General features: G+C 67.7%; 101 protein-coding genes, 1 tRNA gene and 1 pseudogene (2 of these 103 only partly in view). 65 read left to right on the top strand and 38 right to left on the bottom strand.

The window, feature by feature from the left end; genetic code table 11:
• The 4 genes from UAJ10_RS16560 to UAJ10_RS16575 form a co-directional block, all read right to left on the bottom strand.
• Nucleotides 1-57: the start of a glutathione peroxidase gene (locus UAJ10_RS16560; RefSeq protein WP_322916324.1), read on the bottom strand. It extends 546 nt beyond the left edge of the window; the window shows 57 of its 603 coding nt (coding positions 1-57); the start codon lies at nucleotides 55-57; its stop codon lies beyond the left edge, outside the window.
• A gap of 102 nt (nucleotides 58-159) precedes the next feature.
• The gene (locus UAJ10_RS16565; protein WP_322916325.1) at nucleotides 160-2,493 is read right to left on the bottom strand and encodes an LPS-assembly protein LptD; all 2,334 of its coding nucleotides are present in this window, start codon (nucleotides 2,491-2,493) and stop codon (nucleotides 160-162) included.
• 252 nt (nucleotides 2,494-2,745) lie between these two features.
• Nucleotides 2,746-2,988: an Lrp/AsnC ligand binding domain-containing protein gene (locus UAJ10_RS16570; RefSeq protein ID WP_004273252.1), complete on the bottom strand. Its 243-nt coding sequence runs from the start codon at nucleotides 2,986-2,988 to the stop codon at nucleotides 2,746-2,748.
• A 30-nt stretch (nucleotides 2,989-3,018) separates the two neighbouring features.
• A complete protein-coding gene (locus UAJ10_RS16575) occupies nucleotides 3,019-4,656 on the bottom strand; it encodes a DEAD/DEAH box helicase (RefSeq protein WP_322916326.1) in 1,638 nt (545 codons plus the stop codon).
• 727 nt (nucleotides 4,657-5,383) lie between these two features.
• Here UAJ10_RS16575 and UAJ10_RS16580 point away from each other — a divergent pair.
• Both UAJ10_RS16580 and UAJ10_RS16585 read left to right on the top strand, forming a co-directional pair.
• Nucleotides 5,384-5,533, top strand: a complete 150-nt coding sequence (locus UAJ10_RS16580; protein WP_157999429.1) for a hypothetical protein — start codon at nucleotides 5,384-5,386, stop codon at nucleotides 5,531-5,533.
• Nucleotides 5,534-5,750: 217 nt separating this feature from the next.
• A complete protein-coding gene (locus UAJ10_RS16585; protein ID WP_322916327.1) occupies nucleotides 5,751-8,060 on the top strand; it encodes a beta strand repeat-containing protein in 2,310 nt (769 codons plus the stop codon).
• A gap of 62 nt (nucleotides 8,061-8,122) precedes the next feature.
• On the opposite strand, the gene parE is transcribed toward UAJ10_RS16585, so the two are convergent.
• On the bottom strand, nucleotides 8,123-10,111 hold the full coding sequence (gene parE, locus UAJ10_RS16590; RefSeq protein ID WP_322916328.1) for a DNA topoisomerase IV subunit B: 1,989 nt from the start codon (nucleotides 10,109-10,111) through the stop codon (nucleotides 8,123-8,125).
• Between the two features lie 134 nt (nucleotides 10,112-10,245).
• Between parE and UAJ10_RS16595 the strand changes: the two genes are divergently transcribed.
• Nucleotides 10,246-10,641 carry an acyl-CoA thioesterase gene (locus UAJ10_RS16595; protein ID WP_322916329.1) on the top strand — a complete coding sequence of 132 codons (396 nt, stop codon included), beginning with the start codon at nucleotides 10,246-10,248 and terminating at the stop codon, nucleotides 10,639-10,641.
• A gap of 216 nt (nucleotides 10,642-10,857) precedes the next feature.
• Here UAJ10_RS16595 and UAJ10_RS16600 read toward each other — a convergent pair whose 3' ends face one another.
• The 4 genes from UAJ10_RS16600 to UAJ10_RS16615 form a co-directional block, all read right to left on the bottom strand.
• Nucleotides 10,858-11,103 (bottom strand): hypothetical protein, encoded by a 246-nt coding sequence (locus tag UAJ10_RS16600; RefSeq protein ID WP_088871635.1) that lies wholly within the window; start codon nucleotides 11,101-11,103, stop codon nucleotides 10,858-10,860.
• Between the two features lie 273 nt (nucleotides 11,104-11,376).
• Nucleotides 11,377-11,805, bottom strand: a complete 429-nt coding sequence (locus UAJ10_RS16605; protein ID WP_145609237.1) for a response regulator — start codon at nucleotides 11,803-11,805, stop codon at nucleotides 11,377-11,379.
• A gap of 221 nt (nucleotides 11,806-12,026) precedes the next feature.
• Nucleotides 12,027-14,375, bottom strand: coding sequence for a M1 family metallopeptidase (locus tag UAJ10_RS16610; protein WP_322916331.1), 2,349 nt, complete (start codon nucleotides 14,373-14,375; stop codon nucleotides 12,027-12,029).
• The gene (locus tag UAJ10_RS16615; RefSeq protein ID WP_322916332.1) at nucleotides 14,372-14,722 is read right to left on the bottom strand and encodes a hypothetical protein; all 351 of its coding nucleotides are present in this window, start codon (nucleotides 14,720-14,722) and stop codon (nucleotides 14,372-14,374) included. Before UAJ10_RS16615 ends, UAJ10_RS16610 begins: the two co-directional genes overlap by 4 nt.
• A 285-nt stretch (nucleotides 14,723-15,007) precedes the next feature.
• Here UAJ10_RS16615 and UAJ10_RS16620 point away from each other — a divergent pair, with 285 nt between their 5' ends.
• The 4 genes from UAJ10_RS16620 (at nucleotide 15,008) to UAJ10_RS16635 (ending at nucleotide 19,579) form a co-directional block, all read left to right on the top strand.
• The gene (locus tag UAJ10_RS16620) at nucleotides 15,008-16,192 is read left to right on the top strand and encodes a YdcF family protein (RefSeq protein ID WP_322916333.1); all 1,185 of its coding nucleotides are present in this window, start codon (nucleotides 15,008-15,010) and stop codon (nucleotides 16,190-16,192) included.
• A gap of 112 nt (nucleotides 16,193-16,304) precedes the next feature.
• A complete protein-coding gene (locus tag UAJ10_RS16625; protein WP_145730105.1) occupies nucleotides 16,305-16,697 on the top strand; it encodes a RidA family protein in 393 nt (130 codons plus the stop codon).
• A gap of 14 nt (nucleotides 16,698-16,711) precedes the next feature.
• Nucleotides 16,712-17,245 carry a GNAT family N-acetyltransferase gene (locus tag UAJ10_RS16630; protein WP_322916334.1) on the top strand — a complete coding sequence of 178 codons (534 nt, stop codon included), beginning with the start codon at nucleotides 16,712-16,714 and terminating at the stop codon, nucleotides 17,243-17,245.
• A 90-nt stretch (nucleotides 17,246-17,335) separates the two neighbouring features.
• On the top strand, nucleotides 17,336-19,579 hold the full coding sequence (locus UAJ10_RS16635) for a molybdopterin-dependent oxidoreductase (RefSeq protein ID WP_322916335.1): 2,244 nt from the start codon (nucleotides 17,336-17,338) through the stop codon (nucleotides 19,577-19,579).
• A gap of 27 nt (nucleotides 19,580-19,606) precedes the next feature.
• Here UAJ10_RS16635 and UAJ10_RS16640 read toward each other — a convergent pair whose 3' ends face one another.
• Entirely contained in the window at nucleotides 19,607-20,005 is a 399-nt protein-coding gene (locus tag UAJ10_RS16640; protein ID WP_322916336.1) for a thiol-disulfide oxidoreductase DCC family protein, read from the bottom strand.
• Nucleotides 20,006-20,134: 129 nt separating this feature from the next.
• Here UAJ10_RS16640 and UAJ10_RS16645 point away from each other — a divergent pair, with 129 nt between their 5' ends.
• From UAJ10_RS16645 to UAJ10_RS16670, 6 genes are all read left to right on the top strand, one after another.
• Complete coding sequence (locus tag UAJ10_RS16645) at nucleotides 20,135-20,761, top strand: LysE family translocator (RefSeq protein WP_322916337.1); 627 nt, start codon at nucleotides 20,135-20,137, stop codon at nucleotides 20,759-20,761.
• A 32-nt stretch (nucleotides 20,762-20,793) separates the two neighbouring features.
• On the top strand, nucleotides 20,794-21,387 hold the full coding sequence (locus tag UAJ10_RS16650) for a hypothetical protein (RefSeq protein WP_322916338.1): 594 nt from the start codon (nucleotides 20,794-20,796) through the stop codon (nucleotides 21,385-21,387).
• Between the two features lie 274 nt (nucleotides 21,388-21,661).
• Nucleotides 21,662-23,839 (top strand): TonB-dependent receptor, encoded by a 2,178-nt coding sequence (locus UAJ10_RS16655; protein WP_322916339.1) that lies wholly within the window; start codon nucleotides 21,662-21,664, stop codon nucleotides 23,837-23,839.
• A gap of 25 nt (nucleotides 23,840-23,864) precedes the next feature.
• The gene (locus UAJ10_RS16660; RefSeq protein ID WP_322916340.1) at nucleotides 23,865-24,746 is read left to right on the top strand and encodes an amidohydrolase; all 882 of its coding nucleotides are present in this window, start codon (nucleotides 23,865-23,867) and stop codon (nucleotides 24,744-24,746) included.
• 84 nt (nucleotides 24,747-24,830) lie between these two features.
• Nucleotides 24,831-25,196 (top strand): zinc-binding metallopeptidase family protein, encoded by a 366-nt coding sequence (locus UAJ10_RS16665; protein ID WP_322916341.1) that lies wholly within the window; start codon nucleotides 24,831-24,833, stop codon nucleotides 25,194-25,196.
• A 129-nt stretch (nucleotides 25,197-25,325) separates the two neighbouring features.
• Nucleotides 25,326-26,273: a LysR family transcriptional regulator gene (locus UAJ10_RS16670; protein WP_322916342.1), complete on the top strand. Its 948-nt coding sequence runs from the start codon at nucleotides 25,326-25,328 to the stop codon at nucleotides 26,271-26,273.
• Nucleotides 26,274-26,299: 26 nt separating this feature from the next.
• Here UAJ10_RS16670 and UAJ10_RS16675 read toward each other — a convergent pair whose 3' ends face one another.
• On the bottom strand, nucleotides 26,300-27,172 hold the full coding sequence (locus tag UAJ10_RS16675; protein ID WP_322916343.1) for an AraC family transcriptional regulator: 873 nt from the start codon (nucleotides 27,170-27,172) through the stop codon (nucleotides 26,300-26,302).
• A 37-nt stretch (nucleotides 27,173-27,209) separates the two neighbouring features.
• Between UAJ10_RS16675 and UAJ10_RS16680 the strand changes: the two genes are divergently transcribed.
• Nucleotides 27,210-27,617, top strand: a complete 408-nt coding sequence (locus UAJ10_RS16680) for a DUF2000 family protein (RefSeq protein ID WP_322916344.1) — start codon at nucleotides 27,210-27,212, stop codon at nucleotides 27,615-27,617.
• 215 nt (nucleotides 27,618-27,832) lie between these two features.
• Nucleotides 27,833-29,974, top strand: coding sequence for a peptidyl-dipeptidase Dcp (gene dcp / locus UAJ10_RS16685; protein ID WP_322916345.1), 2,142 nt, complete (start codon nucleotides 27,833-27,835; stop codon nucleotides 29,972-29,974).
• Between the two features lie 143 nt (nucleotides 29,975-30,117).
• Here dcp and UAJ10_RS16690 read toward each other — a convergent pair whose 3' ends face one another.
• Entirely contained in the window at nucleotides 30,118-30,828 is a 711-nt protein-coding gene (locus UAJ10_RS16690; RefSeq protein ID WP_322916346.1) for a hypothetical protein, read from the bottom strand.
• 152 nt (nucleotides 30,829-30,980) lie between these two features.
• On the opposite strand from UAJ10_RS16690, the gene UAJ10_RS16695 reads away from it, so the two are divergent.
• Nucleotides 30,981-31,328, top strand: a complete 348-nt coding sequence (locus UAJ10_RS16695) for an ArsR/SmtB family transcription factor (protein ID WP_145751289.1) — start codon at nucleotides 30,981-30,983, stop codon at nucleotides 31,326-31,328.
• Nucleotides 31,325-32,299 (top strand): SRPBCC family protein, encoded by a 975-nt coding sequence (locus tag UAJ10_RS16700; protein WP_322916347.1) that lies wholly within the window; start codon nucleotides 31,325-31,327, stop codon nucleotides 32,297-32,299. Before UAJ10_RS16695 ends, UAJ10_RS16700 begins: the two co-directional genes overlap by 4 nt.
• A 21-nt stretch (nucleotides 32,300-32,320) precedes the next feature.
• Here the strand turns inward: UAJ10_RS16700 and UAJ10_RS16705 are convergent, their stop codons facing one another.
• Together UAJ10_RS16705 and UAJ10_RS16710 are read right to left on the bottom strand one after the other, a co-directional pair.
• Entirely contained in the window at nucleotides 32,321-34,042 is a 1,722-nt protein-coding gene (locus UAJ10_RS16705) for a J domain-containing protein (protein ID WP_322916348.1), read from the bottom strand.
• Nucleotides 34,039-35,742 carry an Hsp70 family protein gene (locus UAJ10_RS16710; protein ID WP_322916349.1) on the bottom strand — a complete coding sequence of 568 codons (1,704 nt, stop codon included), beginning with the start codon at nucleotides 35,740-35,742 and terminating at the stop codon, nucleotides 34,039-34,041. The genes UAJ10_RS16705 and UAJ10_RS16710 overlap by 4 nt, the downstream gene beginning before the upstream one ends.
• A gap of 240 nt (nucleotides 35,743-35,982) precedes the next feature.
• On the opposite strand from UAJ10_RS16710, the gene glsA reads away from it, so the two are divergent.
• The 3 genes from glsA (at nucleotide 35,983) to UAJ10_RS16725 (ending at nucleotide 38,775) form a co-directional block, all read left to right on the top strand.
• A complete protein-coding gene (glsA, locus tag UAJ10_RS16715) occupies nucleotides 35,983-37,038 on the top strand; it encodes a glutaminase A (protein WP_322916350.1) in 1,056 nt (351 codons plus the stop codon).
• A 110-nt stretch (nucleotides 37,039-37,148) separates the two neighbouring features.
• On the top strand, nucleotides 37,149-38,318 hold the full coding sequence (locus UAJ10_RS16720) for a hypothetical protein (RefSeq protein WP_322916351.1): 1,170 nt from the start codon (nucleotides 37,149-37,151) through the stop codon (nucleotides 38,316-38,318).
• Entirely contained in the window at nucleotides 38,290-38,775 is a 486-nt protein-coding gene (locus UAJ10_RS16725; protein ID WP_322916352.1) for a hypothetical protein, read from the top strand. The genes UAJ10_RS16720 and UAJ10_RS16725 overlap by 29 nt, the downstream gene beginning before the upstream one ends.
• Here the strand turns inward: UAJ10_RS16725 and UAJ10_RS16730 are convergent.
• Both UAJ10_RS16730 and UAJ10_RS16735 read right to left on the bottom strand, forming a co-directional pair.
• Nucleotides 38,759-39,811 (bottom strand): IS481 family transposase, encoded by a 1,053-nt coding sequence (locus tag UAJ10_RS16730; protein ID WP_322914931.1) that lies wholly within the window; start codon nucleotides 39,809-39,811, stop codon nucleotides 38,759-38,761. The genes UAJ10_RS16725 and UAJ10_RS16730 overlap by 17 nt on opposite strands.
• A gap of 266 nt (nucleotides 39,812-40,077) precedes the next feature.
• Complete coding sequence (locus UAJ10_RS16735) at nucleotides 40,078-41,268, bottom strand: cupin domain-containing protein (protein WP_322916353.1); 1,191 nt, start codon at nucleotides 41,266-41,268, stop codon at nucleotides 40,078-40,080.
• Nucleotides 41,269-41,404: 136 nt separating this feature from the next.
• Between UAJ10_RS16735 and UAJ10_RS16740 the strand changes: the two genes are divergently transcribed.
• The 4 genes from UAJ10_RS16740 to UAJ10_RS16750 all read left to right on the top strand — a co-directional run bounded on the left by UAJ10_RS16740 (nucleotide 41,405) and on the right by UAJ10_RS16750 (nucleotide 43,700).
• Nucleotides 41,405-42,274: a LysR family transcriptional regulator gene (locus UAJ10_RS16740; RefSeq protein WP_322916354.1), complete on the top strand. Its 870-nt coding sequence runs from the start codon at nucleotides 41,405-41,407 to the stop codon at nucleotides 42,272-42,274.
• A gap of 82 nt (nucleotides 42,275-42,356) precedes the next feature.
• Nucleotides 42,357-43,235: a hypothetical protein gene (locus UAJ10_RS16745; protein WP_322916355.1), complete on the top strand. Its 879-nt coding sequence runs from the start codon at nucleotides 42,357-42,359 to the stop codon at nucleotides 43,233-43,235.
• Nucleotides 43,232-43,450, top strand: a complete 219-nt coding sequence (locus UAJ10_RS30010) for a DUF7336 domain-containing protein (protein ID WP_463667863.1) — start codon at nucleotides 43,232-43,234, stop codon at nucleotides 43,448-43,450. Before UAJ10_RS16745 ends, UAJ10_RS30010 begins: the two co-directional genes overlap by 4 nt.
• Before the next feature lie 4 nt (nucleotides 43,451-43,454).
• Nucleotides 43,455-43,700: a hypothetical protein gene (locus UAJ10_RS16750; RefSeq protein WP_322916356.1), complete on the top strand. Its 246-nt coding sequence runs from the start codon at nucleotides 43,455-43,457 to the stop codon at nucleotides 43,698-43,700.
• Between the two features lie 145 nt (nucleotides 43,701-43,845).
• Here UAJ10_RS16750 and UAJ10_RS16755 read toward each other — a convergent pair whose 3' ends face one another.
• Nucleotides 43,846-45,696, bottom strand: a complete 1,851-nt coding sequence (locus tag UAJ10_RS16755) for a DUF885 domain-containing protein (protein ID WP_322916357.1) — start codon at nucleotides 45,694-45,696, stop codon at nucleotides 43,846-43,848.
• Between the two features lie 166 nt (nucleotides 45,697-45,862).
• Between UAJ10_RS16755 and UAJ10_RS16760 the strand changes: the two genes are divergently transcribed.
• Both UAJ10_RS16760 and UAJ10_RS16765 read left to right on the top strand, forming a co-directional pair.
• The gene (locus UAJ10_RS16760; RefSeq protein ID WP_322916358.1) at nucleotides 45,863-46,516 is read left to right on the top strand and encodes an aspartyl/asparaginyl beta-hydroxylase domain-containing protein; all 654 of its coding nucleotides are present in this window, start codon (nucleotides 45,863-45,865) and stop codon (nucleotides 46,514-46,516) included.
• 158 nt (nucleotides 46,517-46,674) lie between these two features.
• A tRNA-Ser gene (locus UAJ10_RS16765) sits at nucleotides 46,675-46,762 on the top strand.
• A gap of 59 nt (nucleotides 46,763-46,821) precedes the next feature.
• Here UAJ10_RS16765 and UAJ10_RS16770 read toward each other — a convergent pair.
• The gene (locus tag UAJ10_RS16770; RefSeq protein WP_322916359.1) at nucleotides 46,822-48,777 is read right to left on the bottom strand and encodes an AAA family ATPase; all 1,956 of its coding nucleotides are present in this window, start codon (nucleotides 48,775-48,777) and stop codon (nucleotides 46,822-46,824) included.
• 422 nt (nucleotides 48,778-49,199) lie between these two features.
• Here UAJ10_RS16770 and UAJ10_RS16775 point away from each other — a divergent pair, with 422 nt between their 5' ends.
• Together UAJ10_RS16775 and UAJ10_RS16780 are read left to right on the top strand one after the other, a co-directional pair.
• Nucleotides 49,200-50,783 (top strand): ABC-F family ATP-binding cassette domain-containing protein, encoded by a 1,584-nt coding sequence (locus UAJ10_RS16775; RefSeq protein WP_322916360.1) that lies wholly within the window; start codon nucleotides 49,200-49,202, stop codon nucleotides 50,781-50,783.
• Nucleotides 50,784-51,204: 421 nt separating this feature from the next.
• Nucleotides 51,205-52,392, top strand: a complete 1,188-nt coding sequence (locus tag UAJ10_RS16780) for an MFS transporter (RefSeq protein WP_322916361.1) — start codon at nucleotides 51,205-51,207, stop codon at nucleotides 52,390-52,392.
• On the opposite strand, the gene UAJ10_RS16785 is transcribed toward UAJ10_RS16780, so the two are convergent.
• Nucleotides 52,393-53,223, bottom strand: a complete 831-nt coding sequence (locus UAJ10_RS16785; protein ID WP_322916362.1) for a helix-turn-helix transcriptional regulator — start codon at nucleotides 53,221-53,223, stop codon at nucleotides 52,393-52,395. It abuts the gene before it with no gap.
• Between the two features lie 93 nt (nucleotides 53,224-53,316).
• Here UAJ10_RS16785 and UAJ10_RS16790 point away from each other — a divergent pair, with 93 nt between their 5' ends.
• On the top strand, nucleotides 53,317-54,210 hold the full coding sequence (locus tag UAJ10_RS16790) for an SDR family oxidoreductase (RefSeq protein ID WP_322916363.1): 894 nt from the start codon (nucleotides 53,317-53,319) through the stop codon (nucleotides 54,208-54,210).
• An 18-nt stretch (nucleotides 54,211-54,228) separates the two neighbouring features.
• A complete protein-coding gene (locus tag UAJ10_RS16795) occupies nucleotides 54,229-55,125 on the top strand; it encodes an SDR family oxidoreductase (protein WP_322916364.1) in 897 nt (298 codons plus the stop codon).
• Between the two features lie 38 nt (nucleotides 55,126-55,163).
• Here UAJ10_RS16795 and UAJ10_RS16800 read toward each other — a convergent pair whose 3' ends face one another.
• Nucleotides 55,164-56,207: an SDR family oxidoreductase gene (locus UAJ10_RS16800; RefSeq protein ID WP_322916365.1), complete on the bottom strand. Its 1,044-nt coding sequence runs from the start codon at nucleotides 56,205-56,207 to the stop codon at nucleotides 55,164-55,166.
• A 139-nt stretch (nucleotides 56,208-56,346) separates the two neighbouring features.
• Between UAJ10_RS16800 and UAJ10_RS16805 the strand changes: the two genes are divergently transcribed.
• A complete protein-coding gene (locus tag UAJ10_RS16805; RefSeq protein ID WP_322916366.1) occupies nucleotides 56,347-57,273 on the top strand; it encodes an AraC family transcriptional regulator in 927 nt (308 codons plus the stop codon).
• Nucleotides 57,274-57,315: 42 nt separating this feature from the next.
• Here UAJ10_RS16805 and UAJ10_RS16810 read toward each other — a convergent pair whose 3' ends face one another.
• Both UAJ10_RS16810 and UAJ10_RS16815 read right to left on the bottom strand, forming a co-directional pair.
• A complete protein-coding gene (locus UAJ10_RS16810; protein WP_322916367.1) occupies nucleotides 57,316-59,187 on the bottom strand; it encodes a DUF4153 domain-containing protein in 1,872 nt (623 codons plus the stop codon).
• A gap of 67 nt (nucleotides 59,188-59,254) precedes the next feature.
• On the bottom strand, nucleotides 59,255-59,710 hold the full coding sequence (locus tag UAJ10_RS16815; protein ID WP_322916368.1) for a winged helix-turn-helix transcriptional regulator: 456 nt from the start codon (nucleotides 59,708-59,710) through the stop codon (nucleotides 59,255-59,257).
• 111 nt (nucleotides 59,711-59,821) lie between these two features.
• On the opposite strand from UAJ10_RS16815, the gene UAJ10_RS16820 reads away from it, so the two are divergent.
• Nucleotides 59,822-60,742 (top strand): alpha/beta fold hydrolase, encoded by a 921-nt coding sequence (locus tag UAJ10_RS16820; protein ID WP_322916369.1) that lies wholly within the window; start codon nucleotides 59,822-59,824, stop codon nucleotides 60,740-60,742.
• Here UAJ10_RS16820 and attM read toward each other — a convergent pair.
• Nucleotides 60,733-61,524 carry an AttM family quorum-quenching N-acyl homoserine lactonase gene (attM, locus tag UAJ10_RS16825; protein WP_322916370.1) on the bottom strand — a complete coding sequence of 264 codons (792 nt, stop codon included), beginning with the start codon at nucleotides 61,522-61,524 and terminating at the stop codon, nucleotides 60,733-60,735. The two genes, UAJ10_RS16820 and attM, sit on opposite strands and share 10 nt — an antisense overlap.
• Nucleotides 61,525-61,635: 111 nt before the next feature.
• Between attM and UAJ10_RS16830 the strand changes: the two genes are divergently transcribed.
• Nucleotides 61,636-62,526, top strand: coding sequence for a LysR family transcriptional regulator (locus UAJ10_RS16830; RefSeq protein WP_322916371.1), 891 nt, complete (start codon nucleotides 61,636-61,638; stop codon nucleotides 62,524-62,526).
• Nucleotides 62,527-62,533: 7 nt separating this feature from the next.
• Here the strand turns inward: UAJ10_RS16830 and UAJ10_RS16835 are convergent, their stop codons facing one another.
• Nucleotides 62,534-63,118, bottom strand: a complete 585-nt coding sequence (locus UAJ10_RS16835; RefSeq protein WP_322916372.1) for a hypothetical protein — start codon at nucleotides 63,116-63,118, stop codon at nucleotides 62,534-62,536.
• 257 nt (nucleotides 63,119-63,375) lie between these two features.
• Between UAJ10_RS16835 and rpsB the strand changes: the two genes are divergently transcribed.
• From rpsB to lpxB, 15 genes are all read left to right on the top strand, one after another.
• Nucleotides 63,376-64,155, top strand: coding sequence for a 30S ribosomal protein S2 (rpsB, locus tag UAJ10_RS16840; protein WP_040843524.1), 780 nt, complete (start codon nucleotides 63,376-63,378; stop codon nucleotides 64,153-64,155).
• Nucleotides 64,156-64,436: 281 nt separating this feature from the next.
• Complete coding sequence (tsf, locus tag UAJ10_RS16845; protein WP_322916373.1) at nucleotides 64,437-65,354, top strand: translation elongation factor Ts; 918 nt, start codon at nucleotides 64,437-64,439, stop codon at nucleotides 65,352-65,354.
• A 385-nt stretch (nucleotides 65,355-65,739) separates the two neighbouring features.
• Nucleotides 65,740-66,462 carry a UMP kinase gene (pyrH, locus tag UAJ10_RS16850; RefSeq protein WP_411861199.1) on the top strand — a complete coding sequence of 241 codons (723 nt, stop codon included), beginning with the start codon at nucleotides 65,740-65,742 and terminating at the stop codon, nucleotides 66,460-66,462.
• 2 nt (nucleotides 66,463-66,464) lie between these two features.
• Entirely contained in the window at nucleotides 66,465-67,022 is a 558-nt protein-coding gene (gene frr, locus UAJ10_RS16855; protein WP_186457425.1) for a ribosome recycling factor, read from the top strand.
• Between the two features lie 62 nt (nucleotides 67,023-67,084).
• A complete protein-coding gene (locus UAJ10_RS16860) occupies nucleotides 67,085-67,822 on the top strand; it encodes an isoprenyl transferase (RefSeq protein ID WP_322916374.1) in 738 nt (245 codons plus the stop codon).
• A complete protein-coding gene (locus UAJ10_RS16865) occupies nucleotides 67,809-68,687 on the top strand; it encodes a phosphatidate cytidylyltransferase (protein ID WP_322916375.1) in 879 nt (292 codons plus the stop codon). The genes UAJ10_RS16860 and UAJ10_RS16865 overlap by 14 nt, the downstream gene beginning before the upstream one ends.
• A 44-nt stretch (nucleotides 68,688-68,731) precedes the next feature.
• Nucleotides 68,732-69,892: a 1-deoxy-D-xylulose-5-phosphate reductoisomerase gene (locus tag UAJ10_RS16870; RefSeq protein WP_322917343.1), complete on the top strand. Its 1,161-nt coding sequence runs from the start codon at nucleotides 68,732-68,734 to the stop codon at nucleotides 69,890-69,892.
• Nucleotides 69,893-70,100: 208 nt separating this feature from the next.
• Nucleotides 70,101-71,243, top strand: a complete 1,143-nt coding sequence (rseP, locus tag UAJ10_RS16875) for an RIP metalloprotease RseP (protein WP_322916376.1) — start codon at nucleotides 70,101-70,103, stop codon at nucleotides 71,241-71,243.
• Between the two features lie 13 nt (nucleotides 71,244-71,256).
• Nucleotides 71,257-73,587 (top strand): outer membrane protein assembly factor BamA, encoded by a 2,331-nt coding sequence (bamA, locus tag UAJ10_RS16880; RefSeq protein WP_322916377.1) that lies wholly within the window; start codon nucleotides 71,257-71,259, stop codon nucleotides 73,585-73,587.
• Nucleotides 73,588-73,697: 110 nt separating this feature from the next.
• On the top strand, nucleotides 73,698-74,252 hold the full coding sequence (locus tag UAJ10_RS16885) for an OmpH/Skp family outer membrane protein (protein WP_322916378.1): 555 nt from the start codon (nucleotides 73,698-73,700) through the stop codon (nucleotides 74,250-74,252).
• 72 nt (nucleotides 74,253-74,324) lie between these two features.
• Nucleotides 74,325-75,365 carry a UDP-3-O-(3-hydroxymyristoyl)glucosamine N-acyltransferase gene (gene lpxD, locus UAJ10_RS16890; protein ID WP_322916379.1) on the top strand — a complete coding sequence of 347 codons (1,041 nt, stop codon included), beginning with the start codon at nucleotides 74,325-74,327 and terminating at the stop codon, nucleotides 75,363-75,365.
• Nucleotides 75,349-75,831, top strand: coding sequence for a 3-hydroxyacyl-ACP dehydratase FabZ (fabZ, locus tag UAJ10_RS16895; RefSeq protein WP_004273206.1), 483 nt, complete (start codon nucleotides 75,349-75,351; stop codon nucleotides 75,829-75,831). The genes lpxD and fabZ overlap by 17 nt, the downstream gene beginning before the upstream one ends.
• Nucleotides 75,832-75,843: 12 nt before the next feature.
• A complete protein-coding gene (gene lpxA / locus UAJ10_RS16900) occupies nucleotides 75,844-76,632 on the top strand; it encodes an acyl-ACP--UDP-N-acetylglucosamine O-acyltransferase (protein ID WP_322916380.1) in 789 nt (262 codons plus the stop codon).
• Nucleotides 76,632-77,462: an LpxI family protein gene (locus tag UAJ10_RS16905; RefSeq protein ID WP_322916381.1), complete on the top strand. Its 831-nt coding sequence runs from the start codon at nucleotides 76,632-76,634 to the stop codon at nucleotides 77,460-77,462. Before lpxA ends, UAJ10_RS16905 begins: the two co-directional genes overlap by 1 nt.
• A complete protein-coding gene (gene lpxB / locus UAJ10_RS16910) occupies nucleotides 77,459-78,655 on the top strand; it encodes a lipid-A-disaccharide synthase (RefSeq protein ID WP_322916382.1) in 1,197 nt (398 codons plus the stop codon). The genes UAJ10_RS16905 and lpxB overlap by 4 nt, the downstream gene beginning before the upstream one ends.
• Nucleotides 78,656-78,658: 3 nt before the next feature.
• On the opposite strand, the gene UAJ10_RS16915 is transcribed toward lpxB, so the two are convergent.
• Entirely contained in the window at nucleotides 78,659-79,579 is a 921-nt protein-coding gene (locus tag UAJ10_RS16915) for a DMT family transporter (RefSeq protein ID WP_322916383.1), read from the bottom strand.
• A gap of 115 nt (nucleotides 79,580-79,694) precedes the next feature.
• On the opposite strand from UAJ10_RS16915, the gene UAJ10_RS16920 reads away from it, so the two are divergent.
• The gene (locus UAJ10_RS16920; protein ID WP_322916384.1) at nucleotides 79,695-81,101 is read left to right on the top strand and encodes an aminotransferase-like domain-containing protein; all 1,407 of its coding nucleotides are present in this window, start codon (nucleotides 79,695-79,697) and stop codon (nucleotides 81,099-81,101) included.
• Here the strand turns inward: UAJ10_RS16920 and UAJ10_RS16925 are convergent.
• From UAJ10_RS16925 to gltX, 4 genes are all read right to left on the bottom strand, one after another.
• Nucleotides 81,098-81,805 (bottom strand): 2-phosphosulfolactate phosphatase, encoded by a 708-nt coding sequence (locus UAJ10_RS16925; protein ID WP_322916385.1) that lies wholly within the window; start codon nucleotides 81,803-81,805, stop codon nucleotides 81,098-81,100. The genes UAJ10_RS16920 and UAJ10_RS16925 overlap by 4 nt on opposite strands.
• Nucleotides 81,806-82,010: 205 nt before the next feature.
• Nucleotides 82,011-82,235, bottom strand: coding sequence for a hypothetical protein (locus tag UAJ10_RS16930; RefSeq protein WP_322916386.1), 225 nt, complete (start codon nucleotides 82,233-82,235; stop codon nucleotides 82,011-82,013).
• 19 nt (nucleotides 82,236-82,254) lie between these two features.
• Nucleotides 82,255-83,574 (bottom strand): citrate synthase, encoded by a 1,320-nt coding sequence (gltA, locus tag UAJ10_RS16935; RefSeq protein ID WP_145609293.1) that lies wholly within the window; start codon nucleotides 83,572-83,574, stop codon nucleotides 82,255-82,257.
• 112 nt (nucleotides 83,575-83,686) lie between these two features.
• Complete coding sequence (gene gltX / locus UAJ10_RS16940; RefSeq protein ID WP_322916387.1) at nucleotides 83,687-85,093, bottom strand: glutamate--tRNA ligase; 1,407 nt, start codon at nucleotides 85,091-85,093, stop codon at nucleotides 83,687-83,689.
• A 342-nt stretch (nucleotides 85,094-85,435) separates the two neighbouring features.
• Here gltX and UAJ10_RS16945 point away from each other — a divergent pair, with 342 nt between their 5' ends.
• Nucleotides 85,436-87,550, top strand: a complete 2,115-nt coding sequence (locus UAJ10_RS16945; RefSeq protein WP_322916388.1) for a ComEC/Rec2 family competence protein — start codon at nucleotides 85,436-85,438, stop codon at nucleotides 87,548-87,550.
• Between the two features lie 38 nt (nucleotides 87,551-87,588).
• Here the strand turns inward: UAJ10_RS16945 and lexA are convergent, their stop codons facing one another.
• The 6 genes and pseudogenes from lexA to UAJ10_RS16975 form a co-directional block, all read right to left on the bottom strand.
• The gene (gene lexA, locus UAJ10_RS16950) at nucleotides 87,589-88,302 is read right to left on the bottom strand and encodes a transcriptional repressor LexA (RefSeq protein ID WP_322916389.1); all 714 of its coding nucleotides are present in this window, start codon (nucleotides 88,300-88,302) and stop codon (nucleotides 87,589-87,591) included.
• A 152-nt stretch (nucleotides 88,303-88,454) separates the two neighbouring features.
• Nucleotides 88,455-89,654 (bottom strand): molybdopterin molybdotransferase MoeA, encoded by a 1,200-nt coding sequence (locus tag UAJ10_RS16955; RefSeq protein ID WP_322916390.1) that lies wholly within the window; start codon nucleotides 89,652-89,654, stop codon nucleotides 88,455-88,457.
• A 32-nt stretch (nucleotides 89,655-89,686) separates the two neighbouring features.
• A complete protein-coding gene (moaC, locus tag UAJ10_RS16960; RefSeq protein ID WP_322916391.1) occupies nucleotides 89,687-90,178 on the bottom strand; it encodes a cyclic pyranopterin monophosphate synthase MoaC in 492 nt (163 codons plus the stop codon).
• Between the two features lie 3 nt (nucleotides 90,179-90,181).
• The gene (gene trpC / locus UAJ10_RS16965) at nucleotides 90,182-90,997 is read right to left on the bottom strand and encodes an indole-3-glycerol phosphate synthase TrpC (RefSeq protein WP_322916392.1); all 816 of its coding nucleotides are present in this window, start codon (nucleotides 90,995-90,997) and stop codon (nucleotides 90,182-90,184) included.
• On the bottom strand, nucleotides 90,994-92,058 hold the full coding sequence (gene trpD, locus UAJ10_RS16970; protein WP_322916393.1) for an anthranilate phosphoribosyltransferase: 1,065 nt from the start codon (nucleotides 92,056-92,058) through the stop codon (nucleotides 90,994-90,996). The genes trpC and trpD overlap by 4 nt, the downstream gene beginning before the upstream one ends.
• A pseudogene (locus tag UAJ10_RS16975) lies at nucleotides 92,055-92,677 on the bottom strand (anthranilate synthase component II). Before UAJ10_RS16975 ends, trpD begins: the two are co-directional and overlap by 4 nt.
• Before the next feature lie 322 nt (nucleotides 92,678-92,999).
• Between UAJ10_RS16975 and UAJ10_RS16980 the strand changes: the two are divergent.
• The 4 genes from UAJ10_RS16980 to UAJ10_RS16995 all read left to right on the top strand — a co-directional run bounded on the left by UAJ10_RS16980 (nucleotide 93,000) and on the right by UAJ10_RS16995 (nucleotide 95,547).
• Nucleotides 93,000-94,139: a divergent polysaccharide deacetylase family protein gene (locus tag UAJ10_RS16980; protein WP_322916394.1), complete on the top strand. Its 1,140-nt coding sequence runs from the start codon at nucleotides 93,000-93,002 to the stop codon at nucleotides 94,137-94,139.
• A 54-nt stretch (nucleotides 94,140-94,193) separates the two neighbouring features.
• Entirely contained in the window at nucleotides 94,194-94,397 is a 204-nt protein-coding gene (locus UAJ10_RS16985; protein WP_322916395.1) for a heavy-metal-associated domain-containing protein, read from the top strand.
• Between the two features lie 627 nt (nucleotides 94,398-95,024).
• Nucleotides 95,025-95,306, top strand: a complete 282-nt coding sequence (locus tag UAJ10_RS16990) for a BrnT family toxin (protein WP_322916396.1) — start codon at nucleotides 95,025-95,027, stop codon at nucleotides 95,304-95,306.
• Complete coding sequence (locus UAJ10_RS16995; protein WP_322916397.1) at nucleotides 95,287-95,547, top strand: BrnA antitoxin family protein; 261 nt, start codon at nucleotides 95,287-95,289, stop codon at nucleotides 95,545-95,547. The genes UAJ10_RS16990 and UAJ10_RS16995 overlap by 20 nt, the downstream gene beginning before the upstream one ends.
• Before the next feature lie 74 nt (nucleotides 95,548-95,621).
• Here UAJ10_RS16995 and trpE read toward each other — a convergent pair whose 3' ends face one another.
• Nucleotides 95,622-97,148, bottom strand: a complete 1,527-nt coding sequence (gene trpE / locus UAJ10_RS17000; protein ID WP_322916398.1) for an anthranilate synthase component I — start codon at nucleotides 97,146-97,148, stop codon at nucleotides 95,622-95,624.
• Nucleotides 97,149-97,154: 6 nt separating this feature from the next.
• The gene (locus tag UAJ10_RS17005; protein ID WP_322916399.1) at nucleotides 97,155-99,038 is read right to left on the bottom strand and encodes a peptidylprolyl isomerase; all 1,884 of its coding nucleotides are present in this window, start codon (nucleotides 99,036-99,038) and stop codon (nucleotides 97,155-97,157) included.
• Between the two features lie 312 nt (nucleotides 99,039-99,350).
• Between UAJ10_RS17005 and tpiA the strand changes: the two genes are divergently transcribed.
• The 4 genes from tpiA to kdsA all read left to right on the top strand — a co-directional run bounded on the left by tpiA (nucleotide 99,351) and on the right by kdsA (nucleotide 103,442).
• Entirely contained in the window at nucleotides 99,351-100,100 is a 750-nt protein-coding gene (tpiA, locus tag UAJ10_RS17010) for a triose-phosphate isomerase (protein ID WP_322916400.1), read from the top strand.
• Nucleotides 100,101-100,224: 124 nt separating this feature from the next.
• A complete protein-coding gene (gene secG, locus UAJ10_RS17015; protein ID WP_322916401.1) occupies nucleotides 100,225-100,644 on the top strand; it encodes a preprotein translocase subunit SecG in 420 nt (139 codons plus the stop codon).
• A gap of 105 nt (nucleotides 100,645-100,749) precedes the next feature.
• Nucleotides 100,750-102,411: a CTP synthase gene (locus UAJ10_RS17020; RefSeq protein ID WP_322916402.1), complete on the top strand. Its 1,662-nt coding sequence runs from the start codon at nucleotides 100,750-100,752 to the stop codon at nucleotides 102,409-102,411.
• Nucleotides 102,412-102,602: 191 nt separating this feature from the next.
• Complete coding sequence (kdsA, locus tag UAJ10_RS17025) at nucleotides 102,603-103,442, top strand: 3-deoxy-8-phosphooctulonate synthase (protein WP_322916403.1); 840 nt, start codon at nucleotides 102,603-102,605, stop codon at nucleotides 103,440-103,442.
• Nucleotides 103,443-103,508: 66 nt separating this feature from the next.
• On the opposite strand, the gene UAJ10_RS17030 is transcribed toward kdsA, so the two are convergent.
• The gene (locus tag UAJ10_RS17030) at nucleotides 103,509-104,924 is read right to left on the bottom strand and encodes a DUF6438 domain-containing protein (protein ID WP_322916404.1); all 1,416 of its coding nucleotides are present in this window, start codon (nucleotides 104,922-104,924) and stop codon (nucleotides 103,509-103,511) included.
• A gap of 249 nt (nucleotides 104,925-105,173) precedes the next feature.
• On the opposite strand from UAJ10_RS17030, the gene eno reads away from it, so the two are divergent.
• From eno to lipA, 7 genes are all read left to right on the top strand, one after another.
• Complete coding sequence (gene eno, locus UAJ10_RS17035; RefSeq protein WP_322916405.1) at nucleotides 105,174-106,454, top strand: phosphopyruvate hydratase; 1,281 nt, start codon at nucleotides 105,174-105,176, stop codon at nucleotides 106,452-106,454.
• A 196-nt stretch (nucleotides 106,455-106,650) separates the two neighbouring features.
• Entirely contained in the window at nucleotides 106,651-107,022 is a 372-nt protein-coding gene (locus tag UAJ10_RS17040) for an FtsB family cell division protein (RefSeq protein WP_145751234.1), read from the top strand.
• A gap of 207 nt (nucleotides 107,023-107,229) precedes the next feature.
• On the top strand, nucleotides 107,230-108,243 hold the full coding sequence (pdhA, locus tag UAJ10_RS17045) for a pyruvate dehydrogenase (acetyl-transferring) E1 component subunit alpha (RefSeq protein WP_322916406.1): 1,014 nt from the start codon (nucleotides 107,230-107,232) through the stop codon (nucleotides 108,241-108,243).
• Between the two features lie 22 nt (nucleotides 108,244-108,265).
• Nucleotides 108,266-109,657, top strand: a complete 1,392-nt coding sequence (locus tag UAJ10_RS17050; protein ID WP_322916408.1) for a pyruvate dehydrogenase complex E1 component subunit beta — start codon at nucleotides 108,266-108,268, stop codon at nucleotides 109,655-109,657.
• Between the two features lie 113 nt (nucleotides 109,658-109,770).
• Nucleotides 109,771-111,105: a pyruvate dehydrogenase complex dihydrolipoamide acetyltransferase gene (locus tag UAJ10_RS17055; RefSeq protein ID WP_322916409.1), complete on the top strand. Its 1,335-nt coding sequence runs from the start codon at nucleotides 109,771-109,773 to the stop codon at nucleotides 111,103-111,105.
• Nucleotides 111,106-111,225: 120 nt separating this feature from the next.
• Nucleotides 111,226-112,626 carry a dihydrolipoyl dehydrogenase gene (gene lpdA, locus UAJ10_RS17060; RefSeq protein ID WP_322916410.1) on the top strand — a complete coding sequence of 467 codons (1,401 nt, stop codon included), beginning with the start codon at nucleotides 111,226-111,228 and terminating at the stop codon, nucleotides 112,624-112,626.
• Nucleotides 112,627-112,858: 232 nt separating this feature from the next.
• A protein-coding gene (lipA, locus tag UAJ10_RS17065) for a lipoyl synthase (protein WP_322916411.1) crosses the window boundary here: on the top strand, nucleotides 112,859-113,211 show its start. 628 nt of this gene lie beyond the right edge of the window; the window shows 353 of its 981 coding nt (coding positions 1-353); it begins with the start codon at nucleotides 112,859-112,861; the stop codon falls past the right edge of the window.

A 113,211-nucleotide genomic window follows, 5' to 3' on the forward strand; every position in this document is an offset into this window, starting at 1 on the left:
GGTGGCCATGGCCAGGCCCCGGAACAGGACGCGGCGGGTCAGCAGGGAAGCGGGCATGGGGTTCTTCCTTGGATATCGGCGGCGGGCCCCCGCTGCCTTGGGGGCTCCGCCTGGTCGCGATATCGAACTATAAACCCCGTAACCGGGTTACCTGCAAAACTAATGCGCGGTGCCGGTGAAGGCCGGGCTGACGAACATGCCCAGCTTGTTGAAGATCATGCGGAAGTAAATGCGGTTGCCCGACGCCAGGCCGACGCGCTGGGCGTAATCACGCTCCATGATCAGCGAGAAGGTGTAGCAGTCGTCCTGATAGGTGGTGGTCAGGCTGGTGGACACGGGGCCGCCGCCCTCGGCCAGGTTGTACCGGGTGGAAAGGCCCACCGTGTAGTACTTGAGGAAGGACGAGGTCACGCCGCCGCTGACTTCCTGCAGGTTGGCGGTGGTGTCGGCCGTGGTGCCGTTCTGCAGTTCCAGTTTGTTAATGTACAGATAGCTGCCGGACACGCGGAAGACGGACGGGCCGAACGATCCGGTGAAATCGTGCATGCGCTGGGCGCCACTGGTCGGGTCCAGCCGGAAGCCGTAGCTGATGTCCATCCACGGGCTGGGCGTCAGCTCCAGACGGCCGACATAGTCGGACTGGCGGCTGTACAGGCCCGAATTGACCGCGAAGTCGGTGTTGTGCTGCAGGCGGTAGCTCTGGCCGAAGAACAGGGTGCTGCTGCCGCCGCCATTGCCGTAGACGCCGGCGCGAACGCCGTAGGTCACGCGCTGGCCGCCATCGAGAAGGTCCACGCCGGGGTAGCGGCTGAGGCGGAACAGGTTGGTGGAATCGAACTCGATGTCCTCGCTGTCCTCGTTCGGCAGGTCGCGGCTGTTGTGATAGTTGGGCGCGGCGGTGAAGGCCACGATGGGCTCGATCATCTCCGACACGGTGCCGTCCTCGCGCACGAAGGGCAGGCGGGTCATGATCTGGCCCTGGGGGAAGATGCGGACGCGGGTGAAGTCGTCGCGCGGGCCGCCGTTGGCCGCGTCCTTCAGGTTGCCGATGGCGTAGGCGTCGGTCCGCAGCAGGGCGTTCACGGTGGTGACCATGCCCAGGCTGTTGGTGTAGTCGCCCTGCCAGCCGCTGACCTGCGAGGCCCGGCGGGACCGCACGCCCTGTTCGCGCCAGAGGTCCAGGTATTGCGCGTCGAAGGACCAGCGGCCACCCAGCGTTTCGCCCGGCTCGCCCAGGGCGCTGTAGGTGATCAGCGGCAGGGCCACCGGCTCTTCCAACGTGTTGGACGGGCGCAGGTCCTGGAAGCCATAGATGCCGGCGTTGAAATAGTCGCGGCCGGCGAAGTGCTCGGTGTAGAGGCGGCTGGTCAGCAGCTGCTCAGCGCTGTAGTTGTAGCGCAGCAGGAAGTTGTTGTCGGTGACCCTGTTCAGGTCGAAGCCCCACCGCCAGGAATCGTCGATGTCGAAGCGGCCGATGCCCTGCGCCCAGCCGCGCAGCTCCGTCGGGCTGATGGTGCCGTTGGACGACGCCTGCGGGTTCTGCGTGTAGGTGGCGGCCCCCTGCAGTTCCAGGTAGCCGTTGGTGAAGCGCTGGCGATATTTCGTGCCGATGAGCAAGCCGTCGTTGGCGCTGGGCAGCAGGTCGAACAGCAGGTCCTTGTCCGGCGAGACGTCGTAGTAATACTTCACCCGCGCGAACATGCCCAAATTGGTGTTGTAGCCGATGGTGGGCGTCAGGAAGCCGCTGCGCCGGTCCACCGTGGGGTCGGGCATGGAGAAGGCGGGCAGGTAGGTGATGGGCACGCCCGCCACCTCGATGGTGGCGTCGCGGAAGTAAATGTCGTGCGAGGTGTTGTCGTGTGTCACCTGCTTGGCGCGAATCTGCCAGGTGGGTGGCCGCGTGGGATCGTCCTCGCACAGCTTGCAGGGGCTGTAAGTGCCGCGGGTGACGCGGGTATAGCGGCCGTCGATGCGTTCGGCCTGATAGCCCGCCAGGCGGCTGTTGTCCTGCAACAGCATGCGCGACTGGTCGACGAAGGCCTGTTTCTGGTCCTCCGTCAGCTCCGCATAGTCGCCGAACATCACCTCGCCGTCCGGCTGGATCATGACGACGTGGCCGCTGGCGGTGATGACGTTGGAGCGCTCGCTATAGCTGATGGTGTCGGCCAGCACGACGTGGCCACCCTGCGACAGCTGCACGTTCCCGGTCGCGGTGGTGATGCCCAGTTCATTGTCCGTGTCGACCTGGTCGGCCTCCAGCAGGACGGGCGGCTGGTCCTTTTTCGGCGCGGCCTGAGGCGGCGCGGCCGGAACGGGTGCTGCCACGGGTGCTGCAGGGGGGGCGGCGGGCGCGCCGGGGGAAGGCGGCATCGGCTGCTGCTGCTGAGCCAGTGCGGTGCTGGACATCAGGCCGACCATCAAAGCGGCGGCGATGGCGGCACGCCGCCGCGTGGCGGCCATGGACGGCTCCGCAGTCAGGGCACGGGGGGTCAACGTGTCGCACTCCCCGTCAGCTCGCCCGAGTGCACGCAGGGGCTGGGGGTGGGGATGCCGCTGTTCCGGGCCATGTGGCCGATGTCCTTGCTCCGCTTCATGGATCACCTTCTTGCCCATGCCGTGGGCCAAGTCAACACGGCTGGCCCGTTCCACGGGTTCATCTCCCGATATCGTCGGCGCGTGACCCGGAAACACCATCCTGGGAAACGCCACGGGCGGCACCAACCCCGCGAAGGGGCGGCGGGGATGTCAGGTGAAGGCCTTGAAGGTGATGATGGTGAAAGTGTCCTTGACGCCCGGCAAGGTCTGCAGGCGCTGGGTGACGAAATGGCCGATGTCCGCCTCGTCACCCAGGTAGCACTTCATCATCAGGTCGTACTGGCCGGAGATGGAATGGACCTCGGAAACCTCTTCCAAGGTCTCCACAGCCGAATCGGCCACGTCGTAGGCCTTGCCCAGCTCGCACTTGATCTGCACGAAGATGGTCTGCATGGGATGCTTCCAAGCCTCCGGCGTTCGCCGTCACGCCTCGGGCGTGTCGGAACCGTCAAAAGTTTCCGTCGGAACGGCGCGGGCCACAGGACGGGCCACGCGCAGCATGAAGGCCGGCACGTCATCGCCGAAGCCGACGACCGTCGGGCCGTCATCCTCGTCCCGCCAGCGGCGCCGCGGCTCGCCCCGGTCATCCTGGCGCGGGGGACGGGTGTCGGCGCGGCCCCCCTCGTTCCGGCCGCCTTCGCGGGCCTCGCCCCGGTTATCGCGGCTCCGGTTGCGGTCACGGTCACGGCCGCCCCGCTCTGGACGGTCCTGGCGCTCAGGGCGTTCCTGGCGTTCGGGCCGCTCCTGGCGCTCCGGCCGGCGGGCCTCCACCGCTTCCTCCGCCACGGGCGCGGCTTCGACCTGGGCTTCGCGCGGGGCCTCGGGGGCGGCGTCGCCCCGGCTGCCCCGGCGACGGCTGCCGCTCTTGGCGGCGCTGTCGCTCCGGCCACCGCGACGGCGGCGTCCGCCCTCGCTCTCGCCCTCGGACATGTCCGGGGTTTCCAGGCCGTCAATCATGATGCGCGGGATCTCGCGGCCGATCAGCTTTTCAATGGCGCCCAGGGTGCGGCCGTCGTCCGGCGTGGCCAGCATGAAGGCGCGGCCGGTCTTGCCGGCGCGGCCCGTGCGGCCGATGCGGTGGACGTAGTCGTCGGCGTGGTGGGGCACGTCGAAGTTGAACACGTGGCTGACGCCGGCGATGTCGATGCCGCGCGCGGCCACGTCGCTGCAGCACAGCAGGGCGATCTCACCCTGGCGGAACTGCTCCAGCGTCTCGGTGCGCTTGGACTGCACCATGTCGCCGTGCAGGGCGCCGGCGTTGAAGCCGTGCCTGGTCAGCGACTGGTGCAGAAGGGCGACGTCGCGCTTGCGGTTGCAGAAGATGAAGGCGTTCTTCACGTCCTCCGTCCGCAGCAGGTGGCGCAGGGCTTCGCGCTTGTCCTCGCCCCGCACCATGGCGACCGCCTGGGTGACGGTGGCGGCGGGGGAGGCCGGCGGCGCCACCGTGATCTCGCGCGGGTTCATCAGGAAGGCGTCGGCCAGGCGCCGGATCTCCGGCGGCATGGTGGCCGAGAAAAACAGCGTCTGGCGCATCTTGGGCAGCAGGCCGACGATGCGCTCGATATCCGGGATGAAGCCCATGTCCAGCATGCGGTCGGCTTCGTCGATCACCAGGATCTTGATGTCCGACAGCAGGATGTTGCCGCGATCGAACAGATCCATCATGCGGCCCGGGGTGGCGATCAGGACGTCGACGCCGCGCTCCAGCTTCTTGATCTGGTCGCCAAAGGATTCGCCGCCGATCAGCAGCGCCATGTTCAGCTTATGGTACTTGCCGTAGACCTCGAAGTTCTCGGCCACCTGCGCCGCCAGCTCGCGCGTCGGCTCCAGGATCAGCGAGCGCGGCATGCGGGCGCGGGCGCGACCCGACGCCAGGATGTCGATCATGGGCAGGGTGAACGACGCCGTCTTGCCGGTGCCGGTCTGGGCGCAGCCCAGCACGTCGCGGCCCTGCAACACCCAGGGGATCGCCTTTTCCTGAATCGGGGTCGGCTGGCTATAGCCCGCGTCTTCAACCGCGCGAAGGACTTCCGGGCCTAGCCCAATTTCCGAGAAAAGCATGCGACCTTATATCTGTATGATGTGCGTCGTTAAAAGGACGGGACCCGGCGGAACCGCCGCGCCCCCCTTGGGTCAAGCGCCGGGCCGGCGGGGCCGCCATCCCGCGCCAAGCCCGTTTCTAAACGGGATCGGGGCCGCATCCAGGCCTGCACATGGCGGCCTGGCGCCGCCCATACCGGAACCACACGCGACTTGGCGGAAGTCGCGGCATGATCTAGGGTCGCGCGTTCGATATCAATTCCAGCCCGCAAGGGCAAGGATTTCCTTTAATGTCAACTGTTGTGTCATCTTCCGCGCCCGGGTCCGGCGCGGGGGGAAGGCCGTTTTCTTTTCTGTTGCCGGGTTTGCTGTACGACGCGGGGCTGTGGCGGTCCCGAATGCGCCAGTTGGCATCGAGCCAGAGGGGCGGGGCCCAATCCTCCCGCCGCCGAGTCGATGGCCGGTGTCCTCCCCGGCGCGTCGCTGGGGAGACCGAACGGCGCGGCTATCCGCCGCCCCTGGACTGGCCGGCGGAACCAGACGCCGCATGCGCGAATGGGCGGGCATGGGGTGAGGCGCCGCCAAGGGGATGTCGAGCTCGGGGCAGCCCTTGTTTTGGCCGGCGGAACCCCCATCCTCATTAAGAGATGACACGACTTTGTCACCTGGCCGGTTGCGCATCCAGCGAGAACTGGTCTAGGCTTCCCTTGTCGGCTCAACCGCCCCTTGCTTCATAAGGACGATATCCATGGTCACCATCGGCATCGCTGCTTTCCTCGGCCTCAGCCTGCTCGCCGCGCTGTCCATCGCCGCCGTGAAGCCGGCGGAGGCGAATGCCCATCATGGGCATGGCGGCCACGGCCATGATGATCACGGTCACGGCGGCCACGGCCACTGAGCTTCTCCACTCCTGATTTCCGGTAATGGCGGCGCTGGTTCGCAGCTTTGCCGATCATCCGGTTTGCTTGAAAAAGGCCGCAGTGATGCGGCCTTTTTTTATTAGGCGCGAGTAAGCCCAGACCAATTATAATCTTATGCGCGGTGTACAACGGCGGGGGTGATCGCCATATGGCCACCTTGCCTGTTGAGCTTGCGTGTTTGTTGGGGAACGCACGATGGCGACCATTGTTACCGCGAATAATCGTTCGACGCTGGCGAACAGCGGCACGCTTATCGTGCAGGGGAACCGCGACACCATCGTCGGGTCCGGCAACACCATCACCCTGCTGCAGTCGACCATCAACGGCGTGACCAGCATCGTCGGCGGCGGCAACACCATCGTCGACAGTTTCGCCGGCAACACCATCGCGGTGGGGGGCGGGGTGATCTCCGTTACCGCCACGGCCGACGTGATCACCCTCCTCGGCGGCGGCAACATCGTCAATGTCAATAACAACAACACCGTCGTCGACAGCTATTCCGGCGACCATGTGTCCTTCAACGGCTTCGCCTCCAGTTTCACCGGAAGCCTGAATTTCCTGACCATCGCCAAAAGCGGCGGCCTGACCGTCAATGGCACCGGCAACCAAGTCACGCTGAACGGCTCGGGAACGCTGAACCTGAACACTTCGGGCAACGCCGTCACCGAACTGGGCAGCAACTCCACCATCGTCCTGGCCGCGACCAACCTGGTGGAAACGGTGACGGGCACGGCCGACACCGTGTTCCTGAACTACGCCAGCAACGCCCTGTCGGTGGGCGGCAGCAATATGCTGGTCCAGGCGGCGGGCAACACCATCCATGTCCTGGCCGGCGCCAGCAACGTGACCGTCACCGGATCGAAGAAGGGGGCCAACCGCCTCTACGCCGGTACCCGCACCATCACCACCCAGTCCGATCTGGCGCTGAACGGCGACGGCACGTCGCTGAACTTCCTGTCCGGCGGCAGCGCCACCTTGACCGGCCCGGCCAACGCCAGCCCGACCACCATCCTGGGCCGCGACGCCACGCTCACCGCCGCCGGGCCGGGGTTTAACGTCAGCTTGGCGGCCAATGGCCAAACCTTGCTGGGTAATGGCGAGACCATCAGCGTGGCCGCGATCGGCGACACCATCGCCGGCACCGCCAGCACCGTCACCGTGGCGCAGGGGGCCGCCGCCACCATCAGCGGCACCAACAACATCGTCACCGTCGGCGATGGCGGCAGGGCCGCGGTGCAGGGTGCCGGCAATATCGTCACCGCCGTGGGCGGCGCCATCGTGGCCGCGACGGCCGCCGCCACGACGGTGGTGGCCAACGCCACGGGCGCGACGCTGTCGGGCTCGCCCGCCGCCACCATCCGCTATGATGCCAGCGGCATGACCATCAACCTGGTCAGCGGGCGCGCCTCGATCACGGGGGGCGGCAAGGTCGACACGCTGACCAACGTGGGCATCCTGCTGGCCGCCGGCAACAACGACACGCTGATCGCGGGCGGCGGCGCCACACTGTCGCTGACCGGTACGGGCGACCAGGTCACCTTGACCGGCGGCAAGAACGTCGTGCTGGGCAGCGCCGTCAGCCGCGCGACCATCACCGTCACCGCCAGCAACAGCGTCGAGAGCATCAGCGCCACCGGCGATACCATCCTGGTGCAGGGGACGGGGGATACGTTGACCCTGGCCGGCACGGGCAACCAGGTGACCACCTCGGCGGGCGGCAGCCTCATCCTGGACGCCAAGGCCAGCGCCACCCTAAACGGGGATGGCGACACCGCGACCATCGCCAGTGGCGCCAGCCTGACAGTGACCGGCGGAAATGACACGATCACCGCCTCCGGCGCGACGCTGACGGTGGCGGCACCCGCCGGCGCGGCCGAGACGGTCAACGGCACCAACACCGCCATCGCACTGACTGTCGCGGGCGAAACCCTGGCCCTCAACGGCACGGGCAACAGCGTGACGGCGGGCGGTGACACCATCACCCTGGCCGCCAAGTCCAGCGACACCGTCAACGGCGCCGGCAACGTGGTCACGGTTGGCGCCCAGGGTGGCCTGAAAATGACGGGGACCGGCAACGCCATCACCCTGACCGGCGGCGGGGACGCGCTGAACCTGACCGGGACCGGCAACACCATCGTCATGGCCGGCACCGGCGCCGCCCTGTCCCTGTCCAGCAACGGGGTAGGCCCCAGCGGCGAGCTGGACCTGTTTGTCACCCATGACAAGGTCTGGCTGCAGCGCGCGGGCAACGACCTGGTGGTGGAGCAGCTGGGGGCGGGGCAGGCGGCGCGCCTGGCGAACTGGTTCACCAGCACCAGCGCCGAGGTCGCCACCATCAAGGCCAGCGACGGCGTGCTGTTGACGCCGACGGATGTCGCCACCCTGCTGGGCAAGATGACCACCTTCACCAACGGCCACGCGGGCTTCAACCCGCTGACCACCAGCCAGACCAGCACCGGCAACAGCTATTATGCCGGCGCCTTGAACGGCGTCTGGCACGGCTGAAAAAGCAAAACGCCCGGACGGTGTTTCCGTCCGGGCGTTGTCGCATGTACGTCCCATGAGCCTTAAACGTCTAGGTCCTGCGCGAACTTGGCGTTTTCCTGGATGAACTTGAAGCGCAGCTCGGGCTTGCGGCCCATCAGGCTTTCCACCAGGCTGGCCGTGTTTTCCGCGTCGTCCTTCTGCTCGGGGTCGCGGAGGTCCGGCACCGTCACGCGCAGCAGGGTGCGGCGCGCCGGGTCCATGGTGGTTTCCTTCAGCTGGCTGGGCTGCATCTCGCCTAGGCCCTTGAAGCGGCTGATCTCCACCTTCTGGTTGGCCTTGAACACGGTGGCCATCAGCTCGTCCTTGTGGGCGTCGTCGCGGGCGTAGCGGACGTTGCTGCCCTGGGACAGGCGGTACAGCGGGGGCAGGGCGAGGAACAGGTTGCCGTTCTCGATCAGCGCCGGCATCTCACGGTAGAAGAAGGTCATCAGCAGCGAGGCGATGTGGGCGCCGTCGACGTCGGCGTCCGTCATGATGACGATGCGCTCGTAGCGCAGCCGGTCGGGGGAGAAGTCCTTGCCGGCGCCGCAGCCCAGGGCCTGCACCAGGTCGCTCAGTTCCTGGTTGCCGCGCAGCTTGTCCGTGCTGGCCGAGGCCACGTTCAGGATCTTGCCGCGCAGGGGCAGGATGGCCTGGGTCTCGCGGTTGCGCGCCTGCTTGGCGCTGCCGCCGGCGCTGTCGCCCTCGACGATGAAGATCTCGGTGCCTTCGGAGCTTTGGCGCGAGCAGTCGGCCAGCTTGCCTGGCAGGCGCAGGCGGCGGGTGGGGGTCTTGCGCGCCATGTCCTTGGCGGCGCGGCGCCGCGCCCGCTCTTCCGCCTTTTCCACCAGGCGGTCCAGCAGCACCTTGGCGGCGTCGGGCGCGGCCGACAGCCAATGGTCGAAGTGGTCCTTGATGGCCGCCTCGGTCAGGCGCACGGCCTCGGCGCTCACCAGCTTTTCCTTGGTCTGGCCTTGGAACTGCGGGTCGCGGATGAAGACGGACAGCAGGATGGTGGCGCCATCCACCACGTCCTCGGCCGTCAGGGACGGGCCCTTGCGGTTGCCCACCAGCTCGCCATAGCCCTTCAGGCCGCGCGTCAGCGCCTGGCGCAGGCCCTGTTCGTGGGTGCCGCCCTGGGGCGTGGGGATGGTGTTGCAGTAGGTGTGGCTGAAGCCCTCGTCATCCTCGGGCCAGGCCACCGCCCATTCCACGCGGCCGGCCTGGTTGGGGAAGTCGGCCTGGCCCGCGAAGGCGGTGGGGGTGACGGTGCGCCGGTCCTTCAGGGCCGACATCAGATAGTCCAGCAGCCCGTTCGGGAAGTGCAGGGTCTCAGCCGCAGGGACGGCGCTGTCATCGCTCAGCAGCGAGGGATCGCAGCTCCAGCGGATTTCCACGCCCCGGAACAGATAGGCCTTGGACCGCGCCATGCGGTACAGCCGCTCCGCCTTGAAATGCGCGCCTTCGCCGAAGATCTGGGCGTCGGGGTGGAAGCGCACCAGGGTGCCGCGGCGGTTGTTCACCGGGCCGGCGTTCACCAGGGGCGTCAGGGGCACGCCCCGGCTATAGCTTTGCGTATAGAGGGTGCGGTCGCGGGCGACCTCCACCGTCAGCTGGTCGGTCAGGGCCGTGACGACGGACAGGCCCACGCCATGCAGGCCGCCGGAGGTGGCGTAGACCTTCCCGCTGAACTTGCCACCGGAATGCAGGGTGGTGAGGATGACCTCCAGCGCCGACTTGCCTGGGTATTTCGGGTGGTCGTCCACCGGGATGCCCCGGCCGTTGTCGCGGATGGACACGGTGCCGTCGGCCGCCAATTCCAGGTCGATGCGGGTGGCGTGGCCGGCCACCGCCTCGTCCATGGCGTTGTCCAGCACCTCGGCCACCAGATGGTGCAGGGCACGTTCATCCGTGCCGCCGATGTACATGCCAGGGCGGCGGCGGACAGGCTCCAGCCCCTCCAGGACCTCGATGTCCTGGGCGGAATAGCTGTCTTGCTTGCGGGCGGTATTCTGAAACAGGTCGCTCATACCCCATTATAGGAGTGGGCGTCGCCGCAGTTCAAGGACCGGGGCGGCGGGTCAGCCCGGATAACCACCACATTTTGTAAGGATGCCTGCAGCACCCTCCCAAATCGGGGGTGCCCGGCCTGGAGTACGAACCCATGAACGACCAACCGCCCGCCCCCGATTTCTCCACGGCGCCGGCGCTGCGCACCTTCGCCATGCCGGCGGACACCAACGCCAACGGCGACATCTTCGGCGGCTGGGTGCTGTCGCAGATGGATCTGGCCGGCGCCGCCAAGGCCGTGCGGCGGGCGCGGGGCAGGGTGGCGACGGTGGGCATCGAGGCCATGAAGTTCTATCGCCCGGTGGCGGTGGGCGATGAGCTGAACTGCTATACCGAGATCCTGGCCGTGGGCCGCACCTCCATCCGCGTGCGCATCGACACCTGGGTGCGCCGGGGCGCCACGGGCGAGGCGGTGCAGGTGACCGAAGGCGTCTTCACTTACGTCGCCATCGGCGAAGACGGCCGCCCCCGTCCCGTCGAAGCGGAGTGAGTGTTTGGGCGCCGTCAAGCGCCCGCCCCTTCATTTAGCTGATTCTTCCTAGGCCGCGACTGCGGCTGCCGGAGCGAGCACCGAAGGGCGCAGCGAGGATAAGCCAAGCGGCCGGATGGCCGCGCCCGGCGCCTGAGGGGACACGCAAAACGAAAACAGGCCCGTTCCGGTGCGGAACGGGCCTGTAAACGTTAGGCCAAAGCCCCGACGAAGTGCTTAGTTGCCCTTCGGGGGTTCGGTCGTGGAGGGCTCCGGCGTGGCCGGGGCCGGGGTGGCGTCGGACGGGGCCGGCGCCGGGGTGGCGGTGCTGTCAGCCGGGGCGGCGGCCGGGGGTTCGGCGGCGGGCGCCGCCGGGGCGGCAGCCGGAGCTTCGGTCTTGGCAGGGGCCGGGGCGTCGTGCTTGTCGCAAGCAGCCAGGCCAACCAACAGAACCGGGGCGAGCATCAGGGCTTTAAAGCGCATATTCCTCTCCTTCTATGCGTCTTTACGCGCGGATTGGTTCCGCACGTCTTGACGTCGTGGCCGGAGGCTCCCGAGCCACGACAATGATTTTGCAGCACCTTCCGGCGGAATTAAGGCAACGCGGCCGGCCAATGCGGGAAACCCTGCCGGCGCGTTAACCACGACGGAACGCTACCGCCTTGATAACACGCCAGTCCGGACATCATTCCAAGCAGGAATTCGTCCTAGGCCTTTTTGACCTGGGGGCGGGCGCCACTCAACGAGGATTTCCGTCTAGTCCTTGGGTGCGGCAAGCCGCCGCAACGCCAAGTCCAGGGCCGACTTCAACTGTCCCGCGGAATATGGCTTTTGCACGAAGCCCAAGGGATAGGTCAGGCTGGCACGGGCCATGGTCTGCTCATCCGTGTAGGCCGACAGGAAGACCGACCGCAGGCTGAATTCATTCCTGAGTCGCCGGGCCGTGTCGATCCCGTCCACCGTGCCCTTGAGGCGGATGTCCATCAGGGCCAGGTCGGGATGGCTGCTGGCGGCCAGCGCGATGGCCTCGGGTTCCGACGCCGCGATGCCGCAGACGTAATAGCCCAGATCCTCGACCGTCAGGCGTATGCCCAAGGCCACCAGGGCGTCATCCTCCACGATCATCAAACGGACTGCGGCGTCATCGCCGTTGTCGGCGTCCCGGTTGATTTCTGCCTGACTCATGCTTCCCCTGACTGGTCATCCCCGACGCGATGCCTTGTGGAAGCCGCCCCCCGGCGTGCGCCCCACGCATGTCCTCACACGGGGCGTTCCCGCCCCAGGCCCTCGCGCCCGCCTGGGGCGGAGAGCCGTATTGCAGCACTGTTCCTTCAGTAGGTACAGCAAGCCATGGACCTAAACAATTCAGCCAGATGATCGAAACTTTCGGATTTACACTTTAGGGATTATTGCTTTTGTCCCGATGTTGGGGACGGGGGGCCCGAGCGTTGGGCGGCGCACAGGCGGATGCGCTCCACCGCCTGGTCCACCGTGCGCCCGCCGCCCTCCAACTCGCCCGCCATGGGGCGGAAGAAGCCCTCCACCTGGTCGGCGGCGGTGGCGCTGCACAGCCCTTCCAACGGCAGGGTCAGCGCGCCCAAGGTGGCGGAGGAACCGCGGGCGCGCAGATGGGCCATGTTGGCCTGGACCCAGGCCCAATAGGCGGGGACATGGCTGGATTCGCGCCCCTGGCCGCGAATCAGCATGTTGACCTCGTTCAGTTTCAGCCAAGGCGCGAACACCAGGTCGCGCACCTCCGCCGCCAGGGTGGGATCGGTCACCCGGTTCAAGGCGTCCAGCGCCATTTCCCGCTCTTCCGCGTCGGTGGAGGATCGCAGCTGGTCGACCAGGGCGCTGATGTAGGGGCGCCCCAGTTCCTGGGCCATGACCGCCATGCCCGTGGCCCGTACCTCCGCCGGCGGCGGGGCGTCGGCCGCCCGCATCACGGCCATCAAGCGGGCCCGCACATCCTCGTCCCGCAATTCCAGCGCCAGGAAGGCCGCCAGCCGGTCACGCAGCAGGGCGGTGTTCTCCGGCGCCACACGATCCAGCTTGCCTGGCGTCAGGCCCACGCGGGCCAGCACCGGCCGCCAGGCCTGCAGCAGGAACAGGCGCAGGGCGGCCCGGTCGCCATCGGTCGGCGCCTGGTCCAACAACTGCTTCAGCCGGGGGAAGGGGGCGGAGGCCACGTCCCAGGCCGGCACGGTGGCCACGCTGACGGCGGCGCTGAGGTACAGCGACTGGGGCTGGTGGCCGGCCGCGACCTCGCCCCACAAGCTTTCCAGCAGGGCCAGTTGCTCCGCCGCCGGCAGGCGCGGCAGCACGGCCAGCAGCCGGCGCCAGTGTTCGGTCGTCAGCGACAGCCGGAAATAGCCGCTGCCGGTGGCGTTGGGGATCAGCACCGCCGGGCAGGCGGACTGGCTGAGGGGGAAGGCCTGGCGCGCCGACGTCACCATCATGCACGCGGGGGAGCCGGCCGCGCCCGGCCGCACGCACAGGGGCAGGGTCCAGTGCGCCGCCGTGGCGGCCTCGGACCCCAGGGGGCGGTAGCGGCGCTGGGCCGTCAGGACCTGCAGCCCGGTGCGCGGGCAGGTCCAGCCCAGCGACAGGCGCGGCACGCCCGGCAGGTTGATGTAGGAGCGCAAGGAGTCGACCAGCACTGGGTCGTGCACCGTGTCGGCCAGGGCGCCGAAGAAATCCTGGGCTGTCGCCACGCCGTCGATATGGCGGCGCAGGTGCGTGGCCACCGCCTTGCGGAAGGCGGCGGGGCCGATGTAGCCCTCCACCATCGACAGCACGCCGGCCCCCTTGCGGTAGGTGATGTTGTCGAAGGCGGTTTCGATGTCGCTGGTGGTGGTGATGGGCTGGTGGATGGTGCGCGTGGAGGCCAGGGAGTCCAGATCCATGGCCTCCAGCGCCTCCTGCTCCACCACGCGGGCGGTCAGCATGCGCGGCTGCCAGGCATCCACCGCCTTGGGCGCCAGCCAACTGGCGAACGCCTCGTTCAGCCAGATGTCGTCCCAGCCGGCCGGCGTCACCAGGTCGCCGAACCATTGGTGGGCGATCTCATGGGCGTGCAGCACCAGGAAGCGGCGGCGCGCGTCCACCGTGTCATCAGCCCGCACCAGCAGGCGCTGTTCGCTGTAGAGGATGGTGCCGGCGTTCTCCATGCCCACGGCGTCGAAGTCGGGGGCCGCGATCAGGTCCAGCTTGCCGTAGGCGTAGGGGATGCCGAAGTAGCGTTCCATCGTCAGGAACAGGCCCGGCGTGACCGACAGGGCATAGGCCAGGCGCGAACCCTTGCCATGCAGGGCCACGCCGCGCAGGGGGATGGGCCGGCGGCGGGCGCCGCTGGGCGGGATGGTTGGCCCCTTCACGATGTCCAGCGGCCCCACCGCGAAGGCCAGCAGGTAGGTGGGCAAGGGTCGGGTGGGCGCGAAGGTCAGGCGCCGGCCGCCGCCGGGCAGCGCCTCCTCCCGCACGGGCAGGGTGTTGGTCACCGCCTCGTCCCCCGCCTTCACCGTCAGGGTGATGTCATAGGGCGTCTTGAAGCGTGGCTCGTCGAAGCACGGCCAGGCCTGGCGGGCGCTGATGGCCTCGAACTGGCTGAAGGCGTAGTTCAGCCCTTTCTCGCTGACCCGGTAGAGACCGTCCAGCGAGGGGTCGAAGGGGGCGGTGTAGGTGAAGTGCAGGGTCAGGGTTTGCGGTGCCAGCGACCGGAGGAAGCCCATGCGGGCCACACCGTCCGGCGTCACCTGGTCCCAGGTGGCGGGCAGATGTTCCCCGCCGCCGTCACCACCTCGGCGGACGTCATGTCCAGGTCGCGGCCGTTCAGCCAGATGTGGTCCGCCGTCCTGCTCAGCGCGACCTTGATCTCCACCTGGCCGGAGTATTCGGTCTGGTCCGGATCTATGGCCAGGTTCAGGCGGTAGCGCAGGGGGCGCGCCGTGTCGGGCAGGCGCACGGTGGGCACCACCTCTTCCGTGTCGGCCTGCGCCTTCAGGGGCTTGGGCTTGGCCGCCCAGGCGTCGGCCCGGGGCGGCAGCAGGGCCGCGAGGACCAGGGCCAGGAACAGGACCGTGAGGCGGGGCAGGGTGGGCAAGGCGGTCGGTGTTTCCTGGCTGGTCGGTCGTCGAGTGCCGCGCACTATGGCCGTGACGTTCCATCGCGCGCAACGTCCCGATGCGGCTAGGACTTCGGTCGAGGGGCGGGACCCGCGCAGGGTCATGCAAGCGACGCTGTTCCCGTGTAGGGTGTCGCGACTTTCACGGACCGAAGGCTTGGAAATATGCGGTGCTGGGCGCGTGTGGCGGCGATTGCGGTGGTGGCTTGGTCGGCGTGGGCGGTGGCGGCATGCGCGGGAGCGGCGTGGGCGGCGGAACCCACGATGCCGGCAGCCAAGCCCCTGGTCTATAAACAGCCGCTGCGCGACAAGCTGTTCTATGGCTTGAGCCTGCTGTCTCGCGACCCGCAGGCGCTGGCGGCCGTGGCGACCGCGCCGGACCTGAGCCGCCTGGCGGCGGAGCGCCGCGCCCGGGCGCGCGGGGCGGTGGAGGCCTGCGGCGGCGACACCGGCTGTTACGTCCGCGGCTTCGACTGGTCGGACGCGGAGGTGGCGGCCGCCGGCCAGGCCTTGGCCGCCGCCCTCAAGGCCCATCCCGAGGCGGCGCAACGCCTGGCGGCCGCCCTGGACGCCAGCGGCCTCTACCCGGTGATGCCAGGCCAGGATGCCGACGTGGTGGTGCGCGCCTGGACGCAGGCCGCGGCCACCGCCCACCACATCCTGGCGGTCTATGGCAGCGGCGAGAAGCCGCGCGGCCCGGCCATCGACGGCCCCGCCTATGAAATCGCCACGCCGGCCTACGGCACGCTGGTGAAAAGCGCGGTGTCCGTCCTGGTGGACGGCTTGGCGGACGGCAGTTCGTTCTTTGAGCCGACGGAGGCGTTCGCCCTGCTGCTGCTGCAGATCAACCGCCGGGATGAGGCCGGCCGGTTCGAACCCATGGAGGCGGGGGAAAACAAGGCGGCGGTGGCCCGCCTGAAGACCGTGAACTGGGCCAAGTACCCCTATACCGCCCTGGTGGTGCCGGGCTATGGGCCGGAGACGGCGGGCGTGGCCCTGTCGGCCCCCGGCCTGCTGCGGGTGCAGTTGGCGGCCAGGCGCTGGCGCGATGGCAAGGCGCCGGTCATCATCGTCAGCGGTGGCAACGTCCATCCCAACCAGACGCCCTACAATGAGGCGCTGGAGATGAAGAGAGCCCTGGTGCAGGACTATGGCGTGCCGGCCGACGCCATCCTGGTGGAGCCGCATGCCCGCCACACCACCACCAACCTGCGCAACGCCGACCGCCTGATCTATCGCTACGGCATGCCCATGAACCGCAAGGCCCTGGTGGTCACCGACCTGGGGCAAAGCGGCTATATCACCGAGGATCGTTTCGCCACCCGCAACCAGGAGGATCTGGGCTACGTCCCCTTCACCGGGCTGGAGCGGGTGTCGCCCTTCGACGTGGCCTATCTGCCCACCCTGTCGGCCCTGGCGCTGGACGCGGGCGATCCCCTTGATCCCTGAAGCGCATCAGCCTTGCTTTCCCGCCGCTGGATCATAAAGAACCAGACGCTATGGTGTTCGCGCAATTAAACTGCGCCACCATCATGGTTGGCGACTGAAAGGGAAGTGAAGCATGGGTAGGCAGAAGGTTGAGGTGGCGTCCGCTTGGGGCGAGGCCATCGGCTATTCCCGGGCGGTCAAGGCCGGCGACCTGATTTTCGTGTCGGGCACCACCGCCAGCGGCGGCCCGGATGGCAAGGCCTTCCATCCCGGCGACGCCGGCGGCCAGGCCAAGGTGATCCTGGAGCGCATCGTGGCCGCCCTGGCCGAATTGGGCGCGGGGCCTGAGCATGTGGTGGAGACCCGCATCTATCTGACCGACATGACCACCTGGCAGGATGTGGGCCGCGCCCACGGCGCCGTCTTCGGCGGGGCCAAGCCCGCCACCACCATCGTGCAGGTGGGCCCCCTGATCTCCCCTGACCTGCTGGTGGAAATCAGCGCCACGGCGTCGTTGGCGCCGTAAGGCCGGCGCGGGGCATGGCGCTGACCGTCAGGCAGGAGGAGCCGGATGACGCCGCCGCCATCGCGACGGCGGTGCGGTGGGCCTACGCCGACGTGCCCTACAGCGATCATCGTGAGCATCTGATGATCGCCCGCCTGCGCGACAGCGCCGCCTGGATACCGGCGCTGTCGCTGCTGGCGGAGGAGGACGGCCGGGTGGTGGGGCACATCTTGCTGACCCGGGCCGCCATTCGCGGGGCCCGAGGCTCCACCCCGACCTTGGCCCTGGCGCCCCTGTCCGTCGTGCCGGAACGGCAGGGGCGGGGCGTGGGCGGCCGGCTGGTGAGGGCGGCGCACCAGCGGGCGCGGGATTTGGGCTATGGCTCCGTCGTCCTGGTCGGCATCCCGGATTATTACCGCCGCTTCGGCTACCGGCCCATGGCGGACCATGCCATCGTCGTGCCCTTCACGGTGCCGGCGCGGAACTGCATGGTCCTGGCGCTGACGCCCGATGGTCTGAGCGGGGTGGAGGGCATGGTGCAATACGCGCCGGAATGGATGGACGGCTGAGAGAAGGGCTAGCGACCGCTAGCGCCATACTGGACAGCGACACCGTCCACCCGCGATAGTTGGGCCACAATAAACCTGGGAGGCCCGCCCGTGACTGGTACAGAAACCGTCGCCCACCGCATCTGCCCCTTGTGCGAGGCCTGCTGCGGCCTGGAGGTCACGCTGGTGGACGGCGCCGTCACCCGCATCCGGGGTCATGACGCCGATGTTTTCAGCCACGGCTTCATCTGCCCCAAGGGCGTGGCGCTGAAGGATTTGCATGAGGATCCGGACCGGCTGCGCGCGCCGCTGATCAAGCGCGACGGCCGCTTCGTCGAGGCCACGTATGAGGAGGCCTTCGCGGAGATCGAGCGGCGGCTGACGCCCCTGCTGGAAGCCCATGGCCGCGACGCGGCGGCCACCTACATCGGCAACCCCGCCGCCCACAAGATGGGCCTGCTGCTCTACACGCCGGTGCTGGCGCGGGCGCTGGGCACGCGCAACATCTATTCCGCCTCCACCCTCGACCAGATGCCCAAGCAACTGTCCAGTGGCCTGATGTTCGGCCATTGGCTGAGCATCCCTGTGCCGGATATCGAGCGCACCAAGTTGATGGTCGTCCTGGGTGGCAACCCCATGGCGTCCAACGGCAGCCTGTGGACCGTGCCGGACTTCCGCGGCAAGGCGCTGGATCTCAAGGCGCGCGGCGGTCGGCTGGTGGTGATCGACCCCAGGCGGACAGAGACGGCGGCCCTGGCCGATGAGCATCACTTCATCCGGCCGGGCAGCGACGTCTTCCTGCTGGCCGCCTTGGTGCACACCCTGTTCCAGGAGGGGTTGGTACGCCTTGGCCGGCTGGCGGACCATGTGGCGGGCGTGGAGGAACTGCGCGCCGCCATCGCCCCGTTCACCCCGGAACGGGCCGCCGCCCACACCGCGATCCCCGCCGATACCATCCGCACCCTGGCGCGGGATCTGGCGACGCAGGAGCCGGCGGTGCTGTACGGCCGCATCGGCACCTGCACGCAGGAATTCGGTACCTTGGCCAGTTGGCTGGTCGATGCCGTCAACGTCCTGACCGGCAATCTGGACCGGCCGGGCGGGGCGATGTTCCCCAGGGCCGCCGCCTTCGCCGCCAACACGGTGGGGACGGGCGGCAAGGGGCGGGGCGTACCCCTGGGCCGCCGCCACTCCCGCGTGTCGAACGCGCCGGAGGTGTTCGGCGAGCTGCCCGTGGGCTGTCTGGCGGAGGAGATCGAGACGCCGGGCGAGGGCCAGGTGCGCGCCCTGTTCACCGTGGCCGGAAACCCCGTGCTGTCCTCCCCCAACGGCGACCGCCTGGCCCGGGCGCTGGACCAGCTGGATCTGATGGTCAGCGTCGACATCTACCTGAACGAGACGACGCGGCATGCCGACGTCATCCTGCCCGGTGTGTCGCCCTTCCAGGACAGCCACTACGACGTGGCCTTCCCGCAGCTGTCCTACCGCAACCACGCCCGCTACAGCCCGGCGCTGCTGCTGCGGCCGGAGGGCGTCCTTGCGGAATGGCAGGTGCTGCTGAAGCTGGCGGCCATCGCCGAGGGCAAGGGTGCCGGTGCCGACCCGGCCGCCCTGGATGACGCCATGGTCGCGGCCGATGTGGGGCGCTGGGCGGGCGACCACACCGCCGCCGTCCTGGCCGCCGTGTCGCGCTGGACGGGACCGGAGCGCCTGCTGGACCTGGCCCTGCGCGCGGGCCCCTATGGCGATGGCTTCGGCCGCAAGCCGGACGGCCTGACCCTGGCCAAGGTGACGGACAGCGTCGGCGGCATCGACCTGGGCGCGCTGCAGCCCCGTATCCCGGAGGTGCTGCGCACCCCCAGCGGCCGTATCGAACTGGCGCCCGATATGCTGGTGGCGGACCTGGTCCGGGCCGTGGCGGCCCTGGACCAGCCGGCGCCGGATCTGGTCATCATCGGCCGGCGTGACCTGCGCTCCAACAACAGCTGGATGCACAACCTGCCCGTCTTGGCCAAGGGCCCGTTCCGCTGCACCGTGCTGGTGCACCCCGATGACGCCCGCCGCCACGGCGTGGTGCATGGCGGCCGCGCCCGCCTGTCCCGTGCCGGCCGGGCGATCGAGGTGCAGGTGGCCGTCAGCGCCGACATGATGCCCGGCGTCGTCAGCCTGCCCCACGGCTGGGGCCATGACGCCGACGGCGCCCGCCTGGGCCTGGCCAGCCAGCGCCCGGGCGCCAACCTCAACGCTCTGCTGGACGAGAACCTGCGTGACCCGCTGTCCGGCAACGCCGTGCTGAGCGGTGTGCCGGTGACTTTGGAACCCGCCCCGTTGCCGGCGGTGCAGGCGGCGGAGTAGGGGGCAACGGTTTTGGGAACCGTGGCGCTACCAGTGCCCCTTGCGCCGGTTCCAGGCGTACAGCACGTCGGCGAAGCGGTCGTAGGCGAGGCGGGTGAGGGGACGGATCACCCGGTTGCCCAGCAGGGCGGCCAGCCAGGCGTCGCCCGGCGTGTGGCGCCAGATGGCGATGGCGCAGTCACCCCCCACCAGCAGGCGGCCTTGGTCGTCCATGCCGTGGAGGCGGCGGCGCACCGCCTCCACATCCGCCCCCACAGGGGCCAACGCGTCCGGCTCCAGGTTGATGTCGCGGAAGGCGATGATTCCAGCGCGGGCGGCCTGCACCAGGCGGTTGGCCTGCCAGTCGATGCCCGCGTTACAGACGGGACATTTGGTGTTGTACCAGACCGTCAGTTTCGGGCTGGGCGATGGGGCGCCGGTCGGCAAGCTGATCCCCGTCCGTTGTGGTCCGCGCAGTATAGCGGCCGGACGCGATAAGGACAGTGGCCGGGAACGGCAAAGTCTGGAAGAATCGATGGTCGAACGCCCCCCTGGAAGACCCTGAGACCTCCGCCCATGCTGCCCTTGGAAACCCTGCTGACCTTCATCACCGCCGCCGCCATCCTGGCCTTCGTGCCGGGGCCGGACAATTTGTTCGTGCTGACGCTGTCGGCGGCGCGCGGCTGGCGGGCCGGGGTGATGGTGACGCTGGGCTTGTGCACCGGCCTGGTGGTGCACACGACCGCCGTGGCACTGGGCGTGGCCGTCATCTTCCAGCAATCGCAGTTGGCCTTCACCCTGCTGAAGGTCGCCGGCGCCGCCTATCTGCTGTATCTCGCCTACAAGTCCTTCCGCGCCCCGCCGGAGGCGCTGGGCGGCGCCAAGGCGGGGGCTGACCGTTTCCTGGCCCTGTACGGCCGGGGCATCGTCATGAACGTGACCAATCCCAAGGTGGCCATCTTCTTCCTGGCCTTCCTGCCGCAGTTCGCGGCACCCGAGCGCGGCAGCGTCACCCTGCAGATTTTCCTGCTGGGGGCGGTGTTCGCCGCCGTGGCGCTGGCCTGCTTCTCTACCATCGCCGTGCTGGCCGGCGGCCTGAATCGCTGGCTGGCCCGGTCCAGCACCGCGCAAGTCATCCTGAACCGCATCGCCGGCGTGGTGTTCGTCGGCCTGGCGATCAAATTGGCGACGGCCCAGCGCTGAGGGCCGCCCGCCACCGTGAACGGGGGCATGTCATGGGGACGGAGGCCGTCTGTCACGCCACCTGGACCGGGGGCGCCGGCGAGGTGAAGGCCCTGCTGGAAAGCCGGGAACTGATCCTGCATGGAGAGGGGCGGCGCACCGTGCCGGTGGCCGCCATCACCGCGGTGAGGGTGGAAGGGGACGACCTGGTGCTGGCCACGCCGGACGGCCCGCTGACCCTGACCTTGGGCGCCGACATCGCGCCGCGCTGGGCCAGGAAGCTGACCACCCCGCCGCCCAACCTGGCACAGAAGCTGGGGGTGGGGCCCGCCACGCCGGCGCTGGTGATCGGCGCGGTGGATGATCCCGCCTTGGCGGAGGCGCTGGCGGGGTTCGTGGCGTCGAGCCCGGCGGAGGCCCGCTTGGCGCTGGCGGTGGTGGGGAACGTGGCCGATCTGGAGCGGGCGGTGGCCGCGCACGCGACTCTGACGCCGGGCGCCGCGCTATGGATCGTCCACGGCAAGGGCCCCAAGACCCCGTTCGGTGAGGCGCCGGTGCGCGCCTGGATGCGGGCCGCCGGTTTCATGGACACCAAAATCAGCGCCGTGTCCGCCGCCCTGTCGGCCACCCGCTATAACGCCAGGTGACGCCTGCTGCGGGGGTATCGCGCCCGTTGTCGTTCTAACTTTCAGTTATGGCGCTAATCGAAAATTTTATTGTGCGGCGCGGCACGCAAAAATAATCCTGAGCCCCTAACAAAATTAAAACAAATTCAAGAACGGGGTTCTTATGGAGGCTAAGTTCTGGGGAAGGGCGGCAGTATTGCCGGCCCTGATGATGGGTGCTGCCGTCGTTTCGATTGCCGGCGGCGCCTATGCGCAAAGCGTTTCAGCTAGGCCTGGGCAGGCCGATGGTGAAGACTTGACCGAAATCGTGGTCACGGCGCTGAAGCGGTCCACCTCTTTACAAGATACCCCCCTCAGCCTGAGCGCCATCAATGGCGACACGCTGCAGAAAATGGGGGCCAGCGGGATGGAGGATTATTTCCGCGCCATCCCCAACGTCAACCTGACCCAGGCCCAATTGGGGGCCAGCCGCCTCACCATCCGCGGCATACAGAGCGCGGGTGAAGCCACCGTCGGTCTCTATTACGACGAAACGCCGGTCACCGGCCCCTCGGGCACCACGCAAGACCCCGGCGCCACCACCGCCAACCTGAACTTGTTCGATGTGGAACGGGTGGAGGTCTTGCGCGGGCCACAGGGCACGCTGTACGGCGGCGGTTCCATGGGCGGCACCATCCGCGTCATCAGCAAGAAGCCGGACAGCCAGAAGTTCGCCGCCGCGTCCGAGGTGGAATACACCAACACCGACGGCGCCTCCGCCGGCTTCGTGAAGCAGATGATCAACGTGCCGGTGGTGACCGACAGGATGGCGGTGCGCGTCTCCGGCTATTACCAGACCACGCCGGGTTACGTGGACGACACCAAGCTCAAGCTGAAGGATGTCAACGACGGCAAGTCCCGGGGCGTGCGCACGCTGGTTGGCTTCACCCCCACGGACGACATCACCCTCACCGGCACCATCAGCTATCAGAAGCAGACCGCCGATGATCAGGTCGGCTGGTACCAGGCGCAGGGCCGCTACCAAACCAATTCGCCGGTGCAACTGCCCTATAACAATGAGATGACGCTGTACAACCTGGTCGGCACCTGGGATCTGCACTTCGCGACCCTGACGGCCAGCACATCCTTCTACAATTTCAACATCCTGCGCTCGATCGACTTCACGCCCAGCGTCCAGGCGCTGTCGACCGCGGCGGCCTACGTCAACCAGTTGTGCCCGCTGTACTTCGGCCAGGCGGTGGCCTGCACCGCGGCGCAGAAGAAGACCTACACCGCCACCGGCCTGTCCAAGACGCCCACCGTGGGCTATCAGCCGGCCACGCTGGACAGCCGCAACGACGAACTGCGGCTGAGTTCGGAGGGGGAGGGCCCCTTCGCCTGGACGGCGGGCGCCTACCTGGAAGACCGCCACGACCATATTGACAGCAACACGGCCACGGCCGACCCGGCGACGGGCCTGACCTATCAGCCGCTGCAGGATCTGTCCTACCGCTACATCAACACCTACACCAAGCAGACGGCCGAGTTCGGGGAGGTGTCGTACAGCCCCGTCGGCGATCTGACGCTGACCGCCGGCACCCGGCATTACGACTACACCAAGACCACCACCGGCCAGGCGTTGCTGGGCTCGGCCTTCACCGCGTCCGTGCCCACCGCCTATTCGGCGGTGAAGGCGGACGCGCAGGGCTGGGTCAGCAAGGCCAACGTCAGCTACAAACTGGCACCGGACGCCATGGCCTACGCCACCGCCTCGCAAGGCTTCCGCCCCGGCGGCGCCAACAACATCCCGGGCCTGGCCGCAGGCCTCGTGACCTATACCCCGGACAAGCTGTGGAACTATGAGGCGGGTCTGAAGACCAGCTGGATGGGCGGGCACCTGACGGTGGACGCGGCCGTGTTCCAGGTGGACTGGACCAACATGCAGACCAGCACGGTCACCAGCAACGGCCTCTACTCCTTCATCACCAACGTCGGCTCCGCCCGCATCCGGGGTGGGGAGATGGAGATCACCGCGCGGCCCCTGGCGGGCCTGGTGCTGACGGGATCGCTGGGCTACCAGGACGGCCATCTGACCAGCGACCAGGCCAACGCCGCCGTGCTGGCCACCGGATCGACCGGCCTGAAGGGCGACCGCATTCCCAACACGCCGGACCTGACGGCCTCGGCCTCGGCCACCTACACCGTCCCGCTGACCGCCCGCCTGAACGGCATGGTGCGGGTGGACTACAGCTATACCGGCGCCATGGTGTCCACCTTCCGGCCCAGCTACGTTTATTTCAACGAATACGGCAACTACAGCCTGGTCAACACCCGGGTGGGTGTGGAAGGCGAAGGCTGGGGGCTCTACGCCTTCGTCAACAACCTGACCGACGCCGACGGCATCGTCAGCGCCAACAGCAACCTGGGCTACACGCGCCTGGTCTACAGCAGCACGCCCCGCACCTTCGGCCTGAACGGCCGCATCTCCTTCTGACCTTGACCGACGGGATCCTCATCGCATGAAGACGACATCGCGTTATCGCCTGGCGCTGGCGGCCGGCCTGCTGCTGGCCGGCGTGGCCCCGGGCGCCTTGGCCTTCGACGCCATCCAGACCAAGACCGCCGTGGAGGCGGAGGTGGGGGCCGACTACGGTCACCTTGACGCCCTGTACAAGGACATCCACAGCCATCCCGAAGTGGCCTACCAGGAGGTGCGGACCGCCGCCCGCCTGGCCAAGGAGATGAAGGCCTTGGGCTTCGAGGTGACGGAGCATGTGGGCAAGACCGGCATCGTGGCGATCTACCGCAACGGCGCCGGCCCGACCGTGATGGTCCGGACCGAGCTGGACGCCCTGCCCATGGAGGAAAAGACTGGGCTGCCCTACGCCAGCACGGCCAAGACCACGTGGAACGGCAAGGAGACGTTCGTCGCCCACAGCTGCGGCCATGATATCCACATGGCGGCGTGGGTGGGCACGGCCAAGGCGCTGCTGGCCCTGAAGGACCAGTGGCACGGCACGCTGATGTTCATCGGCCAGCCGTCGGAGGAGGACGTCAGCGGCGCCAAGGCCATGATCGATGACGGCCTGTTCACCCGGTTTCCCAAGCCGGACCTGGGTTTCGCCCTGCATGTGGCGCCGGCGCCGGCCGGCACCATCCTTTACAAGGCGGGCGTGCTCAGCTCCACCTCCGACAGCCTGTCGGTGACCTTCCACGGCAAGGGCGCCCACGGCTCCATGCCCCACCAGTCCATCGACCCGGTGCTGATGGCGGCGCGCTTCGTCGTCGACGTGCAGGGTGTCATCAGCCGGGAGAAGGACCCGGCCGCCTTCGGCGTGGTGACGGTCGGCGCCATCCAGGCCGGTAGCGCCGGCAACATCATCCCCGACAGCGCCCTGTAGCGCGGCACCATCCGCACCTTTGACGACGGCGTCCGCGACAAGATCCTGGCCGGCATCAACCGCGTGGCCGCGGCGGAGGCGGAGATGTCCGGCGCGCCGGCCCCGGAGGTGGAGATCGCCTCGGGCGGCAAGTCGGTGATCAATGACGACGCCCTGACCAGCCGCACGGCGGCCGTGTTCAAGGCCGCCTTCGGACCCCGCGCCGTGCTTCTGCCGGCCCCCGGGGCAGCCAGCGAGGATTATTCGGAGTTCGTGCGGGCGGGCGTGCCCTCGCTGTACTTCGCCATCGGCGGCTATGACGCGCAGCAGCTGGCGGGCTTCAAGGCCGCCGGCAAGGAACCGCCGGTCAACCATTCCCCCCTGTTCGCGCCGGCGCCGGAACCCAGCATCAAGACCGGCGTCGCCGCCATGACGCTGGCGGTGATGGCGGCGCTGCAACCGGCAGGCTAAGGCGGGTCTCTTTCGTATAGGAAAAGGAGATGCGGACCCTTGGCCGGGCCCCCATCTCCTTTCCGTCCTTGGTGCTTTCGGGCGTAAGTTGTATAGTCAACTTCATCCGGCACCGGTCGGCGTTCTCCCATGAAAATCCATCAGTTGAAGGCGTTCGTCGCGGTCGCCGACTCCCACAGCTTCAATGAGGCGGCGCGCCTGCTGTCCGTCAGCCAACCCGCCGTGGCCAAGACCATCCGGGAGCTGGAGATCTGGGCTGGCCGCCAACTGGTCATCCGCAGTTCGCGCGGCACGCAGCTGACACCGGACGGCGTTTCGCTGCTGCGTCGCGCACGGGGCATCCTGGACCAGGTGGCCCGGGCGGAGCTTGAGTTCACCGGCTCCGGCCCGCATGAGCATGTGAGCCTCGGTCTCACCACCTCGGCCAGCGTCGCCGTCACGTCCACCCTGGTCGATTTCAAGAAGCGCAATCCTGACACCGGCTGGACCGTGCTGGGCGGATCGCGCCGCCCGCTGTTCGAAAAACTGTACAACCACACTCTGGACCTGGTGATCGCCACCCTGCCGGACAACCTGGAGGAGATGGGGACCGGCCTGCGGTTCGAGCCCTTGCTGCGCCTGCCCACGGTGCTGACCGTCGCCAAGGGCGACCCACTGGAAAAGGCCCGGTCCCTGGCGGACCTTACGCAGGCGGAATGGTTGTTCGCGGAGTCTGAGCAGAGTTTCGACCATCATTTCCGCAACGCCTTCGCCGAGGCGGGGGTGGATCGCCTGCCATCCTTCACCCGCTGTGAATCCACCTTCCTGGTACTGGCGCTGGCGGCCCGGCCCAACACCGTCACCATGTGGACGGGCCTGGCGCCCAACGCCATGAAGCTGCAGCTGAAGGTGCTGGGGGAGAACATCACGCCCCTGGCCTTGAAGGAAAAGTTGCCGGACATCACCGTCTGCGTCGTCTATCGCTCCGACCTCATCATGACACCGGCCATCCAGCGCCTGCTGGACCAGGTGCGGCGCCTGAAGGACAAGGACACGCTGGACCTGGGGCCCAACGCGCCGATGTTGTCTTTAGGTTAGCCGTCAGGCGGCCGGCGGGCCCCGCTTTACGCGCCCACCAACCCGGCCCAGCGCCCCGGCGTCACGCCGAAGGCCTTCTTGAAATGGCGGTTCAGGTGGCTCTGGTCGGCGAAGCCGGTGGCGGCCGCCACCTCGGCCAACGGCTCGCCCTCGGTGATCATGCGGCGGGCATGCTGCAGCCGCCGCATCACCAGGAAGCGGTGTGGGCTGGTGGCGAACAGCGCCCGGAAGTGTCGGGCCAGGGAATAGCGGTCCAGGCCCGTCACCGCCTCCAAATCCTCCGAGCGCACCGGCGCCAGGGCATTGGCCTCCAGGTAGTCCCGCGCCCGGTGGGCCTGGCGCTGGGCCAGCAGGCCCAGGGGCTTGGTCTTGGCGCCGGCATGGCGGGCCAGGCCGCGGGCGAGGCGGACCAGCAGGTCGTCCACCGCCAAATCCTCCAACCCCTCGTCCAGGGAACTGAGCGCCGGCAGCAGCACCTGGCGCAGCTCCGCGTCGGCCAGCACCGGCTGCCCGACGAAGGGCAGGGCGGCGCCCGGTTGTCCGTCGGCGTCCAGGCAGCGGCGCAGCAGCGCCGGTTCCAGGTACAGCATGCGATAGCGCAGGGCCTCATCCGTGCCGGCGCCGCCGTCATGCTCCTCATCCGGATGCAGGATGATGACGTTGCCGGGCTGGCTGTAGCGCCGCTGTCCCCGGTAATGGAAGGTCTGGACCCCGTGCAGCGTCACGCCCAGACCATAGGTGTCGTGGCGGTGGGGGCTGAAGGCGTCGCCATGGAAGCGCGCCTCGATCCGTTCGATACCGGGGAAGGCCGGGGCGGCGGTGATGCCGTCGCCCTGGTCGGGCGCAGGCGCGCCCGGCTCGCACAAACGTCCAAGACCGGCACCGGGGACGCTCGCCACAGTCTGGGCCTCCTCCGGCCTCAAGGATCCCGTCTTGATGTTCGATACCAAAATCGCCCTCGTCCTGCGCGAAGACCTGGCCGCCTGGCAGGCGCTGAACGTCACCGCCTTCCTGACCAGCGGCATCGTCGCCCAGTTCCCGGAGATCATCGGCGAACCCTACCGCGACCGTTCCGGCAGCGTCTACAACCCGCTGTCGGTGCAGCCGGTGATCGTGCTGGCCGCCGACGCGGCGGCCATGGCCACCATCCACCGCCGTACCCTGGAGCGGGGCCTGCGGACGTCCCTTTATATCGACGAGATGTTCCGCACCGGCCACGACGCCGCCAACCGCGCCGTCTTCGCCGATTTCGGGCCGGAGGATGCGCGGGTGGTGGGCCTGGGGTTGCGCGCCGACAAGAAGCTGGTGGACAAGATCACCAAGGGCGCCCGCATGCACCCCTGACGGCTGGGGGCGCTTCATGTCCTCCATGGGGCGGCAGCGGAAAATGCCGCAGGGTTCAGCGCCATGCCGTCACGGAAGGGGCAACGATCCTTCGCCAGACGTGGTACAACCTCCCCCTTCGGCGGGACCCTGCGGGGGGATCCGCCTGGTCACCCCCGTTGAACGACGGCCGTCGGCGGCGGGGAAACGAAACAAGAGACTGTCAGGGGATCCCGATGACACGTACCGTTCTGCTTGGAACCGTGGGCGCGCTGGCGCTCGCGACGCTCACCGCCACCCCGGCGCTGGCGGAGAAGCCCGCCACGGCTGGCGCCAATCCCTTCGCCGCCGCCAGCACCCTGCCGTTCGAGGCGCCCCGCTTCGATATCATCAAGGACGGCGACTATCTGCCCGCGTTCAAGCAGGGCATGAAGATCCAGCTGGCCGAGATCAAGAAGATCGCCGACAACCCGGCGGCCCCCACCTTCGACAACACCCTGGTGGCGATGGAGAAGTCCGGCCGCATGCTGGACCGGGTCAGCCAGGTCTTCTTCGGCGTGGTGCAGGCCAACACCAACGACGCGCTGGACAAGGTGCAGACCACGGTGTCGCCCCTGCTGGCGCAGCACAACGACGCCATCTATTTGAACACGAAGCTCTTCCAGCGGGTCAAGGCGCTGTACGACAAGCGCGACGGCCTGAAGCTGAACCCGGAGCAGGCCCAGCTGCTGAAGGTGTATTACCAGCAGTTCATCCATGCCGGCGCCATGCTGAATGACGCCGACAAGGCCACGCTGCGCGATCTCAACACCAAGCTGTCGTCGCTGGAGACCGCCTTCCAGCAGAAGCTGGTGGCGGCGGCCAAGGAAGGCGGCTTGGTGGTGGACGACAAGGCCAAGCTGGCGGGCATGGGCGACGGCGCCATCGCCGCCGCCGCCGAGGCCGCCAAGGGCCGCAAGCTGGAGGGCAAGTACCTGGTGCCGCTGCAGAACACCACGCAGCAGCCGGCGCTGTCCTCCCTCGACGACCGGGCCACGCGCCAGGCCTTGTTCGAGCGCGGCTGGACCCGCGCCGAGAAGGGCGACGCCAACGACACCCGCGCCGCCATTTCCGACATCGCCAACCTGCGGGCGCAGAAGGCCAAGCTGCTGGGCTTCCCCAACTACGCGGCCTATGTGTTGGCCGACCAGATGGCGGTGACGCCGGACGCGGCGGAAGGCTTCATGAAGCGGATGGTGCCGGCGCTGGCGGCGGAACAGAAGCGCGAGGCGGCCGAGATCCAGGCCCAGATCAAGACGGACGGCCAGGATTTCGCCCTGAAGCCCTGGGACTGGGACAAGTACGCGGAGCAGGTGCGCAAGGCCAAGTACGACCTGGATGAAGGCGCGCTGAAGCCCTATTTCGAGCTGCACACCGTGCTGGAGGAGGGGGTGTTCTACGCCGCCAACCAGCTGTACGGCCTGACCTTCAAGCGCCGCACCGATATCCCTGTCTACCAGTCCGACGTGCTGGTCTACGACGTCATCGACAAGGACGGCTCTCCCCTGGGGCTGATGTATTTCGACTACTTCAAGCGCGACAACAAGTCGGGCGGGGCCTGGATGTCCAACTTCGTCCAGCAGTCCAAGCTGCTGGGCACCAAGCCCGTGGTCTACAACGTCTGCAACTTCACCAAGCCCGCCCCGGGCCAGCCGGCGCTGATCAGCTTCAGCGACGTCACCACCATGTTCCACGAATTCGGCCACGCCCTGCACGGCCTGTTCGCCAACCAGACCTATGAGACCCTGTCGGGCACCAACGTGGCGCGCGACTTCGTCGAGTTCCCGTCGCAGTTCAACGAGCACTGGGCGTTGGACCCCAAGGTCCTGGCCCACTACGCCAAGAACTACCAGACGGGCGAGGTCATGCCGGCCGACCTGGTGGAGAAGATCAAGAAGGCCGCCACCTTCAACCAGGGCTATGCCCTGGGTGAGATCGTCGCCGCCGCCATGCTGGACCTGGAATGGCACAGCCTGCCGGCCGACGCGCCCAAGCAGGATGTCGACGCCTTCGAGAAGGAGGCCCTGGCCAAGACCGGCCTGGACGTGGACGACGTGCCGCCACGTTACCGCTCCAGCTATTTCCTGCACATCTGGGGCAACGGCTACGCCGCCGGCTACTACGCCTACCTGTGGACGGAGATGCTGGATGACGACAGCTACGCCTGGTTCAAGGACCATGGCGGCCTGACGCGGGAGAACGGCGAGCGCTTCCGCGAGATGATCCTGTCCAAGGGCCATACCGAGGACTACGGCCCCATGTTCCGCGCTTTCTACGGCCAGGATCCGGACATCGGGCCCATGCTGCAGAACCGCGGCCTGGCGCCGGAAGCCAAGTAAGCCTTCACCCGCGCGGGTTTGAGTGTGACGAGGGGCCGGTGGCGCATGCCGCCGGCCCCTTTTTTTAATGGACCGGCGCCGGGTTTATGTTTACCGACCGGCGACTGTCTAATAATCGGAACGCCTGTCAAACGGCCCCAGGCCTATTCGGATGATTTTGTAAGGCTCTCCAGGAAGAATCCATTCACTACAGCCGAATTCAGATCGCCGTCGGGAAAAACGCCTAACTGGCGGAGCTTGTCCGTTAGAGCTTCAAAAAGCTGATCGGTCGCTTGAGAGTCGTCCGCCATTTGATCGAGTTGGTCCGCGATATCCAGAACAGCCATCTCCTCAGCTTTTATATTTTCGGGGGATGCCGTATTGGTGCCTGATCGAACTCGAAACGCTGCGGTACGCCGCATGTAGTCTGCTAGTGCGCCTAGTGATGCCCGCCGTATCGAGGCTGCAACTCGATCTGCAGTTTTGAGATCGCCAGCTGTCACAAGCTGCTTGTGAAAGTTATTGAGATCATCAATTAGACTACGGGCCAGGGTTTCCGAGGCTAATAGTCGGTCAACCCGCCGCCGATTCCGGTCCGTGCTGCTTGTCTGTTCCCCTTCCACAGCGGCAGCCCGGCCGCGCTTCCTATCCAGGACGGCTGCGTCGGCTGCAAGCTTTGCCTCATCGACGCTGTGGGCGAGCCCATGCCTAAACGTCTTCATCCCCTGCCGAGCGCTGTCGGCTACGTACCAAGCAAAACGCCCCTCAGCATTCGGTTCTTCGAATGCCGTTCCGCTCAGACCGTCGCCAAAGAATTTAACCCAATTCGGGCCAACGCCATGCAGGCCCTTTTGATATCGTCTCCAACCGTCCATAGCGCACCTCGATTTATGTCGCGACGTAAATATGAGTTATTTTTGTCGCGACGTAAATAAGGAATCGTAATTAGCTGGCGGCTTTCTAGCTCAATCCGGCAAACAAACACTAAACACCTTGCTTTAGTATTCGCGTCGAGATACTAAAGCATATGCTTAACCAACCATCCCCTCTCGACCTCACCTTCCAGGCGCTTGCCGACCCCACCCGCCGTGCCTTGGTGGAACGGCTGGTGCGCGGGCCGGCGTCGGTCAGCGAGCTGGCGCAGCCGCTAAAGATGTCGCTGCCGGCCGTCATGCAGCATCTGGCGGTGCTGGAGAGTTCCGGCCTGGTGCGGTCGGAGAAGGTGGGGCGGGTGAGGACCTGCCGGATCGACGCCGCCCAGCTGAGCCTGGCGGAGCAATGGATCAATCAGCGGCGCATGGAATGGGCCGGTCGCCTGGATCGGCTGGGCCGCTATCTCGAAACACTAAAAGACGAAGACGGAGAGGAATCATGACCCAAGTTGGAACCCAGGCCGCCGACGCGGCCGCGCTGCGGCCCGAGCCCGTGCGCATCTCCCGCGCCATCCCCGCGCGGCGCGAGACGGTGTTCAAGGCGTGGAGCAAGGCGGAACATGTGAAGCACTGGTTCGCGCCGGAGCATTACACCGTGTCCCACGCCACCGTGGAGATGCGGGTGGGCGGCGCGTTCGAGGTGTGCATGCGGGCGCCGGACGGCACGGAGCATTGGACACGCGGCAGCGTCGCCGAGGTCACGCCCATCGACCGCCTGGTGCTGGACCTGCGCGTGGACGGTGGCGACGGCAAGGTGCTGTTCACCGCCTGGACGGAGGTGACCTTCTCCGACACCACCTGCGGCACGCAGCTGGACATCGTGCAGACCTACACCGTCTATGATCCCGCCATGCTGACCGCCATCGGCGGCGCGCCGGAAGGCTGGTCCCAGACCCTGGACAAGCTGGCGCGGCACGCCGCCCACCTGGACGGCCGCACGGGCGACCTGCCCACCGAGCGTTCCGTCGTCCACGCCGTCTTCAGTCTGGAGCGCACCTACGACGCGCCGGCGGCTCGCGTCTGGCGAGCCCTGTCGGATTTCGAGGCCAAGGCCAAGTGGTTCGGCGGCGACCCCGGCCAGTGGGAATCGCTGGAGCGCAGCATGGACTTCCGCGTGGGCGGCACGGAGCGGGCCAAGGGCCGCTGGCAGGGGGGCGTGACCTCCACCTTCGATGCGCATTACCTGGACATCATCCCCCAGGAACGCATCGTCTACAGCTATGTCATGCACCTGGATGAGCGGAAGATTTCCGTCTCGCTGGCGACCATGGAGTTGAAGCCGGCCGGCGCGGGCCGCACCACCCTGAAGATCACGGAGCAGGGGGCCTTCCTCGACGGCTATGAGGACAACGGTTCTCGCGAGCACGGCACCGGCTTCCTGATGGACCGGCTGGGCGCCTCGCTGAAGGACTGAGGGGGCGAATAACCGACCGGATCAGGCGGCCTGGGGGCGTTTCAGCTGATAGGCGATCATGCCCAGCACGCTGGCCATCAGCACCAGGCCGCCGATCAGCAAAACGTCGTGGGTATCCACCGCGCCGGCCATGGTGTGGGCGACGCGCAGCACCACGCCCGTGCCCCAGATGGCGTAATAGCGCCGCTTCGCCGCCTCGCCGGAGAGGGCGAGCGAGGGCACGCGCTCCAGGACCTGCACCAAGGTCACCGCCGCCACGGCCCAGGGCAGCAGGCCCGGCGTGGTGTCGGCCGCGAACAGCAGGCCCATGGTCAGCAGGGCCGCCAGCGCCAAGCCCGCCAGGGCGCGGCGCCGCCGGGGCTGCTCGATCTCCGCATACCACCAGCGGGTCAGCAGGCCGGCACCGATGCTGGTGGCCAACAGCGCGCCCGCCACCGCCACGGCGAAGGCCGGCACCAGCGCCGCCGGCAGCAGGGGTCCGATCCAGAACAGCCAGAACACCAAGGGAATGCTGTTGGCCAGCAGGATGCGCACGGCCTGGCGGCTGGTGTCGTTGGCGTAGACCATCTGGAACAGGCCAGCCCACCACAGGGCCAGCGTGGCCGCCGCCGCCGTGAGGGGGATGCCGACGGATGGCGGCAAGGCCAGGGCCACGGGGATCAGCGCCAGGCTCAGGGGGGCCCAGCCCAGGCGGATCGCGGGTCCGGCGTCCCGGGCCCAGCGCCGCCGCAGCCATCGCGCCGGCATGCGCACGCCCAGCCGGTAGGTCAGGCCGGCGGCGGCCAGCAGGGGCGGTATCAGCAGGAAGCCCGCGGGCCACGCCGCCAGATCCTCCAATGACGGGCTGGCCTCAAGATAGACGTAGACGGCCAGGAACAGGGGCGTGGCCAGCAGCAGCCACGCCAGGCCGGCGCTGACCGGCTCGGCCGCCAGGTAGGCCTCCCATGCCGCCAGCACGTCCGCGTCGAAATTGGCACGCAGCGAGGGGTAGTCGTTACGGATCAGGGTGATCAGGCCGCGCACGTCCTTGGTCAGGTCCGGCAGGGACAGGCGCAGGCGCGGACTGTACCGGTCCGGCGGCGCCTGCAGCAGGCGATAGGCGGCGGCGTAGGTGTGGTCCCGGCCCCGCAGCTTGGCCAGGAAGGCCAGGTCGCGCCCCCGCTTGTGCACGGCGGCCAGCAGGGGCGTCTGCGTGCCGGCCTTGGCCGTGTCCCAACGGAAATGGGCGCTGGCGAGGGGGACCAGCGCGTCCGAGCGGGGCGCCGTCGACAGCAGCAGCCGGGCCAGCCAATCCTCCGTCCGGTTCTGCACATCGATATGGGCGAGGGCGGGGGAGGCCAGCACGGCCGCCAGGGCGTCCTTGAGCGCGGTGGGGTCGGCGGGGGTTGGGGCGGAAAGCAGATCGCCCAAATGATTGCACAGCGCGACGTGGCGGATCACCGCCTCGTCCACCGTGGGTTCCGGGGGCGGTGCCTCCGCCGGCGGCGCCTCGGCGGGGGTCGGCGACGGTCCTTCGGCGGCAGGTGGCGGCGCCTCGGCCGTCTCGGCCTCCTCCGCCGCCACGCTGGCGTCCGGCGCCTGCCGGCGGGCGTGCAGCAGGGCTTGCTCATAGGCCTGGCGCAGCGCCTGGAATCCATCCGGATCATCCTCCGGATTGGTGACCTTCAGGCGCCGGGCATAGGCGCGGCGGATGGCCAGTTGGTCGCCCGTGGGCTCCAGCGCCAGGATGTCCCAGGGGTTCACAGGTACGTCTCGCCTTCCAACTGGTCCAGCGCCTCGCTCAGCGACTGGCGGGCGGTCTCGATGGCGCGGGGCTCCTGGCTTTCCAGGACGCCCTCGAACTGCGCCAGCAGGTGGGCGACATAGGCGCGCTTGTCCCCCAGGAAGTCCTCATAGCAGCGGTTGGCGCGGGCCAGGACGGCGCGGTTGGCCTCGGTGTCGCGCGGGTGGACCTTCAGGGCCGCCAGCGCCTGGCGCCGGGCCTCCAGGTCGTCGGGCTTGACCGATTCCTCGTCCGTGATGACCAGGTTCCGTTGCTCCCCCGTCTCCGGCACGTGGACGTCCACCTCCAGCAGGCCGTTGATGTCGTAGGTGAAACGGCAGTCAACCTTGACGGCGCCGGCCGGCCGGGGCGGCACGGGGATGCTGACCTGGCCCAGGGCGACGTTGTCCTGCACGTCGCGCGACTCCCCCTGGTAGATGGTGAAGGTCACCGCCTTCTGGTTGGCCTGCAGGGTGTGGAAGCTGCTGACCCGGCTGGCGGGGATGACGGTGTTGCGCTCCAGGATGGGGGAGAAGATGCCGGTGCGCAGGCTGCCGTCGGGGTTGCGCTCCGCCACGTCCACGCCCAGGGAATAGGGGCAGACGTCGGTGATGACCACCTCGTTCAGGGCGGCGTCGCGGCCCTTCAGCCCGGCCTGGACGGCGGCGCCCAGCGCCACCGCCTCGTCGGGGTGCACGGAATGGGCGGGGAAGCGGCCGAACATGCGGGTGACGGCGCGGCGCACCGCCGGCATGCGCGTGGCCCCGCCCACCAGCACGATCTCGCGCAGTGACCGCGCCTCCAGCTGGCCGTCGCGCAGCGCGCGCAGCACGGGCTCGCGCAGGCGGTTCAGCAGGCCTTCGGCCTTGGCTTCGAAGGCTTCGGCCGTCAGCTCGTACTCATAGGTCTTGTCCTTCCACACCACGCGCACCGGCGTCGACCCCTGCTCGCTCAAGGCGCGGCGGGCGCGTTCGGCGGCGGCGCGCAGGCGCTGGTACAGGGCATCGCTGTCACGCGTGTCGCGGCCCCAATCGGTGGCGAAACGCTGGCGCAGGTCGTCCACGATCAGCTCGTTGAAGTCCTCACCGCCCAGGCGGTTGTCGCCGCTGGTGGCGCGCACCTCGATCACGCCCTCGAAGATCTCCAGGATGGACACGTCGAAGGTGCCGCCGCCCAGGTCGAAGACCAGGAATTGGGTCTCCGCCTCCAGCTGGTGGATGCCGTAGGCCAGGGCGGCCGCCGTCGGCTCGTTCAGCAGCCGCTCCACCTTCAGGCCGGCCAGCTCACCCGCCCGGCGCGTGGCCTTGCGCTGCTTGTCGTTGAAATAGGCCGGCACGGCGATGACGGCTTCGGTCACCGGCTGGCCCAGATAGGCCTCCGCGTCGGCCTTCAAGGTCTTCAGCACCAGGGCCGACAGCTCTTCCGGCAGGAAATCGCGCTTGCCGAGGCGGGTGACGCGCTGCGAGCCCATCAAGCGCTTGAAGGCGGTGGCGGTCAGGGTGGGGTGCGTGGCCTGGCGTTCGCGCGCCGGCAGGCCCACCAGCACCGTGCCCTGGTCATCCAGGCTGACGGCGGAGGGCGTCAGCCGGTGGCCGAGGCTGTTGGGAATCAATTCCGCCTTGCCATCCCGCCAGACGGCCACCGCGGAATTGGTGGTGCCCAAATCGATGCCGACGATCAACCCAACGACCCTCCTGATACACCAACCGGCGGTACGCATCATGCCGCCACCGTTCTAGCCGCCGGGACGGCCAGGGGGAAGGGCGGATGCCAGCATGCGGCCAAGATCATGCGGCCAAGATCATGCGGCCATGATTAAGGCTTCTTGGCGGACAGGCGGCCCCGCTACAGTGACGCCAAACACCGGCACCCGAGCATCGCCATCCAGATGCCGGCCAGCCTGAACGAGGGGGATTATGTGATGAAGTCCGGTTTGACCCAGCGCGCCCGCGCCTGGAGCGCCGCCGTCGCGCTGTCGCTGACCTTGCTGGGCGCCGGCGCCGCCCCGGCGCGTGAGGCCCCGCCCGCCGACAAGGCCATCCAGCAGGCGGTGGACCAGGCCTACGCCAAGGTCAAGGGCGTGATGGACGGGGAAAACGCCAGCTACATCCCCTATCTCGCCAAGGCCGACCCCAAGCTGTTCGGCATCGCCGTGGTCACGGCCGATGGCCGGGTGTTCAAGGCCGGTGACGCGGGGCAGGAGTTCCCCGTCGAGTCGATCGCCAAGGTCTTCACCCTGGCCCACGTGCTGAAGGATCAGGGGCCAGACGCGGTGATGGCCAAGATCGGCGTGAACGCAACCGGCCAGCCCTTCAACTCCGTCCTGGCCATCGAGCTGAACAACGACAAGCTGACGGGCAGCCCGCCGGCGGGCAATCCCCTGGTCAACGCCGGCGCCATCGCCGCCGCCAGCCTGGTGCCGGGCGCCGACGTCAACGCCCGCTGGAAGGTGGTGCTGGACACGGCCTCCGCCTTCGCCGGGCGGGCGTTGGCCCTGAACCAGGACGTCTACCAGTCGGAAATGGCCAGCAACCAGCATAACCAGGCCATCGCCCTGCTGCTGCAAAGCTATGACCATCTCTACGCCGACCCGGCGGCGACGGTGGACCTTTACACCCGCGAATGCTCCTACAACGTCAGCGCCGTGGACCTGGCCACCATGGGCGCCACCCTGGCCAACGGCGGCACCAACCCGATGAGCCACAAGGTGGTGGTGGACGTGGGCACCAGCGCCCGCGTGCTCGCCGTCATGGCCACCGCCGGCCTCTACAACACCACGGGCGAATGGCTGTTCAAGGTGGGCCTGCCGGGCAAGAGCGGCGTGGGCGGCGGCATCCTGGCGGTGGCGCCGGGCAAGCTGGCCATCGGCGTCTATTCCTCCCGCCTGGACGCGGCCGGCAACAGCGTGCGGGGACAACTGGCGGTGCAATCCATCGCGGAGACGCTGGGCCTGAACCTGTTCGCGCCGGGCAAGTAGGCAAGAGCGACGGGCGGCCGCAGCGCGAGAACGGCCGGCCCCTTCGCCTTTAGATTGACAGGAACAAAAATAGAACACATGCTGCTCTTCCAGCAACAGGGAGAGCGAGCATGGATGGTTGGCAGCGTCGGTACCGCCTGAGCAACGGCCCGGGTGGCCTGGGTGTCAGTTGCACGGGCGAAGGCTTGGCCTTGGCGGGCGTACCCCTGCTGGTCAAGGGTGCGGGCGGCTTCCGTGCGCGCCCGGCGGCGGAGGTGGCGGTCCTGCTGAAGCGCGCCTACGCCGGTGCCGGGCCAGGTGCGACCGTGCTGCCCGGCATATCCAAGATCGCCGATGCCCTGAACCGGGGTGACTTGGTCCAGGCCATGATCCGCGCCGTGCACCTGCGCTTGCCGGAGTTGGACTGGGACGCCGCCGTCCGCCTGGCCCGGGCCAACGACAACCTGGCGAAGTACAGTCCCGATCAACCGCGCGATTGGCATGGACGCTGGACAGATGGGAATGGGGTGGCAGAGGGGGGCGAACCGGCTGAGGCGAAGCCCAAGAATGCCGATGGGCACGAAACGCCCGTCAGGCCCGGAAAAAAGGAAACGGACGCCCCCACAGCTCAACCGTTGCTCCGCGTTTCTACTGCATCCGATTTCGCCATTCCCGCGACGCCGGCGGCTGCGCCCAAAGACTTCGTATTCGCGCAGAGCTTCAACGACCGGGTCCATACTTATTGGCAGGAAAGCTTGGCGCCCTTGTTGGCGGCGCACGGCACCAAGCCCCCCGTCGGACAGAAGGAGTGGGTCATTGAGGAAGGGGCGACCATCGTTGCCAGGAAAGACAATGGCGCCTTGGAGCTGCAGAATGAAGGTGGCCTGCCGCGGGGAAAAGATATTTCAGAAAGAGAGTTTCATCCGGATCTCAATTTGAAAGAACCAGATAAGTATATATTATTGGGTACCGTACACACACATCCTTATGACAGTGGCGTCACAGGTGCTTCATTCAGTGGTTATGATGTATATTATTTGATGAGTGAGCATATTAATTTCTCATTTGTGCAAAGTGGGGAAAGTCAGTTTTTGTTTCTGAAAACAAAACAGACGCCGAGGGTATTTAATCATATCGATGTCATCAATTATCAAGATGAGAGAATTCACCAGCTGATGCAGGAGAATCCAAGTCTTTCCATGGCGCGGGCCAGTAGCATCGCGAATGTGGAAGTCGCAAGAGAATATCATCTCGCTTATTATGAGGGAAGCAATGGCAAGCTATCTCGCGTTTCTCCGTAAGGTGACTCTGGGTGTCGCGGTCATTGCCATGCTTTCAATCGGGACAGCCAGCGCAAGAGATTTTTGCTGGGCATATCCCGGTGTTGAGGCGACAAGATATAGTAAAGGTATTACAATTTATCCGGGTCAATTTAGGCGAGTCATGTGGTATTGGCGCTTGGCCAGAACTGCCGTGAGGCACAAAGACTATCGAGGCGCAAATCAGGAGTTGCTTAGGGCGATGGGTGCCCTAGGATCCTGTGGCAAGTATGAAATTGTCGAGGATGATTCTGGATTTCACGAGCTCGAAGCCGACGATGTCGAGAAACATGGCAAATCTGAAATGGCCGCTAGAATAAGAATGGGACTTCTTGAAAGCTATTTTGGTGACTGTATGGAAGATTTTCTCAGGCTGTACAGAGATGGTTATCCCCTGACAGTCGCCCCCTCTGGTGAGGTTATCAGGCGGCGGGTTTGAGGTCGGCTTCGGGCGCCTCCTTCTGTGGCTTGGGGATACCGTCGCGGAAGGCCTGGAGGGGTGTTCTGCCCTTCATGCCGCGCCCCTGATGGGGCCGCTTGGTATTGTAGACGACCAGGTATTGGTCGAGCACGACCTGCATCTCTTCGATGGTGTCGAACCAGGTGCGGCGGCCTTCGACGCGGAAGTGCTCATCCAGCAGCGTGCGGTGCAGGCGCTCGACGATGCCATTGGATTGCGGGCGTTTGACCTTGGTCCGCTTGTGCTCGATGCCTTCCAGTTGAAGGAACAGTTCGTAGGGGTGCTGGTCCTCGCGGCCACAGAACTCGCGGCCGTTGTCGCTAAGCACGGCCTCGACGGTGGCGTCCTCGGCCTCGAAGGTGGGCAGCACGTCGTTATTCAGGGTCTGGACAGCGGTCAACGGCAACTTGTTGGCGTAGAGCCTGGCCCAGGCATGACGGCTGTGGCAGTCGATGGCGGTCTGCAGGTAGACCTTGCCCACACCCTTGAGGACGCCGACGAAGAAGGTGTCCACGGCCACCAGGGCGCCGGTGTGGGGCGCTTCGATGTGCCGTTCCCGGAACTCTGGGCTGAAGCGTTCCAGCAGGCGGATTTGCTCGTCCGAGAGGGTCAGCCTGCGCTCCGCCGTGCTCTTCTCCAGGCGCAGCAGTCGGTCGTGCTTGGTCAGCAGGTTGTGGCGCTGCCACACGCCACGCACGCCGCCGGATGATACCTGGATGTTCCGCATGGCCAGTTCCTGGGCCACCCGCAGAGGGCCGTGGCAGGGATGGGCCAGGGCATGGTCCAGCACCGCCGTTTCCACCTCCGCCGGCACGCGGTTGGGATGGGGGCCGCGCGGGCCGGGCAGACGGTCGATCAGGCCATCGGCGCCAAAGGTCTGGTAGTTCCGGCGGATCTCATAAAATTGCTGTCGGCTGTAGCCCATTACCTTGCAGGCTTTGCTGACGTTGCCGAGGTCGGACGCAAGTTCAAGCAGGCTCAGCTTACGGCGTGCTACCTTCTGTGCCGTGGTCATGTCGTTCTCCGGTCTTTGGGTTGATGTTGCTCGCAACTCCATCAAACCCTACCAGAGGTGGCATGGCCACACCGGCTCCCGCGGGGGCCGGTGTGGCCGGGACTGTCAGGTCATTACTCTCTCAGCACACTCAGGCAAACTGAGAAGCGGGACCCTCCTTAAGGAATTGGGAGTCCTTGAATGGGGTATCGGGCGGGGCAGTTTCATCGTGGGCGCCCGATACCGCCTGATTGTACAGAGATGGTTATCTCCTGATAGCCGCCCCCTCAGGTTTGCTTCATGCGGCCCAGCGTCTTGTCCGACACGCCGGTGAAGTTGTTGGACAGCAGGTAGCGCGGGCTGGACTGGACCCATTTGTCCAGGTCGATCTCCTCGAACTTGCCGTTGTCCCAGGTCTGGATGATCTCCACGTCCTCGGTGCCCACGTTCTGGATGGCGTGGCCGAAGCCCATGGGGATGTAGGCGACATCGCCGGGGCCGAACTCCGCCACCTTGCCGCGCCCGCCGGAGCCGAACAGGGCCACCTGGGCCTTGCCGCGCAGGTAGTAGTGCCACTCGTTGGCGTTGACGTTCCAGTGCAGCTTGCGGATGCCGCCGGGCTTCAAGGTCATATAGCCGCCCGACATGGTGCGCGAGGCTGGGAACTCATCGATGGTGGCCAGGCGGAAGGTGCCGCCGTCGAAGTCGCGCGCCGCCTTGGGGTCCTTCAGCAGGCGGAACTTGTGGGTGGATTCCTTGGGCCAGGGGGCCTCCAGCGCGTCGGCCGCGTGCAGGATGGGGCCGGACTGGATGTAGGTCTCACCCTTGGGGAAGGCGTCGAACACGTCCTTGGGCAGGCCGAAGTTCAGGGCCAGCATTTCCTTGGGCGTCACGTCGACCCAGTCGGTGATGGAGAAGGTGCCGTGCTCGGAAAAGGCGCCATTGTCGAAGGACAGGATGAAATGGCATGGCTTGTCGCCGATGCATTGGATGGAATGGCCGTGGCCCTTGGCGAAGTACCACAGGTCGCCCGGCTCGAAATTGTTGATCTCGCTGGCGCCGGAGGGATCGATCACCACCGTCTGGCAGCGGCCCTCGATGACGAAGGCCCATTCCGCCGCGATGGCATGCCAGTGCAACTCGCGCGAGGCGCCGGGCTGCAGGAACATGTGCACGCCGGCGATGCCCTTGCTGATGGGGAACTGGTGGACCGTCGCCTCCTTGGCCCAGCCGCCGGTCGTCACCTTGGGCTTGTTGCCGTCCAGCGAGAACTTGAAGTCGGGCATGGCGCCCACGTCCTGCGGATCGTGGTAGGCCACGGTGTCGCCCGGGGGCAGGGGCACGGCGTTGCGGCCGAAGCCGCCGTCGCCCGGCCGGGCCATGAATTTGTCCGCCGCCTCCGCCACGCTGCGGAACGTCACCATGCCGCTGGCGCCCAGGGCCGCGGCGCCCAGAAAACCGCGCCGGTTTGTAGACATCAATATCCTCCCGTTACCATACGCCCGGTATTCGCCGCGCGATGATTTGTATTCGTGACCTCACTATTGACTTGGGATCGGTAAATCGGAATTCTGATGATTAGATAACGGCGATCGAAAATCCCGATGAGGCGCCATGCTGGACCCGCTGCACCTGCGTACATTTGTCGCAATCACGGAGGTGAAGAGCTTTTCGGAGGCGGGGCGCCAGCTGGGCCTGTCGCAATCCAGCGTTAGCGAGCATGTGAAGCGGCTGGAACAGTTCGCCGGACAGCGCCTGTTCCAGCGCGACACCCATTCCAACGCCCTGACGGAGCATGGCCGCGCCATGCTGGAATTCGCCCGCACCATCCTGGAGGTGAATGAGCGGGCCAAGCGTCATTTCACCCAGTCGACCAAGCGCCAGCTGTTCCGCTTCGGCGCCTGCGAGGATCTGGCCATGGGCTGGGTGCGCGACATCATCCGCTGCTTCATGGCCGGCCACCCCGAGGTGGACCTGGATTTCACCATCGCGCTCAGCCGCACGCTGACGGAGATGTTCGACGATGGGGCGCTGGACATGGTGTTGTGCAAGCGCTGGCCGGACGGCGACCGGGGGGAGCTGGTGTTCCGCGATCAGGTGGTGTGGGCCTCGGCCGCGGCGGAACCCGTGTTCCGGCATGACGAGGCGCAACTGGTGCTGTATCCGCCGCCCAGCATCACCCGCTTCATGGCCCTGACGGCGCTGGAGCGGGCGGCCGTGCCCTGGCGCATCGCCTGCACCAGCGGCGACCTGAACGGCCTGGCGGCGGCCACGGCCATGGGCGTGGGCATGATGGCCCATGCCAGCCGCCTGCTGCCGGCCGGCGTCCAGGCCTGCCCACCCGACCCCCGCCTGCCGTCCCTGGGCGCCCTGGAATTCGTCATCCTGGAAAGGAAGGCGCGCGACCGGCGCTTTCTCACCGAGATGTCGGATGCCATCCGCGCCAAGGCCGCGAAGGAGGCGGCCATGGCTCCGGCGGCTTGAAAATGGGGTAAGGATCGCGCTTAGGTTGACGTGAACAAAATAAGAACATAGGATGCTCATCCATCAACAATGGAGAGTGAGCATGGACGGCTGGCAGCGTCGTTATCGCCTAAGCAACGGCCCGGGCGGCCTGGGTGTCAGTTGCACGGGCGAAGGCTTGGCCTTGGCGGGCGTACCCCTGCTGGTCAAGGGTGCGGGCGGCTTCCATGCGCGCCCGGCGGCGGAGGTGGCGGTCCTGCTGAAGCGCGCCTACGCCGGTGCCGGGCCAGGTGCGACCGTGCTGCCCGGCATATCCAAGATCGCCGATGCCCTGAACCGGGGTGACTTGGTCCAGGCCATGATCCGCGCCGTGCACCTGCGCTTGCCGGAGTTGGACTGGGACGCCGCCGTCCGCCTGGCCCGGGCCAACGACAACCTGGCGAAGTACAGTCCCGATCAACCGCGCGATTGGCATGGACGCTGGACAGATGGGAATGGGCAGGGGCCTGCAGCGGAATCGGAAGAATATGAGAGGCATGGTCCACCAGCCAACAGGTCGGCTCCGCCGAGGAGGGAAACATCACCAAGTGCTTCGCAGTATCGACGAGAAATAGCCGGTGCGCTTAAAGAGCAGAGTCCAATTTTGGTGCAGGAGATATTGCCTTTTGGCGATTTCCTGGCGTTTGGGAGGTTGCCGCCATGGATTGAAGCGCTGCCGGATGCTGTCAAGAATGAATTTAAGGAACCGATTCCACGCCTGAGCGGCAAGGAAGGAGCAAAGGGCCCTCCTAGTTGGGCGGAGGGGTTTAGGCCAAGAATTGGAGAAAATGCCGAGAGTTTCGCACGGCGCCTGATGAATGATCGGTACGGTCCTGGTAATTGGAAAGACGGGCCAAAATCACCATATAGCCAAATAAAAAAGTGGGCGGACAGAAGTTTCAGAATACCGAGATGGGTTTACGAACGATATGGTGCAATATGAACACAGTTTATCTTCTCTACCATAGCTACAGCACGGAATACGGCGAAAACCAAAAAATGATAGGAGTGTTTTCCGATTATGGCAAATGTCAGCATGCTATTGGGAAACTTTCTGACCAGCCTGGTTTTGTCGACCATATCGATGGTTTCAACATTGTTGAGATTCAGATTAATAAAATAAAAGGTGATTTTTATCTAACTTTCATCGAGGATTAGATAAATGGCAACTTCGGAAAGTGTTGACGTTTTTAGTCTTTGGGTGGAAACTATCAACAATGATATTGAGGTGTACTCTCTGTTGGGCATTTTTTCCAGCGATGAAAATGCGCATGCGGCTATGGAAGTTCTAAAGAAAGAGAATTCTTATTCTGAGAATAGTGAATTAAAGGTTTTTAGGTATACGTTAGACCACATTGACTGGTCTGATGGGTTTATAAGTTCGGCCAAGGCGCTGGGTCTGGAATGACCGGGATATGATATCGACTCGCACTATGTGCCCTTGATGCCAACCCTCGAGTATCTACAATTCCCGAGTTATCGACATCCGACCATTGGTCGCCGCTTCCCAGCAAGGGCGGCGGCCGGGCTTCCCCAGCCGCCGCCCGTCAGACTCACCCCTTCATCGCCGCGATGTGCTGGTCGATGATCCGTTCCAGCAGGGTCAGGGGCACATTGCCCGACAGCACCAGGGCGTCGTCGAAACGCTTGAGATCGAAGCGGGCGCCCAGGGCGCCCTCCGCCTTCTTGCGCAGGGTGTTGATCTGGTTGTGCCCCATCTTGTAACCGCAGGCCTGGCCCGGCATGGCGCAATAGCGGTTCAGCTCGCTGCGCAGCTGGGCCACCGGCATGCCGGTGTTGGCGTGGAACCAGTCCAGCGCCTGTTGGAAGCCCCAGCGCTTGGCGTGGATGCCGGTGTCCACCACCAGGCGGCAGGCGCGGAAGCCGATGGACTGCAGGAAGCCCAGCTTGCCCAGCGGGTCGCCGTCATAGGCGCCCAGCTCGTTGCCCAACTGCTCGGCATACAGGGCCCAGCCCTCGGAATAGGCGTTGAAGGCCAGGTGGGTGCGGATTAGGGGGAGTTGATTGGCGTACTCCCCCTGCCAGATGTGGCCGGGGATGCCCTCGTGATAGCACAGCGTGGGCAGGGAGTAGCGCGGCCAGATGCCCGTGTCCTTGAGGTTGATGTAGTAGTAGCCGGGAACGCTGCCGTCGATGCTGCCGGCCGAGGCATAGCCGTTGGGGGCGCCGTCCTGGATGGCGGGCGGCACGCGGCGGATGACCAGATCGCCCTTCACCAGGGTGGCGAAGGCGCGGGGCAGGCGAGTGCGGATGTCGGCGATGCGGCCGTTCAGGTACTCCAGCAGCTTGGCGCGGCCGGCATCGTCGTTGGCGAACAGCAGGTCCGGCCGTTTGCTCAGCGCCGTCATGCGCTCGCCCACCGTGCCCTGGGTCAGGCCCTGGGCCTTCAGCAGGGTATCCATCTCCGCCTGGATCTGGGCGATCTGTTCGCGGCCCTGGGCGTGCATCTCGTTGGCCGTGCGGGTGGTGGTGGTGCCGGCGCGCAGGGCCCAGGCGTAATACTCCTCCCCCTGCGGCCGCTGCCACACGCCAGGCTCCGCCACCGCTACGGCGCGCTGGGCCTTCAATGCCGCGATCTGCTTGTCCAAAGCCGGCGCCACCTTGGCGGCGCATAGCGCCTCCACGTCCTTGGCGTAGCGGTCCGGCAACTTCGCCTTGGCCGCGCGCTGCCGCAGGCTATCCACCAGGCCCCACTGGGCGATGGGCTCGGCCCGCGCCGGCACCATCTGGCCCAGCATGATGTCCAGCACGAAGTCCGGCGCCACCATGCCCACGCCGCGGTCGTGGTCCAGGCGCTCGGCCTCCGCCGCCAACTCGCCGGCATAGGCCTCGACCCGCGCCAGGTAGGCGTCGGCGTCGGCCGCGGTCTCCATCGCGTGCTGGGTGTCGAGGAAGGTGGGCACGTCGACATAGGCGCCGCCCAGGGGCGTCACCGAATAGGGGGTGTTGCGGAAGCTGTTCTGGCCGGACAGCGTGCCCACGTCGCCGAAGGGGAAGCGCCAGCCCTCGATGGCGGTGCGGAAGGCCTCCTCCGCCACGTCCACGTTCAGGGCTTGCGGGGCGGACAGCGTGGCGCGGTCGACCGCCCGCAGGGTCTTCAGCGTCTCGCCCGCCCAAGCGGCACGGGTGCGGTCGGCGGCGGCGGAGCGGTCGGTGAGACGGCCGTGCAGGGCGGCGCGCGCGTCCTTGTCGATGCCCAGCGCCGTGGCGTTCTCCGGATATTCCGCCAGCAGCCGTTCGGCGATGCCGGCCAGCAGCTTTTCCGCGGCGGCGTCGCCCGGCGCCGGGGCCGTTTCGGCCGCCCAAACGGGGAAGGGCAGGGCCATGCTGGTGGCCACGGCCGAGGCGCCCGCCAGCAACGCGCGGCGGCTGATATCCGACATGTCTCGCTCCCGATATTGTATGCAACTGCCTGATCCGCTTGTACCCGGCCCAGGGGCGGGGCGCGAGGGGGAAAACGCCCGAAGGCGGCCGGTCGCCTATCCCATGGCGGTCGGGTGGCCTAACCATTAAACACAAGCGGCACGGCAAGTGGGGATGGTCAGGGCGATGGGGGCGGGATTGCATCCGTGGCAGGAATTGACGCGCAACAGCGGGCTGACGCTGCACGGCCCGTTGGATATGGCGATGGATGCCGCCGCCCTTCAGGCGGACTTCGCCGTCCTGGACCGTGATTTGCCGGCCGCCGCGCGCGCCAGTTTCGGCGGCACCAAGGGCTGGACCTCCGTGCCGCTGTTGGATCGGCGCCTGGACGGGGCGCCGGTGGCGATGCCGGCATTGGCCTTGATGCCATCCGTGGCCGCACTTCTGGTGCGCGCGGACTGGCGGGTCCGGGCCTGCTACCTGCTGCGCCAGGGACCGGGGGAGGTTTTGAAATGGCATTACGACGGTCAAGCCCTGCACCTGGAGGAGGCGCGCATCCTCATACCCATCGCCGTGCCGTCCACAGCCGTCACCTGGATCGGGCACCAGCCGGTGGCCTATCCGGCCGGCCAGGGCTGGGCGGGTGACTTCTCCATGCCCCACCAGGTCGAAAACCCGGCGCCCGAACAGCGCGTCGTCCTGGCGCTGGATGTCGACGCCACCCCGGCCCTGGCGCGCCTGTTTCCGCCGGCCCTGTCGGCCGAGACGGCCCGGCGCACGCAACTGGCGCAGGAATGCTGCAACCTGGTCCGGGCCTGGCGGGCCAATGACCGCGAATAATGGTCCGCCGACGCGCAACCGTATGGACGCGGCCCGCGAGGGAATGCTAGACGATGGGCCGTCCGGCGCCCCAAGGCCCGGGCCGTCGGTGGGAACCGGATGGAGGCTTTCTCTCGCCCAAGGTGGAGAAAACCCGCCAACCGATTGATGCAAAAGACGGATGGGTGGCCGAGTGGTTTAAGGCAGCGGTCTTGAAAACCGCCGTGGGGCAACTCACCGTGGGTTCGAATCCCACCCCATCCGCCACCACACTTCCGTCCGGCCCATCGCTCGGAACGGGGCCATCCCCGCCGGGAAGCGGCGCATCAAAATCCCAACTTCGTTCGTGTGGGACGCCACGCGCCTTCACTGGACAGGCGTGTGAGCAGATCACCGGCATCGCGGGCGGGCTGGTGGCGTAATTGCCGCCTCACCGCCGCGAAATCGCCGGGGGTGAGATGGCTCAGGTTTGCTATGCCGGCGGGGGCGGGCATGCCGAAGAACCGTTCGAAGGCCATGGCCGCGCGCGACGGCCCCAGCGGCGCCAGATCGATTTTGAAAACGAAGCGGCGCAACGCGGCGGCATCCAGCCGATCGGCATGGTTGGTCGCGGCGATCACCGGCAGGGGATGACGGTCCAGCCAGGTCAGCATTTCGTTGACCTGGCCCGCCTCCCAACTATTGTTCGCGGAACCGCGATCGAACAGCAGCGAGTCCACCTCGTCGAACAGCAGCACATGGCCGCGCTCACGCGCGTCGCCGAACGCCTTGGCGATGGCCGCTTCGGTGCCGCCCACCCAGCGCGACAGCAGGTCGGAGGCGCGCTTGACCACCAGCGGACGGTCGAGCGCGCGGGCCAGATGATGCGCCAGCGCGGTCTTGCCCGTGTCCGGTGGCCCCATCAGCAACAGCGACACATCCAGGTCTTCGCCTGTCTTTCCGGCGTTTTCCGCCAACTGGGCGAGCAGGGGTGCCAGCGGTACCGTGCTTTCGAACAGATCCAGGTCCACCTGTTCCGCATCCGCGCTCGGCACATCGCCGCCGCGCAAGGCGCGCACCAGGGCCACGGCGGGGCGGAAGGCCCCCTCGGCGTCGCCGGCCAGCCGCGCGGCCCGTGCCGCCACGCGCAGGACGGTCGCAGTTTCGGGTGCCGAATCCAGCAAGGCTTCCAGCCGACGGGACGGCGTGATCCCTTCCTCCAGGCTGATCCGCTTCAGCATACGCCGTGCCGCGCTGGGGGTTGGCAAATCAAGCTCCAGGACGAAACTCATGCGCCGCAGGATGGCCGCGTCGACGTTGCCCAACGCGTTGGTTGTCCAGATCACCGGCACATCGTTGGTTTCCAGCAGGCGATTGATGAAGACCTTGCTTCCCTGCCGCCCCGCCATCCAATCCCCGTCCGATGGCTTGGCATCGCCGATCAGATCCTCCATCTCGTCAAACAAAAGCGCGGTCGCGCCCGACGGCCCCATGACACGTTGGGCGAGTTGAAGCGCGCACACCCGCTCCCATCGGCTGGGCTCATCGCCATCGTCGTCGGCTTCGCCCACGCCGTGAAGCGACAGGCCCGCCGCCTGGGCCAAGGTGCGCGCCAGTTCGGTTTTTCCCGTGCCGGGCGGCCCATGGATCAGAATGTTGACGCCCGAAGCACGATCGCGGCTGGCGCCCATCAGCAACCGCACCAGGAAGGCGCAATCGGGGACATGGGCGAAATCAGGCAATGTGAGCCGAGCTTCCTGAGCCGGGCCGATCAGCGTGGAAATCACGGAGGCGGAATCGGCGGTGGCACGATCAAGCAGCTTTTCCAATGACCAGCGCAGATGAACCTCGATCACGCCCTGCCGATTGGCGCGAAAGCCGGCCAGGCCGAGCCGCAGCGCGGCGCTGTGCCGCACGGCGCGGTCGGCATCGATGGTGGCCGCGCCGGCCGCCTCACCCAAAAGCGATGGCAAATTGCGGCCGTGCTCACTCCACACCTCGGCCAGACCCGCCGCGCGGGGCAGGCGATCCACCGCCACCAGAAGACGCAGCAGAGTGGTGTCAAACGCGTCCAGCGCCAGGGTCTGGGCCAGCACGTCCGCAATGGCCAACACATGTGGTGTTGGCTCATCGCTCTGGGCGAGGTCCAGGGCAATCAGGGCGGAGGCCCAGTCGTGCGGGCCGTCCAATGTCAGCCATTCGGCTTGGGCACCAGCCCAGCCGTCAAGGGCACGGCGGAGACGCTCTTCGCCGACCGCGCCGATCCGAAGCGCCATGCTCCGGACCATCGTCCATTCGTTCATGAAAATTCCGCTCATACGTTCAGCGCGCGCCGGCGCAAGGCGACACGCACGTCACGGTCCATCCGTTTGGTTCGGGCTGCGGGCGGCGCATCCATGACCCCGCCGCATCGTCCCCGCAAATCGGAGAGCGCTTTACGGAAGGGAGCGGATGCCGCCGGCCGTGCCTGCGAAGGGCATGTGGGCCAGCAATCCATTTACTCCTAATCGGGCAGGCGAAAGGGCCTGCAGCCGTGCCTATAATCCTAATTCATCATTGTCGCAAGGGGCGGCGCGGCTCCGCGTCAGGCGCACCGGCGCGGTTTGCCTTGTACCCCCATGTCATCTTCCCCATACTCCGCACCCGTGCAAACCCGCAGGATGGTGCTTCATGGATTTCCGCCCGAACACGACGAGCCTTCGTTCCGTCTTCGGGGATATCCATCATGCCTGCCACCATCACGCTTGCCGATCTCAGCTGGGCCACGCCTGACGGGCGCCCGCTTTTCTCCCATCTCTCCCTCAGTTTCGGACCCCAGCGCACCGGCCTGGTCGGGCGCAACGGCGTGGGCAAATCCACGCTGCTGGCGCTGATGGCCGGCACGGTGCCGCCGCAGGGAGGCGCCGTCACCGTGTCGGGCACACTGGGGGTGCTGCGCCAGGGGGCGCATGCCCGCGCCCACGAAACCGTGGCCGATCTGTTCGGCGTCGCCGATGGCTTGGCGCTGCTGCGCCGCGCGGAACAGGGCGTCGCCACCATGGAGGAGCTGGCGGAGGCCGACTGGACCCTGGAGACGCGGCTGGAGGGGGCGCTTGCCCGCCTGTCCCTGGAAGTGACGCCCGGGACGCCGCTGGCCACGCTGTCGGGCGGACAGCGCACACGGGTGGCCCTGGCGGCCCTGGTGTTCGCCGAGCCCGACTTCCTGCTGCTGGACGAGCCCACCAACAACCTGGACGCGGAGGGCCGCGCCGCCGTGGCGGCCTTGCTGGCCGGGTGGAAGGCCGGCGTCATCGTCGTCAGCCATGACCGCGACCTGCTGGAGGGCATGGACGCCATCGTCGAGCTGACCTCCCTGGGCGCCGCGGGCTATGGCGGAGGCTGGAGCCGATACCGCGCCCTGAAGGCCCAGGAACTGGCGGCGGCCCGGCACGACCTGGATGAGGCGGAGAAACGGGTGGCCGACGCCGCCCGGCGGGCGCAAGAGGCGGTGGAGCGCCAGGCGCGGCGCGATGGTGCCGGCCGGCGCAAGGCGGACAAGGGCGACATGCCGCGCCTGCTGCTGGGCATGCGCCAGGACAGCGCCGAGCGCAGCGCCGGGGCTGGCGCCCGCCTGGCCGATGCCCGCGGCGCCCAGGCTATGGATGCCGCCGCGGCCGCCCGCGCCCGCATCGAGGTGCTGCACCCCTTGTCCATCCCGCTGGCCTCCACCCATCTGCCCGCGCAGAAGGTGGTGCTGGCGCTGGAGGAGGTGACGGCCGGCTATGCGGAGGGGCGCCCCATTCTGAACGGCCTGTCCCTGTCGGTGACGGGGCCGGAACGGGTGGCTGTCGGCGGCCCTAACGGATCAGGCAAAAGCACGCTGCTGGCGGTGATCGCCCGCCGCCTGGCGCCCCGGTCCGGCGCCGTGCGGGTCTTCACCGGCATGGCGCTGCTGGACCAGCGGGTGAGCGTGCTGGATCCGGCGCTGTCCATCCTGGAGAACTTCCGCCACCTGAACCCCGGCGCCACGGAGAACAGCTGCCGTGCCGCCCTGGCCCGCTTCCGCTTTCGCGCCGACGCGGCCCTGCAAGGGGTGGCCAGCCTGAGCGGTGGCGAATTGATGCGCGCCGGATTGGCCTGCGTGCTGGGCGGGGAGGCGCCGCCGCCCTTGCTGATCCTGGATGAGCCCACCAACCATCTGGACATCGACGCCATCGAGGTGGTGGAGGCGGGCCTGCGCGCCTATGACGGCGCCCTGCTGGTGGTCAGCCATGACTCAACCTTCCTCGAGGCCATCGGCATCACCCGGCGGCTGGCTCTCGGAGATTGAGAAATTGGATGAAATGGTGTCGAAATTATAAGCAGTTACAATATCTTACTGAGCTGTCTTGATGTTGCGCGCGGGGCCGCCGTCCGTTTGCGCTGCGCCAGGTCCCCGCCCCCTTTTAAAAAGCTGAACACCGGCGCGACGGCGGCGGCGGCCAAGCCTCGGCATTGAACTGAGTGAATGAATTTTCTCTTTGAAAAACAAAGGTTCGTCTGAACTGTCTCAGGCGCGACCCCAATGCGACTTGGAGATGTGACGAAGTCATCGTATTTTCAGCACGGCACGGCGACGTGCCTCCTCTGATGCCGCTCTCCCAAGGCGGCCGTAAGCGTTCCACGTCAACCAACGCATCGACCCGTCCCACCGGACGGCTCGTGCGTTGCCGCGCGTGCCGCCGGCCTGGGCAAAAGCCCGGAGCGTTTCCATGGCATCCATTACGTCGCGTGATCCGGCGCAGCGCCGCCTGCCGCTGCTGATCGCCATCCTCTTCCTGTCCTACCTTTGTGTCGCCATCCCCCTGCCGGCCGTGCCCGTCTATGTCACCGAGCAGCTTGGGCTGGACAATGCTTGGGCCGGCCTTGGCACCGGCATGACCTTCCTCACCGCCATCCTCAGCCGGGGGCCGGCGGGCGGCTTGTCCGACCGGCGCGGCGCCAAGGCGGCCGTGGCGCGCGGCCTGGTCCTCTACGGCGTGGGCGGCCTGGTGTCCCTGGGCGCGGGCCTGCTGCAGGACAGGCCGGTCCCGGCCTTCCTGACCCTGTTGGCCGGCCGCGTGCTGCTGGGCCTGGGGGAAAGTTTCGCCGGTGTCGGCGTCGTCGCCTGGGGGATCGGCATCGCCGGTCCCCAGCGCACGGGCAAGGTCCTGTCCATCGTCGGCGCCGCCATCTACGGCGCGCTGGCCGTGGGCGGGCCCATCGGCCTGGCGCTGCTGGACCATGCCGGCTTCGCCGGCGCCATGGCGGTCAGCGCCGTCTTGCCCTGCCTGGGGCTGTTGGCGATCTGGCCGCTGGCCGGCATCGCCCCTCATCCCCCGGCCGTCCGCCCATCCTTCCTGGGCGTGATGGGCCGCATCTGGCTGCATGGGCTGATCGTCTGCCTGCAGGGCATCGGCTCCGCCGCCATCGGCGCCTTCTTCGCCCTCTATTTCCTGAACCGGATGTGGGACCACGCCGGCCTGGGCCTGACGGCGTTCGGCGGCGGATTCGTCCTGATGCGGGTGGTGTTCGGCCATCTGCCGGACCGCATCGGCGGATTGCTGGTGGCCACCGGCTCGCTGGCCGTCGAGGCCGCGGGCCAGGTCCTGGTGTGGGGCGCGCACGACCCGGCCCTGGCCCTGGCCGGCGCCTTCATGACCGGCCTGGGCTGCTCCATGATCTTCCCGTCCATGGGGCGGGAGGTGGTGCATCTGGTGCCCCCGCACCTGCGCGGCACGGCCCTGGGCGGCTTCACCGCCTTCCAGGATCTGGCCTACGGCCTGACGGGCCCGCTGGTTGGTTTCCTGGCCGACCGCGCCGGCTACGGCAGCGTCTTCCTGGTGGGTGGGGCGGCGGCGGGATTGGGCGTCGCCCTGTCGCTGTACCTCCGCCAGGCGCGCTTGGCCGAGACGGCGTGATCACGGCCGCATCAGGGCTTGGATGCGCTGGGCGTCCTCCGCCGTGGCGGGATTGTAGACCGTCATGGTGAGGTCTGTCCGGCCGTCCACCGCGAAGGCCGTGTATTCGAAGGCGAGGGGGCCGATGACGGGATGGCGGATGTGCTTCACCGCCTCATGCGGCGCGCTGACAACCCCGTTCTCGCGCCACAGCGCCGCGAACTCGGGGCTGAGGCGGCACAGCTCCTCCACCAGCGGTTCCACCTCGGCGGCGGCCCCCGCCCGCGCGGCGTCGATGCGGAAGGCGCCCAGGACGAAACGCGCCACGCTTTCCCAGTCGTACTGCACGGCGCGGGCGCGTGGGTCCAGGAAAAGGATGCGCAGGATGTTGCGCCGCTCCGGCGGCAGCGCGCCGTAGTCCGCCAGCATGACGGTGGCCGCCCGGTTCCAGGCCACAACATCCCACGTCGCGGTGCGGATCAGGGCGGGGCTGGGGTCCAGCGCGTCCAGCACGCGTTGCAGGCGGGGGGTGACGCTGTCGTTCCGGCGGTACCGCACCTCGGGCGGGCGGCCCAGGCCCAGCAGGAACAAATGCTCCCGCTCCGCCTCCGTCAGCATCAGGGCGCGGGCGATGCGGTCCAGCACGTCGGCGGAGGGGGCGCCGCCCCGGCCCTGTTCCAGCCAGGTGTACCAGGTGGGGCTGATGTTGGCGCGCTGCGCCACTTCCTCCCGGCGGAGGCCGGCGGTGCGCCGCCGCTCCGCCGGGAAGCCCAGGGCGGCGGGGTCCAGCCTGGTGCGCCGGTCCTTAAGGTACTCACCCAGGCCGTTGCCGGCAGTCAGCGGCTCGCTCATCCTGTTAGCCATCTTACTATGATAACGTCACTACTTTACCAGGATAAGCGCGCGTCCGAGATTTGTCTTCAGCGAAACATGGAGACGACGCCGATGCGTGTATTCGTGACAGGCGCCACGGGATGGGTCGGTTCCGCCGTGGTGGCAGACTTGATCGCGGCGGGGCACCAGGTGCTGGGCCTTTGCCGCTCGGCCGACAAGGCCGCCGCCTTGGCCGCGGCGGGCGCCGAGGTTCATCACGGCAGCCTGCAGGACCTGGAAAGCCTGAAGCGCGGCGCCGACTGGGCCGACGGCGTGATCCACCTGGCCTTCAACCACGACTTTTCCAACTTCGCCCAGAACGGCGCCGATGAGCAGCGGGCCATCGCCGCCATCGGGGACGTGCTGGAGGGGTCGGACCGGCCGCTGGTCGTCACCTCGGGGATCGCCCTGCTGGCACCGGGCACCCTGGCGACGGAGCGCACCCCGCCGCGCCCGCCCATGGACGCCTTCCCGCGCAATCCTGAGGCGGCCGCCGCCGCGCTGCGGGCGCGGGGCGTGCGCGTGACAGCGGTGCGGCTGCCGCCCTCGGTGCACGGTCATGGCGACCACGGCTTCGTGCCGCGCCTCATCGCCTTGGCCCGACAAAAGGGCGTCTCGCCTTACGTGGGCGACGGCCTCAACCGCTGGCCGGCCGTGCATCGGCTGGACGCCGCCCGGGTGTTCCGCCTGGCGCTGGAGCGTGGTGCCGAGGGTGGTCCCTTCCACGCCGTCGCGGATGAGGGCGTCGCGTTCAAGGCGATCGCCGAGGTCATCGGCCGGCGGCTGGGCGTGCCCGTCGTCTCCCGCCCGGCGGAGGCGGCGGCAGAGCATTTCGGCTGGTTCGCCCGCTTCGCCGGCGTCGATTGCCCGGCCGCCAGCACCGAGACCCGGGCGCTGCTGGGCTGGACGCCCACACAACCCGGCCTGCTGGCCGACCTCGATCATCCGGCTTATTTCGCCGTCTAAGACAAGGGATATCGGATCATGCGTGTGTTCGTGACGGGTGCCACTGGCAACATCGGTTCGGCCGTGGTGAAGGATTTCATCGCGGCCGGCCACCAGGTGCTGGGCCTCTGCCGCTCTCAGGACAAGGCCGCCGCCCTGGCCGCCGCCGGCGCCGAGGTCCACCACGGATCACTGGAGGACGAGGACAGCCTGCGCAGCGGGGCGGCCCAGTGCGACGGCGTCATCCACCTGGCCTTCAACCATGACTTCTCCCGCTTCGTCGCCAACTGCGAGGATGACCGCCGGGTGATCCGGGCGTTGGGCTCGGCGCTCGCCGGCTCCAGCCGCCCCCTGGTCATCACCTCCGGCACGCCTATCGCCAACACCGTTCCGGGTGAGCCGGCGAAGGAGGGCAACGCCATCGTCGGTTCGAACGTCCATCCCCGCGCCGCGTCGGAGGAGGCGGCGGCCGACCTGGCGGCGGAGGGGATCAACGTGTCGGTGGTGCGCCTGCCCCAGGTGCACGACCCGGTCACCCAAGGTCTGATCACTCCCCTGATCGGCATGTTCCGGCAGAAGGGGGAATGCGTGTATGTCGGTGAGGGCTTGAACCGTTGGCCGTCCGCCTATCTGCTGGATGTCGCCCGGTTGTACCGGCTGGTGGTGGAGCGGGCCGAGCCCAACGCGAAGTACCACGCGGTGGCGGAGGAGGGCGTGGCGATACGGGACATCGTGGAGGCCATCGGCCGCCGGCTGGACCTGCCCGTCAAGTCCGTCACCCGGGAAGAGGCGCCGGCCCACTTCGGCTGGCTGTCCATGTTCGCCGGCCTCGACATGCCCGCCTCCAGCGCCTGGACGCGTGAGGTGCTGGGCTGGCGGCCGACCGGCCCGGGGCTGATCAGCGACCTGGAGCGGCTGGAACTGTCCGGTCACTGATGGGGGTATGGCTGGGGTGGGACGGTTCACCCCACCCCTTACGCCGCCCTTTTCACGCCGGGAAGCAGGCCGAGCCGGATCAGGCTTTCGGCAGTCGCGACGATGGCTTCCTCGCTGGGGCGCGGCGCCCAGCCCAGCAGTCGTATCGCCTTTTCGCTGGTGGCGTTCAGGTTGACGCCCAGCAGGGTGACGGCACCCCTCATGACCGGGTTTTTCAGGCTGATCAGGCGGACCAGCCAGTTGGGCAGCACCCGCGTCGGCACCTTGGCGGCGGCGGCCCCCAGGCGGCGGCGGAGCACCGTCGCGATATCGATCATCCACAGGCTTTCACCGGAAATCGCCAGGAAGCGTTCGCCGTTGGCGGCGGGATGGGTCATGGCGCGCAGGTGCAGATCCGCCACGTCCCGCACATCGACGATTCCGCAATTGAGCTTCGGGCATCCCGGCTGCCCGTTCATCATGTTCCGGATCAGGCCGATGGAGTGGGAATAATCGGCGCCCAGCACGGGGCCCAGGACGGCGGTCGGGTTCACGGCCGACAGTTCCAGCCCGCGCCCCTCCCGCGCGATGAAATCCCAGGCCGCCCGTTCGGCCAGGGTCTTCGATTTCTGGTAGGGCCAGACGGCACCCGTCAGGTCGCTCCAATCCGTCTCGTTGAACGGCCGGGTCATGGCCTTGTGCCCGGCGCAGATCGCGCCGAAGGCGGAGGTCAGCACCACCCGCCTGACCCCGGCGTCCCGCGCGGCGCGCAGGACCCGCAAATTGCCCTCGACGGCCGGCTTGACCCAATCCTCCTCGCCGACCTGCTCACCCGTCGGGGTGGGCGAGGCGCCGTGCAGGACATAGGCGCAGCCGGCGACCGCTTCCGCCCAGCCTTCATCGGCGGTGAGATCAGCGGCGACGAAGGTCAGGCGGTCGCCCGCCTCCACCCCGCCGACCTTCAGGTGCGCGCGCACCTCGGCCTCCCGCGACAGGGAGCGGACGGTGGTCCGCACGCGATATCCGGCATTCAGCAGCGCCAAGATGCAGTGCTGCGCGATGAAACCCGTGCCGCCGGTGACGAGGATCGGTTGGTCGGTCATGTCGATTTTCCGGGAGGTGCGCTGGTGATTTTAAGGGGCGCGTTCAATCGGCGCCCCGGGGCTTGTCCCTTATAGGTAGAAGGCGCCCTCCGGACTGTGAATGCTTGAAAGTGCGCAATGCTTTGGCGATAGTCCGGAAATGAGCGGCGACCCTTTTTCCGACATCCTTAAATTCACGAACACGGAATCGCTGGTGACCGGCGGCTTCACGGCGGGCGGCGCATGGGCCATCCGTTTCCCCGCGCCGGACAAGATCAAGTTCTTCGCCGTGATCAAGGGCCACTGCTGGGTGCGCATCGAGGGCGAGGCGCAGCCGAGCCGTTTTGAAACAGGGGACGTGGGCCTGTTGTCGGCGAAGCGGTCCTTCGTGCTGGCCAGTGGCCTGGATGTTCCCCCGGTCGATGCCATGACCCTGTTTTCCCGTGCCGACAGGGCGGGGGCGGTCGTCGTGGGCGATGGCGATGACTTCGCCCATATCGGTGGCCACGTCCTGCTTGACCCGGCCAGCGGCCGGCTGCTGGCGGACGTCCTGCCGCCCTGGATCCACGTGCCGGCGGCATCCCCACAGGCGGCGGCCTTCCGCTGGCTGCTGGACCAGCTGGTGGCGGAACGGCGCGCGGACCTGCCGGGGACACAGCTGGTGACGGCGCAACTCGCCCAGCTGCTCTTCATCCAGATTTTGCGGGCCCATCTCAAGACGTCCGGGCCCATGCCGGCCGGATGGTTGCGCGCGCTGGGCGACCCCCGCCTGGCGCCCGCCTTGCGGCTCATGCACGGCGATCCCGCCCGCGCCTGGCATCTTGATGAGCTGGCCAAGGCATGCGCCATGTCGCGAACGACGTTCGCGCTGCATTTCAGGACCGTCGCGGGCGTGGCGCCGCTGACCTACCTCACCGAATGGCGCATGCGCCTGGCTGAACGCGCCCTGCGTGAGGGGGCCACCCCCGTGGCGACGATCGGGCAGTCGCTGGGCTACAGCTCCGAAAGCGCCTTCAGCACCGCCTTCAAGCGCGTGACCGGCGCGTCCCCCAAGACCTACCGGGACACCGCCCGGATGTCCGCTTAGGGCGGGGGCAGGCGCGGTCCTCGTGCTCCTCGGCACACTGCCTTACGGTTGCCTGTCCGGGCACTGGTCGCTGGGGGGCAGGATGGTCAGCCGTACACCGCCCGCCATCAGGTCCGGCCAGGCGTGTGGCGTTGGGGTGACCTGGCCCTTCTCCAGGGCATCGCGTACGGCGGAGCAGTCGGCCTGGAAGCCGAGATGGCCCGTCAGGTGCCAGGCGCCGGCCTCATCCTGTTGATATAGCACGCTGCTGTAGTCGTTTTCCTGGACGATGATCGCCTCCGGCAAGTCGGGCCCCAGCGTGACCAGGTAGGCGTTGCAAAATCCACTGTCGGGGCGGCCGCAACGGCCGGTGTTGAGGGGATGGCCGCTCGCGGTATAGGCGTCGACGAACCCGGGGGGCAGGGCGCGCCCCGCTGGATAGACCTTGATGTTGCGCATCAGGTCGGCCTGCGTCTGGGGTTGCCGCAGGGCATTCTGCGCCTCGTAGCGGTATTCCCTGCTCAGCACGGTGGTGGCGTTGGCGTGCAGGATGTCCGTCTGCTGGGTGCTCCAGCGGCTATCGGTCGCTGTCCGCAAGGCGGTCACCGCCTCCTGGCCCCAGCGGCCACCGTCGTAGCGCAAGGCGACCAGGTCCAGCTTCTCCGGGGGCAGGGCGCCCGCGCGCAGGCGGGCCATCTGGTCGGCCACCATCAGCCGGGCGGGATCAGCCACGGGCGTCAACAGGACCAGCAGCAGGATCAGCACCAGATGGGCGCAGACATGGTTGGTGATTTCCAACAAGCGCAGCCACTGGGGCCCGCGTGGGCTGGGCGCACGCAGCACGGCGCCGACGTAGCCGATGGTGTAGGCGGCCAGGGCCAGGACAATGGCCGCCGCGACCACGCGCTGCACGCTCCAGCCGTACTGTTCCACCCGCAGACCCAGCGCCCAGGCGGCCAGCGCCACCAAGGGCAGCAGCGCCAGCGCGCCCACGGTGCCGGCCCAGCGCTTGGCAGCGATGCCGGTTTGCTCCGCGTCGCCGTCCTGATAGCAGCAGTTGATGAGGAAGATCAGCAGTGCCGACGCCGTCAGCAGCAGCTTGGCGGCGAAATGGGTCTGCCAGAGCGGTTGCAAGGACAGAAAGGGCAGGCTACCCAGAAAGCCCACGACGATGACCACCAGCAGGGGCAGCAGCCAGGAAAACAGGGTCAGCGCCAGGGCGCGCGCGCCCCGGATCAGGGCGGGCTGCACGTCGGTGATGTGCACGGCACCGGCGATGGCCAGCGTGGTGGCGGGAATGGCGAACCAGTCGTGATGGATCAGTCGTTCGAAGAAGGTGATCTTCAGCAGATTGAACAGACCGGCGCCAAGGTATAGCACACCCCAGAACACACCGACGAACACCAGGGTCAGGGCTGCCTGCACTCCTTGCTTCCAGGCGGTGTCAAAATGGCGCGGATAGCTGGGGCGCCAGCGCCGCTCGATGACCGCGTCCACCACCAGGGCATGGGCGATGAACAGGCCGCCGGCGATGCTCAGCCACACGTCGATGTGGCCCCAGATCAGCGAGGGAGCCTCCTTCGATCCCATGGCCGAGCCGGCGGACGCCAGGCGGGCTCCCGGCAGGCGGGCTTCCGTATGATAGCCGAGGCCGGCGACGATCACGGTCGCCACCAGGATCCATATCAGCAGCGGCCGCCGGGCGATCTGTCCCACCCCCAGCAGGGCGAGCAAGGGGATCAGGGACAGGACCATCGCCAGGGGCGTGAACAGGGTGGGGATCGTCGCGGGCCAGGCCAGCGGCTTCGTCGCCGCCTCGGCCAGCAGGTACAGTCCCGCCGCCTGGACCAGGGCCACCACCAGGCGGGTAACGAAAACATCAGGGGGCCGCCCCGCCGTCTGTGCCGTTGTCGCCACTGTGCCGTCCGTCGCCATAACCACCCCATCGCGTCGTCGTTGCCCGTCAGCTTAAACGGGGTTTTGTGCAGAAGCGATGCAGGGTTTAAGGATTTTCCACCGGAAAGCGCGCCACGGTGTCCTCCGGCGCCAGCGGGGTGCCGTCCTGGGCCTGGGGTTCCAGGCGGCGCAGGGGCAGGCCGGTACGCTTGTCCACCAGGCGCACGCGCCGCTCGTCGCGGGTGAAGAAATGGTCCTCGCCCCACTGGCGCAGGGCCACCAGCACGGGGAACAGGCCGCGCCCCTTGGCCGTCAGCACATAGTCCTGATGTCTGCCGCCGTCCGCGGCAGGCACTGACGCCAGGATGCCGTGCTCCACCAGGGTGCGCAGGCGGGCGGCCAGGATGTTCTTGGCCAGGCCCAGGCTCTTCTGGAACTCGCCGAAGCGGCGCAGGCCGTCGAAGGCGTCGCGGATGATCAGCAGCGACCAGCCGTCGCCGATGACGTCCAGCGGCCGGGCGACGCCGCACAGCGAATCCTGGTGGCTGGTGCGCTTCACCATGGCCGTCTCCCCTCCACGTCGATGATGCTCCGGATATATAGGTTGCAAATTAAAACCTCAAGCGTTACGCCTCGTATGGTTTTAATTTGAAACCACATTGGAGAACCCGCCATGATCCCCGCCGATGCCACCTTCGACGGCACCTTTCCCTTCGCCCCCCATGTCACCGACGCCCCCGGCTTCGCCATGCACTATGTCGACGAGGGCCCGCGCGACGGTGATGTGGTGCTGTGCCTGCATGGGGAGCCCACCTGGGGCTACCTGTTCCGCCATCTGGTCCCGGCGCTGAGCCCCACGCACCGCGTGGTGGTGCCGGACCACATGGGTTTCGGCAAAAGCGCCACGCCGCCGGACCGCAGCTATTGGCTGCAGGACCATATCGACAATCTGGAGCGCTTCGTCCTAGCGCTGGACCTGCGCGACATCACCCTGGTGCTACACGATTTCGGCGGGCCCACCGGCATGGGGCTGGCCGCCCGTCATCCGGATCGCGTCAAGCGGGTGATCTCGACCAACGGCCCCGTATCCTTTGGCCAGGCCGACCAGCTTGACCGGCTGCTGGCCAATGCCGCGACGGCGCCCTGGTTCCAATGGATACTCAAGGCGCACGCGGACGGCAGCCTGGAAACGGTGCTGGGCCAACTGGGCTACAACATCCTCAGCACCCTGAAGCTCAATGGCTTTGAGGACATGGGGGTCGTCACCGACAGCTGGCTGGCGGCCTATGGCGCGCCCTTCGCCACCCCGGCGGACTGCCTGGGCGCCATCGGCTGGGCCAAGGGCTTCGCCACCGGCGCCCACCGGTTCGAAATGCCGGACGCCGCGGCCGTGCGGGCCATCCGCGCCAGGCCCGCTATGGCCATCTGGGGGGCCGCCGACCGCACCTTGCAGGCGCGGCACTTCCTGCCGCTGTTCCGTGACCTGTTCCCGGCCGCCGCCGTTCATGAACTGCCCGGCGTGGGCCATTACTGCCTGGAGGACGCACCGGATCTGATCGCCCGGCTAATTGCCGACTTCCTGCGTCAGTCGTAATAGCCCGGCGCCAGCCGGAAGCGGGGCCATACCTCCGGGTCATGGCCCGGTACCAGCGTGGCGCCGGTCCGCTCCGCCAACGCATGCAGTTTGCGGACCGACCGGACCGTGTCCACGGCGGAGGCCAGGAAGCCCGGCAGCACCCTCTCGTTCCAATGGTCCAGGGTGTAGACGGCGTCGGCCGCCAGCAGCCAGGCGCCGCTGTGGGGCAGGGTGACCAGGAAGGATTGATGGCCGACCGAATGGCCGGGCGTGAACACCAGACGCAGGACTCCATCGCCGAACACATCGTGGCCATCGGTCGCGTCGCCCTCCAGAAGGCGCCAATCCAGGCCGGGACGGTCGAAGTCGCGGCGGGTGTAGGCGGCGGCGGCGAACCAGTCGGGGGCGTGGGCGTACTCATGCTCCCGCCGCTGCACGATGTGGGTGGCGCCGGGGAAACGGCCGATGGCGCCGGTGTGGTCGGAATGCAGGTGCGACAGCGCCACGTGGCGTATGTCACCGGGGGCCAGGCCCAGCGTCGCCAACTGGGCGACACAGCCTTGGTCCGGCGTCATCACGGGGCGGAAGACGTCGACCGTGTCGCCCCAATAGCCGCGTGGGTCCGCCAGCCCCTCCGCCGCCAAGCCGCCGTCCAGCACGACGTTGCCCCGGGGATGGGTCAGCAGGAACCAGGGCACGGGGATCTCATAGTCGGCGCCGTCCCCCTGGTTCATGCGGATGTCGTGCGCCTTGCAGCGCTGGGTGCCGGATTGGAAGAAGTAAAGCCGGATGTCGCTCATGGAGGGCTTCCTTGGGATAAGGGTGCCCGCAATGTCTGCCATCGGGGTGCCGGGCGGATAGGTGGGGTTCGTTGATTACATTCATCGGGAAAACCGATAAGGTCCGCGCCCATGGATTTGCTGATGGCGATGCGCGTCTATGTCCGGGTGGTGGAACGGGGCAGCCTGTCGGCGGCGGCCCGCGACCTCGGCATGGGCCAGCCGGCGGTGAGCGAACGCATCGAGCGGCTTGAGGCCCACCTGGGCAGCCGCCTGCTGTTGCGCAGCACCCGCTCCCTGTCCATGACCGACGCCGGCGCCGTCTTCTACGAACGCGCCCGGCAGACGCTGGAGGCGGCGGCCGATGCCGTCGCCGCCGTGGGCCCCGACCAACCCTTGCGCGGCACGCTGCGCCTGGCGGCGCCCCACGGCGTGGGTGAGGTGCTGCTGCCGCCCATCCTGTTGTGCCTGCGCCGGTCGCACCCCGATCTCGACATCGACCTGGTACTGAATGACCGCGTCGTGGATCCCGTGACGGAGGGGGTGGACCTTTCCCTGCGGCTGGGCGACAGCGGGGAGGGCGCCTTCATCGCCAGACCCCTGGGCCACGTCCGCCGCCTGCTGGTGGCCGCGCCCGAATATATGGAGCGCCACGGCGCGCCGGCGGGGCCGCATGACCTCGGCGGCCATGACTTCGTGCGGGTCGGCGGCCTGTTCGCCAACGGCCGGCTGCCGCTGGTGGCCGAAGACGGCAAGGCCATCGCCGCGCCGATACGGATAAGGATGAGCCTTGGCCACTGGCGGCCGGCGCATGCCCTGCTGCTGGGCGGGGCCGGTATCGGCGTGTTGCAGGCGCCGGTGTGCACGGCGGACGTGGCGGCGGGGCGGCTGGTGCCGCTGCTGCCCGGCCACCGGGTGCCGGGCTTCGACCTGCATGCCCTCTATCCCGTCAGCCGGCAGGTGCCGCCCAAGGTGCGGATGGTGCTGGACCTGCTGCGGCGGGAACTGCCGGCGGTGCTGTGATCCCTGTTCAGGGCCGCAGGATTTCCACCACCCGGGCCATGGGGCGCTCGGCGCCGGGCAGGGTGAGGGCCAGGTGGGCCAGGCGACCGTAGAGCGTCTCGCCCTCCGTGCCTCCCAGCAGGCGGATCAGCGCCGTGTCGGCCGCCAGGGTGAAGAACAGCCGCGGCCGGCTGAGGAAGGGCAGGCCGGCATCGGCCAGCAGGGTGCCGAAGGGTGTCTTCTCCGCCAGCGCCTCCGCCGCCACGGGCGGCGGCAAGGCCAGCAGGTCGACGCTCAGCAGGCCCAGGGCCAGGGGGCGGCCATCGGCCCGCGCCGCCAGGATGACGAGCCGGCGCAGCCGGTCGAGATCGGGACCCTGGTCGCGGGTGCGGGCCTGGACGTTGACGCTGACCGGGCCGCCGGCGTGGCGGGCCAGGGCCGCCGTCATGCCGTCGACATGGTCCAGGCGCGGGCGCACGGTGTCCGGCAGGGCGCGGGCGGCCACCGCGGTGATGGCGGGTGGCGCCAGGCCCAGGTCGGCATAGCTGCGGGCCAGCGCGGCGCGGGCCTCCGCCAGGGGCGTCTCAGCGGCGGTTTCGGTGGGGGCGAACATGGGCCGCACCATAGGCGTGGGCACCCCGCGCTGCCAAGCGCCCGGCGCGGGGGACCCCTTTCGTTCCCGCAGGGCGGGCGCCCGCGCTTCGGGGTTGAAATCGCCGGGGCGGCGGAGTATCACACCGGCCATCGTCAATCCCACACGTGGGCTTGCGGGGCGTCCTTATTATCTGGGCGGTCCGCTTCCGGTGTCCTGAGGCCAGGTGGCCAAGGGGCATTGCCCACGGAGGCCAAACCGGAGAAAGGTTCCGTTTCATGGCTATGCCTACCTTTACCATGCGCCAGCTGCTGGAAGCCGGCGTGCATTTCGGTCACCACACCCGTCGCTGGAACCCGAAGATGGCCCCGTACATCTTCGGCGTGCGCAACGGTGTGCACATCATCGACCTGGAGCAGTCGGTGCCCATGCTGCACCGCGCCATGCAGGCCGTGCGTGACGTGGTCGCCGGTGGTGGCCGCGTCCTGTTCGTCGGCACCAAGCGCCAGGCCCAGGAGAAGGTGGCCGAGGCCGCTGGTCGCTGCGGCCAGTACTACGTCAACCATCGTTGGCTCGGCGGCATGCTGACCAACTGGAAGACCATCTCCCAGTCCATTAAGCGCCTGCGCGAGATGGATGAGCTGCTGGGCGGCCAGATCGCCGGCCTGACCAAGAAGGAACTGCTGAACCGCACCCGTGACCGCGACAAGCTGGAGCGGGCGCTGGGCGGCATCAAGGAGATGGGCGGCCTGCCGGACATCCTGGTCATCATCGACACCAACAAGGAGTCGCTGGCTGTTCAGGAAGCCAACAAGCTGGGCATCCCCGTGGTGGCCGTGCTGGACAGCAACAGCAACCCCGACGGCGTGACCTTCCCCATCCCCGGCAACGACGACGCCCTGCGCGCCATCGAGCTGTACTGCGAGCTGATCTCCGGCGCCGTGCTGGATGGCCTGCACGCTGAGATGGCCGCCTCGGGCATCGATGTCGGCGCTTCGGAAGAGGCCCCGGTGGAAGAGATCCCCGCCGAGGAAGCCGAAGTCGCGGCCGAGGCCTAAGGCTTAAGCGAACGGCCGGGCCGGGGCTCCGTCAGGGGTTTCGGTCCGGCCGGCTTGCTGTCCGGGGGCGGTGCCCCTGGACTGTCCGGGTTGTTGGGATGCTTCAAACATTCCCGCTCCCGGCCGACCACCGCCCCGTTTCGGGGCGGCTGTCATATGGGTGGCCCCCCGCTGGGGTGGCGGCCCCACGAATTTCCGGATGCGGACGGCGACGTCCGTCCGATCCCTGATCAAAATCCCTGCGGACGCCCGTCCGCCCTGACGCGATGAGAGAGGCGAAGATGGCTGAGATTACGGCTGCGCTCGTTAAGGAGCTGCGCGAGAAGACCGGCGCCGGCATGATGGACTGCAAGAAGGCCCTGAACGAGGTCGCCGGCGACATCGAGGGCGCCATCGACTGGCTGCGCAAGAAGGGCTTGGCCGCCGCCGCCAAGAAGGCCGGCCGCGTCGCCGCCGAGGGCCTGGTCGGTGTCGCCTCCCAGGGCACCGTCGGCGCCGCCGTCGAGATCAACGCCGAGACCGACTTCGTCGCCCGCAACGACCTGTTCCAGGCCCTGGTGTCCGGCGTGACCAAGCTGGCGCTGGCCGATGCCAACGTCGAGTCCCTGAAGGGCCAGGCTTTCGGCAACGGCCGCACCGTCGCGGAAGAGCTGACCCACCTGGTCGCCACCATCGGCGAGAACATGAACCTGCGCCGCGCCGCCCGCCTGTCGGTCACCGACGGCGTCGTCGCCACCTACGTCCACAACGCCCTGACCGGCGGCCTGGGCAAGATCGGCGTGCTGGTGGCCCTGGAGTCGACCGGTGACAAGGCCAAGCTGCAGGAACTGGGCCGCCAGATCGCCATGCACATCGCCGCCGCCCGTCCGGAAGCCCTGGACATCGCCGACGTCGATACCGCCGCCCTGGACCGTGAGCGGAACGTGCTGGCCGACCAGGCCCGCGCCTCGGGCAAGGCCGAGGACATCATCGCCAAGATGGTGGAAGGCCGCCTGCGCAAGTACTACGAGGAAGTGGTGCTGCTGGAGCAGACCTACGTCATCGACCAGGAGACCAAGATCCGCAAGGTCGTCGAGAACGCCGCCAAGGACGTGGGCGCCCCGGTGAAGCTGACCGGCTTCGTGCGCTTCGTGCTGGGCGACGGCATCGAGAAGGAAGAGAGCGACTTCGCGGCCGAAGTGGCCTCGATGGCGCGCTGATCCCGCAGCCGACCTGAGTTGAGTAAGACCGGCGCGTCCAGCGATGGGCGCGCCGGTTTCTTGGGTGCCCCCTGCAATGGCGGCGGCCCCCAAGCCATCCCCGGCACCATTTCTGTGTCAGCGCCGGATGGCGATTTTCCCGACAATTCCAAGTGAGTAGAGTGGCCGCCGGCGTGATTGTCCGCGCCGCTCTTTCGTGTGCCTCGGGCCCGGCGTCATTTTGACGGCACAATTCGGGGCTCTGTTGTGCTGCCTTCCCGCAACGCCAGACTTGGCGGCGGGGGCAAGTTTGCAGTAGAGCTAACCCGGATCTGACCCCGGACACTCGTGGCTTCCCAACCCGGCTTGCCGCCGGGCCCACCAACTGGCGAGAGGACCTGACCCCGTGGCTGCCCGATACAAACGCGTGCTATTGAAAATCTCGGGCGAGGCGCTGATGGGGGACCGTGAATTCGGTCTCGACCAGAAGGTCGTCAACCGCGTCGCCAACGAGGTGAAGACCGTCGTCCATATGGGTGTCGAGGTTTGCCTGGTCATCGGCGGTGGTAACATTTTCCGGGGCGTCTCGGGCGCCGCGTCGGGCATGGAACGCGCCACGGCCGACAACATGGGCATGCTGGCCACCGTGATGAACGCCCTGGCCATGCAGAGCGCGCTGGAACGCATCGACGTGCCCACCCGCGTGCAGTCCGCCATCCCCATGGCCAGCGTGTGCGAGCCCTTCATCCGCCGCCGCGCCGTGCGCCATATGGAGAAGGGCCGGGTGGTGATTTTCGCCGCCGGTACCGGCAACCCGTTCTTCACCACCGATACGGCCGCCGCCCTGCGCGCCTCGGAAATGGGCTGCGAGGCCCTGCTGAAGGGCACCAAGGTGGATGGCGTCTACACCGCCGATCCCAAGAAGGATCCCACGGCCGAGCGCCTGAGCTCCCTGAGCTACCTGCATGTGCTGTCCAACGACCTGCAGGTCATGGACGCGACGGCGATTTCGCTGGCGCGCGAGAACAACATTCCTATCCTCGTCTTTTCCATCCATCAGGAAGGCGGTTTCGCCGAAGTCATGGATGGAAGGGGTCATTTCACGATCATTACGGAAGAAGAGGCTTGAACGTGGCCGCCCCCGATATCGATGGCATCAGCCGGCGCATGGATGGCGCCGTGGAGAACTTGCGCAAGGAATTCGCCGGCCTGCGCACCGGCCGCGCGTCGGCCAGCCTGCTGGAACCGGTGACGGTCGAGGCCTATGGGTCGCATATGCCCCTGGTCCAGGTCGCCACCATCGGCGTGCCCGAGCCGCGCCTGATCACCGTGCAGGTGTGGGACCGCAGCATGGTGAAGGCCACCGAGAAGGCCATTCGCGAGGCTGGCCTGGGCCTTAACCCGCAGACCGAAGGCCAGACCATCCGCGTGCCCATCCCGGACCTGAACCAGGAGCGCCGCCAGGAACTGGTGAAGGTCGCCAACAAGTACGCCGAGCAGGCCCGCGTGGCCGTGCGCAACGTGCGCCGCGACGGCATGGACCTGCTGAAGAAGGCGCAGAAGGACGGCGATCTGTCCGAGGACGAGCACAAGACGTGGTCGGACAAGGTGCAGGCCCTGACCGACGCCCACATCAAGAAGATCGATGAGGCGTTCGCCGCCAAGGAAAAGGACATCACCCAGATCTGAGGTGGCGTCCCAGGTTCGCTTTCATTCCTACCCGTCCCGGTTCCTGTTTCTTCGAGAGTCCCATGTCCGGTGCCGCAGTGCCCCTGAACGCCCGCCCGCCCGCCCATATCGCCATCATCATGGATGGCAATGGGCGCTGGGCGACGCGCCGGGGCCTGCCCCGCACCGCCGGCCACAAAAAGGGCGTGGAGGCGGTGCGGCGGGTGCTGGAGGCGGCGCGGGAACTGGGCGTGTCCTACCTCACCCTGTTCAGCTTCTCGTCGGAGAACTGGAGCCGGCCGGAGGGGGAGGTCAGCGAACTGATGCACCTGCTGCGGTTCTACCTGCGGGGTGAGATCGCCACCCTGCACAAGAACGGCGTGCGGCTGCGCATCATCGGTGACCGGTCGCGCCTGGCGCCCGACATCGTCACGCTGATCACCAACGCCGAGACCCTGACGGCGAACAACACCGGCCTGACCTTGGTCATGGCGCTCAGCTACGGCTCGCGCCAGGAAATCGCCAACGCGGCCCGCCATTTGGCGGAAGAGGTGAGGGCCGGGCGCCTGACGCCCGACCAGGTGACGGTGGAAAGCCTGGGCGCCTCGCTCTATACCCAGGACATCCCCGATCCGGACCTGGTGATCCGCACCAGCGGGGAAAAACGCATCAGCAACTTCCTGCTGTGGCAAATGGCCTATGCGGAGCTGGTGTTCGTGGAAACGCTGTGGCCGGATTTCGGTCGCCAGGAATTGGATGACGCCATCCAGGAATTCCATCGGCGCGACCGCCGGTATGGGGCAACGGTTGGAACGCGCTGAAGGGCTGTTGGCCAAGCTGCCGGGTGATCTGAAAACCCGTATCTTCTCCGCTTTGGTCCTGGGGCCCCCGGTCCTGGTGGCCGTGTGGCTGGGCGGCATCGTCTTCCAGCTGGTGCTGGTGGCGGTCGCCGTCATCGCCGGCCTGGAATGGCTGCGCCTGGTGGTGCCGGGGCGCCAGCCCTGGGCCACGGCCATGGGGCTGATGACCATCCTGGTCACCCTCAGTGGCGAGTTCGTGGCCGGGCCGCTTTACGCCCTGGTCTTGCTGGCGGCGCAGACGGCGCTGTTGTGGTGGGCCGCCGCGGGCGGCCATCCGCGCGTGCCGGAGGTGCCGGACGCGGGGCAGGGCGGCCGGTTGCCGGCGCCCATCCTGTTCGCGCTGATCGTTCCCTACGTCGGCGGCGGCTGTCTGGCGCTGGACTGGATCCGCAACCGGGCGGGCCCCGACGCCCCCTGGCTGTTCCTGTTCCTGCTGCTGGCCATCTGGGCCACCGATATCGGCGCCTATGCCGCCGGCCGCACCATCGGGGGACCCAAGCTGGCGCCGCGCATCAGCCCGAAGAAGACCTGGGCGGGCCTTTTGGGCGGCATGGCGGCCGCGGCTTTGGTAGGGTTGGCCCTGTCGCCGCTGGCGACCGTGTCCTCGCCCGGCGCCGGCGCCCTGGTGGCGGCCGTCATCGCGGTGGTGGGTCAGGCGGGCGACCTGTTCGAATCGTATATGAAGCGCCGGTGCGACGTGAAGGACAGCGGCTCGCTGATCCCCGGGCATGGCGGATTGTTGGATCGTATTGATGGGCTGGTCATGGCGGCGCCGGTGTTCGCGCTGTTCCACGCCCTGATTGGGGAGAATGGGTCATGGTGGTGAGTTCCCTGCAGGCCGTGGCGGCCCCGGAGGCGGCGCCCGCCGCCATGCCGGACGCGCGCACGGTGACCATCCTGGGCTCCACCGGCTCGGTGGGCTGCAACACGGTCGAGCTGGTCGCGGCCGATCCGGAGAAGTACGAGGTCGAGGCGCTGGTGGCCCGCAAGAACGTGGACCTGCTGGCCCGCCAGGCCAAGGAGCTGCGCGCTAAGGCCGCCGTGGTGGCGGATGAGGCCCACTACGCCGCCCTGAAGGACGCGCTGTCCGGCACCGGCATCGAGGTCGCCGCCGGCGCCCAGGCGGTGGTGGACGCCGCCGCGCGGCCCGCGGACTGGGTCATGGCTGCCATCGTGGGCGCCGCCGGCATGGAACCGACGCTGGCCGCCGCCCGCCGTGGTGCCACCGTGGCCTTCGCCAACAAGGAGGTGCTGGTCTGCGCCGGGTCGCTGATGATGGCCGAGGTGAAGCGCCACGGCGCCACCCTGCTGCCGGTGGACAGCGAACACAGCGCCATCTTCCAGGTTTTCGACTCCGAGCGGGTGGAGGGCGTGAGCCGCCTGATCCTGACCGCCTCGGGCGGTCCCTTCCGCAACAAGACGCGCGAGGACATGGCCCGCGCCACGGTCAAGGAAGCGGTGTCGCACCCCACCTGGGACATGGGCGCCAAGATCTCGGTCGACAGCGCCACCATGATGAACAAGGGGCTGGAGGTCATCGAGGCCCACCACCTGTTCGGCATGCCCGAGGATAAGATCGACGTGCTGGTCCATCCGCAGTCGGTGGTGCACAGCCTGGTGGAATATGTCGACGGCTCCGTCCTGGCGCAGCTGGGCACGCCGGACATGCGCACGCCCATCGCCGTGGCCCTGGGCTGGCCGCACCGCATCGCCACCCCGGGCGACCGTCTGAACCTGGTGACCGCCGGCCATCTGGAATTCTACGCGCCCGATCCGGAGAAATTCCCGGCGCTACGGCTGGCACGCGAGGCCATGCGGGCCGGCGGCTGCGCCGCCTGCGTCATGAACGCCGCCAACGAGGTGGCCGTGGCCGCCTTCCTGGATGGCCGCATCGGCTTCCTGGATATCGAGCGCGTTGTCGAGCACACGATGACGACTGTGCCGCATTCCCGCCTTAATTCACTGGACGATGTGCGCGAAGTCGATACCGTTGCGCGGCGGGTCGCGGCTGAAGCGATTCAGGCGCGATAGGAAACGGGGGTCCCGGCCGTTCAAGGATGACCGGGGCCTGCCGGCCGGGTTGCGAAGCCGCTGTCGGTGACGTTTTGTTCACCAACGCGGCGCACCATCGCGACCAGGCAAACAGGCCCTCTTCTCATGCGTGTCCCAGTTTCCGCGCCGGAAGGCGGGGTGAGGCGGGGAAGCCCTGAAGGAGGGGGTGTTATTGGAGTTTGGGACGATGCATCAGATCGTGAACTACGCCAGCACCTATGGGGGCACCTTCCTGGTGGTCTTGACCGTCCTCGTGTTCGTGCACGAGTTCGGCCATTACTACATCGCGCGCCGCAACGGCGTGCGGGTGGATGTGTTCTCCATCGGCTTCGGTCCGGAAATCTGGGGTTTCAACGACCGCGCCGGCACGCGCTGGAAATTCAGCCTGATCCCGCTGGGCGGCTACGTGAAGATGTTCGGTGACGCCGACGCCGCCAGCCGGCCCGGCGCCGAGACCCGCTCCATGACGCCGGAGGAGCGCGCCGTCTCCTTCCACTACAAGCGGGTGGGCCAGCGCGCCGCCATCGTGGTGGCGGGCCCCATGGCCAATTTCCTGTTCGCCATCGTGGCCCTGTCGCTGCTGTTCATGTTCTATGGCCAGCCCTACACGCCGGCCGTGCTGCAGCAGGTGGAGCCGGACAGCGCCGCCGCCGTGGCCGGCCTGCAGGCCGGCGACCGCGTGCTGGAACTGGGCGGCCACCAGATCGAGCGGTTCGAGGATCTGCAGCAGATCATCGCCCTCAATCCGGACGTGACGCTGGATGTGAAGGTGCAGCGCGGCGACGCGCAGATGGACCTGCGGGTCACGCCGCGCGCCGTTGAGTCGGAAGACCGCTTCGGCAACAAGAGCCGCATCGGCCGCCTGGGCGTCATCCGCGGGCAGGACGAATACCACCGCCGCGACCCGCTGAACGCCGTGTGGGCGGCGTGCAAGGCGACGTGGGCGCTGATCACCGGCACGCTGGACGCGGTGGGCCAAATGATCGCAGGCAGCCATGGCACGGAAGATCTGGGCGGGCCGCTGCGCATCGTGCAGATGTCCGGGCAGATGGCCCAGTTGGGCCTGGTCCAGGTCATCTGGTTCATGACCGTGCTGTCGGTGAACCTGGGCCTGATCAACCTCTTTCCCGTCCCCATGCTGGACGGCGGGCATCTTATGTACTATGGCCTGGAGGCTTTGCGGGGCCGTCCCCTGGGCGAGCGCGCTCAGGAATATGGTTTCCGGATCGGCCTGGCTTTGGTACTTAGTCTCATGATTTTCGCCACTTGGAACGATCTGATCCACTTTGGCGTGGGCAGTTTCGTTAAGTCTCTGATTTCCAAAGTTTGACCGGGGGAAATAATTGGGTTCGGTTTCGAGAGTAGCGGCGCTGTGCCTGGCTATCGCCGGCACCACCGCAACGTCAGCTGTCGCTCTTTCGTCCGGTGCCTGGGCTCAGGAGATCCTGTCCGGTGGCGTCATCAAGGACATCCGCGTCGAAGGCACCCAGCGTATCGAGCAGGCCACGGTCCGCTCCTACCTGGTGGTGTCGCAGGGCGATGCCTTCAATCCGGACAAGATCGATGAATCGCTGAAGGCCCTGTTCGCCACCGGCCTGTTCGCCGACGTGACCCTGCGTCGCGACGGCGACACCCTGGTGGTGGCCGTGGTCGAGAACCCGATCATCAACCGCGTGGTCTTCGAAGGGAACAAGCGCGTCAAGACCGAGGACCTGCAGTCCGAAGTCCAGCTGCGCTCGCGCCTGGTGTTCACCCGGTCCCGCGTGCAGCAGGACGTGCAGCGCATGCTGGACGTCTACCGCCGTAACGGCCGCTTCGCCGCGCGCATCGAACCCAAGATCGTCCAGCTGGAACAGAACCGCGTCGACCTGGTGTTCGAGATCGACGAAGGCCCGCTGACCGGCGTGCAGCTGATCAGCTTCATCAACAACAACATTTATGACGACAGCGACCTGCGCAACGTCATGGTGACCAAGGAATTGCGTTGGTGGCGCTTCCTGTCCAGCGACGACACCTATGATCCTGATCGCCTGGCCTACGACAAGGAACAGATCCGCCGCTTTTACTTCCGCAACGGCTACCCCGATTTCCGGGTGATGTCGTCCGTCGCGGAACTGACGCCGTCGCGCGACAAGTTTTTCATCACCATGGCCCTGGACGAGGGCAAGCGTTACAAGTTCGGCAAGATCGAACTGACCAGCGCCATCAAGGACATCGATCTGGCCCCCCTGCGGGAGGTGATCGAGACCAAGGAAGGCGACTGGTTCAACGCCGACAAGATCGAAAGCACGATCAACAAGCTGCAGGACAAGCTGGGCGACCAGCAGTACGCGTTCGTGCAGGTGGATCCCAATGAGGAACGCCACGCCGACACGCAGACCGTTGATCTGCACTTCGAGATCAACCCCAGCCCGCGCGTGTTCGTCGAGCGCATCGACATCAACGGCAACCTCATCACCCTGGACAAGGTGGTGCGGCGTGAGCTGCTGCTGGCCGAAGGCGACCCCTTCAACGCGTCCAAGGTCAAGCGTTCCGAGCAGCGTGTGAAGGACCTGGGCTTCTTCGACGACGTCAAGATCAAGCCGAGCGAGGGCAGCACGCCCGACCAGGCGGTGCTGACCGTCGACCTCAGCGAGCAGTCCACCGGTGAAATCCAGGTGGGCCTGGGGTATTCCACCACCGAAGGCGCGCTGATCGACTTCTCGATCCGCCAGCGCAACTTCCTGGGTACGGGCCAAGACATCCGTTTCTCGACGATGTGGTCCTACTACTCCAAGGAATTCACCATCTCCTACACCGATCCCTATTTCATGAACCGGGATCTGGCGATGGGTGTGGACCTGTTCCGTACCGACCGCAACGCCAACACGACGGAAGAGTCCTACAGCTACGACATGTCCAGCACGGGCTTCGACATCCGTGCCGGCTTCCCCATCTCCGACCGCTTGCGCGAGCTGGTGACCTACACGCTGTCCCACACCCGGATCAGCGACATCACCTATGAGACCACGCGCTTCGTTCAGGAGCAGGTGGGTGCGACGACGACCTCGTCCGTCCAGTCCGCCCTGACCTTCGACGCCCGTGACAGCCGCCTGAAGCCCACCTCCGGTTACTATTTCACCATCACCAACCAGGTGGCGGGCCTGGGCGGCAGCGTGCACTTCCTGCGCAACCGCCTGACCTCGGGTATCTACTTCCCGCTGTTCAGCAATGTCGTGCTGAAGGTCGAAGGCGAGGTCGGCTACATCCTGGGCCTGGGCGGTGAGTTCGTGCGCATTCAGGACCGCTTCTTCCTGGGCGGCGACACCCTGCGCGGCTTCCAGGTGGCCGGTGTCGGCCCCCGCGCCTTCAGCAGCAACGGTGGCAACGACGCCCTGGGCGGTAAGCGTCTGGTGCGCGGCACGTCGGAAGTCACCTTCCCGCTGGGCTTGCCGGAGGAATTGGGCGTGGACTTCCACGTCTTCACCGACATCGGTGCCCTGGACCAGAGCGGTGAGTCGCCGTTGCCGGGTGACGATTTCCATGACGAGTTCGCGTTCCGCGCTTCCTCGGGCGTGGGCGTGTCCTGGAAGTCGCCCTTCGGACCCATCCGCATCGACCTGGCCTATCCGTGGATGAAGAAGAGCTACGACCGCATTCAGCAGTTCCGCTTCAGCTTCGGTTCGCAGTTCTAAGAACGAAGGGACGGGACATGATGGCGTTCGCACGCCGCACCACACCCCCGGCCGTTTGCCTTTCCCATGCGAGGGCCGCCTTGGCGGCCCTCGTTCTTGGTTTTGGGGGCTTGGCACCCGCGCATGCCGCCCTGGCGGCGGTCCCGGCCAAGGCGCAGGCCAAGCCGGTGGCCAATGATGGCCAGCAGAAGCCGGTGACCTCCATCGCCGTGGTCGACGTGCAGTTCCTGCTGGAAAAGTGCTCCGCCATGCAGAGCATGAAGCGGCAGGACAGTGAGCAGACCCAGAAGTTCCAGGCGGAACAGTCGCAGCAGGAACAGTTCCTGCGGCAGGCGGAGAAGGAACTGGCCAGCCAGCGGACCAAGCTGGGCCAGGAGGACTTCGACGCCAAGCGCAAGGACTTCGAGCAGCAGGTGGCCGAGGTGCAGCGACGCCTGCAGGAACGCAAGCGCCAGCTGGACAACGCCTTCGCCGCCGCCAGCGCCCAACTGCGCGACAGCATGGTCCGCGTGGTGGGCGATGTGGCCCGCGAGAATGGTTTCACGCTGGTCATCCCGCGTTCCAACATCATCTATATGGCGGACGACGCGTTGGACATCACCAACACGGTGTTGTCACGCTTGAACGCCACGTTGCCGCAGATCACGGTCAACGTTCCGAACTGACCGGTTTCCGGGCGCCTCCATCGGGGGATGGCGCGTCCGGGCGCGGTCACTGCCGTTGAAAGGTGCCATTCCATGGCCGATCCCCGTTTCTTCAACCGGGCCGGGCCCTTCACCCTTGCCGAGCTGGCGCGGCGCTCCGGCGCCGAGGTGGCGCCGGGCTGCGACCCGGATCTGGTCTTGAGCGACGTCGCCGCCTTGGATGCGGCGGAGCCGGGGCAGTTGAGCTTCCTGGACAACAAGAAGTACGTGGCCGCCTTCAGCGCCACCCGGGCGGGTGCGGTGGTGGTGCATCCGGCGCTCGCGTCCAAGGCGCCGGCGGGTGTCGCCCTGCTGCTGTCGCGCAACCCGTACAAGGCCTACGCCCTGTGCGCCCAGGCCTTTTATCCGGCGACCGCCCCGTCGGGGAAGATCAGCGCCGGTGCCCATGTCGACCCCAGCGCCGAGGTGGGGGAGGGGACGGATATCGCCGCCGGTGCCGTGGTGGAGGCGGGGGCGGTCATCGGCGCCCGCTGCCGCATCGGGCCCAACGCCACCATCGGCGTGAACGTGCGGCTGGGGGACGACACCGTCATCGGCGCCAACGCCTCGCTGACCCACTGCGTCCTGGGATCGCGGGTCACCATATATCCCGGCGCCCGCATCGGCCAGGACGGCTTCGGCTTCGCCATGGACTTGGCCGGCCATGTGCGCGTGCCGCAGATGGGCCGCGTGCTGATCGAGGATGACGTGGAAATCGGCGCCAACGCCACGGTGGACCGGGGGGCGGGGCCCGACACGATCATCGGCCGGGGCTGTATGATTGATAATCTGGTGCAAATCGGGCACAACGTGCACCTTGGTGCCGGCTGCGTCATCGTGGCCCAGGCGGGGATATCGGGCAGCACCAAGCTGGATCATCATGTCGTGCTGGCGGCACAGGCCGGCGTGACGGGGCATCTGAAGATTGGGGCCGGCGCGCAGATCGCGGCACAAAGCGGTGTCATGCGGGACGTGGGGCCGGGGGAAAAGGTCGGCGGCTCGCCGGCCGTGCCCATGCGGCAATGGTTGCGCCAGGTGGCGGCGCTGGGCCGCCTGGTGCGGGGTAGGAACGAAGGTGATGGACGTGACGACTGAAGAGCAGAAGGTTCCTGGCAAGGTGCCCGATTTGGACATCCTGCGGATCATGCAGATGATCCCGCACCGTTATCCCATGCTGTTGATCGACAAGATTGTCGACATCATCACGGGTGAGAGCTGCACGGGCATCAAGAACGTCACGATCAACGAGCCGTTCTTCACCGGCCACTTCCCGCAGAAGCCCGTCATGCCGGGCGTCATGATCGTGGAGGCCATGGCCCAGACCTCGGCCGTGCTGGTCATGCACACGCTGGGTGAGTCGGCGGAAGGCAAGCTGGTCTACTTCATGTCCATCGAGGAGGCGAAGTTCCGCCGTCCGGTGGTGCCGGGCGACCGCGTCGAGATCAAGGTCCAGAAGATCCAGAACCGCCGCAACGTGTGGAAGTTCAAGGGTGAGGCCTGGGTGGACGGCCAGCTGTGCGCCGAGGCCACGTACGCCGCCATGATCGTGATGGACAGCTAGGCCTTATTCGTGATGAGCGAGACCGTGATCCACCCGACCGCCGTGGTCGACCCCGCCGCCCAGCTCGGCGCCGGGGTCAAGATCGGCCCCTTCTGCGTGGTCGGTCCCCATGTCACGCTGGGTGATGGCGTCGACCTTAAAAGCCATGTGGTGGTGGAAGGCCGCACCCAGGTGGGCGCCGGCACCGTCATCTATCCCTTCGCCTCCATCGGCCACGCCCCCCAGGACCTGAAGTTCAAGGGGGAGCCGGCGGAACTGATCGTGGGCCGCAACAACCGGATCCGGGAGCATGTGACCATGCACATCGGCACGGAAGGCGGCGGCATGGTCACCCGTGTGGGCGACGGCTGCCTGTTCATGGCCTCGTCCCACGTGGCGCACGACTGCATCGTGGGTGACAACGTCATCCTGGCCAACAACGCCACCCTGGGCGGCCATGTCGAAGTGGGTGACAACGCCATCTTGGGCGGGCTGTCGGCGGTGCACCAGTGGGTGCGCATCGGCGCCCACGCCATGATCGGCGGCATGTCGGGCGTGGAAAGCGATGTCATCCCCTATGGCCTGGTGAAGGGCGACCGCGCCTTCCTGGCGGGGCTGAACCTGGTGGGGCTGACCCGCCGCGGCTTCACGCGCGAGGATGTGAACGCCCTGCGCACCGCCTTCGACGGCATCTTCGGCCACGAGGGCACGCTGGCCGACCGCATGGCGGCGGTGGAAAGCGCGCATCCCACCCCGGTGGTGGGGGAAGTGCTGGCCTTTATCCGCGGCCGTGGCGGCCGCGCCCTGTGCCAGCCGCGCTGATGCCGGACACCCCCGTAAAACTGGGGATCCTGGCGGGCGGGGGCGACCTGCCCAGTCGGCTGGTCGATACTTGCCGCGCCCTGGGGCGCCCGGTCTTCGTCGTGGCCCTCGAGGGCCAAGGCGCCATCGTGCCCCCGGACGTGCCCCAGGCCATCTTCCGCATCGGCGCCGCCGGCGCCATCCTGGACCGGTTGCGTGCCGAAGGGGTGGGGGAGATCGTGCTGGCCGGCCGCGTGCGCCGGCCCAGCCTGGCCGAAATGCGTCCCGACTGGTTTGCCGCCAAGTTCTTCGCCCGCATCGGCGCCAAGGCGTTGGGCGACGACGGCATCCTGCGTGCCCTGGTGGCGACGCTGGAGGAGGAGGGGTTCGCCGTCGTGGCCGTGCAGGCCCTGGTGCAGGGGCTGCTGAGCCCCGCCGGCCCCATGGGCGCCCTGGCGCCCGACGCCGCCGCCGAGGCCGACATCCACCACGGCGTGGCCGTGGCCCGTACCCTGGGCCTGCTGGACGTGGGCCAGGCGGTGGTGGTGCAGCAGGGCCTGGTGCTGGGGGTCGAGGCCATCGAGGGCACCGACGCCCTGATCGAACGCTGCGGCGGCCTGCGCCGCGAGGGGCCGGGCCCCATCCTGGTCAAAATGCGCAAACCCCAGCAGGACATCCGCCTGGATCTGCCCACCATCGGCGTTACAACGGTGCGGAAGGCGGCGGCCCATGGTTTCCGCGGCATCGCGGTTGAGGCGGGCGGCACCCTGACCTTGGGCACTGAACAGGTGGCCCAGGCGGCGGACGCCGCCGGCCTGTTCGTCACCGGTATCGTTACGGAGGCGGTATGAGCGAGGATGTGCCGTTGGTCTTCCTCGTCGCGGGGGAGCCGTCGGGCGACGTGCTGGGCGGCCGGCTGATGCTGGCCCTGAAGCAGGAAACGTTTGGCGCCATACGCTTCGCCGGCATCGGTGGGGAGCGCATGAAGGCGCAGGGTTTGAAAAGCCTGTTCCCCATGGAGGAACTGGCCCTGTTCGGCCTGGCGGAACTGCTGCCCAAGCTGCCCAGCCTGCTGCGGCGCATGAAGCAGACGGAACAAGCCATCCTGGACATGAAGCCGGCGGCGGTGGTGACCATCGACGCGCCGGACTTCTGCTTCCGCGTGGCGCGCCGGGTCAAGAAGGCAAACCCGGACATTCCCTTGATCCATTACGTGGCCCCGACCGTCTGGGCTTGGCGCCCGGGGCGCGCCGCCAAGATCGCCAAGTTCCTGGACCATCTGCTGGCGCTGCTGCCGTTCGAGCCGCCCTATTTCGAGAAGGCGGGCCTGGACTGCAGCTTCGTGGGCCATCCCATCGTGGAGAGCGGCGCCGACGCTGGCGATGCCGACCGCTTCCGCGCCAAGCACGACCTGGAGTCTGACACCCGGATCGTCACCATCCTGCCGGGCAGCCGCCGCAGCGAGGTGACCAAGCTGCTGCCCGATTTCAAGGGCGCGCTGGACATCCTGGCGCCGCGCCTGCCGCGCGTGGTGGCGGCCGTGCCCACGGTGCCCGCCACCAAGGCGCTGGTGGAGGAGGCGGTGAAAAGCTGGCCGCTGCCCGCCGTGGTGGTGGAGGGTGACCAGGACAAGTATGACGCCTTCGCCGCCAGCGAGGCCGCCCTGGCCGCGTCCGGCACGGTGGCCTTGGAACTGGCGCTGGCCCGGCTGCCCGCCGTAATCGCCTATCGCATCCACCCGTTGACCTACCGGCTTTATCGCGGCCTGATCAAGGTGCGCTTCGTCAACCTGGTCAACATCATGCTGAACCGCATGCTGGTGCCGGAGCTGCTGCAGGAGGAATGCCGGCCGTCGCGCCTGGCGGAGGCCCTGGGGCGCCTGCTGGACGATCCCGCCGCCCGCCAGGAACAGATCGAGGGCGTGGCCGAGGTGGCCGCCTGGCTGGGGCAGGGCGACACCCCGCCCAGCCGCCGCGCCGCCGAGGTGGTCATGCGCGTCATCCAGGCCCGCGAGCGCGAGGCGGAGCAGGCGGGGCTGGCGTAAGCCTTATCCCCGGCGGCTTGCCCGTCGCGCGCCAGCCACGCACAGCACCACGACCAGGGCCGTGCCCAGGACGGCCGGCCCCACCGGTTCACCCAACAGCACGGCCGCCAGGCCGAAGCTGCAAAAGGGCTGCAGCAACTGGATCTGTCCCACCGCCGCCGTGCCGCCCAGGCCCAGGCCGTGGTACCAGAAGAAAAAGCCGATCAGCATGCTGAACAGGGTGACATAGCCCAGCGCCATCCAAGCGCTCGCCGGCACGGACTGCCAGTCGGTGGGGAAGGTGGCCCAGGCCAGGGGCGCCATGAGGGGCAGGGACAGCACCAGCGCCCAGCAGATGACCGGCCAGCCGCCCAGGTGGCGCGACAGGCGCGCGCCCTCCGCATAGGCCAGGCCGCAGACGGCCACGGCCAGGATCATCAGTCCGTCGCCGGGCGCCAACTGGACCCCACCCCGCAGCAGGGCGGGTGCCAGCGCATAGGTGGCGATGGCCGCGGCGCCGGCGCAGGAGAACAGCCAGAAGGACGCCCGGGGCCGGTCACCGCCGCGCAGCGCGCCGAACACGGCGGTCGAGATGGGCAACAGGCCACTGAAGACGACGGCGTGGGTGCTGGGCATCCAGCGCAGGGCCAGGGCCGACAGCAGGGGAAAGCCGACCACCGCGCCGCCGGCGACCACCGTCAGGGCGGGCAGGTCGCGCCAGCCGGGCCGGCGGGGCCGCAGCAGGACCAGCAGGCCGATGGCGATGACGCCGGCCAGGGCCGCCCGCGCCAGGCTGAGGAAATTGGCATCCAGCCCGGCGAGGCCGATCTTGGTCACCGGCAGGCTGCCGCTGAAGATGATGACGCCGATCAGGCCGTAGACGAAGCCCGCGGCCGGCTGGCGCGTTGGCGCCGTGAGGGGCGTGGGGACAGTTGTGTCCGTCATGGTGGGGCATCCTGGTTCGTGACGATGCCGATGCTGCCTATCGCTGCGGACGGTCACAAGATATGGTGCAGTACGGTTTGAGCAAACTGTACTGGTCCAAATGGCGATACAGTCGATGGAACCCGCCGCCGGCATGACCTTGGTCGAGACGGTCATGGCCGACATCCATGCCCGCGTGGATGGCCGGCTGCTGGCAGCCGGCGCCCGCGCCCCCTCCATCCGCGCCTTGGCGGAGCGGCTGGGCGTGTCCAAGTCCACGGTGGTGGAGGCGTATGACCGACTGGTGGCGGAGGGCGTGCTGGTGGCGCGCCCCGGCTCCGGCTTTTACGTCGCCAAGCGCGCGGCGCCGCTGGCGCTCATGGGCGCCGCGCTCGCCGGGGCGGGGCCGCCGCCGGACCGGGCGGTGGATCCGCTGTGGCTGATGCGCCAGGCGCTGGAGCCGGGCGAGGGCGTGCTCAAGCCCGGGTGCGGCTGGCTCCCAGCCGACTGGATGCCGGAGCCCGCCATCCGTCGCGCCTTCCGCGCCCTGGCGCGGGCGCCGTCCGGGGCCCTGTTGGACTACGACAATCCTTTGGGTTATCCGGCCTTGCGCCGCCATCTCTCCGACCGCTTCGCCGCCCGGGGGATCGCGGCGACGGCCGACCAGATCATGCTGACCGACAGCGGCAGCCAGGCCATCGACCTGGTTTGCCGCTATCTGCTGGAGCCAGGGGACGTCGTGCTGCTGGACGATCCCTGTTACTACAATTTCAAGACCGTGGTGGCCGCCCACCGTGCCCGCGCCGTCCCGGTGCCGTACACCCCCACCGGGCCGGACCTGGCGGTGTTCGCCCAGGCCGCCGCCACCCATCGGCCGCGCCTTTACATCACCAATGCCGCCCTGCACAATCCCACCGGGGCCAGCCTGACCGCGCCGGTGGCCCACAAGCTGCTTACCCTGGCGGCGGCCCATGACATCCTGATCGTCGAGGACGACATCTTCAGCGATTTCGAGGCGGAGCCGTCGCCCCGGCTGGCCGCCTTCGATGGGCTGGAGCGGGTGATCCACATCGGCAGCTTTTCCAAGACGCTGTCGGCGGCGGTGCGCTGCGGCTATGTCGTGGCGCGCGGGGACTGGATTCAGGGGATCGCCGACGTGAAGCTGGCGACCGCCTTCGGCAATGCCACCACCAATCCCCGCATCATCCACCAGTTGCTCACCGACGGCAGCTATCGCCGGCATATGGAGGGTGTACGCGCGCGCCTGGCCGGCGCCATGGGCCGTACGCTGCGCCGGTTGGAGATGTTGGGCCTCAAGCCCTGGGCGGAGCCCCGGGGCGGCATGTTCCTATGGGCGGCCCTGCCGCCGGGGGTGTCCTCGGTGGCGCTGGCTCGCACGGCGCTGGACCATGGGGTGGTGCTGGCGCCCGGCGACGTCTTCAGCCTGACCAATTCCGCCGACGGCTTCCTGCGTTTCAACGTCGCCCAGTCCGACAGCCCCCGCATCTTTGAGGTGCTGGCCCGGGTGATGGAGGGGACCTAGGGCGCCTGATAAGCGCCGTCGCGCAAGACCGGCGCCGTGGCACTGACGTTCAGGTCAACGGCAAGTTCCACGTCATCGGCGTAGCCCCAGCCGGCCAATTCCCGGCCGGATCTGGTGCCTCGGATGATATCGGCCAAGTCCGGCCCGGCTGCCCGGTAGGCGTCGCGCGCCACCCGCGCCTCGGCGGACAGGGGCAGGTCCAATGCCGCGACGACGGCACCGGCCCCCAGCAGGTCCTCCACCGCCGGCCGCAAGCTGCCATCCGGCCAACGCTCGCCTGCCGGAATGACGGCGATGTCGCCGCCTCCGGCCAGCATGCGTGCCCGCTGCGCGACGGCCGTGGCATTGCGCAGGCAGCCGGCCAGCACGGTCGCCGTACCACCGGCAAGGGACAGCCGGGAGCCATTGGGCGACGGCAGCATAAGCCGGGTACCGGACGTGATGGTGGTGAGGGAGCGGGGCGAGAGGCTGAGCTGGCCACCGGCGTTGCGCGGCGCCGCCAACACGGCGCCCGCCTCCTCGGCGGCGGCCTGGGCTGCCGCCGCATCCCCGTAGGGAAAGGGCAGGATGGCCGCGCCGCGGCCGGTGGCGATCTCGACAGCGGTGGAAAAAGACAGCACGTCGACGATGACCAGCACCGCCGCGCGGTCGCGCAAGGCCTCCACCCCGGCAAACCCCCATTCACTGTGTACGGTTTGGGCCATGGTCGTACCTACGACGTACAGCTTCGCCCGCCAGCCCCAATAAGACCTGGGCGAATTATTGCCGATGGGTTCATTCGCATGCATTGATGGCAATGCTAGCAAGACCAGATAGGAGCCTTGGACGTTGGGGCGTCGCTAAGGAAAAGGCCGCCCAGTCGCCCGGACGGCCTTTCCAGAAGCAGGGGAAGGTCTTCGCCATCTTGCGTCAGTGCAGCAAGGACACCACGGTGGCCGCGACGCCCAGGACTGCGCCCAGGGTGGCGAAGGTCATCCATGCCAGCCGCTTCAACCGCCGGCCCGGGGGCACGGGATTGTCGTTGGCTGGCAAGTGGCCCTCCAGCGAACGGGCGGGCAGGATGCGGGCGCGGGGTTGGGACCGGCTGCCGCCCGTCCCGTTATCGCCATCGCTGGGATGAACCCGCTCCGCCATCGTCCCGTCCGCCTATGCCTTAGCGCTGCTCGACCGGGACATAATCCCGCGTCGTGGCGCCGGTGTACAGCTGACGCGGACGGCCGATCTTCTGCGAGGTGTCGGCGATCATTTCCTGCCACTGGGCGATCCAGCCCACGGTGCGGGCCAGGGCGAACAGCACGGTGAACATGCTGGTCGGGAAGCCGATGGCCTTCAGGATGATGCCCGAGTAGAAGTCGACGTTGGGGTACAGCTTCTTCTCGATGAAGTACGGGTCTTCCAGGGCGATGCGCTCCAGCTCCACCGCGATGTCCAGCAGGGGATCGTCCTTGATGCCCAGTTCGGCCAGGACTTCCTTACAGGTCTGCTGCATGACCTTGGCGCGCGGGTCGTAGTTCTTGTAGACCCGGTGACCGAAGCCCATCAGGCGGAAGCTGTCGTTCTTGTCCTTGGCGCGGGCGATGAACTCGGGGATCCGGTCCTTGTGGCCGATCTCACCCAGCATCTTCAGCACGGCCTCGTTGGCGCCGCCGTGGGCGGGGCCCCACAGGCAGGCGATGCCGGCGGCGATGCAGGCGAAGGGGTTGGCGCCGGAGGAGCCGGACAGACGCACCGTGGAGGTGGAGGCGTTCTGCTCATGATCGGCGTGCAGGATGAAGATCTTGTCCATCGCCTTGGCGATGACCGGGTTGATCTTGTACGGCTCGCACGGGACGCCGAAGGTCATGTTGAGGAAGTTCTCAGCATAGCCCAGGTCGTTGCGCGGATACACGAAGGGCTGGCCGATCGAGTACTTGTAGGCCATGGCGGCTAGCGTCGGCATCTTCGCGATCAGGCGGTGCGACGCCACCATGCGCTGGCGCGGATCCTCGATGTCGGTGCTGTCGTGGTAGAAGGCCGACAGGGCGCCGACCACGCCGCACATGACGGCCATCGGGTGGGCATCGCGACGGAAACCGCGGAAGAACTGCGACAGCTGCTCATGCACCATGGTGTGATAGGTGATGGAGCGCTCGAACTCGCTCTTTTCCTTGGCGTTCGGCAGCTCACCGTGCAGCATCAGATAGCAGACTTCCATGAAGTCGCTCTTCTCGGCCAGCTGCTCGATGGGATAGCCGCGGTGCAGCAGGACGCCCTTATCGCCGTCGATGAAGGTGATCTTGGACTCGCAGCTGCCGGTCGAGGTGAAGCCCGGGTCGTACGTGAAGTACCCGGTGTCGCCGTAGAGCTTGCGGATATCGATCACGTCAGGGCCGGTCGTGCCGTGCATGACGGGGAATTCGTAAGACTTACCGGTTTGGTTGTCGGTGAGGGTGACCGTTTTCTTTCCGGCCGCCGGTGTCGTCGTATCGCTCATTTCGGCACGTCCTTGTTTATACGGAGCGGGGCCCTCTGCCCCTTATTGGTCTTTATGACGCGGTGCGGAGTGTAGTGTTCCGCACCGCCGAAGGCAATGACGCCAGGAGGGCTCACGCACCCCCTGCGACATCACTGATACGGGCCAGGGTTTCAGCCTGGCCCAGCACTTCCGCCACCTCGAAGATCGGTGGCGAGACCGTGGAACCGGAGAGTGCAGCGCGCAACGGCTGGGCCAATTTGCCCAGCTTCAGGCCCGTCTCCTCGGCATACGCGCGGACGATCCCCTCCAGGGTCGCCGCGGTCCAGTCGGACGCGTCCTTCAGGCGGCCGGCGATGGTCGCCAGCTGGGCCCGGGCCTCGTCGGACAAGAGTTGGGTGGCCTTGTCGTCCAGCGGAAGGGGGCGGGCCGTGATATAAAACTGTGCGCCCGACGCAAGTTCCACCAGGGTCTTGGCCCGCGCCTTCAGGCCCGGCATGGCGCGCCGCAGCAGATCGCGGTCGGCGTCGTTCAACTCACGCCCCAGGGCCGTGACCAATCGGGGGCCGATCAGATCCACCAGCCGGGCATCGTCCGCCTGCCGGATGTAATGGCCGTTCAGGTTGTCCAGCTTGGCGTAGTCCATGCGCGACGGGGACCGGCCGATGCCTTCCAGGTTGAACCAGGAAATGGCGTCCTCGGTGCTGATGATCTCGTCATCACCGTGGCTCCAGCCCAGGCGCAGCAGATAGTTGCGCAGCGCCTCCGGCAGATAGCCCAGGTCGCGGTAGGCCTCGGCCCCCAGGGCGCCGTGGCGCTTGCTCAGCTTGGCGCCGTCCGGCCCGTGGATCAGGGGGATGTGGGCGAAGTCCGGCGGCGTCCAGCCCATCGCCTGGTAGATCTGCAACTGGCGGAAGGTGTTGGTCAGGTGGTCGTCACCCCGGATCACCTGGGTGACGCCCATGTCCTGGTCGTCCACCACCACCGACAGCATGTAGGTCGGCGTGCCGTCGGCGCGCAGCAGCACCATGTCGTCCAGCTGGCTGTTCTGCACCCGCACCTCACCCTGCACCTTGTCCTGCAGGACGGTCTCGCCCTCGCGCGGGGCCTTCAGGCGGATGACGGGAGCCACGCCGGCCGGCGCCTCCGACGGGTCGCGGTCGCGCCAGCGGCCGTCGTAGCGCATGGGCAGGCCGGCGGCCCTCTGCTGCTCCCGCATCTCTTCCAGCTCTTCCGGCGAGCAGTAGCAATGGTAGGCGTGCCCTTGGGCCAGCATGGTGCGCGCCACCTCGGCATGGCGCTCGCGCCGCTCGAACTGGCTGACGGCGTCGCCGTCCCAGGTCAGGCCCAGCCAGCTCAGGCCGTCGATAATGGCGTCCACCGCCGCCTGGGTCGACCGCGCCCGGTCCGTATCCTCGATGCGCAGCAGGAAGGTGCCGCCGTGGTGGCGGGCGTACAGCCAGTTGAACAGGGCGGTACGGGCACCGCCGATGTGCAGGTAGCCAGTGGGGGACGGGGCGAAGCGGGTGACAACACTCATGGGAAACGCACTCTCCGGCATGCGGGCGGGCGGCGCCCCGTCGGGGCGTCTGGACGGGTCGCCTAGGCAGGGACGCATCCAGAGGTTGACGGTGCCACGCGAATATCGAGATAGCTGGTGATCAGATCCGGCGGCAGAATAACCGCCAGGGGCGCATCACCAGGATGCGGAAGCCGCTGAGATAGCACACCCGGAACGAAGATGCACCCTGAGGCAGACCCCGCTGGAGAGGACTGGGACCGTGAGGCCCCGTACTTGTCGAATGGGTCCTATTTGGCTACTGGGCGGAGCGAATTTGGCGCCGACCCCCCTCCCTCAGATGTGATGAGGATCACACATCGTGTGCTCGCCGCGTTAGCCAGCATTGTCGCATCTGCGTATGTCAATTTGGTGGAAGAGCGGGAACGTTGGGTCCTTTGGGTTCCCGTCTTTCTAGGGGCCGGCATCGCCCTCTATTTCGCCATGCCGGGCGAGCCGCCGCCCTGGTCCGGCCTGCTGTTCACCCTCGGGGTCCTTGGCCTGTACTTGTTGGCGGGGGAGCGGCTGCCCCTGCGGCTGGCCTTGGGCGCCCTGCTGGCCCTGGGCGTGGGCTTCACGGCGGTGGAGGCCCGCACCACCTGGCTCAAGACCCCCATCCTGCAGCGTCCCCTGGGACCTGTGCCGGTGGAGGGCCGCGTGGCCAATGTGGAGCGGCTGGACAAGGGCGTACGCGTCACCCTGGCCGACCCACGCATTCCCCGCCTGGCGCCGGAGCTGACGCCGCCCGCCGTACGCATCCGTCTGCGGCCGACCGACGCGGCCCCGCCCGCCGGCACGCGGGTGCGTATCCTGGCGGCCCTGCGTCCGCCGCCGGACAGTCCGGAGCCGGGCGCCTACGATTTCCGCCGTTCCGCCTTTTACCAAGGCATCGGCGCCGTCGGCTTCGCGTTCAAGACGCCCGAGGTGGTGGCGCCGGCGCCGGTGGGTGTTGTCGGCTGGATCAACGACCTCGTGGTGGCCTTGCGTGAACTGATCGCCGACCGCGTGGCCGCCCGCCTCAGCGGCGCGCCCGCCATGATCGCCATCGCCCTGCTGAATGGGGAACAGACAGGTATTCCGCCCGACGACTTGCAGGCCATGCGCGTTTCCGGCCTGCAGCACATCCTGTCCATCTCCGGCCTGCACATCAGCCTGGTGGCGGCGTTGTTCTACTTTTTCGCCCGGGCGGCCCTGGCCCTGTGGGAGGGGGTGGCGCTGCGCTATCCCATCAAGAAGTGGGCCGCCGCCTTCGCCATACTGGCCACCCTGGCCTACATGATGCTGGTGGGCGCGCAAGTGCCCACCTTGCGCTCCGTCCTCATGACGGCGCTGGCCATGGTGGCCATCCTGGCCGACCGCTCGGTCCTGAGCCCCCGGGCCATCGCCGTCGCCGGCATCCTCTGCCTGCTGTACCAGCCGGAGCAATTGCCCGGTCCCAGTTTCCAGATGAGCTTCGGCGCCGTGCTGGCGCTGATCAGCGCGTACGAGGTCTTGCGCGGCCCCCTGAACCGTTGGCGCAAGGATGGGGGTTGGCTGCGCCGTGCCGCCCTGTTCGTCGGGGGGCTGTGCCTGACCTCCATCATTTCCACCATCGCCACCATGCCGTTCTGCCTCTACCACTTCCAGCAGGTGGCCAATTACGGCGTGCTGGCCAACCTGATCGGCATTCCCATCACCGAGCTGTGGATCATGCCGCTGTGCCTGCTGGCCTATGTCGCCATGCCCTTCCACCTGGAGGGCTGGATCATCGACATGATCGGCTGGGGCTGCGACGGCATCCTGTGGACGGCGCGCATTACGGCCGCCTTGCCCGGCGCGGCCCTGCATGGCGCGGCCTTGTCCGACGTGGCCTTCGGCCTGCTGGTGGTGGGCGGCCTGTGGCTGATGCTGTGGCGCCGCCGTTGGCGCCTGATCGGCCTGGCACCCATCGCGGTGGGCTGCGTGCTGGCGCCGCTGACGCCCCGGCCGGACATGGTGGTATCGGGTGGCGGCACCATGGTGGCGGTGCGCGATGGTGGCGGCAAGCTGTGGCTGTCCTCCTCACGGGGAGGCGGCTTCGAGGTGGAGACCTGGGGCAAGCGCGATGGCGGGGAAGGCCGCCCGCCCGCCTGGCCCACCGTGGGCACGGACGACGGCAGCCTGCGCTGCGACAGCCTGGGCTGCCTCTACCATCCCGACCTTTATCGACCGGAGCGGCGCGAGCCCGCCATCCCGGACGGGCGCCTGGTCGCCATCGCCTGGACCCGCGATGCCCTGGCGGAGGATTGCGACAATGCCGACCTGGTGATCTCCCGCGTGCCGGCGGCGGGCTGCGACGCCCCGCAGGTCATCGGCCCCGACGTGCTGGCCGCCCGCGGCGCGCACGCCCTGTACTTCGAACGCGGCGGTGTACGCATCGAGACGGTACACGACCCGCAAAGCAAACGGCCCTGGGACTGACGTCGCCAGGGCCGTTGTTTGGTCTAGGATGGCCGTGATCAATACCGGCGGAACAGGCCCACCAGGCGGCCCTGCACCCGCACGCGGTCGGCGCCGAACACCCGGGTCTCGTAGGAGGGGTTGGCCGGTTCCAGGGCGATGGAGTTGTTCTTACGGCGCAGGCGCTTCAGCGTCACTTCGGCGGCGTCAACCAGGGCGACGACGATGGCGCCGTTCTCCGCCGTCTCGCAGCGCTGGATGATGACGGTGTCGCCGTCGTGGATGCCGGCGTCCACCATGCTGTCGCCGGCGACTTCCAGGGCGTAATGCTCACCGATGCCCAGCATGGAGACGGGAATGTCGATGGTGCTGCCGCTATCGCGCAGCGCCTCGATGGGCAGGCCGGCGGCGATGCGACCGTACAGCGGCAGGCTGACGGCACCGATGGCATCGCCAGCATCCCGGCCGGGCAGGCCCGCCTGGAAATCGGCCTTGATGACATTGGGCTTGAACCGGGGCTCCACGTCCGCCGGTGCCGCGGCCTTCTTCGGCACCGGCGCTTCCGGCAGGCGCAACACCTCCAGCGCACGGGCCCGGTGCGGCAGGCGGCGGATGAACCCGCGCTCCTCCAACCCGGTGATCAGGCGATGGATGCCGGACTTGGACTTCAGTCCCAAGGCGTCCTTCATCTCATCGAATGAGGGGGAGACGCCGCCTTCACCCAGATGCTGGTGGATGTACAGCAGCAACTCCTGTTGCTTCCGCGTCAGCATATCGCCCCCTTCGCTGTGTCGAGCCGCTAGATATGGAACAAACCCGAAACGTACTGGCCATGTTCTATTTTGGTTCACGGCCCGCGTCAAGGGTTAGCGATGAAAAACCACCGGACGATGACAGATTTAGGGCGGCTGGAGGGGGATGGGCCTTAAATCTCGTCCAGCGGGACGATGTCCACCACCGTGCCGGCCTCGGCGGCGGGGGCGTGGGGCGGGCGGATGATCAGGCAATCCGCCGCCGCCAGGCGACTCAGCATGGAACTGTCCTGCTGGGTGAAGGGCGCGACGGCGGGCAGGGCGCCATCGCCGGCCACCAACGTGGCGCGTAGGTAGTCCTGACGCCGGTCGTTGGCGGGCAGCGCGCTGGCCAGCACCGCCCGCGCCCGGGGCAGCTCCGCCGGGGCCAAACCCTGCATCCGGCGCAGCGCCGGGACCAGGAACAGGGTGGCGCACACCAGGCTGGAGACGGGGTTGCCCGGCAGGCCCAGCAGGGGCGTGGCCCCCAGGCGGCCGAACATCAGCGGCTTGCCCGGCCGCATGGCGATCTTCCAGAAATCCAAGTCCAAACCCTGGCCGCCCAACGCGTCGCGCACCAGGTCGTATTCGCCAACGGACGCGCCGCCGGTGGTGACCAGCAGGTCGCAGCCCGCGGCCCCTCGCGCCAGGGTGGCCAGGGTGTCGGCGTCATCAGGCGCGATGCCCAGGTTGACTGGCGTGCCCCCGTGGCGCCGCACCAGCGCCGCCAGCGCCAGGCCGTTGCTGCTGACGATCTGCCCGGGGCCCAGCGGCTCGCCCGGCATCACCACCTCATCCCCCGTGGCCAGGATGGCGACGCGGGGACGGCGGTGCACGGTCAGGAACGGGTGGTTCATGGCGGCGGCCAGGGCCACGTCGCGCACGGTCAGGCGGCGGCCGGCTTTCAGGCCCACGGTGCCGGCGGTGAAGTCCAGGCCGGCGGCGCGCACCCAGCGGCCGGGCGTGCCCTCGCGCACGCGCACGGCTTGGCCCAGGTCGTCGCTATCCTCCTGCAGCACCACGGTGTCGGCGCCATCGGGGATGATGCTGCCGGTGAACAGGCGCACCGCCTGGCCCGGCGCCACCGTGCCGGCGAAGGGCCGGCCGGCCGGCGCCTCGCCGACGCGGGCCAACGTGACGGGCGAGGTGCCCAGATCCGATCCCCGCACCGCCCAGCCATCCATGGCGGAGACGGCGGCCGGCGGCTGCGTCACCCGGGCCACGACGTCGGCGGCCAGCACGCGGCCCTGCGCCTCGCCCACCCCCACCAGTTCGCCGGCCAGGGGCTGGAACTGGGCCAGGATGCGGGCCAGCGCTTCGTCAACGGGGATCATGGGAGGGACCTGCGGTTCAGAGGACTGTTCAGTCAGGGAGTGTCCGCGCGATAGGGGCCGCTCTTGCCGCCATCCTTGGCGATCAGGCGAATGTCGGCGATGACCATGCCCTTATCCACCGCCTTGCACATGTCGTACAGCGTCAGGGCGGCGACGCTGACGGCGGTCAGCGCCTCCATCTCCACCCCCGTGCGGCCCTTCAGCTTGGCCGTGGCCTCGATCTCCACGGCGTTCTGCTCGGGCAGACAGGTCAGGTCCACCGTCACCTTGGTCAGGGCCAGTGGGTGGCACAGGGGGATGAGGTCCGGCGTGCGCTTGGCCGCCATGATGCCGGCCAGCCGCGCCACGCCCAGCACATCGCCCTTGCCCATCTGGCCCGCCTGGATCAGGGCCAGGGTCTCCGCCTTCATGACCACGCGGCCACGGGCGGTCGCCAGACGTTCCGTCTCCGCCTTGTCGGAGACGTCGACCATCACCGCCTGGCCGGCGGCGTCGAAATGGGTGAAGCCGCTATTCTCCGCCATGGGTCACGCCACGGCCTTGTCGAGCCCCAACAGGGCGCGGGTGGCGGCGGCCACGTCGGCTTGGCGCATCAGCGACTCACCCACCAGGAAACGGCGGGCGCCCACGATTTCCATGCGCAGCAGGTCCTGCGGGCTGTACAGGCCGCTTTCCGCCACCAGGTGGCGGCCCGGCGGCACCATGCCGGCCAGCATCTCGGTGGTGGCGAGGTCGATGAACAGGGTCTTGAGGTTGCGGTTGTTCACGCCCAGCAGGCCGCCGGGCAGGGTCAGGGCGCGGCGCATCTCCTCGATGTCGTGCACCTCGACCAGGACATCCATGCCCCAGCCGGTGGCGGCGTCATAGAGCTCCAGCGCCTGGGCATCGTCCAGCGCCGCCATGATCAGCAGGATGCAGTCGGCACCCAGGGCACGCGCCTCCGCCACCTGGTAGGTGTCCAGCATGAAGTCCTTGCGCAGCACCGGCAGGTCGCAGGCGGCGCGGGCCGCCACCAGGTATTCATCGGCTCCCTGGAAATAGGGCACGTCGGTCAGCACCGACAGGCAGGCGGCGCCGCCCTCCTGGTAGGCCTTGGCCAGGGCGGGAGGATCGAAGTCCTCCCGGATCAGGCCCTTGCTGGGGCTGGCCTTCTTGATCTCGGCGATCAGGGCGTACAGGCCGGCGTCCACCTTGGCCTGTAGGGCGCGGGCGAAGCCCCGGGTGGGGCCGGCGTCGCGCGCCGCCTGTTCCACCTCGGCAAGGGGGCGGGCGGCCTTGGCATTGGCGATATGCTCACGCTTGTCGGCGCAAATCCGGGCCAGGACGTCTGCTGCGTCGCTCATGCGCGGGGTCCTTCTGTTTCTTCCGCCACCGGGGGCGGCAGGGGGCAATGACGGGCCAGGGCCGCCAGCTTGGCGGCGGCGCGGCCGTCGTCCAGTGCCTCGGCCGCCTGGGCCACGCCGTCACGCAAGGTGGTGGCCTTATCGGCGACGATCAAGGCGGCGGCCGCGTTGATCAGCACAATGTCACGGTAGGCGCCCTGTTCCCCCGCCAGCACGGCGCGCAGCGCCCGGGCATTCTCCGCCGCGTCGCCGCCCCGGATGTCCTGGGGCCGGGCGCGGGGCAGGCCGGCATCCTCCGGCGTCACCTGGAAGCGGCGGATGGCGCCGTGGCGCAGCTCCGCCACATGGGTGGCGCCGGTGGTGGTGATCTCGTCCAGCCCGTCCTCGCCGCTGACCACCCAGGCGACGTCCGTGCCCAGGCGGTTCAGCACCTGGGCCAGCGGTTCCACCCAGCGCTCGGCGAACACGCCCATCAGCTGGCGCTTGGCGCCCGCCGGATTGGACAGGGGGCCGGTCAGGTTGAAGATGGTGCGGGTGCCCAGCTCCACCCGCGTGGGGCCCACGTTGCGCATGGCGCCATGGTGGCGGGTGGCCATGAGGAAGGTGATGCCGTCCTGCCATAAGGCGGTGCGCACGGCCTCCAGCTCCGCCTCCACGTTCACGCCCAACTGGCCCAGCACGTCGGCGGCGCCGGATTTGGAGGAGAGGGCGCGGTTGCCGTGCTTGGCCACCGGCACGCCGCAGGCGGCCAGCACGAAGGCCACGGTGGTGGAGATGTTGTAGGTGCCGCTGGCGTCGCCGCCGGTGCCGCAAGTGTCGATGGTCCCCGGCGGGCAGTCGATGCGGGCGGCGCGGCCGCGCAGCGCGCGCACCGCGCCCGTGATCTCATCCACCGTTTCGCCGCGCACGCGCAGCGCCATGAGGAAGCCCCCCATCTGGGATGGGGTTGCGTTGCCGGACATGATGATGTCGAAGGCGGCCAGGGCCTGATCCTCCGACAGGCGCTTGCCCTCGGCCACCCGGCCGAGCAGCGCCTTCATGTCACCGATGTCACCGCTCATGCCGCCAGGCCGGTCTTCTTGACGGCCTTGCGCGCCACGCCGGCGAAATCCAGGAAGTTCGCCAGGATTTGGTGGCCGTGGTCGGAGGCGATGCTCTCGGGATGGAACTGCACGCCGTGGATGGGCAGGCTGCGGTGACGCAGCGCCATGATCATCTGGTCCTCGGCCCCCCCTCGATCCAGGCGACCGACTCCAGCTCCGCCGGCAGGGTCTCACGCTCCACGATCAGGGAGTGGTAGCGCGTGGCGGCGAAGGGGGTGGGCAGGGTCTTCATGACGCCTTCGCCCTGGTGGGTGACCTGGCTGACCTTGCCGTGCATGGGCACCGGCGCGCGGATGACGCGGCCGCCGAAGGCCTGGCCGATGGCCTGGTGGCCCAGGCAGACGCCCAGCAGGGGGATGCCCCGCTCCGCGGCGGCCGTGATCAGGGGCAGGCAGATGCCGGCCTTGTCCGGATCGCAAGGACCGGGGGACAGGACGATGGCCTCCGGCTTCAGGGCCAGCGCGTCATCCACACTCAGCGCGTTGTTACGCCAAACGGCCACGTCGGCGCCCAGCTCGCCGATGTAATGGACGAGATTGTACGTGAAGCTATCGTAATTATCGATGAGCAGCAGCATGATCTGGGAACCCGTTCGGGGGAAATTGGACGTGGCCAAAGGTGGCCTACACTAGTCCCGAGGCCGCGGGCAGGGCAACCGGATTGGGCGCGGATCCGGTAAGCGGCCTACGCCGGCTCGGCAAACGTGGAGGCGGCCTACGCCGCCGGCTGCTGCCTGTGATGGGCGACATACGCCGCCTAGGAGATTGCCAGCACAAGCGGGGCTGTAGCAGTACTGGTCAACCGGTTCCCAGTCGGGGCCCGGCCATCCGCCGTGAAGGGACAGTCATGACCGTTTCCGCCATCTCCGCCCCCGTTCCTTCCGGCCCACGGTTCCGCTGATGCCCCGCCGCGTCACTCCCCCGCCGCCGTTGGGCCGGCCTGGCCAGAAAGGCCCCAAGCGTGCGCCAACCCGCCGGCGCAAGGGCGCCCGGATCAGCCTGACCCGGACGCAGCTGGCCGGCGTCATCGGGCTGACCGCCATCGTGGCGCTGCTGGGCGCCTATGTGCTGGGCAACCGCCACCCGCATAAGCCCGCGGTCGCGACCGTGCCGACCCAGTCCGGGCCAGGCAAGACGGGACCCCGCCCGCCGGGCGCGCCGCCGGCACCGCCCCCGGAACAGCATGCGGAACAGCATGCGGAGGCGCCGGCAATGCCCGCACCAGCCGTGCCACCCAAGGCTGAGGCGCTCCGGACTGAGGCGCCCCGGACTGAGGCGCCTAAGGCCGAACCGGGCAAAGGGGCCGCGTGGCGGCGCAACGCGGTGCCATCGCCCCAAATGGCGGCGCCCGCGCCCGGTGCCGCGCACGCGCGCATCGTGCTGGTGATCGATGATTTGGGCGTGGACCGGCCCCGCTCCACCCGCGCCGTGGCGCTGCCGGGCCCGGTCACCACCGCGTGGCTGCCCTACGCCCATGATCTGGCCGACCAGACCCGGGCGGCGCGGGCGGCGGGGCATGAACTGATCGTGCATGTGCCCATGGAGCCGGTGGGCAAGGCCGATCCCGGCCCCGGTGCCCTGACCGTCAATCTTGGCGATGAGGAAATACAGCGGCGCCTGGAAACGGACCTCGCGTCGTTCGACGGCTATGTCGGCATCAACAACCACATGGGCAGCCGCTTCACGGCCGACGAGGGCAAGCTGTCCATCGTGCTGGCGGAACTGTCCCGCCGGGGGCTGATGTTCCTGGACAGCCGGACCACGCCCGACACCAAGGGGCCGGAACTGGCCGCCCGCTACCATTTGCCGCTGGTCAGCCGCGACGTCTTCCTGGACGACGACCAGTCGCCCAAGGCGGTGCAGGCCATGCTGGCCAAGGTGGAGGAGGTGGCCCGCCGCCACGGCACCGCCGTCGCCATCGGCCACCCGCACGACGTCACCCTGACGGCGCTGGAGCATTGGCTGCCCACCCTGGCGGCCAAGGGCTTTGTCCTGGTGCCCTTGACGGCCGTCATAGCGCCGCCGCCGGGCGGCACCTGATAATCGCTTGATGAACCGCGTCCTGATGGCCGGTCATGGTGTGTGGAGAACGAAATGAACGCCTCTTATCGAATTGACGGCATGACCTGCCAAGGCTGCGCCCGGTCGGTGACCAGGGCCATCCAGGCCGTGGTGCCCATGGCCGAGGTGGCCGTGGACGTGGACGCGGGCGTGGTGACCGTCATCGGCCCGACCGACGTCGGCCAGGTGAAGGGCGCCGTGGAGGATGCCGGCTTCGACTTCATCGGCCCGGCCTGAGGTTTTGTTCCTGAGTTCGGTAGAGCGGCGCCATGCGTATCCTGGTCCTTTTCGGAAGCCTGCGGGCGGCATCTTCCACTACCGCCGTGCTGAAGGCGGCGGCCCTATTGGCGCCGGAGGGCGTGGGGGTTAGCCGTCTACGACGGGATAGCCAACCTGCCGCACGACAATCTCGACCTGGATGACGCCGGTGACGGCGCCCGCGTGCCGCCCATCGCCCAGGATCTGCGCGCCTCGGTCGAGGCGGCGGGCACCCCGTTGATCGATCGCCCGCCCGGAATACGCCCACGGCGCCCCGGGGGACTTGAAGAACGCGCTGGATGGTTGGTCAGCGGCGTGGAGTTCCCGGGCAAGCGCGTGGCCCTGATCAACACCAGCCCCGCGCCCATCACGCCCAGGGCGCGCTGCGCGAAATCCTCGCCACCCTGTCGGCCGAACTGGTGGAGGAAGCCTACGTCGCCATCCCTTTGCTGAACACGCCCTTGGACGGGCAGGCTATCGCCGCCGGCCCGGTTTTGGCTGGGCCATTGAGGGATGCGCCGGCCGCGTTGGTAGATGGAGACAATAGGTGATTTTGTATATACGATAACGGTGATTGCCGTATTATCGTATATACGAAATTAGAGCATGGACATCTGGGACGAAGCCAAACGCCAGGCCAATCTTGAAAAGCATGGTGTGGACTTCATCGGCCTGGATGCATTCGATTGGGCTAACGCGGTCTATGTTGAGGACCTGCGTCAGGAATACGGCGAGGTTCGGCTGATCGCATTAGGCCTCTTAAGGAACCGCGTCCATGTCGTGGTGTTCACAGAACGCCCTGAAGGACGGCGCCTTATTTCAGCTCGTAAGGCCAATAGCAGAGAGATAGCACGCTATGTCCAAGAGATTGGCATATCCCACCCCTGAGGAGGATGCCGCAATTCAGGCGGCCGCGGCCGACGATCCGGACACGATTCCGGATTTGGATGAGGCGTTCGCAACCGGTCAGGTTCGTCGTGTTGGCCGTCCGAAATCGGCAATCATCAAGCAGGCCGTCAGCATTCGCTTGGACCAGGACATCCTGGACCACTACCGAGGCACGGGTGCCGGTTGGCAGACCCGGCTTAATGAAGACCTTCGCCGTCTCTTGAAAGACAGCGCGGCTTAGACTTCGAGCCGGGAATCAGGAGGGGCGGCCCGTTGGAGCCGCCCCTCCTTTTTCATAAGCGCTGAGCACCCGCCTCAAATGTTCCGCGTCGACCGCTTTTCCTGGGCGTAGCGCACGGCTTCCTCGGCGGCCTTGAACAGGGCCTTGGCCTTGTTCACCGTCTCCTGGTACTCGGCCTCGGGATCGCTGTCCGCCACCACGCCGCCGCCCGCCTGGACGTGCATGACGCCGTCCTTGATGACGGCGGTGCGCAGGGCGATGCAGGTGTCCATGGTGCCGTTGGCGGCGAAGTAGCCGATGCAGCCGCCGTAGATGCCGCGGCGGGTGCCTTCCAGCTCCTCGATGATCTCCATCGCGCGCACCTTGGGCGCTCCGGACACCGTGCCGGCGGGGAAGCCGCCCACCAGGGCGTTGATGGCGTTGAAGCGGGACTTGTCCAGCTTGCCCTCAACGTTGGAGACGATGTGCATCACGTGGGAATAGTGCTCAATGGTGAAGCGCTCGGTCACCGTGACCGTGCCCACCTCGGCCACCCGGCCCACGTCGTTGCGCCCCAGGTCCAGCAGCATCAGATGCTCTGACAGCTCCTTGGGGTCGGCCAGCAGATCCGCTTCCAGTTCCTTGTCCTCCGCCGGGGTCTTGCCGCGGCGGCGGGTGCCGGCGATGGGGCGGATGGTGACGGTGTCGTCGCGCAGCCGCACCAGGATCTCCGGGCTGGAGCCCACGACCGACAGGTCGCCGAAATCCAGGAAGAACAGGAAGGGGGAGGGGTTGATGCGGCGCAGCGCGCGGTACAGCGCGAAGGGCGGCAGGGCGAAGGGGACGGAGAAGCGCTGGCTGGGCACCACCTGGAAGATGTCGCCTGCGCGGATGTATTCCTTCGCCTTCTCCACCATGGCGTGATAGTCGGCGCGGCTGATGTTGGAGGACGGATCGGGCAGGGCCTCGATCTCGCCGCCCGCGTCGTGGCCCACGGGCAGGGGGCGGTCCAGGTCCGCCACCGCGTCGGCCAGGCGTTCCTTGGCGGCGATATAGGCGGCCTCCGCCGAGACGCCGGCCGCGGGCCGCACGGGGGTCACCAGCGTGACCACGTTCTCGATGCTGTCGAAGATGGCCATGATGGTGGGACGGATCAGGACGGCGTCCTCAACCCCCAGCGCGTCGCGGTTCTTCTCCGGCAGCTTCTCCATCAGCCGGACCATGTCATAGCCGAGATAGCCGAACAGGCCGGCCGACATGGGCGGCAGGTGCGCTGGCAGGTCGATGCGGCTCTCTTCCAGCACGTCGGCCAGGGCGTCCAGCGGGCTGGCCGTCAGCGGCTCGAACGCCGCCGGGTCGGTGGCGGCCCGGCGGTTGATCCAGGCCTGGGTGCCCTTGCTCTTCCAAATCAGGTCGGGCTTCAGCCCGATCAGGGAATAGCGGCCGCGGACGGAGCCGCCGGTGACCGATTCCAGCAGGAAGGAGAACGGGCGCCCTTGCGCCAGCTTCAGCATGGCGGCGACGGGCGTCTCCAGGTCGCTGACCAGCCGCGTCCAGACGACCTGCGCCTGGCCCGCGGCGTACGCCGTGCCGAAGGCCGTCTCATCGGGGAAGGGGGGCACGACGCCTTACTCCTGGTGTTCAAGGCGCTGCAGCAGCGTCCGGTTCTCGGTGATGCGATAGCGCTGGCGCAGGGCGTCCAGGAACTGGACGTAGAGGTCGCCGGCCACGCCGTCGCGCAGCTGCTTGGCCGCCACGCCGGCGCGGTCGGCCAGCAGCGGTTCCGGCATGGGCACCACGGCGGCCAGGCGCACGACCATCTGGCCGTCGGCGGCGGCGCCTGTGGTGACCTCGCCCGGCTTCAAGGTGAACAGGGCGTCCACCAGCTCCGGCGTCAGGGGGCTGTCCTTGCCCACGGTGCGGCCCACGGGCGGCTGGCGGGTGTAGACCGCACCCGTCTCCTTGGCCACCTGCTCCGGCGCGGCGCCGGCCTTCAGCTTGTCGGCGATGTCCTTGGCCTTGGCCTTGGCGGCCTCGTCACGCTTGGAGGATTTCCAATCGGCGGTGACCTGGTCCTTGACCTGGTCCAGCGGCTTCAGGGCCGGGGCCTGCACGCTGTCCACGCGCACGGCGAAATAGCTCTTGTTGCGCTCGCCCTCCGTGGTGCTGCTGTTGTCGCCCGAGGCCAGGCCGAAGGCGGTCTGCACCACCTTCGCGACGGGGACTGCCAGGCCGGCCACCGGCTTGCCGGTGGGATCCTTGCCCTCGCGATCCACGGCGGCGATCTTGGTCACCGTCGCGTCCACCTTCTTGGCGGCTTCTTCCAGCGAGGCGCCGCCGGAGATGGCGTCGTCCAGCTTGTTCGACAGGTCGTACAGCTGGTCGGTGGCGCGCTCGGCCTTCACCTGCTCCACCAGCTGGGCCTTCACCTGGTCCAGGGTCTGGGTGCTGCCGGGGACGATCTTGGTGACGGCGACGACGTGCCAGCCGAAGCCGCTCTTCACCGGGTCCGACACCTTGCCCTGGGGCAGGGAGAAGGCGATGTCCTGCAACTCGGCCGGCAGGTCCGCCTTGGTGATGTTGGCCAGCGGCAGCATGGACACGCCGGCGGCCTTGGCGGCGTCGGCCAGCGACTTTCCACCGGCGGCGGCCTGCGCCACCTTGTCCGCCTGCTCCTTGGTGTCGACCAGCACCTGGTCCAGGTCGCGGCGTTCCGGCTTCACGAATTCCTTGGCGCGGGCGTCGTAGGCCTTCTTCAGGTCCTCGTCGCCGACCTCCTCGGTCTTGGCGATGGCGTCGGTGGACAGGGTGACCACGGTCAGGGCGCGGTATTCCGGAGCGGTGTAGCGGGCGGCCTGGGCCTTGTGGAAGGCCTCCAGCGCCGCCTGGTCGGGCGTGCCCGGGTCCGGCATGGCCTTGTCGGCCACGAACAGCGTCTCCGCCCCGCGCTGCTCGCCGCGATAGCGCACCAGGTCGCGGGCCAGGGTCTGCGGCACGCGGATGCCGGCGGCCAGTGCCTCCGTCACCTCGGTGCGGGCCATGTCCTCACGCACCTCGCCCACGATCTCATCCTCCGAGATCTGGTTCTGGCGCAGCAGGGCCCGCATCAGCAGGGGATCGAACTGGCCGGACTTGTCCTTGAACACCGGCATCTCGGCGATCTTCTGCGCCGCCGCCTGTTCCGAGACGCGCAGGCCGAAGTCGTGCGTCGCCTGCTTGATCAGGGCGCGCTGGATCTCGTCCTGCAGCGCCGCGCGCATCAGGCCCATCTGCTTGGCCTGCTCGGCCGTCAGTTCCGGCCCCATGGTCTGGCGCAGGCGGTTCATCTGCTGGCGGAAGGCGCGGTCCACATCCTGCGGGGTGATCTCGGTGTCGCCCACCCGGGCCACAGCTTGGTCACTGACGGTGGTGCCCACCCGGCCCACACCCCAGATCCCGAAACTGATGATCAGGAACACGAACAGGATCTTGGAGAACCACGAGCCCGAGAATTTGCGGATGAACTGAAGCATGTGCCTGCTGCGTCTTGCGAATTGCTTGTCAGTGGGCGGGGCCTCGGCCCCGGATATCCCACCCTCCCATCAGGGCGCGGCATCATAGAAGCAGGGGGCGGGGGCGGCAATAGATGGTTGGGCGGGCGACGCGCATGGGCCGGGCGTGCCGACTCACCGTCTTGTCACGGCCTGAATCATGGAAATGCCGGCGCATGACTGTTACAGCATGACGACAGGGACAACCGTGACAAGGCGGGCCACCCAAACCTAAAAGGCCCCCGCGCGGATGCTTCCCTTTTGAGTGCGTTAAACTCGGGGAGAACAAAGGAAATGCGCCGCAAATTCATTGTCGGTAATTGGAAGATGCACGGCCTCAGGGAAGGGGGGACGGCGTTGGCCTCCGACCTTGCCGGCCGCATGCTGGGGGCGGGCGACGTCGCCTTCGACATGTTGCTGTGCCCACCCGCCACCCTCATCCATACCGTGGTCCAGGCCGTGGCCGACGCGCCGCTCAGCGTCGGCGGCCAGGATTGCCATGGCAAGGATTCGGGGGCCCACACCGGGGACATCGGGGCCCCCATGCTGGCCGACGCCGGCTGCCAGTACGTCATCGTCGGCCACTCCGAACGCCGGCAGGGCCATGGCGAGCTGAGCGCGGAGGTGAGGGCCAAGGCCGCCGCCGCCCACCGCGCCGGCCTGATCGCCATCGTCTGCGTGGGCGAAACGGAGGCCGAGCGCGACGCCGGTCGCGCCATGGACGTCATCGCCCGCATGGTGGACGATTCCATGCCCGAAGGCGCCACGGCGGCCAACACCGTGGTGGCCTATGAGCCGGTCTGGGCCATCGGCACGGGGCGCACGCCCACGCCCAAGGACGTGGCAGCCATGCATTCCATGATCAGGGGACGTCTCGCAACGCTGGTTGATCAGCCGGACGCGGTGCGCATCTTATATGGCGGTTCCGTTAAGCCGGACAACGCGGCCAGCCTGTTGCACATCGACGATGTGGACGGGGCCCTGGTCGGCGGCGCCAGCTTGAAGGCGGACGAATTCTGGGCCATCGCGGAAACTTGCCGCTAGCGCCCCGGGTTCGGACTGGGTAAAGAGATGCGCGAGCAGGTCGGCCGCCCCCGGACGGGGCGGCCGGCTATTTCATGTTTTGCCATAACCATTGTTTGGCCTGCTGGATAGGATTGCTGCTTCGATGTCCACCGTCGTCCTGGTTTTGCACATTCTGATCGGCATCGCGCTGGTCGGTGTCGTCCTGGTCCAGCGCTCTGAGGGCGGCGGGCTGGGCATGGGCGGCGGCACCATGGGCGGCTTCATGACGGCCCGGGGCAGTGCCAACCTGCTGACCCGCACCACCTCCATCCTGTTCGGCGCCTTCCTGGTGACCAGCTTGGTGCTGGCCCTGCTGAACCGCGCGGCCACGCACCACAATTCGGTGTTCGACAAGCTGCCGGCCGCCGCCGCCCCGGCCAGCCCCGCTGCCACGCCCGGCGCGGTGCCCTCCGGCGACCAGCCGGCGGCCCCCTCGGGCGCTCCGGCGGCGCAGCAGCCGGCACCGGCGACCACCTCCCCGGCTCCCACCTCTGGCGAGCCCAAAGTTCCGACCGGCCAGTAAAGGCGGGCGACACCAACGGAGGCGGCGAAAGCCGCCTCTTTCAATTCGGGGGGCCGGCGCATTCGCGTTGGCCCGACATGCGGCCTTTAGCTAAACTAGGCTTCCATGACGCGCTTCATTTTCATCACCGGCGGCGTGGTCTCTTCCTTGGGTAAGGGACTGGCGTCGGCCGCTCTGGGTGCTTTGCTCCAGGCCCGTGGCTACAAGGTCCGCCTGCGCAAGCTCGACCCCTACCTGAACGTCGACCCCGGCACCATGAGCCCCTACCAGCATGGTGAGGTGTTCGTGACCGACGACGGTGCGGAGACCGACCTGGATCTGGGCCATTACGAGCGCTTCACCGGCGTCTCGGCCCGGCAGACGGACAACATCACCACCGGCCGCATCTATTCCAACGTGATCGCCAAGGAGCGCCGCGGCGACTACCTGGGCGCCACCGTGCAGGTGATTCCCCACGTCACCGACGCCATCAAGGAATTCATCCTGGGCGACGTGAAGGATGAGGACTTCATCCTGGGCGACGTGAAGGATGAGGACTTCATCCTGTGCGAGATCGGCGGCACCGTCGGCGACATCGAAAGCACCCCGTTCCTGGAGGCCATCCGCCAGCTGGGCAACGACCTGGGGCCGGAGCGGGCGTTGTTCATCCACCTGACCCTGCTGCCCTACATCCCGTCTGCGGGTGAGCTGAAGACCAAGCCCACCCAGCACTCGGTGAAGGAACTGCTGTCGGTCGGCATCCAGCCGTCCATCCTGCTGTGCCGCTCCGACCGTCCCATCCCGGAGAACGAGCGCCGCAAGATCGCCCTGTTCTGCAACATCCGGCAGGAGCGGGTGATCGCCGCCCTGGACGTGGACACCATCTACCACGTGCCGGTCAGCTATCACGAGCAGGGCTTCGACGAGCAGGTGCTGCGCTACTTCGGCCTGCCGGCCGACGAGGCGCCGGACCTGACCCGCTGGAAGGAGATCGCCGCCCGTGTCCGCCAGCCGGAGGGCGAGGTCACCATCGCCGTGGTCGGCAAGTACACCAGCCTGCTGGACAGCTACAAGTCGCTGGCCGAGGCCCTGACGCACGGCGGCATCGCCAACAACGTCAAGGTCAAGCTGGATTGGATCGATAGCGAAATCTTCGAGGGCGGCGGCGCCGTGCAGCGGCTGGAGGGGGTGCACGGCATCCTGGTTCCCGGTGGCTTCGGCGAGCGTGGGTCCGAGGGCAAGATCCGCGCGGCCCAGTTCGCGCGCGAGCGCAACGTGCCCTATTTCGGCATCTGCTTCGGCATGCAGATGGCGGTGATCGAGGCCAGCCGCCACCTGGCGGGCCTGGAGGACGCGGGCTCGTCCGAGTTCGGCCACAAGTACAAGCACCCGGTCGTCGGCCTGATGACCGAGTGGGTGCGCGGCAACGACACCGAGAAGCGCGGCGCCGAGGGCGACCTGGGCGGCACCATGCGGCTGGGCGCCTATCCCTGCCAGCTGCTGCCCGGCTCCAAGGTTGCGGAGGTCTATGGCGCCAACCATATCGAGGAGCGTCACCGCCACCGGTATGAGGTGAATATCACCTACAAGGACCAGCTGGAGAAGGTGGGCCTGAAGTTCTCCGGCCTGTCGCCTGATGGCGAGCTGCCGGAGATCGTCGAGATCCCGTCGCACCCCTGGTTCATCGGCGTGCAGTTCCATCCGGAACTGAAGTCCAAACCGTTCGAGCCGCATCCGCTGTTCACCAGCTTCATCAGCGCCGCCATCGCGCAGAGCCGGCTGGTTTAAGCGGAAACGCCCGTGTAACCCTTGGCATGGACCTGGTTCCAGGCCAAGGGAGGCCGGCGACGGCCGGCCCGGACCGTGAGGTCCGTAAGCCAAGCCGGCGGACGCCGGCGCCCGGCGCCTGAGGGCAACATAGAGTCCCATGGGGCCGCCGCGTCACGAGCGGCGGCCCTTTTGGTTTTAGGAGCTTACCCATGACCGACATCCGCACCGTCTGCATCCGCGACCTGGACGTGGCCAACGACAAGCCCTTCATGCTGATCGCCGGCCCCTGCCAGCTGGAAAGCCGCGCGCACGCGCTCGAGATGAGCCACGCCCTGGTGGAGATCACCGCCAAGCTGGGCATCGGCCTCGTCTACAAGACCAGCTTCGACAAGGCCAACCGCACGTCGGTCAGCACCGCGCGCGGCCTGGGCATGGAGAAGAGCCTGCCCATCCTGGCCGAGGTTCGGGAGAAGTTCGGCTGCCCCGTCCTGACCGACGTGCACACGGCGGAGCAGTGCGCCCCGGTGGCCGAGGTGGTGGACGTGCTGCAGATCCCGGCCTTCCTCTGCCGCCAGACCGACCTGCTGCTGGCGGCCGGCGAGACCGGCAAGGTCGTCAATGTGAAGAAGGGCCAGTTCCTGGCGCCCTGGGACATGAAGAACGTGGCGGCCAAGATCGCCTCCACCGGCAACGAGAACATCCTGTTGTGCGAGCGTGGCGCCAGCTTCGGGTACAACACCCTGGTCAGCGACATGCGCAGCCTGCCCATCATGGCGCAGACGGGCTATCCGGTGGTGATGGACGCCACCCATTCCGTGCAGCAGCCGGGCGGGCAGGGCACCACCAGCGGCGGCCAGCGTGAGTTCGTGCCGGTGCTGGCCCGCGCCGCCCTGGCCGTGGGCGTGGCCGCCGTCTTCATGGAAACCCATGAGAACCCCGACTGCGCCCCCAGCGACGGCCCCAACATGGTGGTGCTGAAGCAGTTGCCCGCCCTGCTGGAAACCATGGTCGCCATCGACCGCATCGCCAAGGCCAACCCGATCTTCTGATCGGCGGTTTTGGCCATCGCGTTTGAATGACCGACACCGGCGGCGGGGCGACCTGCCGCCGGTGTTTCATTTGGAGGAATGCGCCGCCAACCAGCGCGCGGTGGCGGGCATGGCGTACAGCGTCGCCCGCTCGCTCAAGGTATGGCCATCCTCGTCGCGCCCCTCCGGGCTGGCGCCCGCCTGCAGCAGGCGTACCACGATAGCGTCGTTCCAAGTTGCGAAGACGGGCCCCAGGCCGCTCTCGTCCCGGATCGTGACATCGGCGCCGTTGGCCAGCAGTGTCTCCACCATGTCGAAATCGTCTGCCTCGAACAGTGGGGTGCGGCCCCGCCTGTCACAATGGTTGGGGTTGGCTCCCAAGGCCAGGAGCCGTTTGGCGGTGGCCAAGCGGGCGTCACGGGGTTTCCATCGGAATGTTTGAAGGGCGGCCAGCGCCGTCTGTCCACCGACTGACTGTCGGCTTGGCTCTGCCACTGTTACGGCATCGACGGGGATACCTGCCGCCACTGCGGCCTCCGCCAACGCTGGGTCACACCCGGCGCCCCAACGCGCGAATAAGTGGTTGGCCTCACCGGCGCGCAACCGGGCCAGCCAACCGGCGGCGGCCAGTCGTTGGAAAATCTGGGCGCGCCCTTCCTGTATCGCATCACGCAGCAAATCGAGGCCCAACAAGCTGTCTGACTGGCCGTCACGCCCCTTGGTGACAGTCTCCAGCGGCAGGCCGCGGTCAATCATGCCCAAGAGTGTTTCAGTGGGCGGCACATCCGGACCGTGCAGGGCGATGGCGGCAGCGGATACGGATGTGAAGTCGAACCCGGTGGCGGCCAGCCAGTCAATCAGCCCCGGCGCGCCATCGACCCATCGGGCAGTATTGGCGACGCGGTCGACCTCATCCTCCAGCGTTCTGACCACGGCGGGCATACCCACCCGGGTTCCGGCATAATCCTCGACGTGCTTGGTGCCCCTGTCGGTTTCGAGGGTCAGGCTGTAGTTCGGCTCATCGGTGACCATGGCGACATAGCTGTCAGCCAGGTCGAAGAAATGCGCTTCCTCGAAGCGATGCGCCAGCGCCGCCACGGCCTCGGGCGGGACATGATCCTCCTGCCGGCCCGGTACGACCACATCGGGCGAGAAGAAGGGCGGACGGCGATAGACGGAGGTGGGAAAACGCTGGCCCGCCGGCAGGTCGCCGCCACCGTCGAAGACGACACGGCCCGATCCCTCGATCTGCACGCTGTATTGCGGGCAGCGCCCTATGCCGCATCCCAGGCGGGTCAAGGTTACCCGCAGCTTGCTGGTGTCCTCGGCGGGAAGCGGCTGTGGCGGCTCGGGGGCCGCCCGCGCGGGTAAGCCCACCAGGGCCAGGAGCAATAGCCCGATCGTGCTGAACCGGTGGAGCGGATGCCCGCCGGCGCAAGCGGCCAGGGCCAGGCAGCCCTGCAGCTGTCTACGAAGCAGGTGGCGCGGGGCAGAGTAGGGCAAGGGGTTCTCCGCTTGCGGCATTCTTGCAATGACACTGCCATGGCGAGAGGGAGTTGTTCCAGTTTCGCTTTCGCGATAGGTGCGGTGTCGTCACGGCCGGTCGCCCCGACCACCCCACAACCGCAGCCTTCAAAACGTCATAGGCGATACCGCGCCTGCCGGTCTTGCCTGTGGCGGCCCCTAAAGGCTATGACGGGCACCGTCCCGCCACGACGCATCCGCCGTCACGACGCATAAAGGGAAGAACCCATGTCCGCGATCATCGATATTCAGGGCCGCCAGATTCTCGACAGCCGGGGCAACCCGACCGTTGAGGTCGACGTTCGGCTGGAGTCCGGCGCCTTCGGCCGCGCCGCCGTGCCCTCCGGCGCCTCGACCGGTGCCCATGAGGCCGTTGAGCTGCGCGATGGCGACAAGAGCAAGTACCTGGGCAAGGGCGTGCTGAAGGCGGTCGAATTGATCAACAGCGAGATCTTCGACACCATCGGCGGCCTGGAATCCACCGACCAGGTGGCCATCGACACCGCCATGATCGAGCTGGACGGCACCCCCAACAAGGCCCGCCTGGGCGCCAACGCCATCCTGGGCGTGTCGCTGGCCGTGGCCAAGGCGTCGGCGGCCGAGTTGGACCTGCCGCTGTACCGCTATGTCGGCGGCACCAACGCCCGCATCCTGCCCGTGCCGATGATGAACATCATCAACGGCGGCGCCCATGCCGACAACCCCATCGACATCCAGGAATTCATGGTGATGCCGGTGGGTGCCGAGAGCTGCGCCGACGCCATCCGCATCGGCGCCGAGATCTTCCACGCCCTGAAGAAGAAGCTGAAGGACGCCGGCCACAACACCGCCGTGGGTGACGAGGGCGGCTTCGCCCCCAACCTCGCCTCCACCGACGAGGCCCTGTCCTTCATCATGAAGGCCGTCGAGGCCGCCGGCTACACGCCGGGCGACGACGTGGTGCTGGCGCTGGACGCCGCCTCCACCGAGTTCTTCAAGGACGGCAAGTACGTGCTGGCCGGCGAGAACAAGACCCTGGATCCCGATGCCATGGTGCGCTACTGGACCGACCTGGTGGGCCGCTACCCCATCGTCAGCATCGAAGACGGCATGGCCGAGGACGACTGGGCCGGCTGGAAGGCCCTGACCGACGCCATCGGGTCCAAGGTGCAGCTGGTGGGCGACGATTTGTTCGTCACCAACCCGGCCCGCCTGTCCGACGGCATCAAGAAGGGGGTGGCCAACTCCATCCTGGTGAAGGTCAACCAGATCGGCAGCCTGACCGAAACGCTGGAGGCCGTGCGCATCGCCCAGAGCAACGGCTACACCGCCGTCATGTCGCACCGCTCGGGCGAGACCGAGGACGCCACCATCGCCGACCTGGCCGTGGCCACCAACTGCGGCCAGATCAAGACCGGCTCGCTGTCGCGTTCCGACCGGATCGCCAAGTACAACCAGCTGATTCGTATCGAAGAGGCGCTGGACCTGGCGGCCGTGTTCCCGGGCCGCGGCGCGCTGAAGCGCGGCTGAAACCGGGCATCGTTCCGGTATCGTCCGGAATAGGCGGAAAGTGGGGGTGGAGGCGCTGCTTCCACCCCTTTTTCTTTGTGAAGTCGTGTTTCAACGTTGACCGGCGGTTGGTATTCACGTGAATTAAATACGGCACACAGACTAGACGCCGCTTTCCATTTGACGGTTGCGGAACCCTTGTGGAACCATGGCGCCCATGATTGGCGCCCGTTCTTTCCGTACCGCATTGAACCGCGCCCTACGCCAGGTGGTCGCACCGGTGGTGGGGGCGTCCGTTGTCGCATACTTCGCCTACCACACGGTGCAGGGCGAACGTGGGCTGATGGCGCTGACCCAGCTGCAGACCCAGGTGACCCAGGCCAAGGCCCAGCTGGACCAGGTTCGCGCGGAACGCGAGGCCATGGAGCGCCGCGCCCGCCTGCTGCACCCCGACAATCTGGACCCCGACATGCTGGAGGAAGAGTCCCGCAAGGTGCTCGATTTCTCCCGTCCGGATGACCTTGTGATCCTTCTTCCGGGCAAGCCTGCCCCGCATGAAGATAAGGACGCACCGGCGAAAACGCCGTAAACCGCTGATAATCCTTCGATTAACCAGAATTCTGTTAATCGTAAATAATCCTTTTGAAGCAATGTTTTGCAGTGCACACTCCTTGCGCTGCGCTGCACTTGTGGTTAGCAGTGATGCCGTGCCGGCCGACCCGGCCCGGAATGCCCCCGGGGCTGCCCCCTAGGGAATTGCGACGCTAAACGCCCACGCTTGAGAAGGGAGACGCCAGTGGCCACGACCACGAGACGCCGTGCCAAGCCCGCTGAGAACGCAGCGCCGGAGCCGACCCAGGAGGAACTCCTCCACTACTACAAGGAGATGTTGCTGATCCGCCGCTTCGAGGAGAAGGCCGGTCAGCTGTACGGCATGGGCCTCATCGGCGGTTTCTGCCACCTCTACATCGGCCAGGAGGCCGTGGTGGTGGGCATGCAGGCGGCGCAGCTGCCGGGCGACAGCGTCATCACCAGCTACCGTGACCACGGCCACATGTTGGCCTGCGGCATGGACGCCAAGGGCGTGATGGCGGAACTGACCGGGCGCGCGGGCGGCTATTCCAAGGGGAAGGGCGGCTCGATGCACATGTTCTCGCGCGAGAAGAACTTCTACGGCGGCCACGGCATCGTTGGCGCCCAGACGCCCATCGGCACGGGCCTGGCCTTCGCTCACAAGTACAAGAAGGACGGCTGCATCGACGTCTGCTACCTGGGTGACGGCGCCGTCAACCAGGGCCAGGTCTATGAGGCCTTCAACATGGCCGCCCTGTGGAAGCTTCCGGTGATCTACGTCATCGAGAACAACAAGTACGCCATGGGCACCTCGCAGCAGCGCGCCTCGGCGGGTGAGCTGTACCTGCGCGGCAGCGCCTACGGCATCCCGGGCAAGCAGGTCAACGGCATGGACGTGCTGGAGGTCAAGAAGGCCGCCGACGAGGCCGTGGCCTACGTCCGTGGCGGCAACGGTCCCATGATCCTTGAGATGAAGACCTATCGCTACCGCGGCCACTCCATGTCCGATCCGGCCAAGTACCGCACGAAGGAAGAGGTCAACAAGATGCGGTCGGAATACGACTGCATCGACCATCTGAAGTCGCTGCTGTTCACCAAGGGCTACGCCGACGAGGAAAGCCTGAAGGTCATCGACCGCGATGTGAAGGCCGTCGTCACCGAGGCCGCCGACTTCGCGACCACCAGCCCCGAGCCGGATGCGGCGGAGCTGTGGACCGATATCCTCGTCGAAGCCTGATCGCTGGCCGGAGAATAAGAAAATGCCCATCGATATCCTGATGCCGGCCCTGTCCCCCACCATGACCGAAGGCAAGCTGGCCAAGTGGGTGAAGAAGGAAGGCGACACGATCAAGGCCGGTGACGTCATCGCCGAGATCGAGACCGACAAGGCCACCATGGAAGTGGAAGCGGTCGACGAAGGCACGCTGGCCAAGATCCTGGTGCCGGAAGGCACCGAGAACGTGGCCGTGAACACCGCCATCGCCCTGCTGGCCGGCGAAGGCGAGAGCGCCAGCGACGTGAGCGCCGCCAAGGCCCCGGCCGAGGCCCCGAAGGCCGAAGCCGCCCCGGCGCCCAAGGAAGAGGCCAAGCCGGCGGCCGCCCCCGCCGCCCCGGCGGTGAAGGCCCCGGTGCCGCCGCCGCCGTCGGACGAGGACCGCTTCTTCAAGAACACCCAGACCATGACGGTGCGCGAGGCCCTGCGCGACGCCATGGCCGAGGAGATGCGCAAGGACGGTAGCGTCTTCGTCATGGGCGAGGAAGTGGCCGAGTACCAGGGCGCCTACAAGGTGACCCAGGGCCTGCTGCAGGAGTTCGGCCCCGACCGCGTGATCGACACCCCCATCACCGAGCACGGCTTCGCCGGCTTGGCGGTGGGTGCGGCGTTCGGCGGCCTGCGCCCGGTCGTGGAGTTCATGACCTTCAACTTCTCGATGCAGGCCATCGACCACATCATCAACTCCGCCGCCAAGACGCTGTACATGTCCGGCGGCCAGATGGGCTGCCCCATCGTGTTCCGTGGCCCCAACGGCGCCGCCGCCCGCGTGGCCGCGCAGCACAGCCAGGAATACAGCAGCTGGTACGCCCACATCCCCGGCCTGAAGGTGGTGTCGCCCTATAGCGCCGCCGACGCCAAGGGCCTGCTGAAGGCCGCCATCCGCGACCCGAACCCCGTGGTCTTCCTGGAAAACGAAATCCTGTACGGCCACAGCTTCGAGGTGCCGACCGATCCGGACTTCATCATCCCGATCGGCCGCGCCAAGGTCGAGCGCGCAGGCACGGACGTGACCATCACCGCCTTCTCGCTGCAGGTGGGCATGGCGCTCGCCGCCGCCGACAAGCTGGCGGAGCAGGGGATCAGCGCCGAGGTCATCAACCTGCGCAGCATCCGTCCCCTGGACGTCCACACCATCGTGGAAAGCGTGAAGAAGACCAACCGCCTGGTCTCGGTGGAAGAGGGCTGGCCCTTCGCCGGCATCGGCGCGGAAATGTCCGCGGTGATGATGGAACACGCCTTCGACTACCTGGATGCGCCCGTGGTGCGCGTGCACGGCAAGGACGTGCCCATGCCCTACGCCGCCAACCTGGAAAAGCTGGCCCTGCCGCAGGTGGATGACGTCGTCACCGCCGCCAAGGCCGTGCTGTACCGCTGAACCGGCCGGGAAGGCGCCCCGACCCCGTCGTGGGAAGGGGCGCCTTCTGCCGCATCCGTCAGAGATTTGGGGCGCCTGGCCTGACGCCATGGCCCCTGGGGGAGATCAAACCCATGCCGATCGATATCCTGATGCCGGCCCTGTCGCCCACGATGACCGAGGGCAAGCTGGCCAAGTGGGTGAAGAAGGAAGGCGACACGATCAAGGCGGGCGACGTTATCGCCGAGATCGAGACCGACAAGGCCACCATGGAAGTGGAGGCCGTGGACGAGGGCACGCTGGGTAAAATCCTGGTGCCCGAGGGGACCGAGGGCGTGGCGGTGAACGCCAAGATCGCCGTCCTGCTGGAGGAAGGCGAGAGCGCCGACGCCCTGAACGCCGCGCCGGCCCCCACTGCGGCCCCCACTGCGGCTCCTGCGCCCGCCAAGGCGGAAGCCGCCCCGGCCCCGGCCAAGAGCGAGGCCGCCCCGGCCGCCGCTCCCGCCGCCGCGCCGTCCCATGAGGGCGGGCGCGTGTTCGCCAGCCCGCTGGCCCGCCGCATGGCGGCGCAGGCCGGCCTGGACATCACCAAGCTGTCCGGCACCGGCCCGTCCGGCCGCATCGTCAAGGCCGACGTCGAGGCCGCGGTGAAGGGGGGGGCGCCCAAGGCCGCCGCCGCTGCCCCCACCGCCGCCGCTCCGGCGCCCGCCGCGCCGGCTCCGGCCGCCGCACCGTCTGCTGCGCCCAAGGGGGGCATCGACGCCAAGGCTTTGGCCGACAAGCTGGGCATGAAGTACAAGGTCCTGCCCAACAGCGGCATGCGCAAGACCATCGCCAAGCGCCTGACCGAAGCCTGGCAGACCATCCCGCACTTCGGCCTGCAGGTCGATTGCGAGATCGACGCCCTGCTGGCGCTGCGCGCCCAGTTGAACGAGAAGTCGGGTGAGAAGGTGTCGGTCAACGACTTCGTCGTGAAGGCCGTGGCCGTGGCCCTGCGCAAGGTGCCGGAGGCCAACGTCTCCTGGCATGAGGACGGCATCCTGCAGTACGAGGGCGTGGACGTCTCCGTGGCCGTGGCCACCGACGGCGGCTTGATCACCCCCATCGTGAAGAACGCCGACCAGAAGGGCTTGGCCACCATCTCCGCCGAGGTGAAGTCCCTGGCCGCCAAGGCCAAGGAAGGCAAGCTGAAGCCCGAGGAGTTCCAGGGCGGCACGTTCAGCGTGTCCAACCTGGGCATGTTCGGGATCAAGAGCTTCACCTCCATCATCAACCCGCCGCAGAGCTGCATCCTGTCCGTGGGCGCCGGTGAGAAGCGGCCGGTGGTGAAGGGCGACGCCCTGGCCGTGGCGACCGTCATGAGCCTGACGCTGACGGTGGACCATCGCTCGGTCGATGGCGCCGTCGGCGCCAAGTACCTGCAGGTCCTGAAGAAGCTGATCGAAGACCCCATCACGCTGATGCTGTGATGCCGTATCCCCGGAGGCGCCCGCCGCTTCCGGGGATTTCTCTTGTCGTTGACCAAAAGCGCAGGGCGAGCGCCCCACGGGTTGGGCGGTCCCGGCGCCTTTTGAAGGGAACAGACCGAAATGGCAGATACCGAATTCGACGTGCTGGTCCTGGGCGCCGGCCCCGGCGGCTATGTCGCCGCCATCCGCGCCGCCCAGCTGGGCCTGAAGGCCGCGGTGGTGGAACGTGAACACCTGGGCGGCATCTGCCTGAACTGGGGCTGCATCCCGACCAAGGCCCTGCTGCGCTCCGCCGAGATCTACGGCTACATGAAGCACGCCGACGCCTACGGCCTAACCGTCAGCGGCGTGGGCTTCGACCTGCCCAAGGTGGTCAAGCGCTCGCGCCAGGTGGCGAACCAGCTGTCCGCCGGGGTGAAGGGCCTGCTGAAGAAGAACAAGGTGCCGGTGTTCGACGGCACCGGCAAGCTGGCCGGCGGCGGCAAGGTCACCGTGACCGCCAAGGACGGCACCGCCCAGACCCTGTCGGCCAAGCACATCATCATCGCCACCGGTGCCCGCGCCCGCGCCCTGCCGGGGCTGGAGCCGGACGGCAAGTTCGTCTGGTCGTACAAGGAGGCCCTGGTCCCCGACACCATGCCGAAATCGCTGCTGGTCGTCGGTTCCGGCGCCATCGGCATCGAATTCGCCAGCTTCTTCCGCACCCTGGGTGCCGAAGTGACGGTGGTCGAGGTGCTGGACCGCGTCATGCCGGTGGAGGATGAGGAAATCTCCGCCTTCGCCCGCAAGCAGTTCGAAAAGCAGGGCATGAAGATCATCACCGGCGGCAAGGTGACCAAGCTGGACAAGGGCGCCACCACCGTGACGGCCCATGTCGAGGTGGGTGGCAAGACCGAGACGGTGACGGTCGAGCGCGTGATCATGGCCGTCGGCATCCAGGCCAACACCGAGAACATCGGCCTGGAGAACACCAAGGTGAAGCTGGACCGCGGCCACATCGTGACCGACGGCTACCTACGCACGGACGAGCCGGGCGTCTACGCCATCGGCGACGTGGCCGGCGCGCCGTGGCTGGCCCACAAGGCCAGCCATGAGGGCGTGATCTGCGTGGAGAAGATCGCCGGCGTGAAGGATGTCCACCCGATGGACAAGCTGAACATCCCGGGATGCACCTATTGCAACCCGCAGGTGGCCAGCGTCGGGCTGACCGAAGCCAAGGCCAAGGCCGCCGGCTATGAGATCAAGGTCGGCCGCTTCCCCTTCATCGGCAACGGCAAGGCCATCGCCCTGGGGGAGGCCGAGGGCCTGGTGAAGACGGTGTTCGACGCCAAGACCGGCGAGCTGCTGGGCGCCCACATGGTGGGGGCCGAGGTGACAGAGCTGATCCAGGGCTACGTCGTCGGCAAGACCTTGGAGACCACCGAGGCCGAGCTGATGCACACCATCTTCGCCCATCCGACCCTGTCGGAAATGATGCATGAGTCGGTGCTGGCCGCCTACGGCCGGGCGATTCATTATTGATTTTCCCTCAGGTGCCGGGCGCCCGCGTCCGCGGGCTTGGCTTCCTCGCTGCGCCCTGCGGTACTCGCTACGGGGCTGGCGGTCGCCAGCCTGGCTAGAGTTGAGGGGTAGAGCGCTGGGGCGATATCGGGGCCGGAGCGGAGGGGCGATGCATGCGTGGGGTTCGCCCGGCGCACTTGGCCTTCCGCCCCGGCCCCCTTATGTTTCAGGAAACATTCGTTTCAAAGGCTGCATGCCCATGACCGCCGACAAGATCCGCCACCCGGAAAAGCAGAACCGCCCGGACAACCCCATCCAGCGCAAGCCGGAATGGTTGCGGGTGAAGGCCCCGGCCGGCGGCGTGTTCAACGAGACGCGCAACCTGATGCGCGGCCTCAAGCTGAACACCGTGTGCGAGGAGGCGGCCTGCCCCAACATCGGGGAATGCTGGAAGCAGCGGCATGCCACCTTCATGATCCTGGGCGCCGTCTGCACCCGCGCCTGCGCCTTCTGCAACGTGGCCACCGGCCGACCGGACCTGCTGGACCCGCATGAGCCCGACAACGTGGCCGAGGCCGTGGCGCGGCTGAAGCTGCAGCACGTGGT

Origin of the sequence: Nitrospirillum guaranorum, from assembly GCF_034653275.1 — a bacterium.
Lineage (GTDB): Bacteria > Pseudomonadota > Alphaproteobacteria > Azospirillales > Azospirillaceae > Nitrospirillum.

Excerpts from the sequence above, each read along its gene's own strand:
- UAJ10_RS16570 (WP_004273252.1), bottom strand. The coding sequence starts at position 2,988 with ATGCAGACCATCTTCGTGCAGATCAAGTGCGAGCTGGGCAAGGCCTAC.
- UAJ10_RS16575 (WP_322916326.1), bottom strand. The coding sequence starts at position 4,656 with ATGCTTTTCTCGGAAATTGGGCTAGGCCCGGAAGTCCTTCGCGCGGTT.
- UAJ10_RS16580 (WP_157999429.1), top strand. The coding sequence starts at position 5,384 with ATGGTCACCATCGGCATCGCTGCTTTCCTCGGCCTCAGCCTGCTCGCC.
- UAJ10_RS16585 (WP_322916327.1), top strand. The coding sequence starts at position 5,751 with ATGGCGACCATTGTTACCGCGAATAATCGTTCGACGCTGGCGAACAGC.
- parE (WP_322916328.1), bottom strand. The coding sequence starts at position 10,111 with ATGAGCGACCTGTTTCAGAATACCGCCCGCAAGCAAGACAGCTATTCC.
- UAJ10_RS16595 (WP_322916329.1), top strand. The coding sequence starts at position 10,246 with ATGAACGACCAACCGCCCGCCCCCGATTTCTCCACGGCGCCGGCGCTG.
- UAJ10_RS16600 (WP_088871635.1), bottom strand. The coding sequence starts at position 11,103 with ATGCGCTTTAAAGCCCTGATGCTCGCCCCGGTTCTGTTGGTTGGCCTG.
- UAJ10_RS16605 (WP_145609237.1), bottom strand. The coding sequence starts at position 11,805 with ATGAGTCAGGCAGAAATCAACCGGGACGCCGACAACGGCGATGACGCC.
- UAJ10_RS16620 (WP_322916333.1), top strand. The coding sequence starts at position 15,008 with ATGCCGGCAGCCAAGCCCCTGGTCTATAAACAGCCGCTGCGCGACAAG.
- UAJ10_RS16625 (WP_145730105.1), top strand. The coding sequence starts at position 16,305 with ATGGGTAGGCAGAAGGTTGAGGTGGCGTCCGCTTGGGGCGAGGCCATC.
- UAJ10_RS16630 (WP_322916334.1), top strand. The coding sequence starts at position 16,712 with ATGGCGCTGACCGTCAGGCAGGAGGAGCCGGATGACGCCGCCGCCATC.
- UAJ10_RS16645 (WP_322916337.1), top strand. The coding sequence starts at position 20,135 with ATGCTGCCCTTGGAAACCCTGCTGACCTTCATCACCGCCGCCGCCATC.
- UAJ10_RS16650 (WP_322916338.1), top strand. The coding sequence starts at position 20,794 with ATGGGGACGGAGGCCGTCTGTCACGCCACCTGGACCGGGGGCGCCGGC.
- UAJ10_RS16660 (WP_322916340.1), top strand. The coding sequence starts at position 23,865 with ATGAAGACGACATCGCGTTATCGCCTGGCGCTGGCGGCCGGCCTGCTG.
- UAJ10_RS16665 (WP_322916341.1), top strand. The coding sequence starts at position 24,831 with ATGTCCGGCGCGCCGGCCCCGGAGGTGGAGATCGCCTCGGGCGGCAAG.
- UAJ10_RS16670 (WP_322916342.1), top strand. The coding sequence starts at position 25,326 with ATGAAAATCCATCAGTTGAAGGCGTTCGTCGCGGTCGCCGACTCCCAC.
- UAJ10_RS16680 (WP_322916344.1), top strand. The coding sequence starts at position 27,210 with ATGTTCGATACCAAAATCGCCCTCGTCCTGCGCGAAGACCTGGCCGCC.
- dcp (WP_322916345.1), top strand. The coding sequence starts at position 27,833 with ATGACACGTACCGTTCTGCTTGGAACCGTGGGCGCGCTGGCGCTCGCG.
- UAJ10_RS16690 (WP_322916346.1), bottom strand. The coding sequence starts at position 30,828 with ATGGACGGTTGGAGACGATATCAAAAGGGCCTGCATGGCGTTGGCCCG.
- UAJ10_RS16695 (WP_145751289.1), top strand. The coding sequence starts at position 30,981 with ATGCTTAACCAACCATCCCCTCTCGACCTCACCTTCCAGGCGCTTGCC.
- UAJ10_RS16700 (WP_322916347.1), top strand. The coding sequence starts at position 31,325 with ATGACCCAAGTTGGAACCCAGGCCGCCGACGCGGCCGCGCTGCGGCCC.
- glsA (WP_322916350.1), top strand. The coding sequence starts at position 35,983 with ATGAAGTCCGGTTTGACCCAGCGCGCCCGCGCCTGGAGCGCCGCCGTC.
- UAJ10_RS16720 (WP_322916351.1), top strand. The coding sequence starts at position 37,149 with ATGGATGGTTGGCAGCGTCGGTACCGCCTGAGCAACGGCCCGGGTGGC.
- UAJ10_RS16725 (WP_322916352.1), top strand. The coding sequence starts at position 38,290 with ATGGCAAGCTATCTCGCGTTTCTCCGTAAGGTGACTCTGGGTGTCGCG.
- UAJ10_RS16730 (WP_322914931.1), bottom strand. The coding sequence starts at position 39,811 with ATGACCACGGCACAGAAGGTAGCACGCCGTAAGCTGAGCCTGCTTGAA.
- UAJ10_RS16735 (WP_322916353.1), bottom strand. The coding sequence starts at position 41,268 with ATGTCTACAAACCGGCGCGGTTTTCTGGGCGCCGCGGCCCTGGGCGCC.
- UAJ10_RS16740 (WP_322916354.1), top strand. The coding sequence starts at position 41,405 with ATGCTGGACCCGCTGCACCTGCGTACATTTGTCGCAATCACGGAGGTG.
- UAJ10_RS16745 (WP_322916355.1), top strand. The coding sequence starts at position 42,357 with ATGGACGGCTGGCAGCGTCGTTATCGCCTAAGCAACGGCCCGGGCGGC.
- UAJ10_RS30010 (WP_463667863.1), top strand. The coding sequence starts at position 43,232 with ATGAACACAGTTTATCTTCTCTACCATAGCTACAGCACGGAATACGGC.
- UAJ10_RS16750 (WP_322916356.1), top strand. The coding sequence starts at position 43,455 with ATGGCAACTTCGGAAAGTGTTGACGTTTTTAGTCTTTGGGTGGAAACT.
- UAJ10_RS16755 (WP_322916357.1), bottom strand. The coding sequence starts at position 45,696 with ATGTCGGATATCAGCCGCCGCGCGTTGCTGGCGGGCGCCTCGGCCGTG.
- UAJ10_RS16760 (WP_322916358.1), top strand. The coding sequence starts at position 45,863 with ATGGGGGCGGGATTGCATCCGTGGCAGGAATTGACGCGCAACAGCGGG.
- UAJ10_RS16770 (WP_322916359.1), bottom strand. The coding sequence starts at position 48,777 with ATGAACGAATGGACGATGGTCCGGAGCATGGCGCTTCGGATCGGCGCG.
- UAJ10_RS16775 (WP_322916360.1), top strand. The coding sequence starts at position 49,200 with ATGCCTGCCACCATCACGCTTGCCGATCTCAGCTGGGCCACGCCTGAC.
- UAJ10_RS16780 (WP_322916361.1), top strand. The coding sequence starts at position 51,205 with ATGGCATCCATTACGTCGCGTGATCCGGCGCAGCGCCGCCTGCCGCTG.
- UAJ10_RS16785 (WP_322916362.1), bottom strand. The coding sequence starts at position 53,223 with ATGAGCGAGCCGCTGACTGCCGGCAACGGCCTGGGTGAGTACCTTAAG.
- UAJ10_RS16790 (WP_322916363.1), top strand. The coding sequence starts at position 53,317 with ATGCGTGTATTCGTGACAGGCGCCACGGGATGGGTCGGTTCCGCCGTG.
- UAJ10_RS16795 (WP_322916364.1), top strand. The coding sequence starts at position 54,229 with ATGCGTGTGTTCGTGACGGGTGCCACTGGCAACATCGGTTCGGCCGTG.
- UAJ10_RS16800 (WP_322916365.1), bottom strand. The coding sequence starts at position 56,207 with ATGACCGACCAACCGATCCTCGTCACCGGCGGCACGGGTTTCATCGCG.
- UAJ10_RS16805 (WP_322916366.1), top strand. The coding sequence starts at position 56,347 with ATGAGCGGCGACCCTTTTTCCGACATCCTTAAATTCACGAACACGGAA.
- UAJ10_RS16810 (WP_322916367.1), bottom strand. The coding sequence starts at position 59,187 with ATGGCGACGGACGGCACAGTGGCGACAACGGCACAGACGGCGGGGCGG.
- UAJ10_RS16815 (WP_322916368.1), bottom strand. The coding sequence starts at position 59,710 with ATGGTGAAGCGCACCAGCCACCAGGATTCGCTGTGCGGCGTCGCCCGG.
- UAJ10_RS16820 (WP_322916369.1), top strand. The coding sequence starts at position 59,822 with ATGATCCCCGCCGATGCCACCTTCGACGGCACCTTTCCCTTCGCCCCC.
- attM (WP_322916370.1), bottom strand. The coding sequence starts at position 61,524 with ATGAGCGACATCCGGCTTTACTTCTTCCAATCCGGCACCCAGCGCTGC.
- UAJ10_RS16830 (WP_322916371.1), top strand. The coding sequence starts at position 61,636 with ATGGATTTGCTGATGGCGATGCGCGTCTATGTCCGGGTGGTGGAACGG.
- UAJ10_RS16835 (WP_322916372.1), bottom strand. The coding sequence starts at position 63,118 with ATGTTCGCCCCCACCGAAACCGCCGCTGAGACGCCCCTGGCGGAGGCC.
- rpsB (WP_040843524.1), top strand. The coding sequence starts at position 63,376 with ATGGCTATGCCTACCTTTACCATGCGCCAGCTGCTGGAAGCCGGCGTG.
- tsf (WP_322916373.1), top strand. The coding sequence starts at position 64,437 with ATGGCTGAGATTACGGCTGCGCTCGTTAAGGAGCTGCGCGAGAAGACC.
- UAJ10_RS16860 (WP_322916374.1), top strand. The coding sequence starts at position 67,085 with ATGTCCGGTGCCGCAGTGCCCCTGAACGCCCGCCCGCCCGCCCATATC.
- UAJ10_RS16870 (WP_322917343.1), top strand. The coding sequence starts at position 68,732 with ATGCCGGACGCGCGCACGGTGACCATCCTGGGCTCCACCGGCTCGGTG.
- rseP (WP_322916376.1), top strand. The coding sequence starts at position 70,101 with ATGCATCAGATCGTGAACTACGCCAGCACCTATGGGGGCACCTTCCTG.
- lpxD (WP_322916379.1), top strand. The coding sequence starts at position 74,325 with ATGGCCGATCCCCGTTTCTTCAACCGGGCCGGGCCCTTCACCCTTGCC.
- fabZ (WP_004273206.1), top strand. The coding sequence starts at position 75,349 with ATGGACGTGACGACTGAAGAGCAGAAGGTTCCTGGCAAGGTGCCCGAT.
- lpxA (WP_322916380.1), top strand. The coding sequence starts at position 75,844 with ATGAGCGAGACCGTGATCCACCCGACCGCCGTGGTCGACCCCGCCGCC.
- UAJ10_RS16905 (WP_322916381.1), top strand. The coding sequence starts at position 76,632 with ATGCCGGACACCCCCGTAAAACTGGGGATCCTGGCGGGCGGGGGCGAC.
- lpxB (WP_322916382.1), top strand. The coding sequence starts at position 77,459 with ATGAGCGAGGATGTGCCGTTGGTCTTCCTCGTCGCGGGGGAGCCGTCG.
- UAJ10_RS16915 (WP_322916383.1), bottom strand. The coding sequence starts at position 79,579 with ATGACGGACACAACTGTCCCCACGCCCCTCACGGCGCCAACGCGCCAG.
- UAJ10_RS16920 (WP_322916384.1), top strand. The coding sequence starts at position 79,695 with ATGGAACCCGCCGCCGGCATGACCTTGGTCGAGACGGTCATGGCCGAC.
- UAJ10_RS16925 (WP_322916385.1), bottom strand. The coding sequence starts at position 81,805 with ATGGCCCAAACCGTACACAGTGAATGGGGGTTTGCCGGGGTGGAGGCC.
- UAJ10_RS16930 (WP_322916386.1), bottom strand. The coding sequence starts at position 82,235 with ATGGCGGAGCGGGTTCATCCCAGCGATGGCGATAACGGGACGGGCGGC.
- gltA (WP_145609293.1), bottom strand. The coding sequence starts at position 83,574 with ATGAGCGATACGACGACACCGGCGGCCGGAAAGAAAACGGTCACCCTC.
- gltX (WP_322916387.1), bottom strand. The coding sequence starts at position 85,093 with ATGAGTGTTGTCACCCGCTTCGCCCCGTCCCCCACTGGCTACCTGCAC.
- lexA (WP_322916389.1), bottom strand. The coding sequence starts at position 88,302 with ATGCTGACGCGGAAGCAACAGGAGTTGCTGCTGTACATCCACCAGCAT.
- UAJ10_RS16955 (WP_322916390.1), bottom strand. The coding sequence starts at position 89,654 with ATGATCCCCGTTGACGAAGCGCTGGCCCGCATCCTGGCCCAGTTCCAG.
- moaC (WP_322916391.1), bottom strand. The coding sequence starts at position 90,178 with ATGGCGGAGAATAGCGGCTTCACCCATTTCGACGCCGCCGGCCAGGCG.
- trpC (WP_322916392.1), bottom strand. The coding sequence starts at position 90,997 with ATGAGCGACGCAGCAGACGTCCTGGCCCGGATTTGCGCCGACAAGCGT.
- trpD (WP_322916393.1), bottom strand. The coding sequence starts at position 92,058 with ATGAGCGGTGACATCGGTGACATGAAGGCGCTGCTCGGCCGGGTGGCC.
- UAJ10_RS16980 (WP_322916394.1), top strand. The coding sequence starts at position 93,000 with ATGCCCCGCCGCGTCACTCCCCCGCCGCCGTTGGGCCGGCCTGGCCAG.
- UAJ10_RS16985 (WP_322916395.1), top strand. The coding sequence starts at position 94,194 with ATGAACGCCTCTTATCGAATTGACGGCATGACCTGCCAAGGCTGCGCC.
- UAJ10_RS16990 (WP_322916396.1), top strand. The coding sequence starts at position 95,025 with ATGGACATCTGGGACGAAGCCAAACGCCAGGCCAATCTTGAAAAGCAT.
- UAJ10_RS17005 (WP_322916399.1), bottom strand. The coding sequence starts at position 99,038 with ATGCTTCAGTTCATCCGCAAATTCTCGGGCTCGTGGTTCTCCAAGATC.
- tpiA (WP_322916400.1), top strand. The coding sequence starts at position 99,351 with ATGCGCCGCAAATTCATTGTCGGTAATTGGAAGATGCACGGCCTCAGG.
- secG (WP_322916401.1), top strand. The coding sequence starts at position 100,225 with ATGTCCACCGTCGTCCTGGTTTTGCACATTCTGATCGGCATCGCGCTG.
- UAJ10_RS17020 (WP_322916402.1), top strand. The coding sequence starts at position 100,750 with ATGACGCGCTTCATTTTCATCACCGGCGGCGTGGTCTCTTCCTTGGGT.
- kdsA (WP_322916403.1), top strand. The coding sequence starts at position 102,603 with ATGACCGACATCCGCACCGTCTGCATCCGCGACCTGGACGTGGCCAAC.
- eno (WP_322916405.1), top strand. The coding sequence starts at position 105,174 with ATGTCCGCGATCATCGATATTCAGGGCCGCCAGATTCTCGACAGCCGG.
- UAJ10_RS17040 (WP_145751234.1), top strand. The coding sequence starts at position 106,651 with ATGATTGGCGCCCGTTCTTTCCGTACCGCATTGAACCGCGCCCTACGC.
- UAJ10_RS17050 (WP_322916408.1), top strand. The coding sequence starts at position 108,266 with ATGCCCATCGATATCCTGATGCCGGCCCTGTCCCCCACCATGACCGAA.
- UAJ10_RS17055 (WP_322916409.1), top strand. The coding sequence starts at position 109,771 with ATGCCGATCGATATCCTGATGCCGGCCCTGTCGCCCACGATGACCGAG.
- lpdA (WP_322916410.1), top strand. The coding sequence starts at position 111,226 with ATGGCAGATACCGAATTCGACGTGCTGGTCCTGGGCGCCGGCCCCGGC.